The organism is Pseudomonas sp. GL-B-12 (assembly GCF_019955895.1).
Taxonomy (GTDB): Bacteria; Pseudomonadota; Gammaproteobacteria; order Pseudomonadales; family Pseudomonadaceae; genus Aquipseudomonas.
On the sequence record NZ_JAHBCX010000016.1, the window covers coordinates 1 to 101,820 of the forward strand.

General features: G+C 58.9%; 96 protein-coding genes, 5 tRNA genes and 2 pseudogenes. 54 read left to right on the forward strand and 49 right to left on the reverse strand.

Annotated features, from left to right (window positions below):
* Positions 1-523 precede the first annotated feature (523 nt).
* On the forward strand, positions 524-2,065 hold the full coding sequence (locus KGA85_RS10175; RefSeq protein WP_223543089.1) for an NCS1 family nucleobase:cation symporter-1: 1,542 nt from the start codon (positions 524-526) through the stop codon (positions 2,063-2,065).
* 56 nt (positions 2,066-2,121) lie between these two features.
* Positions 2,122-2,850: an aspartate/glutamate racemase family protein gene (locus KGA85_RS10180; RefSeq protein ID WP_223459014.1), complete on the forward strand. Its 729-nt coding sequence runs from the start codon at positions 2,122-2,124 to the stop codon at positions 2,848-2,850.
* Positions 2,851-2,983: 133 nt separating this feature from the next.
* Here KGA85_RS10180 and KGA85_RS10185 read toward each other — a convergent pair whose 3' ends face one another.
* Entirely contained in the window at positions 2,984-3,907 is a 924-nt protein-coding gene (locus KGA85_RS10185; RefSeq protein WP_223532870.1) for a LysR family transcriptional regulator, read from the reverse strand.
* A gap of 124 nt (positions 3,908-4,031) precedes the next feature.
* On the opposite strand from KGA85_RS10185, the gene KGA85_RS10190 reads away from it, so the two are divergent.
* Positions 4,032-4,778 carry a 3-oxoacyl-ACP reductase family protein gene (locus KGA85_RS10190; RefSeq protein ID WP_223459018.1) on the forward strand — a complete coding sequence of 249 codons (747 nt, stop codon included), beginning with the start codon at positions 4,032-4,034 and terminating at the stop codon, positions 4,776-4,778.
* Between the two features lie 140 nt (positions 4,779-4,918).
* On the opposite strand, the gene KGA85_RS10195 is transcribed toward KGA85_RS10190, so the two are convergent.
* On the reverse strand, positions 4,919-5,614 hold the full coding sequence (locus KGA85_RS10195; protein WP_223543090.1) for an HAD-IA family hydrolase: 696 nt from the start codon (positions 5,612-5,614) through the stop codon (positions 4,919-4,921).
* 248 nt (positions 5,615-5,862) lie between these two features.
* Between KGA85_RS10195 and KGA85_RS10200 the strand changes: the two genes are divergently transcribed.
* Complete coding sequence (locus KGA85_RS10200) at positions 5,863-9,219, forward strand: RHS repeat-associated core domain-containing protein (RefSeq protein WP_317850331.1); 3,357 nt, start codon at positions 5,863-5,865, stop codon at positions 9,217-9,219.
* Positions 9,220-9,249: 30 nt separating this feature from the next.
* Here KGA85_RS10200 and KGA85_RS10205 read toward each other — a convergent pair whose 3' ends face one another.
* Positions 9,250-9,432 (reverse strand): hypothetical protein, encoded by a 183-nt coding sequence (locus KGA85_RS10205; protein ID WP_046042925.1) that lies wholly within the window; start codon positions 9,430-9,432, stop codon positions 9,250-9,252.
* A 16-nt stretch (positions 9,433-9,448) separates the two neighbouring features.
* Positions 9,449-9,916 carry a glycine zipper domain-containing protein gene (locus KGA85_RS10210; RefSeq protein WP_223535448.1) on the reverse strand — a complete coding sequence of 156 codons (468 nt, stop codon included), beginning with the start codon at positions 9,914-9,916 and terminating at the stop codon, positions 9,449-9,451.
* A 339-nt stretch (positions 9,917-10,255) separates the two neighbouring features.
* On the opposite strand from KGA85_RS10210, the gene KGA85_RS10215 reads away from it, so the two are divergent.
* Positions 10,256-10,816, forward strand: a complete 561-nt coding sequence (locus KGA85_RS10215) for a hypothetical protein (RefSeq protein ID WP_223532874.1) — start codon at positions 10,256-10,258, stop codon at positions 10,814-10,816.
* Between the two features lie 341 nt (positions 10,817-11,157).
* Here KGA85_RS10215 and KGA85_RS10220 read toward each other — a convergent pair whose 3' ends face one another.
* The 5 genes from KGA85_RS10220 to KGA85_RS10240 form a co-directional block, all read right to left on the reverse strand.
* The gene (locus tag KGA85_RS10220; protein WP_007988063.1) at positions 11,158-11,526 is read right to left on the reverse strand and encodes a hypothetical protein; all 369 of its coding nucleotides are present in this window, start codon (positions 11,524-11,526) and stop codon (positions 11,158-11,160) included.
* 10 nt (positions 11,527-11,536) lie between these two features.
* On the reverse strand, positions 11,537-11,797 hold the full coding sequence (locus tag KGA85_RS10225; protein ID WP_223459027.1) for a hypothetical protein: 261 nt from the start codon (positions 11,795-11,797) through the stop codon (positions 11,537-11,539).
* A 40-nt stretch (positions 11,798-11,837) separates the two neighbouring features.
* Positions 11,838-12,026: a hypothetical protein gene (locus tag KGA85_RS10230; RefSeq protein WP_223459071.1), complete on the reverse strand. Its 189-nt coding sequence runs from the start codon at positions 12,024-12,026 to the stop codon at positions 11,838-11,840.
* A gap of 146 nt (positions 12,027-12,172) precedes the next feature.
* On the reverse strand, positions 12,173-12,493 hold the full coding sequence (locus KGA85_RS10235) for a YbjQ family protein (RefSeq protein ID WP_223459029.1): 321 nt from the start codon (positions 12,491-12,493) through the stop codon (positions 12,173-12,175).
* Complete coding sequence (locus KGA85_RS10240) at positions 12,490-13,833, reverse strand: serine hydrolase domain-containing protein (RefSeq protein WP_223543091.1); 1,344 nt, start codon at positions 13,831-13,833, stop codon at positions 12,490-12,492. The genes KGA85_RS10235 and KGA85_RS10240 overlap by 4 nt, the downstream gene beginning before the upstream one ends.
* 423 nt (positions 13,834-14,256) lie before the next feature.
* On the opposite strand from KGA85_RS10240, the pseudogene KGA85_RS10245 reads away from it, so the two are divergent.
* Positions 14,257-14,463, forward strand: a pseudogene (locus KGA85_RS10245) (helix-turn-helix domain-containing protein); the annotation flags it as partial.
* Positions 14,464-14,522: 59 nt separating this feature from the next.
* Positions 14,523-15,056, forward strand: coding sequence for a polyhydroxyalkanoate synthesis repressor PhaR (phaR, locus tag KGA85_RS10250; RefSeq protein ID WP_223459033.1), 534 nt, complete (start codon positions 14,523-14,525; stop codon positions 15,054-15,056).
* 35 nt (positions 15,057-15,091) lie between these two features.
* Here phaR and phaP read toward each other — a convergent pair whose 3' ends face one another.
* Complete coding sequence (gene phaP, locus KGA85_RS10255; RefSeq protein ID WP_223459035.1) at positions 15,092-15,655, reverse strand: TIGR01841 family phasin; 564 nt, start codon at positions 15,653-15,655, stop codon at positions 15,092-15,094.
* Positions 15,656-15,905: 250 nt separating this feature from the next.
* On the opposite strand from phaP, the gene KGA85_RS10260 reads away from it, so the two are divergent.
* On the forward strand, positions 15,906-18,329 hold the full coding sequence (locus KGA85_RS10260; RefSeq protein WP_223543092.1) for a DUF3141 domain-containing protein: 2,424 nt from the start codon (positions 15,906-15,908) through the stop codon (positions 18,327-18,329).
* Positions 18,330-18,343: 14 nt separating this feature from the next.
* Here the strand turns inward: KGA85_RS10260 and KGA85_RS10265 are convergent, their stop codons facing one another.
* On the reverse strand, positions 18,344-19,459 hold the full coding sequence (locus KGA85_RS10265) for an AraC family transcriptional regulator (RefSeq protein ID WP_317848710.1): 1,116 nt from the start codon (positions 19,457-19,459) through the stop codon (positions 18,344-18,346).
* Positions 19,460-19,732: 273 nt separating this feature from the next.
* Here KGA85_RS10265 and phbB point away from each other — a divergent pair, with 273 nt between their 5' ends.
* From phbB to KGA85_RS10290, 5 genes and pseudogenes are all read left to right on the forward strand, one after another.
* The gene (gene phbB / locus KGA85_RS10270; RefSeq protein ID WP_223459041.1) at positions 19,733-20,479 is read left to right on the forward strand and encodes an acetoacetyl-CoA reductase; all 747 of its coding nucleotides are present in this window, start codon (positions 19,733-19,735) and stop codon (positions 20,477-20,479) included.
* A gap of 64 nt (positions 20,480-20,543) precedes the next feature.
* The gene (locus KGA85_RS10275; protein ID WP_223459043.1) at positions 20,544-21,722 is read left to right on the forward strand and encodes an acetyl-CoA C-acetyltransferase; all 1,179 of its coding nucleotides are present in this window, start codon (positions 20,544-20,546) and stop codon (positions 21,720-21,722) included.
* 161 nt (positions 21,723-21,883) lie between these two features.
* Positions 21,884-23,587: a class I poly(R)-hydroxyalkanoic acid synthase gene (phaC, locus tag KGA85_RS10280; RefSeq protein WP_223459045.1), complete on the forward strand. Its 1,704-nt coding sequence runs from the start codon at positions 21,884-21,886 to the stop codon at positions 23,585-23,587.
* Positions 23,588-23,694: 107 nt separating this feature from the next.
* Positions 23,695-23,814 (forward strand): annotated as a pseudogene (locus KGA85_RS10285) (AAA family ATPase); the annotation flags it as partial.
* A gap of 380 nt (positions 23,815-24,194) precedes the next feature.
* Positions 24,195-24,461: a hypothetical protein gene (locus KGA85_RS10290; protein WP_223459047.1), complete on the forward strand. Its 267-nt coding sequence runs from the start codon at positions 24,195-24,197 to the stop codon at positions 24,459-24,461.
* A gap of 300 nt (positions 24,462-24,761) precedes the next feature.
* On the opposite strand, the gene KGA85_RS10295 is transcribed toward KGA85_RS10290, so the two are convergent.
* Positions 24,762-24,851: transfer RNA gene (locus KGA85_RS10295), tRNA-Ser, on the reverse strand.
* 308 nt (positions 24,852-25,159) lie between these two features.
* Between KGA85_RS10295 and KGA85_RS10300 the strand changes: the two genes are divergently transcribed.
* From KGA85_RS10300 to KGA85_RS10310, 3 genes are all read left to right on the forward strand, one after another.
* A complete protein-coding gene (locus KGA85_RS10300) occupies positions 25,160-25,849 on the forward strand; it encodes a crotonase/enoyl-CoA hydratase family protein (RefSeq protein WP_223459048.1) in 690 nt (229 codons plus the stop codon).
* A 214-nt stretch (positions 25,850-26,063) separates the two neighbouring features.
* Entirely contained in the window at positions 26,064-26,786 is a 723-nt protein-coding gene (locus KGA85_RS10305) for a lysophospholipid acyltransferase family protein (RefSeq protein WP_223459050.1), read from the forward strand.
* A gap of 160 nt (positions 26,787-26,946) precedes the next feature.
* Positions 26,947-27,918, forward strand: coding sequence for a magnesium and cobalt transport protein CorA (locus KGA85_RS10310; RefSeq protein WP_223459052.1), 972 nt, complete (start codon positions 26,947-26,949; stop codon positions 27,916-27,918).
* A gap of 156 nt (positions 27,919-28,074) precedes the next feature.
* Here the strand turns inward: KGA85_RS10310 and KGA85_RS10315 are convergent, their stop codons facing one another.
* The 3 genes from KGA85_RS10315 to KGA85_RS10325 all read right to left on the reverse strand — a co-directional run bounded on the left by KGA85_RS10315 (position 28,075) and on the right by KGA85_RS10325 (position 32,266).
* Positions 28,075-28,797, reverse strand: coding sequence for an amidotransferase (locus KGA85_RS10315; RefSeq protein WP_223459054.1), 723 nt, complete (start codon positions 28,795-28,797; stop codon positions 28,075-28,077).
* A 94-nt stretch (positions 28,798-28,891) separates the two neighbouring features.
* Positions 28,892-31,036 carry a 3-hydroxyacyl-CoA dehydrogenase NAD-binding domain-containing protein gene (locus KGA85_RS10320; RefSeq protein ID WP_223532880.1) on the reverse strand — a complete coding sequence of 715 codons (2,145 nt, stop codon included), beginning with the start codon at positions 31,034-31,036 and terminating at the stop codon, positions 28,892-28,894.
* A gap of 24 nt (positions 31,037-31,060) precedes the next feature.
* Positions 31,061-32,266, reverse strand: coding sequence for an acetyl-CoA C-acetyltransferase (locus KGA85_RS10325; RefSeq protein ID WP_223459058.1), 1,206 nt, complete (start codon positions 32,264-32,266; stop codon positions 31,061-31,063).
* A gap of 593 nt (positions 32,267-32,859) precedes the next feature.
* On the opposite strand from KGA85_RS10325, the gene KGA85_RS10330 reads away from it, so the two are divergent.
* Positions 32,860-33,687 carry a c-type cytochrome gene (locus tag KGA85_RS10330; RefSeq protein ID WP_223459060.1) on the forward strand — a complete coding sequence of 276 codons (828 nt, stop codon included), beginning with the start codon at positions 32,860-32,862 and terminating at the stop codon, positions 33,685-33,687.
* 170 nt (positions 33,688-33,857) lie between these two features.
* Here KGA85_RS10330 and KGA85_RS10335 read toward each other — a convergent pair whose 3' ends face one another.
* The 10 genes from KGA85_RS10335 to KGA85_RS10380 all read right to left on the reverse strand — a co-directional run bounded on the left by KGA85_RS10335 (position 33,858) and on the right by KGA85_RS10380 (position 43,029).
* Positions 33,858-34,667 carry a transglutaminase domain-containing protein gene (locus KGA85_RS10335; RefSeq protein WP_150758897.1) on the reverse strand — a complete coding sequence of 270 codons (810 nt, stop codon included), beginning with the start codon at positions 34,665-34,667 and terminating at the stop codon, positions 33,858-33,860.
* Positions 34,664-35,614, reverse strand: coding sequence for an alpha-E domain-containing protein (locus KGA85_RS10340; protein ID WP_223459062.1), 951 nt, complete (start codon positions 35,612-35,614; stop codon positions 34,664-34,666). Before KGA85_RS10340 ends, KGA85_RS10335 begins: the two co-directional genes overlap by 4 nt.
* Before the next feature lie 12 nt (positions 35,615-35,626).
* Positions 35,627-37,036 (reverse strand): circularly permuted type 2 ATP-grasp protein, encoded by a 1,410-nt coding sequence (locus KGA85_RS10345; protein WP_007988088.1) that lies wholly within the window; start codon positions 37,034-37,036, stop codon positions 35,627-35,629.
* Positions 37,037-37,403: 367 nt separating this feature from the next.
* Positions 37,404-37,748 (reverse strand): ribonuclease E inhibitor RraB, encoded by a 345-nt coding sequence (locus tag KGA85_RS10350; RefSeq protein ID WP_007971898.1) that lies wholly within the window; start codon positions 37,746-37,748, stop codon positions 37,404-37,406.
* A gap of 210 nt (positions 37,749-37,958) precedes the next feature.
* Positions 37,959-38,192 (reverse strand): hypothetical protein, encoded by a 234-nt coding sequence (locus KGA85_RS10355; RefSeq protein WP_223459064.1) that lies wholly within the window; start codon positions 38,190-38,192, stop codon positions 37,959-37,961.
* Positions 38,193-38,369: 177 nt separating this feature from the next.
* Positions 38,370-39,245 (reverse strand): polyamine aminopropyltransferase, encoded by an 876-nt coding sequence (gene speE / locus KGA85_RS10360; RefSeq protein WP_223459066.1) that lies wholly within the window; start codon positions 39,243-39,245, stop codon positions 38,370-38,372.
* A 261-nt stretch (positions 39,246-39,506) separates the two neighbouring features.
* Positions 39,507-39,698, reverse strand: coding sequence for a PLD nuclease N-terminal domain-containing protein (locus KGA85_RS10365; protein ID WP_085716868.1), 192 nt, complete (start codon positions 39,696-39,698; stop codon positions 39,507-39,509).
* Between the two features lie 81 nt (positions 39,699-39,779).
* Positions 39,780-40,310 (reverse strand): hypothetical protein, encoded by a 531-nt coding sequence (locus KGA85_RS10370; RefSeq protein WP_008048428.1) that lies wholly within the window; start codon positions 40,308-40,310, stop codon positions 39,780-39,782.
* 264 nt (positions 40,311-40,574) lie between these two features.
* A complete protein-coding gene (locus KGA85_RS10375; RefSeq protein ID WP_223459068.1) occupies positions 40,575-41,093 on the reverse strand; it encodes an ankyrin repeat domain-containing protein in 519 nt (172 codons plus the stop codon).
* Between the two features lie 97 nt (positions 41,094-41,190).
* Complete coding sequence (locus KGA85_RS10380) at positions 41,191-43,029, reverse strand: long-chain-acyl-CoA synthetase (protein WP_223459069.1); 1,839 nt, start codon at positions 43,027-43,029, stop codon at positions 41,191-41,193.
* 370 nt (positions 43,030-43,399) lie between these two features.
* Between KGA85_RS10380 and KGA85_RS10385 the strand changes: the two genes are divergently transcribed.
* Positions 43,400-43,678: a DUF3509 domain-containing protein gene (locus KGA85_RS10385; RefSeq protein WP_046042946.1), complete on the forward strand. Its 279-nt coding sequence runs from the start codon at positions 43,400-43,402 to the stop codon at positions 43,676-43,678.
* A gap of 137 nt (positions 43,679-43,815) precedes the next feature.
* Here KGA85_RS10385 and mtnC read toward each other — a convergent pair whose 3' ends face one another.
* The 5 genes from mtnC to aroC are packed head-to-tail and all read right to left on the reverse strand — an operon-like array spanning position 43,816 to position 47,959.
* Positions 43,816-44,499, reverse strand: coding sequence for an acireductone synthase (mtnC, locus tag KGA85_RS10390; protein WP_223457878.1), 684 nt, complete (start codon positions 44,497-44,499; stop codon positions 43,816-43,818).
* A gap of 4 nt (positions 44,500-44,503) precedes the next feature.
* On the reverse strand, positions 44,504-45,049 hold the full coding sequence (locus KGA85_RS10395) for a 1,2-dihydroxy-3-keto-5-methylthiopentene dioxygenase (RefSeq protein WP_223457880.1): 546 nt from the start codon (positions 45,047-45,049) through the stop codon (positions 44,504-44,506).
* A gap of 20 nt (positions 45,050-45,069) precedes the next feature.
* A complete protein-coding gene (locus KGA85_RS10400) occupies positions 45,070-45,690 on the reverse strand; it encodes a methylthioribulose 1-phosphate dehydratase (RefSeq protein ID WP_150724604.1) in 621 nt (206 codons plus the stop codon).
* Positions 45,687-46,838 carry an MFS transporter gene (locus KGA85_RS10405; protein ID WP_223457882.1) on the reverse strand — a complete coding sequence of 384 codons (1,152 nt, stop codon included), beginning with the start codon at positions 46,836-46,838 and terminating at the stop codon, positions 45,687-45,689. The genes KGA85_RS10400 and KGA85_RS10405 overlap by 4 nt, the downstream gene beginning before the upstream one ends.
* 29 nt (positions 46,839-46,867) lie before the next feature.
* Complete coding sequence (gene aroC / locus KGA85_RS10410) at positions 46,868-47,959, reverse strand: chorismate synthase (RefSeq protein WP_223457884.1); 1,092 nt, start codon at positions 47,957-47,959, stop codon at positions 46,868-46,870.
* Between the two features lie 83 nt (positions 47,960-48,042).
* Between aroC and KGA85_RS10415 the strand changes: the two genes are divergently transcribed.
* Both KGA85_RS10415 and KGA85_RS10420 read left to right on the forward strand, forming a co-directional pair.
* Entirely contained in the window at positions 48,043-49,041 is a 999-nt protein-coding gene (locus tag KGA85_RS10415) for an alpha/beta hydrolase (protein ID WP_223457886.1), read from the forward strand.
* An 88-nt stretch (positions 49,042-49,129) separates the two neighbouring features.
* Positions 49,130-49,921, forward strand: a complete 792-nt coding sequence (locus KGA85_RS10420; protein ID WP_223457888.1) for a hypothetical protein — start codon at positions 49,130-49,132, stop codon at positions 49,919-49,921.
* A 57-nt stretch (positions 49,922-49,978) separates the two neighbouring features.
* Here KGA85_RS10420 and prmB read toward each other — a convergent pair whose 3' ends face one another.
* A complete protein-coding gene (prmB, locus tag KGA85_RS10425; RefSeq protein WP_223457890.1) occupies positions 49,979-50,887 on the reverse strand; it encodes a 50S ribosomal protein L3 N(5)-glutamine methyltransferase in 909 nt (302 codons plus the stop codon).
* Positions 50,888-51,125: 238 nt separating this feature from the next.
* Here prmB and KGA85_RS10430 point away from each other — a divergent pair, with 238 nt between their 5' ends.
* The 5 genes from KGA85_RS10430 to KGA85_RS10450 all read left to right on the forward strand — a co-directional run bounded on the left by KGA85_RS10430 (position 51,126) and on the right by KGA85_RS10450 (position 53,903).
* Positions 51,126-51,716, forward strand: coding sequence for a cysteine hydrolase family protein (locus KGA85_RS10430; protein ID WP_046042958.1), 591 nt, complete (start codon positions 51,126-51,128; stop codon positions 51,714-51,716).
* A 131-nt stretch (positions 51,717-51,847) separates the two neighbouring features.
* Positions 51,848-52,168: a hypothetical protein gene (locus tag KGA85_RS10435; protein ID WP_223457892.1), complete on the forward strand. Its 321-nt coding sequence runs from the start codon at positions 51,848-51,850 to the stop codon at positions 52,166-52,168.
* A 78-nt stretch (positions 52,169-52,246) separates the two neighbouring features.
* A complete protein-coding gene (locus tag KGA85_RS10440; protein ID WP_223457894.1) occupies positions 52,247-52,804 on the forward strand; it encodes a Smr/MutS family protein in 558 nt (185 codons plus the stop codon).
* 77 nt (positions 52,805-52,881) lie between these two features.
* Positions 52,882-53,427, forward strand: coding sequence for a GTP cyclohydrolase I FolE (gene folE, locus KGA85_RS10445; RefSeq protein ID WP_007988130.1), 546 nt, complete (start codon positions 52,882-52,884; stop codon positions 53,425-53,427).
* Between the two features lie 104 nt (positions 53,428-53,531).
* Positions 53,532-53,903 (forward strand): glutathione S-transferase N-terminal domain-containing protein, encoded by a 372-nt coding sequence (locus KGA85_RS10450; RefSeq protein WP_223457896.1) that lies wholly within the window; start codon positions 53,532-53,534, stop codon positions 53,901-53,903.
* 158 nt (positions 53,904-54,061) lie between these two features.
* On the opposite strand, the gene KGA85_RS10455 is transcribed toward KGA85_RS10450, so the two are convergent.
* Positions 54,062-55,228, reverse strand: a complete 1,167-nt coding sequence (locus KGA85_RS10455; protein WP_223457898.1) for a PLP-dependent aminotransferase family protein — start codon at positions 55,226-55,228, stop codon at positions 54,062-54,064.
* Positions 55,229-55,310: 82 nt separating this feature from the next.
* Here KGA85_RS10455 and KGA85_RS10460 point away from each other — a divergent pair, with 82 nt between their 5' ends.
* The 3 genes from KGA85_RS10460 to KGA85_RS10470 all read left to right on the forward strand — a co-directional run bounded on the left by KGA85_RS10460 (position 55,311) and on the right by KGA85_RS10470 (position 58,054).
* Positions 55,311-55,757, forward strand: coding sequence for a MarR family winged helix-turn-helix transcriptional regulator (locus KGA85_RS10460; RefSeq protein WP_223457900.1), 447 nt, complete (start codon positions 55,311-55,313; stop codon positions 55,755-55,757).
* A gap of 248 nt (positions 55,758-56,005) precedes the next feature.
* Positions 56,006-57,355, forward strand: a complete 1,350-nt coding sequence (locus KGA85_RS10465) for an NCS2 family permease (RefSeq protein WP_223457902.1) — start codon at positions 56,006-56,008, stop codon at positions 57,353-57,355.
* A 72-nt stretch (positions 57,356-57,427) separates the two neighbouring features.
* Positions 57,428-58,054, forward strand: a complete 627-nt coding sequence (locus tag KGA85_RS10470; protein WP_223457904.1) for a LysE family translocator — start codon at positions 57,428-57,430, stop codon at positions 58,052-58,054.
* Between the two features lie 206 nt (positions 58,055-58,260).
* Here the strand turns inward: KGA85_RS10470 and uraH are convergent, their stop codons facing one another.
* On the reverse strand, positions 58,261-58,614 hold the full coding sequence (gene uraH / locus KGA85_RS10475) for a hydroxyisourate hydrolase (protein WP_008017679.1): 354 nt from the start codon (positions 58,612-58,614) through the stop codon (positions 58,261-58,263).
* 434 nt (positions 58,615-59,048) lie between these two features.
* Between uraH and puuE the strand changes: the two genes are divergently transcribed.
* From puuE to KGA85_RS10515, 8 genes are all read left to right on the forward strand, one after another.
* Entirely contained in the window at positions 59,049-59,975 is a 927-nt protein-coding gene (puuE, locus tag KGA85_RS10480; RefSeq protein WP_223457906.1) for an allantoinase PuuE, read from the forward strand.
* Positions 59,972-60,487 carry a 2-oxo-4-hydroxy-4-carboxy-5-ureidoimidazoline decarboxylase gene (gene uraD / locus KGA85_RS10485; RefSeq protein WP_223543093.1) on the forward strand — a complete coding sequence of 172 codons (516 nt, stop codon included), beginning with the start codon at positions 59,972-59,974 and terminating at the stop codon, positions 60,485-60,487. The genes puuE and uraD overlap by 4 nt, the downstream gene beginning before the upstream one ends.
* Positions 60,488-60,577: 90 nt before the next feature.
* Positions 60,578-61,573 carry an allantoicase gene (alc, locus tag KGA85_RS10490; RefSeq protein ID WP_223457908.1) on the forward strand — a complete coding sequence of 332 codons (996 nt, stop codon included), beginning with the start codon at positions 60,578-60,580 and terminating at the stop codon, positions 61,571-61,573.
* Positions 61,574-61,733: 160 nt separating this feature from the next.
* The gene (locus KGA85_RS10495) at positions 61,734-62,237 is read left to right on the forward strand and encodes an ureidoglycolate lyase (protein ID WP_007960046.1); all 504 of its coding nucleotides are present in this window, start codon (positions 61,734-61,736) and stop codon (positions 62,235-62,237) included.
* A 50-nt stretch (positions 62,238-62,287) separates the two neighbouring features.
* Complete coding sequence (locus KGA85_RS10500; RefSeq protein WP_223535504.1) at positions 62,288-63,589, forward strand: urate hydroxylase PuuD; 1,302 nt, start codon at positions 62,288-62,290, stop codon at positions 63,587-63,589.
* A 164-nt stretch (positions 63,590-63,753) separates the two neighbouring features.
* Positions 63,754-65,112, forward strand: a complete 1,359-nt coding sequence (locus tag KGA85_RS10505; protein WP_223457912.1) for a nucleobase:cation symporter-2 family protein — start codon at positions 63,754-63,756, stop codon at positions 65,110-65,112.
* Positions 65,113-65,199: 87 nt separating this feature from the next.
* The gene (locus tag KGA85_RS10510; protein WP_223457914.1) at positions 65,200-65,985 is read left to right on the forward strand and encodes an outer membrane protein OmpK; all 786 of its coding nucleotides are present in this window, start codon (positions 65,200-65,202) and stop codon (positions 65,983-65,985) included.
* 377 nt (positions 65,986-66,362) lie between these two features.
* Positions 66,363-67,148, forward strand: coding sequence for an outer membrane protein OmpK (locus KGA85_RS10515; RefSeq protein WP_223457916.1), 786 nt, complete (start codon positions 66,363-66,365; stop codon positions 67,146-67,148).
* A gap of 47 nt (positions 67,149-67,195) precedes the next feature.
* Here the strand turns inward: KGA85_RS10515 and KGA85_RS10520 are convergent, their stop codons facing one another.
* The 5 genes from KGA85_RS10520 to KGA85_RS10540 form a co-directional block, all read right to left on the reverse strand.
* Positions 67,196-69,925 (reverse strand): RHS repeat-associated core domain-containing protein, encoded by a 2,730-nt coding sequence (locus tag KGA85_RS10520; protein WP_223543094.1) that lies wholly within the window; start codon positions 69,923-69,925, stop codon positions 67,196-67,198.
* A 355-nt stretch (positions 69,926-70,280) separates the two neighbouring features.
* Positions 70,281-70,628 carry a hypothetical protein gene (locus tag KGA85_RS10525; protein WP_223543095.1) on the reverse strand — a complete coding sequence of 116 codons (348 nt, stop codon included), beginning with the start codon at positions 70,626-70,628 and terminating at the stop codon, positions 70,281-70,283.
* Positions 70,606-73,044 carry an RHS repeat domain-containing protein gene (locus KGA85_RS10530; protein WP_223543096.1) on the reverse strand — a complete coding sequence of 813 codons (2,439 nt, stop codon included), beginning with the start codon at positions 73,042-73,044 and terminating at the stop codon, positions 70,606-70,608. The genes KGA85_RS10525 and KGA85_RS10530 overlap by 23 nt, the downstream gene beginning before the upstream one ends.
* A 72-nt stretch (positions 73,045-73,116) precedes the next feature.
* Positions 73,117-74,286: a patatin-like phospholipase family protein gene (locus tag KGA85_RS10535; protein ID WP_223457920.1), complete on the reverse strand. Its 1,170-nt coding sequence runs from the start codon at positions 74,284-74,286 to the stop codon at positions 73,117-73,119.
* Between the two features lie 35 nt (positions 74,287-74,321).
* Positions 74,322-75,254 carry a lipid A biosynthesis lauroyl acyltransferase gene (locus KGA85_RS10540; protein WP_223457922.1) on the reverse strand — a complete coding sequence of 311 codons (933 nt, stop codon included), beginning with the start codon at positions 75,252-75,254 and terminating at the stop codon, positions 74,322-74,324.
* 118 nt (positions 75,255-75,372) lie between these two features.
* Here KGA85_RS10540 and minC point away from each other — a divergent pair, with 118 nt between their 5' ends.
* The 7 genes from minC to KGA85_RS10575 all read left to right on the forward strand — a co-directional run bounded on the left by minC (position 75,373) and on the right by KGA85_RS10575 (position 82,242).
* Positions 75,373-76,110, forward strand: coding sequence for a septum site-determining protein MinC (gene minC, locus KGA85_RS10545; protein WP_056722299.1), 738 nt, complete (start codon positions 75,373-75,375; stop codon positions 76,108-76,110).
* A 202-nt stretch (positions 76,111-76,312) separates the two neighbouring features.
* On the forward strand, positions 76,313-77,125 hold the full coding sequence (gene minD / locus KGA85_RS10550; RefSeq protein ID WP_007974946.1) for a septum site-determining protein MinD: 813 nt from the start codon (positions 76,313-76,315) through the stop codon (positions 77,123-77,125).
* Positions 77,126-77,128: 3 nt separating this feature from the next.
* Positions 77,129-77,383: a cell division topological specificity factor MinE gene (gene minE, locus KGA85_RS10555; RefSeq protein ID WP_007974947.1), complete on the forward strand. Its 255-nt coding sequence runs from the start codon at positions 77,129-77,131 to the stop codon at positions 77,381-77,383.
* Positions 77,384-77,474: 91 nt separating this feature from the next.
* The gene (locus tag KGA85_RS10560) at positions 77,475-78,110 is read left to right on the forward strand and encodes an RluA family pseudouridine synthase (RefSeq protein WP_046037585.1); all 636 of its coding nucleotides are present in this window, start codon (positions 77,475-77,477) and stop codon (positions 78,108-78,110) included.
* 243 nt (positions 78,111-78,353) lie between these two features.
* Entirely contained in the window at positions 78,354-79,643 is a 1,290-nt protein-coding gene (locus KGA85_RS10565) for a M18 family aminopeptidase (RefSeq protein ID WP_007974949.1), read from the forward strand.
* Positions 79,644-79,839: 196 nt separating this feature from the next.
* Complete coding sequence (locus KGA85_RS10570; protein WP_223457955.1) at positions 79,840-80,007, forward strand: hypothetical protein; 168 nt, start codon at positions 79,840-79,842, stop codon at positions 80,005-80,007.
* 126 nt (positions 80,008-80,133) lie between these two features.
* Positions 80,134-82,242, forward strand: a complete 2,109-nt coding sequence (locus KGA85_RS10575) for a mechanosensitive ion channel family protein (protein ID WP_263289131.1) — start codon at positions 80,134-80,136, stop codon at positions 82,240-82,242.
* 50 nt (positions 82,243-82,292) lie between these two features.
* Here the strand turns inward: KGA85_RS10575 and KGA85_RS10580 are convergent, their stop codons facing one another.
* Positions 82,293-83,006: a UTRA domain-containing protein gene (locus KGA85_RS10580; protein ID WP_223457926.1), complete on the reverse strand. Its 714-nt coding sequence runs from the start codon at positions 83,004-83,006 to the stop codon at positions 82,293-82,295.
* Between the two features lie 361 nt (positions 83,007-83,367).
* On the opposite strand from KGA85_RS10580, the gene KGA85_RS10585 reads away from it, so the two are divergent.
* The 6 genes from KGA85_RS10585 (at position 83,368) to KGA85_RS10610 (ending at position 88,791) form a co-directional block, all read left to right on the forward strand.
* Positions 83,368-84,432, forward strand: a complete 1,065-nt coding sequence (locus tag KGA85_RS10585) for an ABC transporter substrate-binding protein (RefSeq protein WP_223457928.1) — start codon at positions 83,368-83,370, stop codon at positions 84,430-84,432.
* A gap of 178 nt (positions 84,433-84,610) precedes the next feature.
* Positions 84,611-85,417 carry an alkaline phosphatase family protein gene (locus tag KGA85_RS10590; RefSeq protein ID WP_223457930.1) on the forward strand — a complete coding sequence of 269 codons (807 nt, stop codon included), beginning with the start codon at positions 84,611-84,613 and terminating at the stop codon, positions 85,415-85,417.
* A gap of 5 nt (positions 85,418-85,422) precedes the next feature.
* A complete protein-coding gene (locus tag KGA85_RS10595; RefSeq protein ID WP_223457932.1) occupies positions 85,423-86,259 on the forward strand; it encodes an ABC transporter permease in 837 nt (278 codons plus the stop codon).
* The gene (locus KGA85_RS10600; protein ID WP_223457934.1) at positions 86,246-87,046 is read left to right on the forward strand and encodes an ABC transporter permease; all 801 of its coding nucleotides are present in this window, start codon (positions 86,246-86,248) and stop codon (positions 87,044-87,046) included. Before KGA85_RS10595 ends, KGA85_RS10600 begins: the two co-directional genes overlap by 14 nt.
* Positions 87,043-88,032, forward strand: a complete 990-nt coding sequence (locus tag KGA85_RS10605) for an ABC transporter ATP-binding protein (RefSeq protein ID WP_223457936.1) — start codon at positions 87,043-87,045, stop codon at positions 88,030-88,032. Before KGA85_RS10600 ends, KGA85_RS10605 begins: the two co-directional genes overlap by 4 nt.
* A 105-nt stretch (positions 88,033-88,137) precedes the next feature.
* Positions 88,138-88,791, forward strand: a complete 654-nt coding sequence (locus KGA85_RS10610; RefSeq protein ID WP_223457938.1) for an HAD family hydrolase — start codon at positions 88,138-88,140, stop codon at positions 88,789-88,791.
* Between the two features lie 48 nt (positions 88,792-88,839).
* Here the strand turns inward: KGA85_RS10610 and KGA85_RS10615 are convergent, their stop codons facing one another.
* Positions 88,840-89,802 carry a zinc-binding dehydrogenase gene (locus KGA85_RS10615; protein ID WP_223457939.1) on the reverse strand — a complete coding sequence of 321 codons (963 nt, stop codon included), beginning with the start codon at positions 89,800-89,802 and terminating at the stop codon, positions 88,840-88,842.
* A 138-nt stretch (positions 89,803-89,940) separates the two neighbouring features.
* Between KGA85_RS10615 and KGA85_RS10620 the strand changes: the two genes are divergently transcribed.
* Together KGA85_RS10620 and KGA85_RS10625 are read left to right on the forward strand one after the other, a co-directional pair.
* Positions 89,941-92,022: a carboxy terminal-processing peptidase gene (locus tag KGA85_RS10620; RefSeq protein ID WP_223457941.1), complete on the forward strand. Its 2,082-nt coding sequence runs from the start codon at positions 89,941-89,943 to the stop codon at positions 92,020-92,022.
* A 146-nt stretch (positions 92,023-92,168) separates the two neighbouring features.
* Entirely contained in the window at positions 92,169-93,959 is a 1,791-nt protein-coding gene (locus KGA85_RS10625; protein ID WP_223457943.1) for a bifunctional diguanylate cyclase/phosphodiesterase, read from the forward strand.
* 24 nt (positions 93,960-93,983) lie between these two features.
* On the opposite strand, the gene KGA85_RS10630 is transcribed toward KGA85_RS10625, so the two are convergent.
* From KGA85_RS10630 to KGA85_RS10650, 5 genes are all read right to left on the reverse strand, one after another.
* Positions 93,984-94,391, reverse strand: coding sequence for a sel1 repeat family protein (locus KGA85_RS10630; protein ID WP_223457945.1), 408 nt, complete (start codon positions 94,389-94,391; stop codon positions 93,984-93,986).
* Complete coding sequence (locus KGA85_RS10635) at positions 94,392-94,763, reverse strand: hypothetical protein (protein ID WP_007898892.1); 372 nt, start codon at positions 94,761-94,763, stop codon at positions 94,392-94,394.
* The gene (locus KGA85_RS10640) at positions 94,760-95,101 is read right to left on the reverse strand and encodes a helix-turn-helix transcriptional regulator (protein ID WP_150724569.1); all 342 of its coding nucleotides are present in this window, start codon (positions 95,099-95,101) and stop codon (positions 94,760-94,762) included. The genes KGA85_RS10635 and KGA85_RS10640 overlap by 4 nt, the downstream gene beginning before the upstream one ends.
* A 115-nt stretch (positions 95,102-95,216) precedes the next feature.
* Entirely contained in the window at positions 95,217-95,672 is a 456-nt protein-coding gene (locus KGA85_RS10645) for a YkvA family protein (RefSeq protein ID WP_223457947.1), read from the reverse strand.
* 292 nt (positions 95,673-95,964) lie between these two features.
* Positions 95,965-96,681: an FKBP-type peptidyl-prolyl cis-trans isomerase gene (locus tag KGA85_RS10650; protein ID WP_223457949.1), complete on the reverse strand. Its 717-nt coding sequence runs from the start codon at positions 96,679-96,681 to the stop codon at positions 95,965-95,967.
* A 269-nt stretch (positions 96,682-96,950) separates the two neighbouring features.
* Here KGA85_RS10650 and KGA85_RS10655 point away from each other — a divergent pair, with 269 nt between their 5' ends.
* Both KGA85_RS10655 and KGA85_RS10660 read left to right on the forward strand, forming a co-directional pair.
* Positions 96,951-98,753: a di-heme-cytochrome C peroxidase gene (locus KGA85_RS10655; protein ID WP_223543098.1), complete on the forward strand. Its 1,803-nt coding sequence runs from the start codon at positions 96,951-96,953 to the stop codon at positions 98,751-98,753.
* A gap of 28 nt (positions 98,754-98,781) precedes the next feature.
* Entirely contained in the window at positions 98,782-99,918 is a 1,137-nt protein-coding gene (locus KGA85_RS10660; RefSeq protein WP_223543099.1) for a catalase family protein, read from the forward strand.
* A gap of 190 nt (positions 99,919-100,108) precedes the next feature.
* Here KGA85_RS10660 and KGA85_RS10665 read toward each other — a convergent pair.
* The 4 genes from KGA85_RS10665 to KGA85_RS10680 form a co-directional block, all read right to left on the reverse strand.
* Positions 100,109-100,185: transfer RNA gene (locus tag KGA85_RS10665), tRNA-Asp, on the reverse strand.
* Positions 100,186-100,204: 19 nt separating this feature from the next.
* Positions 100,205-100,280 (reverse strand) — tRNA-Val (locus KGA85_RS10670).
* 198 nt (positions 100,281-100,478) lie between these two features.
* A tRNA-Asp gene (locus KGA85_RS10675) sits at positions 100,479-100,555 on the reverse strand.
* Positions 100,556-100,574: 19 nt separating this feature from the next.
* A tRNA-Val gene (locus tag KGA85_RS10680) sits at positions 100,575-100,650 on the reverse strand.
* 159 nt (positions 100,651-100,809) lie between these two features.
* Here KGA85_RS10680 and rdgC point away from each other — a divergent pair.
* Positions 100,810-101,730, forward strand: coding sequence for a recombination-associated protein RdgC (gene rdgC, locus KGA85_RS10685; protein WP_007969735.1), 921 nt, complete (start codon positions 100,810-100,812; stop codon positions 101,728-101,730).
* Positions 101,731-101,820 lie beyond the last annotated feature (90 nt).

The window sequence follows — 101,820 nt, forward strand, 5'->3', positions numbered from 1 at the left end:
CGCGAAGGCGTCGTGTCAGTCGATGCATTTACTGACTGATACACCGCCTTCGCGAGCAAGCCCGCTCCCACATTGGTATGTGTCAGCCCACAAAAAATGTGTACACACGAATGTCACCATCGGTGCCATTTGTGTGTGCACTTTTAGTTTCAGCGCCCCAAAAAGTTACATCTCCTTTCCCGTCACCTCGCCTGCATCCCTTCTCCAAAAATAAATACCTGTTCAATCGGTCAATTTAAATTTTCTATTTTTCAGTCAGTTATCCGTTATCGATAACAAAACGAAATGAGCACTGGTTTTTATAGAATCGCGACTGGCACAGATCTGGCTTTAGTGCATACATGTTTTGTATACAATCAAATCAAAACATACACACACTTTAGATCCGCAAGCCTGAAGCGCCCTATCCCGTACAGGCTGCAGATGCCCCGTAACCAATGATATTCGCCACCCGCGACGAAGATTTGTCGAGCCAACGCTCATGCACAGTCATCGCGGCGTCGAGCATCAGGAGCCTGCCGGAATGCGTACTAGTCTCTCTAATAACAACATCGAGCTGGATCTACCCTCTTCCCATACCACCCACACCGCCGAGAATCAGGCGCATCACACCCCCGTGGTGCTCAGCCCCCGACTGCACAACAAGGACCTGGCACCGACCAAGTCCGAAGGTCGGCGCTGGGGCCGCTACAGCATCTTTGCCCTGTGGACCAACGACGTTCACAACATTGCCAACTACTCGTTTGCCATCGGTCTGTACGCTTTGGGTCTGGGTGGCTGGCAGATCCTGCTGTCCCTGGGGATCGGTGCGGCGCTGGTTTACTTCTTCATGAACCTGTCTGGCTACATGGGCCAGAAAACCGGGGTGCCGTTTCCGGTCATCAGCCGGATCAGTTTCGGTATTCACGGTGCGCAGATTCCTGCGTTGATCCGCGCCGTTATCGCCATCGCCTGGTTCGGTATTCAGACGTACCTTGCGTCCGTGGTTTTTCGCGTGTTGTTGACGGCGGTCCATCCCGGGTTCGCCGACTACGACCACGACTCGATCCTCGGCCTGTCGACCCTGGGCTGGGTGTGTTTCGTCGCGATCTGGTTCGTGCAACTGGCGATCCTTGCCTATGGCATGGAGATGGTGCGGCGCTACGAGGCATTTGCCGGCCCGGTGATTCTGCTGACCGTCGCCGCCCTCGCCGCGTGGATGTACACCCAGGCCGATGCGACCATTGCCTGGTCGATCCGTGAGCCGCTGACTGGCGGTGAGATGTGGCGCAACATCTTTGCCGGTGGCGCATTGTGGCTGGCGATCTACGGCACCTTGATCCTCAACTTCTGCGACTTCGCCCGCTCTTCACCGTGCCGTAAAACCATCAAGGTCGGAAATTTTTGGGGCTTGCCGGTGAATATCCTGGTGTTCGCCAGCATCACGGTCCTGCTGTGCGGCGCGCAATTTCAGATCAATGGCCGGATCATCGAAAGCCCGACCGAAATCATCGCCTCGATCCCCAATACCTTCTTCCTGGTGCTCGGCTGCCTGGCATTCCTGATCGTCACCGTGGCGGTGAACATCATGGCCAACTTCGTCGCCCCGGCGTTCGTACTCAGCAACCTGGCGCCCAAGTACCTGACCTTCCGTCGCGCCGGGCTGATCAGCGCGACCATCGCCGTGCTGATCCTGCCGTGGAACCTCTACAACAGTCCGCTGGTGATCGTGTATTTCCTGTCCGGCCTCGGTGCCCTGCTCGGCCCGTTGTACGGGGTGATCATGGTCGACTACTGGCTGGTGCGAAAAGGCCAGGTCAACGTGCCGCAGTTGTACAGCGAAGACCCGAACGGCGCGTATTACTACAGTCGCGGGGTCAATTTGCGCGCCGTGGCGGCGTTCATTCCTGCAGCGTTGATCGCCATCGTCCTGGCCCTGGTGCCGGGGTTTCACAGTGTATCGCCGTTCTCCTGGCTGATTGGTGCCGGCATCGCCGGGATGCTCTACCTGATCATCGCCAAGCGCCAACCGCTCTACACCGATGTCAGCGGCGAAGCCATCGCGGTCGACAACGTCAGCCACTGATCCTGTCGCAGCCCGGCGTTGTCGGGCCGCAGAACCAACTGCAATAAGGACTTCCCATGCGCATTCTCGTGGTCAACGTCAACACCACCGAATCCATCACCCAGGCCATCGCCCGCTCGGCGCAGGCCGTCGCGTCGCCCGGCACGGAAATCGTCGGCCTCACCCCGCACTTCGGCGCCGACTCCATCGAAGGCAATTTCGAGAGTTACCTGGCAGCCATCGCGGTCATGGACCGGGTAATGTCCTATGACCAGCCATACGACGCCGTGATCCAGGCCGGCTACGGCGAGCACGGCCGTGAAGGCTTGCAGGAACTGCTCAATGTGCCGGTGGTGGACATCACCGATGCCGCCGCCAGCACGGCGATGTTTCTCGGTCACGCCTATTCCGTGGTCACCACCCTCGACCGCACCGTGCCGCTGATCGAAGATCGCCTCAAGCTCTCCGGCCTCTGGGACCGTTGCGCCTCGGTACGGGCCAGTGGTTTGGCCGTGCTGGAACTGGAGCACGAACCGCAGCGCGCACTGGAGGCTATCGTGCATCAGGCCGAACTGGCGGTGACCCAGGACAAAGCCGAAGTGATTTGCCTGGGCTGTGGCGGCATGGCCGGGCTGGACGAGCAGATTCGCCGGCGTACCGGGGTACCGGTGGTGGATGGGGTGACGGCGGCGGTGACCATTGCCGAGGCCATGGTGCGACTGGGGTTGTCGACGTCGAAAGTGCGGACTTATGCGACGCCACGGCCGAAAAACATCATTGGCTGGCCGGCGCGGTTCGCCCGGTAGACCGCGGTGCCCCCTTCGCGAGCAAGCCCGCTCCCACACTGGATCTCCGTTGAATACAGATACTGTGTTCACAACAGATCAAATGTGGGAGCGGGCTTGCTCGCGAATGCAGCGCCTCGGTCTTGAGCCTGCCTCAAACCGCACTAAACCTCTGCCCCAACCCCCGCTCGGCAAACTGCTCAATGACGAATTCGACAAACGCCCGGGTCTTACCCGGCAGCAGTTTGTGTTCGGCGTAATAGATGGAGGTGTAGCCGTCATCGATGTACCAGTCCGGTAACACCCGCTGCAACCTGCTCGACTCCAGATAGCCCGCGGCAAACGGCATGCTCACCAGCGCAATGCCCAGACCTTGCGCGGCCGTGGCGCAGGCGGCCTCGGAATCGCTCATGGTCATCCGCGCCTTGAGCGTCAACGGGCTGTGTTGCTGATTGCGATGAGTCAACTGCCAGGAGCGCACCCGACCGGTTTGCGGCGAGCGGATCAGAATCCCGTCATGGTGCTTGAGGTCATCCGGCTCGCTGATCGTCGCATGTGTCTCCAGGTAGTCCTGCGTCGCCACCAACACCCGATGCGCCGGACTCAGCCGGCGTGCCACCACGCCCTGGGGTAATTCGAAGCCACCGCCGATTGCCGCGTCGAAACCCTGCCCGATCAGATCGACCTGGCGGTTGTCGAAATGCCAGTCCGGGTTGATCGCCGGGAATCGCCGCAGAAACTCGCCGAGCATCGGCACAATGTACAAGCAGCCGAATACCGTCCCCATGCTGACTTTCAAGGTGCCCGCCGGCTGCCCTCCGGCGCTGGCAAGATTGGCCACGGCATTCTGGATCGTGTGCAGGCTGCCGCTGACTTCTCCGAGAAACAACTGACCGGCTTCCGTCAGGGTCAGGCTGCGAGTGCTGCGCTGGAACAGTCTGACGCCCAAACGCGCCTCGAGCTTGGCGACGCTCTTGCCCACCGCCGCCGGTGTCAGGCTCAGGCGCCGCGCGGCTTCGGCAAAGCTGCCGACCTCGGCGCTGCGCACAAAGCATTCGATACTGCTGAAGGTTTCCATAGGCGCCACTATAAACTTTTGGTTTACACAGACTATCGCAATTATGGTCTACACAGCAGGTAATCCTGAATCGATACTAGGCTCCATCAACCGGGACATCTCGCCTCGGGACTTGGAGATCGACATGACTACTCAGAACCTCAGCGGCAAAGTGGCATTGATTCAAGGTGGTTCCCGCGGCATCGGCGCAGCCATCGTCAAGCGCCTGGCTGCTGAAGGCGCGACTGTTGCCTTCACTTATGTCAGCTCCACGGCCAAGGCCGAAGAACTGCAAGACAGCATCACCGCCAAGGGCGGCAAGGCCCTGGCCATCAAGGCCGACAGCGCCGACGCCGACGCCATCCGCGGTGCCGTATCCGCCACGGTAGAAGCCTTCGGTCGCCTGGATATCCTGGTCAACAATGCAGGTGTATTGGCCGTCGCACCGCTGGCTGAGTTCAAACTGGAGGACTTCGACCAGACCCTGGCCATCAACGTGCGCAGCGTATTCATCGCCACCCAGGCCGCCGCCAAACACATGACCGAAGGCGGACGCATCATCAACATCGGCAGCACCAACGCCGATCGCATGCCCTTCGCCGGTGGTGGCCCGTACGCCATGAGCAAGTCGGCACTGGTCGGCCTGACCAAAGGCCTGGCCCGTGATCTCGGCCCGCAAGGCATCACCATCAATAACGTGCAACCCGGCCCGGTCGACACCGACATGAACCCGGCCAACGGTGACTTTGCGGAAAGCCTGATCCCATTGATGGCCGTTGGCCGTTACGGTAAGGCCGAAGAGATCGCCAGCTTCGTCGCCTACCTCGTCAGCCCTGAAGCCGGCTACATCACGGGAGCCAGCCTGACCATCGACGGTGGATTCGGCGCCTGATGCGTGTCAGCCAACTGCAATAACCGTGGGAGCGAGCCTGCTCGCGAAGAGGGAGTATCAGACACGTTGATGTTGTCTGAAACACCGCTTTCGCGAGCAGGCTCGCTCCCACATTTGCCAGTGTCGACCCGTCTTTTTAGCTAGGCCCATTCCAGCGCCGGCAAACCAAAAGCACTCGGCACAAACGCCTTCAACGTACGAAGAATGCCATCGGCGTGTGCGTACCTGACGTCGGCCATTGCCGCATCCGGAATCGCAATCGCCGTCATCCCCGCCGCTTTCGCCGCGGTGACACCAAAGGGCGAATCCTCGAACACCAGGCAATCCCCGGGCGCAACGCCCAGACGCCGCGCCGCCGCCAGGAAAATATCCGGTGCCGGTTTAGCCGCGCCCACCTCGGGGTCATCGGCGGTGACGATGAAGTCGAACAAGGCGAACCAGTCGCGATGCAGGGTAGTTTTCTGGCCGAGCGACTGGCTCGAAGAACTGGTGCCGACGGCAATGGGAATGTTGTTGGCCTTCAGATGCCGTACCAGTTCCTGTGCGCCGGGCATCGCTTGCGCTGTAGGAAAACGCTCGCGCATCAGCGGATCGCGGATCACCAGGAACTCTTCGGCGGTAATCGGCAAGTCCAGCGCCTCAACCACATAGCGCGCCAGATCGCCCGCGCCCCGGCCAATGATGTTTTGTTTGATGCTCCAGTCGAACGTCCGGCCGTAACGCGCGGCAATGATGGACGTGACTTCGGTGTAGATGCCCTCTGTGTCCAGCAACAAGCCGTCCATATCGAAAATCACGGCCTTGATCGGGCCGAATGCTTTCAGTGGTGCATTCATTGCATCTGATCCGTTTTCCAAGGCATCCCGGGCAGCTCAGGTACAGCCGATGCCCGAATGGATTAAAGGGTTCAGCAGCATAGCGAGCGCCGCCGGCTTAGAGCAACGAGGAAATCCCGATCGACGCCGAATGGCCCTTCGTGATTTAGCGAATCGCCCTACAGCAAGCGCCACCTTTCCCGACTTCTTTCCTTGCCGATCCCCCGCAGAGTTTTGCGCTCCACATTCCGCCAAGCGAAAGACTGCAGATGTTCGATCCCCAAAAGGTATTGGCATGCCCCGTCAGCGGCCCTCTGACACTTCGCTCCGGCAAGCATGAACACCATGACGACGCGTCCAGACAGGCGAAAAACCCCAACGGCGACAGCGCCGACACCGTCGAGCGCACTGCCACCCACAACTGCTCGGTGTCGATGGTAACCGGCGAAAAACTGCTGACACTCACCGACGGCACCCTCGACGGGATCTTGCCGTTCGACTTCAGCCGCGTCTATCGCACCAGTGCCGTCGAGCTCGACAGCGGCCTCGGTTTTGGCTGGAGCCATTCGCTGTCCCAGCACCTGGAACTCCACGGCGAGCGGGTGCTGTGGATCGACCCCGAAAACCGCCGCACGTCCTTTCCACGGCCGACGGCGGAGCGCCCGATGATCCACAACAACCTCTCGCGGGCGGCGATTTACCTCGGCGAGGAGCCGGACGAACTGATCCTCGCCCTGGCCGGCGACCGCGCGCTGTTCTACCACTTTCATAACGGCCGGCTCAGCGCGATCAGCGACGCCTACGGCAACCGCCTGACGGTGCAGCGGGACCACTTTGACCGGATTCAGCGCCTGGACAATGGCGCCGACCGCGCCTTGTTGCTGCGTTACGAGCTCAAGCACCTGGTGGCCATCGACTATCAGGTGTTTCAGCGTAGCGACCCCGAGGCGTCCACCTGGCGCACCGAGCAGACACTGGCCAGCTACCGCTACGACGCCCGCCAGCGTTTGATCGAGGCAACCAACGCGGCGGGTGAAAGCGAGCGCTACGACTACGACGAGCAACACGTCATCCTGCAACGGCAACTGGCCGGCGGCGCGAGTTTTTTCTGGGCGTGGGAACGCTCCGGCAAAGCCGCCCGCTGCATTCGTCACTGGGCTTCGTTTGCGCAGATGGAGGCGCATTACGTCTGGGACGATCAAGGCTGCGTGACGGTGAACAACGCCGACGGTAGCGATGAGGTTTACGTTCATGACGACCGCGCGCGACTGGTGCGCCAGGTTGGGCTAGACGGCGGTGAGCAGCACAAGGCTTATGACGATCGGGGCCGTCTGATCGCCGAGCAGGACGCCCTCGGCGCCATCACCGAATACCATTATGACGAAGTCGGTCGGCTGATCGCGCTGTTTGCGCCGGATGCGGCGCCCACGTCCTGCGAGTATCGCCACGGTTTGCTGCACACCCGTACCCAGGGTCAGGCGACGTGGACCTACCAGCGCAATGCCCAGGGCGACATCACTGCCATCACCGATCCAGACGGGCAGATCACCCGCTATTTCTACGACCCGCAGGGGCGTTTGCTGACGATCCGTTTCCCCGATCAGAGCGGTCACCGGTTTGTCTGGAACGCCTTGGGGCAATTGCTGGAGGAGACCCTGCCGGACGGTGCTCAGCGCACTTTTTCCTACGATGCCTTCGGCCGGCGCATTACCCGGCAGGACGAACACGGTGCCATCACCGGTTATAAGTGGAACGCGGTGGGCCGACTGACCCGGACCACGCTGCCCACCGGCGCCCACCGCGCCTATCGCTACAACGCGAACGGCCAGGTCACCGCCGAAACCGACGAACTGGGACGGGTGACCCGTTACGAATACGCCGACGACCTGCCCTTGGTCAGCCGCCGGATCAACCCCGAAGGCCGCGCGCTGAAGTACCGCTATGACCATGCGCAATTGTTGCTCACCGAAATCGAAAACGAGGTCGGCGATACCTACCGGCTGGACTACACGCCAGGCGGATTGATCCGACAGGAAACCGGCTTCGATGGCCGTCGTACCGCGTATGCCTATGACGGCAATGGCCAGTTATTGGAGAAAACCGAGTTTGGCAACGACGGTTCGCAACTTGTCACGCTGTACCAACGCGACAGCGCCGGACGTTTATTGCTCAAGACCCTGCCCGACGGGATCGAGGTCGAGTACCGCTACGACAGCCTCGGGCGGCTGGTCAGCGTCGATGACGGCCAGGACCATCCGCTGGAGTTCGAATACGACCCCCAGGACCGGCTGATCACCGAGCATCAGGGCTGGAGCACCCTGCGTTACGGATACGACCTCTGCGGTCGGCTCAAGCGCCTGCGCCTGCCGGACGGCTGCGTGCTCGATTACCACCATGCCCGGGGCGGTGCCCTGACTGCCATCGACCTCAACGGTACGCGCCTGACCAGCCATCGTTTTGTCGGCGGGCGCGAACAGCAACGCCAACAGGGCCTACTGCTCAGCGATTATGCCTACGACGAGCAGGGCCGTTTGCAGGCCCATGCCGTCAGCCAAAAGCAACGACCGCTTTACCGCCGCGAGTATGCCTACAGCGCCAAGGGCAATCTCCTGCAGATTGCCGACAGCCGTCACGGTCAACGCCACTATCAATACGATGCACTCGACCGCCTGACCGGCGTACGCCACGCCCGCGACCAGTTCGCGGAGAACTTCACCCACGACCCGGCCGGCAACCTGCTGATCCACGACCGCCCCGGCCCGTGCGTGCTCCAGGGCAACCGTCTGCGCCGCCGTTACGACAGCCACTACGACTACGACGCCTTCGGCAACCTGATTCGCGAACGCCGCGGTATGCCGAGCAAAATCACCGAATACACCTACGACAGCCAGCACCGCCTGATCGGCATCAGCACCCCGGACGGTAAAAGTGTCAGCTATCGCTACGACGCCTTCGGCCGGCGCATCGGCAAAACCGTCGATGGCCAGACCACGCAATTCTTCTGGCAAGGCGACCAACTCATCGCCGAAAGCGGCCCCCGGCACTACCGCAGCTACGTCTACGAACCCGGCAGTTTTCGCCCGCTGGCGCTACTCGACGGCAAAGGCCGGGCAGACACCTGCCCGTTCTACTACCAACTCGACCACCTCGGCACCCCGCAGGAACTGACCAGCTACGGCGGCGCCATCGTCTGGTCGGCCAAATACACCGCCCACGGCAAACTCCGCGAAGTGAACCACGGCGACGGCGAACGACTCGAACAGCCGCTACGGTTTCCGGGGCAATACTTTGACTCTGAGACCGGCCTGCACTACAACCGGCATCGCTACTACCATCCGGACATCGGTCGTTATCTGACACCGGATCCGGTCAAGTTGGCCGGAGGGTTGAACCCGTATCGGTACACCCGGAACCCGACGGGGTGGGTGGATCCGATGAGGTTGAGCGGGAACTGTCCACTGGCGAACAAGGCAGGGGGCTCGGCGCCAGATGGGGTGGGTGAGGCAAAGGTTGATGAGGGTGAGCCCAATGTGCCCTCTCCAAAACCTCCAAACCAATACTTACATCACGCAGACTCAGACCACTACATATCGAGGACCGGGCGATGGACACGCTCGATCAGCTAGACAACCGGTCAATCCACCAACACGACTCGATCAATCTTCGTCCTCTTCCTCATCTTCAAACTCGATATTCCCCACATCGCCCGCATCATCAGCGTCATTTAGCGGCACTGTCGCATCATCCATCAGCGATCCCGGATCTTCATTGCCGGGATCGTTGATAGATGGCAGTCCGCTCGGGCCCTTTTCTTCCTTGCCTTCGCTTTTCGCAGTCATGGGATGCCTCGCTCAACTAGTGATGCTTTTTGTGGTGCTTGTTCGAGTGTTTATAACCGTTACCGGAATGGGAATGACCGCTGTCACTCCCCAGATCATTGCCGACCGCACCGCCGGCTGCACCGCCAAGACCGGCACCGATGGCCGATCCGGTCGAACCGCCAAGACTGTTGCCGACCACCGATCCACCCGCCGCGCCCAAACCACCGCCTACCGCCGCCTCGGTGCGACTGTGCTTGGGTGCGGCAATGGCGCTACCGGCCGCTCCGCCGACACCCGCGCCAATCGCTGCCCCCGTGCTGCCACCCACCTGGCCACCGACAACATTGCCCAACACCCCACCAAGACCACCGCCCACGGCGGCATCTCCATTACCTCCCGCCAGCGCCGCCTGAGAGACCAGCCATCCAAAAATAATCGCAGGCAACATCAATCGTCGAGCACTCAGGCTTGCGGTTTTCTTGCCGTTGGTTTTTGGGTTCATGGCACGCCTCACATTTTTCAGGGGTTTGGAAGATTTGAGCTGCTGCGGCGTGAAACGTTCATATATGAAAAAGCCCGGCATCAAGTTATTCCCCACGCTTGGGAATACATAGTTAATGGGCTTATTAACATTCCTGCTTCAATACCCCTCTCCGAGGGGTATTTTTTTGTCTGGCCATTGCGAAAGCTATACCGTGATCCAGCTTCGTATGTAATCAAAATCTGAGCGCTAAATGGTCGAAATTTGTTATTGCCCAATGCCCAGCGGATGGGCGCCAGCACCTGACCTGGGCGTTGCAAGCCATGGGTGAGGTATTGCGCCAGGAACGGATGGTGTGAGTTGTTGCTGCTCAGTTCTCTAGAGCGGCATGCTTCACCAGACAAATTCCCGAATCAGAAACTGCCCCGTCCGCGGATCGAACTGGCGCACAAAGTGAACGTGCCTGGAACCGAAGGGCTGATCGCTGAACCCGGACCCTCTGATCACCTCGAAGCTGTTCATCCGGTGGATCGGTATGAAGTGCCGGTTATCCATTGGTACGAAATGCCGGTTGTGCATTGGTACGAAATGCCGGTTGTGCATTGGCACGAAATGCCGATTGTGCATTGGTACGAAATGCCGGTTGTGCATTGGCACGAAATGCCGGTTTTCCATATGAAACGGGCCCCCGTGGAAATGGTGGAATTGCCCGCATTGCTGTGGCTGCCCACTGACCAGAACGGCCGGGTGAGGATTTTGACCGAGGCCGCCACCGCTGATTGCCTCCAGGGAGAGGCTGCTTGCCAGAAGCCCCGCGACCAAGAGCAGGAGTTGCTTGAAGATACGCATAGCGCCACCTCCGACGGTCCCCCTACACTAAATTATAGTAAGCCATGGACCCCGGCCTGGCCTTGGCGCTGAAGTAGACATCTAGCCAAACGGCGGGTGAGCAGAAAGTAATAATCTAAAAATTACCTTGTAATTCATTGTGTTATAGAGCGAATGTCCTAATTTTTGCCATATCTCGGCACAACCCCAAGTAGGGGTCAGGGCTATGACTAGGAATGTGGACCATGCATAAAAAAGCGCCGACGTTGCCATCGGCGCTCAGGAGTAGCGATGTCTTACGATGTATTTCTACATCGAAAGGATATGATGCTCGAAAGCCGACATCTGCTAGACCTTTGGGCCCCGCTCTCAGAACTATGTACCTTTAGGGTATAAGTCACGATGGCCGGGCTCTTTTAAATGCTCAATCAGGATCAGTGACGCTTGTGACCATTGGCCAGGTTGCTGCCTACGCCGCCACCCAATGCACCGCCCAGGCCTGCACCGATAGTGGCACCGGACTTGCCGCCAAGGCTATTGCCGATCACCGAACCACCGGCCGCGCCGACACCGCCACCGATAGCAGCGCTGGTGCGATGACCTTTTTTGGCGGCAACTGCGCTGCCCGCCGCGCCAGCCACGCCCGCACCAATCGCTGCGCCAGTGCTGCCGCCCATTTTCTGGCCGACCACGTTACCCAACGCGCCGCCCAAGCCACCGCCCAGCGCGGCAGTGCCGTCACCAGCCATTGCACCTTGAGCAACCAGAAGCCCCAGAACCAGAGCAGGCAGTGTTAAACGCATGACAAAAACCTCAAAAAATAGGGGTACACAAAAAGGGGGCGAGATTGAATGCTTTTGCGCGGATAAAGTCCAGCACGCCGGTCCAACTTCGCGATTGGCGACGGTTGGACAGCATTTTTGAAAAAGGTTTTATGACGGACAAAAAAAAGCCCGCTGGGGAAACGGGCCAGGTGTTGCTTTCTAACGGATGAGTCGAGATTACGGAGGGATCTGTGAAAAGTTTGTGAAAGATCAGCATCTTTAAAAAATTGTCATAAAACTTTTCAGACATGAAAAAACCCGCTCTATAACGGGGTCTGCCTAACGTTCGGTTACTTCCTGACCGGCGCTGTCACCTTGGGTAAAAATTTGCCCTTCAATGCCCGGCACGCCCTGGTCTTGATCTTGTCGACCTCAGTCTGGTCCTCGCCGAAACTGGCCACATACTGGGTCTGACCACACCGCACGGAATTGTTGATCGGAAATTCTGCGCCATCGTCCTCGATATACGGATCAGCCATCTCTTCACCCCTTTCAACACGCGCGATCGACATCGGCAAGCCCTTTGCCTGGAGAAATATCGATCGCCAAGGTTTTTGAGACTAGCCGGTCACTAACGGACCTGCCGTTCGGATTTCCCCGTGACCGACGAATGGCTTCTCACCTTTCACCGCAACTTGACCGCAGTCCCCGTCACAAACACCACGACCATCCCACCCTTGCCGGCCGGCATGCTGATCTCATAATCAAGCCCGACTACCGCGTCCGCCTGAAGCGCCTGCGCCCGCTCCTTGATCTCTTCGGTGGCCTGAATGCGTGCTTCCTTCAACGCTCGCTCCAGAGTCTGGGAGCGCCCACCGAAAAAGTCGCGCATCCCGGCAAACACGTCGCGGACAACGTTGATCCCTTGCACCGACTCGGCGCTGACGATATCCAGATAGGCGGTAATTTGCCGACCCTCAATGGAGTGGGTTGTGGTGGTGATCATGGGTGTTCCTTCCTGTTCAGAAATTCAGCCAGTGCATCAAACGCCGGCAAAGTGACGGGATCATTGGCCGAGTTGCTGGCCACCGGATGGGATGCGTAGCGGACGATGACCATTTCGGCCTTCGGGTCGACATAGATACGCTGCCCATGGACCCCACGCGCCATGAACGCCCCGCCCTCCTTGCCCGTCACCCACCACATCGACCGGTAACTCCAGTCTTTGAGCAATGTGTATCCCGCCTTGGCGAAAGCCTGTTTATCACCGCCGCCACGGATATCGTCGATCACTGCCTGCGGCACGATCTGCTGACCGTTGAACCGACCGCCGTTACGCAGCATCTCGCCAAAACGAGCCAGATCCCGCAACCCCGTATTCAGGCCACCACCGGCAAACGGCGTGCCGATGGAGTCCACGGTGAAATAGGCGTCCTGTTCGGCACCCAACCGGCTCCAGATGTTCTCCGACAGCAGTTGTGCAACATTGCGACCGGTAGCACGGGCAATGACCCAGCCCAACACGTCGGTGTTGACGGTCTTGTAGGCAAACGCTTTGCCGTGCTCACCTTGCGGTTGCACCGTCTGCAAAAACTCGTAGTAACTGCGAGGGCCGTCATAACCCTTGGGTTTGGGCAACGGGTTACCTGCCTTGGCATGGGCCCAGACTTCGGCATCCGGATTCGCGTAGTCTTCGCTGTATTTGAGGCCCGTGGTCATGTCGAGTACCTGCCGCACTGTCGCACTCCCAAACGCAGAATCCGTCAGCTCCGGCACATATTCGGCAACCCGCTTGTCAGTATCGATGCGCCCCTGCGCCACCAACATGGCGCCCAGCGTGCCGATCACAGACTTGGTCACAGACATCGCGGCGTGCTGGCCGTCCGGCTTCAACACGCCGAAGTAACGTTCGTAGACAACTTTCCCGCGGTGCATCACCACAATGCCATCGGTGTAAGTGGCCGCGAGGGATTGCTCCCAGGTCATCGGCGCCTTGGCGCCAAGGGGGACAAAACTGATCCCGTCGATATCTTTGCGTAGTGCTATCTCCAGTGGAACCGGAGCACCCAGGCCGCGTGAAACGTTGATCGTCGGCATCAGTTGCCGGAAATTCGAAACGCTCCAGCGCATTGCCGGAAACTGGAAATAGCTGCCGTCTTCAAAACGCACGGTGCGATCAGCGGGGGGTGGCGAACCTGCCATCCAGCCGAGTTTGGCCGGATCACTGGCTTCAGCGTCGGGAAAAGTTGCAGGGGCGGATGCGAGGGCCAGTGATGACATGGCAACTATCGACACAGCCGCGATGAGCTTGGCTGCGCCGCGAAAGCTGGCGGGAGGATGGAGCATGATGTCGATTCCGTTCGAAGAGTTTGAGCAGTCTAACAGCCGGATTGGCTTGATTACCGCTTGTACGGTAGATGCTCTTGTCTCTTATTTGCCGAAATTCAAACTCCAAAAACACAAAACCCCTGGCTTCTTTCGAAACCAGGGGTTTTGTCCCATGGCGCATCCCCACAAAAAAGACTACTGGCGATTGGTCCTGAGCATAGTCACGCTGAGCGGCAACTCAAAGTGCGTAAAGTCACCGTCGATCGGGATGTCGCCTGTGCTGGGGGTGCCATTCCTACCGCGACCGAAAGGACGAACGAAGGCGATGGTGTTTGGCCAGACATCACCCTCCCCCCACGCTAACCTATGTGGCGATCACAGAAGCGCGCCCTGTTTGCTCAGTTTTGCTTCGCCAACGCAGGAACAGGTGCACAGGGTGTTGGATTAACGCCCAGAGACATCAGCAATCAGCCCAGATCTCAGAACCTGTGGTGTTCAAATGGCGAAAGCGCTATCCGGAGGCGGGTCTTGAGGGATTGAACGAACCTGCCTAGAAGTGGCCAGCCTCGCAAGCTCAGCACTAAAAAGATGAAGAAAGTTCTTACGCTGACCACCCAGCGCGTGCCGCGTGAGGCGACGCATTGGAGTGGCAGTGGTCAGAGTAAGATAAGATGCCTGCAAATCAGGCTTGCTGTGAGTAGCCCCGCATGACAGATAACAGTCGGAACACCACCCATCTGATCAAGAAGTACCCGAATCGCCGTCTGTATGACACGCACACCAGCAGTCATTTGACCCTTGCGGATATACGCCAATTGGTCGTCGATAAAATCCCGTTCGAGGTGGTCGACGCCAAGACTGGCGAGGATCTGACCCGAAGTATTTTGCTGCAGGTCATTCTGGAAGCCGAAAGTGGCGGTGAGCCGATATTCTCCAGTGAGATGCTCATGGGGATTATCCAGTTCTACGGTCCCTACCAGAGTGTCCTCGGCAGCTACCTGGATAAAAGCATCCAGACGGTCATCGACATCCAGTCCCAGACCGGCGCTCAGTCCTCTGAAGCCTGGAGCAAGTTCATGCACCAGCAAGCACCGGTCATGCAGGATTTGATGCGCCAGTATGTCGACCAGTCAAAAAACCTCTACCTGAACACTCAGAACCTCTTCGGCCTGTTCGGCGGCATGCCACCAGGCAAGCCAGGTGCCGGTGGCGGGCCGAAAAAAAATGGCGATGGGGAGTAAACCCATCGCCATCAGTGTAACCGCTCTAATGTGACTTACTTGTTACCGCTTGTAGCCTTGGCACCAGGAGCGGTTTTGCCGGCTGCGGCGGTCGCTGCGTCAAAACCGCTCTGGGCAACGTCAGCAGCCTGTTTTACGGCGTTCTGTGCGCTTTCAAAAACGGTACCGGCATTCGCCAGCGACGACTTGAACGCGGCCACAACAGGCTCGGAGCCAGCCGGTGCATTCTTGCTGATCACTTCAACGAACTCTTGCACCTGCTGGGTGCCCACCTCGACCTGACGCGAGGTCAGTTTGGCGATTTCCGAGTGAGTGCCGACAATCAACGCTTGCACTTGGCGATTGAACTCAGCCAGGCGTTCGGCTTGCACATTTGGCTGGGTGAAAGAAGTCTGGAGCTCAGCGAGTCCTTGTAGATCACGGACTGCCAGCAGCTTGCGAAAGCCGTCGAACTGCTCCTCGGTGGAGGCCTGCAATGTCTTGAACTGCAATTGGCTGAACTGTTCAACACTGGAGAAGATTTTGCCGCTGATTTGCTGCAGGAGGTCTAGGTTGGCTTTCTGAGCGTCTTGCAATTTTTCCGAGTTAAAAAAAGACATGCTTGAATCTCCTGATTCTGAAAAGCCGACATGGGCCTGAGGACGCGATAGCGATCCTGCCGGTCATCGCGTTAGCCTTAATATTGCAGCGCACAAATCCGTTTAGCAATAATTTTTTGTGCGGTGCACAAAAATATTTCTTCTCCTGCCTCTATTCGCTATAGACTCCTAACATCGAACAGCCAGCCAAGCCCTCTTTATTAAAGAGGCGCAGGCAACTGCTTCTCATGCATAACGCCAGGAGATCACCATGGGCCAGGAAGATATTATTGCATCGCAATATGAAAAAGCCTCCTCTCAACGCGGCCTGTTCGAACACCTGAGTCATCTGCAGCACCTCAACACCCTGAACGTCCTTGATGCTTTGCGCCAGCGCCAGGAAAAAACTCTCGCGCCCCTGAAGCGGGGTCAACTCAGACAACCCACGCCCACTGACTGGCAGGAATACTTCACCGACCTCGGCCAACGCAGCCTGCTGTTCTGGGACACCCTGCGCCAGCGCGGCGACAATACGCTGGCCCATGAACGCGCCGGGTATCCACTGCTGCTCAAGTTCGATCATGAAACCCTGATCGCCGGCTCCGACCTCCCACGACCGGTCAACTATTCACTGCTGCAAATCCTCCCCGGACCAGAGCAAAGAATCGACAGCAACGGCCAGCCGGTGATCATCATTGACCCACGCGGCGGCCACGGCTCCGGAATCGGCGGCTTCAAACAGGATTCGGTATTAGGTGAAAGCCTCAGAGCCGGCCACCCCACCTATTTCATCTCTTTCAGTCACTCACCACAGCCTGGACAAACCCTGGCCGATATCGTCGAAGCCCAGGCCCGGTTCATCGAAGTCGTCAGCGCCCTTCACCCGACCAGCAGCAAGCCGATCATCGTCGGTAACTGCCAGGCCGGCTGGGCCTTGATGGGACTGGCGGCAAAACGACCGGAACTGCCGGGATTGATCATTATCAATGGTGCCCCCTTGTCATACTGGGCCGGTGTCAATGGACGCAATCCGATGCGCTATACCGGTGGCCTGCTGGGTGGCGGCTGGATGGCTCGCCTGGGCAGCGACCTGGGCAATGACCGTTTCGACGGTACCTGGCTGGTCAGCAATTTCGAAAACCTGGACCCGGCCAACACCTATTGGGGCAAGTACTACCAGTTATTCAGCCAGGTCGACAGCGAGGCTGCGCGCTTCCTCGACTTCGAACGCTGGTGGGGCAGCCCGACCCTGCTTAATGGCGAAGAGATCGAGATGATTGTCGATCAGCTTTTCATCGGCAACCAGTTGTCCGGCGGACTCGGCCGCAAGAGCACCGGCATTGACCTGAAACGTATCGAAGCACCGGTGGTGGTATTTTGCTCCTACGGAGACAACATCACCCCCCCGCAGCAGGCAATGAACTGGATCGCCGATGCCTATCCCAGCGATCTCGCTTTGCATGACGCAGGACGTACCATCGTCTACCTGCGGCACGCCAGCATCGGCCATCTAGGTATTTTTGTTTCCGGCAAAGTGGCGCGGCGCGAACACCGTGGGATGCTCGGCGCGGTCGAAACCATCAAGGCGCTGCCGGCGGGACTGTATGAAATGCTGATTGACGATCTGCCAACCTCCTCAGGTAGCGATGACATGCAATACCGAGTGCGCTTCGAATCAAGGCGAATCGCCGATATCCATGATGACGTCGAGCCGGCCCGTGATGACGATCGCGAATTCTCTCTGGTGGAGCGCGCCTCTGAAATCAACAGCGCGTTTTACGACGGGTTCATACGTCCGTGGCTGCGTCAGATAGTCAACGAGCCCATTGCCGAATTGATACGCAGGACGCACCCCTTTAATCAGCAGCAAGTGCTATGGAGCAGCCTGAATCCGGCGCTGTGGTGGTTAGCCGGGACCGCCTCCCAAGTGAGCAGTGATCGTCATCCTGCACGCAAAGACAACCCGTTGCTGGCCTGGCAAGCGTTGTTTTCCAACCAGATGCAAGACGCCCTGAATGCTTATCGCGATGTGCGTGACGCCACTCAGGAGCTGTGTTTTTACGGTATTTACGGCGCACTGAGTGCCCTCACCAGCAACAAGCCTGTGCGAAATCTCCAGGCACATGCCGACCAGCTGGACCAGGCCCTGATCGAACGCCTGCAGGATGCGCTGCCTCATGGCGGCCCCCTGGAAGCATTGGTGCGGATTCTGTTTTTGCTGGGCCGCGACAGCGACAAGGCGGGCAAGGAAAGCATCGAGAAGCTGGTCCAGCAGGTGCACCTGCTGGTCCAGGACTACAGCAATGAGCCCACTGCCCTGCGCGAAGCCATCCGATTGCAGAACCTGCTGGTTTTCGCCCACCCGCAAGAAAGCTTGCGCAGCCTGCCCTTGTTGCTACCTGAGGCAAAGGAACGCCAACAGGTCCTGACAGCCGTTGGGCAATTGATGCCTGAACTGCTAGCGACCGTTGGAGCTGAAGGCGAATTCTGGTGTGAACTGCACGCGTTGCTCGAAGTCCCCCTGCCGGGCTTCAGCCTGACCCAACCACCCAGTGAAACAGTTGTCATCCCGCAGGAGACCCCTTCGGAGCCATCTCCGTCGCCGCAGATCACACCACTGCCCGCTCCCGCCATCGTAGTTAAAGCCCCGAAGCGCAAAGCGAGCAAAGGTACAACAGGTCCCAAGCCTCAATGACACTTCACAAGGGATTAGCGGTGCATCCGTTCGGCGAAGCCTGCGACCTTATGATCTCTGTACAGACCGATGGGGTTCATGGATCGGACCCGCGCGACTTTTTCGACCACAGGCGACAACTCGTCGGTTCGATACTGACCGGGGGTCATACCGAACCAACGGATGCATGCCTTATGGAAGCTGCTGTGATCATGGAAGCCGAGCAGGGAAGTCACATGCTTCATGTTGAAATGAGAATGGCGCAAATAGAAGTCAGCCATCTGCCGGCGCACATCGTTCAGGACGTCCTTGAATTGCGTGCCATCCTTCTCAAGGCCTCGTTGAAGCGTTCGCTTGCTGATATTCAGTGCCGCCGCAATCGATTCCATATCACATTGCCCTTGGCCTTGCCCCTGGCTCAAGCGCTCGGTAATCAGCGCGCGAATCCTGCCAACGATAAAGTAACCGGACAACAGGTCCAATTGAGCCTCGGCAAAACTGTCATGGAGTGTGGCCAACGCCTCGTTGGCCATGCTCAACGGACTCAGAAGCTCCTGGCCATCGAACAAGATGCTGTCATATGCCGCCCCGAAACTCAGCGGACAGCCAAAAAGCCGCTGATGCTCCGACGTGTCTTCAGGTTCGGGATAAGTGAACTCCACACTCAACGGTTGCGGTGACTTGCCACCTGCCAGCCAATGGCAGAAACCCAGCAGCGAAGCCAAGGCTGCATCCGTGTATTGCCGGGGTTTGACCGAGCCATGTTGCTGATGATCGAGACTGGCCAATCGGTAATGCTGCTGCTCCTGGACAAGGAAAAGGCTGAATCCGGTACCAATCAACGGGCTGAAACGAACCAGACGTTCAAGCGCCCTTTTCAGATTCGAACTGGACATCATCGTGTAGCCCACGATCTGAAAACTACTGGGATGGAATTCCCCGTAGGCTTTCAAACCGATATTCAGATCATCCGAAGCCTGAGCAGCCAGGTCCCAAAGACGATAGATAACGCTTCGCTCGCAGAATGCTCCTGGTTTACCCACGAACTCGACATCCAGTCCCGCCTCCTGGCACAAACCGGCAAGGTCCAGTCCTTGGGCCAAAAACGTATTCGCCAGCATGCTGGCATAACCTGAACTCATTCTATACATGGCGTCCTCAATGACCAATGGAACCGAACATCCTGTCCGGAGCCGATACTGACATGCGCTGAACATATTTCAACAGTGTTTCAGTAATATTAACTATCCATTGAGTTTTAAGAGTTGATCCCAGTATGGGTGCTCCTCATTTTTTTGCCAGCAGGCCAAAACACCCGTGTGGCACCGATGGACAGGAGAACGTCACCTTCAAACACTTCCGCACGGCCCGTCGATATCGAACAATCTTCTCTCCTGCAGCGCAAAAAAAAATGGAGTAGATGTATGGAATCGCGTAGTCGCATTGCTTTGGTAACGGGTGGTATGGGCGGTATCGGTACGGCAATCAGCCAACGTCTATACAAGGAAGGATTCAAGGTAATCGTCGGCTGCAGCTCTGATTCCAGCCGCAAGAACGACTGGCGTGCCAGCCAACTGGAGGCGGGTTATGAATTCGAGTTCATCTATGGTGACGTCACCGATTGGGAGTCAACCCGCAAGGCTTTCGAGATAGCTCGTGAACAATTCGGCCCGATCGATGTGCTGGTCAACAACGCCGGCATCACCCGCGACGCGTCTTTTCGCAAGCTCACCCCGGAAGACTGGAACAGCGTGATCGGGACTAACCTGACGGGCTTGTTCAACACCACCAAGCAGGTCATTGAAGGCATGTTGTCCAAAGGCTGGGGGCGGATCATCAATATCTCCTCGATCAACGGTCAGCGTGGCCAGTTCGGCCAGACCAACTACTCCGCCGCCAAGGCTGGCATCCATGGTTTCACCATGGCACTGGCCCGGGAAGTCTCCGGCAAGGGCGTGACCGTCAATACCGTATCCCCAGGCTACATCCAGACCTCCATGACCGCGGCAATTCGCCCGGACATTCTCGAAGGCATGATCGCTGCAACTCCGGTCGGTCGCCTTGGCCAACCCGAAGAGATCGCCTCTATCGTGGCCTGGCTGGCTTCCGATGAGTCTGCCTACAGCACCGGTGCCGATTTCTCGGTAAACGGCGGCATGAACATGCAATAACCCCGATCAGGGCAGGAATGCCCTGGTTTGCTCGACGAATTTTGTCTTTTCGATGAGGTCACGCATGAACGAAGTCGTAATCGTTGCCGCTACTCGTACCGCCATTGGCAGTTTCCAGGGTGCTTTGTCTGCAATTCCCGCGACCGAACTGGGTGCCGCAGTGATTCGCCGCTTGCTGGAGCAGACGGGTATCGATGCTGCTCAAATTGATGAAGTGATCCTCGGCCAGGTACTCACTGCCGGCGCTGGGCAAAACCCGGCACGCCAGACAGCGATCAAAGCCGGTTTGCCACACACCACCCCTGCCCTGACCTTGAACAAGGTCTGCGGCTCCGGCCTCAAGGCGGTCCATCTCGCCGTCCAGGCAATCCGTTGCGGCGACGCGGAACTGGTAATCGCTGGCGGCCAGGAAAATATGAGTCTGGCCCCCTATGTTCTGCCCAAGGCACGCACCGGCCTGCGTATGGGCCATGCACAACTGCAAGACAGCATGATCCAGGATGGCCTGTGGGACGCCTTCAACGACTATCACATGGGTATCACCGCCGAGAATCTGGCGCAGAAGTACGAGATCTCTCGTGAAGCACAGGATACCTTCGCTGCCGCCTCGCAACAGAAGGCCGCCGCAGCCATTGAGGGCGGGCGTTTCCAGAGCGAAATCACCCCGATCCTGATTCCTCAGCGCAAGGGCGAACCGCTGGTCTTCGACACCGACGAACAGCCGCGTATCGACAGCACTGCGCAAGCCTTGGCGAAACTCAAACCAGCATTCCAGAAAGACGGCAGCGTGACCGCCGGCAACGCTTCGACCCTCAACGATGGTGCGGCCGTGCTGTTGCTGGCCAGCGCCGCTAAAGCACAATCGCTCGGCCTTCCGGTACTGGCACGGATCAAAGCCTATGCCAGCGCCGGTGTGGACCCGTCGATCATGGGCATCGGCCCGGTCCCGGCTACACGCCTGACCCTGCAAAAGGCCGGCTGGAGCGTCGAGGACCTGGACCTGATCGAAGCCAATGAAGCCTTCGCCGCCCAGGCGCTGGCGGTTGGCAAAGAGATGGGTTGGGACACCAGCAAAGTCAACGTCAACGGCGGCGCGATCGCCCTTGGCCATCCGATCGGCGCATCGGGGGCACGGATTCTGGTGTCGCTGGTGCACGAACTGATCCGTCGCGACGGCAAGAAGGGGCTGGCCACTTTGTGCATCGGCGGCGGACAAGGCGTCGGCCTGGCTATCGAGCGCTAACCAACGGCATCTGAGTAGCCCATGCGCGGACTTGGGACCCTTGTTCCGCGCATCAGATTGGCGTCAGACAACGCTGCCCGCATTCCTGCCGTCGCTACGCCGGAGTCCGGCAAAGCGCGGCTTTTTTTCTGCCCGGCTCATCTGTATGGGCAAGGAACTTTATGGACAACAACGCGCATACATTCAAAACCTATTGGTCAGGCCAGGTTCCGTTCATCGCTTCCTTTGCAGTGCAACAATTACGTCTATGGGTCAGCACTAATCCGTGGTTTTCCGGGCATGAGCACGGCGCCTGGTTCGAGTTGCCTCGCGAAACCCTGGACAGCCTTCAAGCGGACTACCAGGTTCAATGGGGCCAACTCGGCCAAAAACTGCTGACCGGCCAACCCTTCAGCTTCGATGATCGACGCTTCTCCAGCGGCAACTGGAGCGCGCCACTGTTCGGCTCCCTCGCTGCGTTTTACCTGCTCAACGCAAGCTTTCTCCTGAAACTGCTCGACAAGCTGCTGATCGACGAAAAAAAACCGCGCCAACGCCTGCGCTATCTGGTGGAGCAAGCCATTGCCGCCAGTGCGCCAAGCAATTTCCTGGTCAGTAACCCTGATGCGCTCCAGCGTGTGGTTGAGACTCAAGGTGCCAGCCTGCTCACAGGTATGCAGCATCTGGCCAGCGACATGAACGAAGGCAAAATGCGCCAGTGTGATAGCGGCGCCTTCAAGGTTGGCGTCGATCTGGCTAACACCCCCGGCGAAATCGTCTTTGAGAATCACCTATTCCAACTAATTCAGTACTACCCGCAAAGCGAAACCCAGTACCGACACCCGGTATTCGTCGTACCTCCGTCGATCAACAAGTACTACATCCTTGATCTGCGCCCGGACAACTCGATGGTCCGCCACCTGCTGGAACAGGGACATCCTGTATTCCTGATGTCCTGGCGCAACTTTGACGAGGAACACGCCGGCACCACCTGGGATGACCTGATTGAGCACGGGGTAATCGACGCCTTGCAGGTGACCCGCGATATCAGTGGCGAGCAGCGACTCAATTGTGTGGGCTTCTGCATCGGCGGCACCCTGCTGAGCACGGCGCTGGCAGTACTTGCTGCACGCGGCGACAGGGAGATCGCCAGCGTGAGCCTGTTCACCACGTTCCTTGACTACCTGGATACCGGTCCCATCGACATATTCGTCGACGAAGAACTGGTGGCCTATCGAGAGCGCACCATCGGTGGCATGAATGGTCCCATCGGTCTGTTTCGTGGTGAGGACATGGGCAATACCTTTTCCCTACTGCGCCCCAACGAACTGTGGTGGAACTACAACGTCGACAAATACCTCAAGGGGCAGAAGCCGATCCCGCTTGATCTGCTGTTCTGGAACAACGACAGCACCAACCTTCCGGGGCCGATGTACTGCTGGTATCTGCGCCACACCTATCTGCAGAACGATTTGAAATCAGGCGAGCTGGAGTGCTGTGGGGTCAAGCTTGATTTGCGTGCAATTGACGCTCCCGCTTACATCCTCGCCACCCATGACGATCACATCGTGCCCTGGAAAAGCGCCTACGCCAGCACCAACCTGCTCTCCGGGGCCAAGCGTTTTGTATTAGGAGCTTCAGGGCATATCGCCGGCGTCATCAATCCACCGGCCAAGCAGAAGCGCCATTACTGGACCAATAATCGGGTCACGAAAAACCCGGAGACCTGGTTCAAGAATGCTGAGCAGCAACCCGGTAGCTGGTGGAATGATTGGTTCAACTGGCTGGCGGGACACTCCGGCGAGCGCCAACCAGCGGTTGCGCACATAGGGAATGACAAATTCCCGCCTCTGGAGCCGGCGCCAGGCAGTTATGTAAAGCAATGAAAAACTGCTGTGGGCCAGAGCGCGACACTTTCTAGTCCGTGACGCTCAACTTCCTGGATGACGGCAGCGTCGAGATATTGTGGGTTGTGCCGAAGTATGATTGATCGGAAACGGGCAACGAGTCGAACCGCCTGCAACACAGCAGTTTGATTGCACAGACGAAGATCAAATCACTCAAACGTAAGCTCAAGGACGAGGTTGGTACGGAGGAGGACCAGCAATTTTGACTGTTGTTGTGGAAATGCCCTGCTGCATGACGGCATGCAGCAGGTCTTCCGCGACTCATGTGTTCGGCATGCAGCTAAGTTTATCCGAAATTGCTGCTGCGAAATCAGCAATCCGCCCTGGGTCAAATTTCAATCGGCAGGGTGTGTGAGTTTTCAATCAGCGCCAACAATTTCACCAAATCTGGAAGTCTTTTTCAGAGTTTCCCTAATGAATTACTACCGTCCATTCAACTTTCACAATCGCGGGTTAATTTTTGTGAATGAAATAAAGTTTAAACAAAATTATTACTACGTGTGACCCGCCCCCCTACTAATAAACAGCCGACCGGTAAGCCCACCCGATGGCACATCATTTGTTTGGGTACAAGGAGAGACGACCCATGAGCACTCCGTTGCGCATCAACGAAGCACTTTTGATTGCCGGCCACGCATTCGAACCTTTTCAATGCGTCGCCTGGGCTCCGCAAGACGGTAATGGCGAACTGAGCCTGACCGTCATGGACCGGGCCAACACTCATATTTGTCGCAAACAGGTTCCAAGCAGTGCCTACTCCGACCCGGCGCAGCTGGAAAGCCTGCTGGAAGAGGTGCGCGCCGAGTTGAGCCAGGAGGGCTACAAGCTACAATCCTGGACAATGCCAGAGTAAGCATTCTCGCGGATCGCTACCGGTGATCCGCCTAATACTCCACTCTCAAGATCATCGAAGGCAGCCTCATGCACCTGGTGTTGGAATCAGCCAGTCGTGCAGAGGGCTATGCCTTGGGCTTTCGCGATGCGGGGATCATCACTGAAATACAGTGCGTCGAGTGATGTACACCGCTTAGAAACTGTTGAAAAATCAGCCTTTGATCGCAAAGCACTGAACCGTCCAAAGTATGGGCTGAATTTTTTTCAGAACCGCAGAAACGAAAAAGCCCCGAATAATCGGGGCTCTAACGTTTAAATGTGGCGGTGAAGGAGAGATTCGAACTCTCGATACAGTTTCCTGTATACACACTTTCCAGGCGTGCTCCTTAAGCCACTCGGACACTTCACCGTATCTCTTCAAACATGTTCTGTCTGTCGAGGCGCGCTAATGTAGTCGAAAGCTTTTCCGATGGCAAACATTTTTTTCAGAATTTTCATGCGGTTAACGCGATTCAGCATTTGCGGTCGCTCCGGGCCATGGCAAACCGGCCAATCTCCGGCTTCGTGCCCGCCTCTATATAGAGGGGAATGCGCGGCAGGCACGGCGGGCTACGCTTGGCGGGCAGGCAAAGGGTGACTGACGGGTCAGTCACGGCGCTTTACCTGGCCTGCGGCGGTGGGTAACGTCTGCCCTACTTTATTGAAAGGAATAGCGTCATGAGTGAGTTGATTTCCTACCATCTCGAAGACGGTATCGCGACCCTGACCTTGAGCAATGGCAAGGTCAATGCCATCTCCCCGGATGTGATTGCCGCGTTCAACGCTGCGCTGGATCAGGCCGTGACTGATCGTGCGGTGGTGATCATTACCGGCCAGCCGGGCATTCTCTCTGGCGGTTATGACCTGAAGGTGATGACGGCCGGCCCTAGAGAAGCCGTGGCACTGGTGACCTCCGGCTCGACCCTGGCCCGCCGCCTGCTGTCGCACCCTTTCCCGGTGATCGTTGCATGCCCGGGGCACGCGGTGGCCAAGGGTGCGTTTCTGCTGTTGTCGGCCGACTATCGCATCGGTGTAGACGGTCCGTTCAGCATTGGCCTGAACGAAGTGCAGATCGGCATGACCATGCACCACGCGGGTATCGAGATTGCCCGTGACCGCCTGAACAAAGTGGCGCTGCAGCGTTCGGTGGTCAACGGCGAGATGTTCAATCCACAAGGCGCCGTGGCTGCCGGTTTCCTTGATGTCGTGGTCTCGCCTGAAGAACTGCAGGGCGCGGCACTGGCGGCGGCTCGTCAGTTGAAGAAGATCAACATGACCGCGCACAAGAACACCAAACTGAAAGTACGCAAAGCGCTGCTGGAGGCCCTGGACAACGCAATCATCCAGGACCAGGAACATCTGGGTTAAGCCCGGAACTGCTGCAAAGAAAAGCCCGACCGTCGTGTCGGGCTTTTTCATACATGTCTGTGTTAAACGTCTGTAATCGCTCTAGACCGCATCTGACCAAATAGTCGGAAACATCAGCTCAAACATCGGCCATCTCCCACCTCCCTGGCAGCAATTGCCGAAAACAGTGTACATCCGTACACTGCGCCACCTTTTGTCCCGGTGGGGCCTGTAAATGCTGTTTGTGTTCCGTATGTCATTGATGGGCCTGCACTTTATCGTGGCGGGTGTGCTGGGGGTGATTCTCGGCCTGTGTCGGCCATTCAATCCGGACAATAGCCGTCTGTGCGCACGCCTGTACGCATGGCCGGCCATGTGTATTTTGCGTTTGCGGGTGAAGGCCGAAGTCGGGCCGTTGATGGATAAACCTGACAGCTGCGTGATCATCGCCAATCACCAGTCCAACTACGACCTGTTTGTGTTTGGCAATGTGGTGCCCCGCCGTACCGTGTGCATCGGCAAAAAGAGCCTGAAATGGGTGCCGCTGTTCGGGCAGTTGTTCTGGCTGGCCGGCAATGTGCTGATCGACCGTGGCAATGCGCAAAAGGCACGCAAGTCGATGTTGACCACCACCCATACCCTGCAAAACAAAGACACCTCGATCTGGGTTTTCCCGGAAGGCACGCGCAACCTGGGTGAGGACTTGCTGCCCTTCAAGAAAGGTGCCTTTCAGATGGCTATTGCCGCCGGGGTGCCGATCGTGCCGGTGTGTGTCAGCAGTTACGTCAAACACATGCGATTGAACCGCTGGCGCAGCGGGAAAATTCTGATTCGTTCGTTGCCGGCGATTCCCACTGCCGGATTGAGCCTGGACGACATGCCCCTGCTGATCGCCCAGTGCCGCGAGCAGATGCGTGAATGCATCGAGTCGATGGACCGGCAACTACAAGCCATCTGAAAAAGAAAACCCGCCTGGTGCGGGTTTTCTTTTGCCTGCGCGTCTTTCCCCAGAACTCGGCAGATTTAACTGACTCTCAAACACTGCGAGGCTAAGCTGATCAACACTGCCATTGCATTTGTTGCCAATTAAAAGCTGCCAAAAGAAGTGAATCACCATCATGGGTAGAGTTGTTGCTTCAGCGGTTTATAGCGCCGGTAAGAGAGTCACCAATATCACCCTCGACGAAGGCGCAGCCTGGGCTGCAAAACCCGGGCACTTTGTCTGGATCGGCCTCGAAGAGCCGAACGCCGAGGAACTCTACAATCTGCAACGCCAGTTCAAGCTGCACGAACTGGCCATTGAAGATGCCCTGGAAAAGCACAGTCGGCCGAAGCTGGAAACCTTCGGTGATGCGCTGTTCATCGTGACGTATTCGCCCATCCGCCATGAAGGCAAACTCGAGTTCATCGAGACGCATATCTTTGCCGGCAATGGCTACATCATTACTGCGCGCAACGGCCACTCGGCGTCCTACGCCCATGTCCGACAACGCTGTGAGGCGCGTCCGCTGTTGCTTGAGCACGGGGAAGATTTCGTACTCTATGCCATCCTCGATTTCGTGATCGAAAACTACCAGCCGATGGGCGAAGCCATTCACGCGGAAATCGATGAGCTGGAACGCAACGTGTTATGCGGCTCGTTGAATGACTACGACATCCAGAAGCTGCATGGCCTGCGTCGTGATGTTTTGCGCTTGCGTCGTTATGTGGCACCGATGATCGAGATAGGAGAGGAACTGCAGAGACTGAGCTTCCCGTTCATCGACAAAAACATGCGGCCGTACTTTCGCGATGTGCAGATTCATGTCACGCGGCAGATGGAAGACCTGACGACGCTGGCGGATATTGCCAGCCAGACGATTGAAGTCGGGGTGCTATTGGAGGCCTCTCGCCAGAGCGTGGTGCAACGCAAGTTTGCGGCCTGGGCGGCGATCCTGGCCTTCCCGACGGCGGTGGCGGGGATCTACGGGATGAATTTCCAGAACATGCCGGAGTTGAACTGGCACTACGGGTATTTCGGGGTGCTGGGGTTCATTACGGTGGGTTGTTTGGGGTTGTGGGCGAGTTTCAAGAAGTCGGGGTGGTTGTAGGAGCGAACTCGCTCGCGAAAAACCCAAGGGCGCCGCTGTGTACCTGGTTCAACGCGCTATCGTTCACGACCTTCGCGAGCAGGCTCGCGTCCACATTGATCTCTGCAACACCGAAGATCCACTGTGGGAGCGAGCCTGCTCGCGATGCTTTTAATTTCAATCAGCTGCTGGCTTGTGCGCCACAAACCGCATCATCCACTCGGCAACCGTGGTGCCGTGGTGCTCCTGTTCCAGGCTCGCGATACCTTTGGAGTAGACCTGCTCACCCAGTGCCTGCTGGCGAATTTCCAGCAGGGCGCGGGAGTAGTCGTGGATGAATTCCGGATGCCCCTGGAAGCACAGCACCTGATCGTTGATGTGGTAGGCGGCATATGGGCAGAAATCGCTGGATGCGATGACCGTGGCGTTCTCCGGCAGCGACGTAACCTGGTCCTGGTGACTGATCAGCAGCGTCAGTTCTTCGCGCACCGGGCTCATCCAGGGCGCCTTGGCGGCCAATTTGTAGTTGTGGGTGCCGACGCCCCAGCCTTGGGTCGCACGCTCGCTCTTGCCACCGAGCAGCAACGCCAGCAACTGATGACCGAAGCAAACGCCCAGCAACTTGTCGCCGCGCTCGTAGCGGGTCAGCAGATACTTCTTGAGGGTTTCGATCCACGGGTCGGTGCCGAAGGAGTCGGCCTTGCTGCCCGTCACCAGGTAGGCGTCGAATGTCAGGTCGTCGCTTGGGTATTCCCCCTGCACCACGTTGTAGACCGTGAAATCGGCGGCAATCGGCTGCTGCGAAAACAGGTGTTTGAACATCTGCCCGTAGCCCTGATATTGGTCAACCAATTCCGGACGCAGGTGGTCGGTTTCCAGAATGCAGATGCGTAACGACATAAAAATACCTGACACGTGATGGGAATAATGCACACCCCAGAGCCTGCCTTGAAACACCGCGTCAAGGCAAGCCCCGAAATGCATCATCTCCCCCCTAGAACGCCTCCCCTTTGGCTGCCTTCTCCAGCAGCAAGGCGGGAGGCGCGAACCGCTCGCCATATTGCTTGGCCAGATACTGGGCGCGGGCAACAAAGTCTTGCACGCCGTACTGGTTGATGAACTGCAGCGCACCACCGGTCCAGGCGGCGAAACCGATGCCGAAGATCGAGCCAACGTTGGCATCCGCTGTCGAGGTCAACACGCCCTCCTCCACGCAACGCACGGTTTCGATGGCTTGCACGAACAGCAAGCGATCACGCACGTCCTTCGGCGAGATCTGCCCGTCGCTTTTCTCGAAGCGGGTTTTCAACTCAGGCCACAGGTGTTTCTGGCCGCCCGCCGGATACTCGTAGAAACCTCCACCGCCAGCCTTGCCCGGACGATTGAACTCATTGAGCAGCACGTCAATCACGGCAAACGCCGGATGCTCTGTCAGCGGTTTGCCTTCTGCTTGCAGGTCCTTGGCGGTTTGCAGACGGATATGGTTCATCAGGCTGAGGGAAACTTCGTCAGAGATCGCCAGCGGTCCTACCGGCATGCCGGCCTTGCGCGCTTCTGTCTCGATCATCGCCGCGCTCACGCCCTCGCCCAGCATGGCAATGCCTTCGTTGGTGAAGGTGCCGAACACCCGTGAGGTGAAGAAACCGCGGCTGTCATTGACCACAATCGGGGTTTTCCTGATTTGCAGGACGTAATCGAAGCCGCGGGCCAGGGTTTCGTCGCTGGTATTGGCGCCCTTGATGATTTCCACCAGCGGCATTTTTTCCACGGGGCTGAAAAAATGCAGGCCGATGAACTTGCTCTGATCGGGCACGGCGCACGCCAGGCCGCTGATCGGCAGGGTCGAGGTATTGGAGGCGATCACGGCGTCCGCGCCGACGACCTTCTGCGCTGCCAACGAGACCTTGGCCTTCAATTCACGATCCTCGAACACGGCCTCGATGATCAGGTCGCATCCGGCCAGGTCGGCATCGCTTTCGCTGGTTTGAATGCGTGATAGAACGGTGTCGCGTTGCTCGATGCTCATTTGTCCGCGAGCGACCTTCTTGTCCAGCAGCGCCGCCGAATGCGCCTTGCCCTTCTCAGCCGCCGCGAGGTTGACGTCCTTGAGCACCACCTCGATACCCGCCGACGCACTGACAAACGCGATACCGGCGCCCATCATCCCGGCGCCGAGCACGCCGACCTGGCGGGTGACATAAGGCGCAAAACCTTGAGGCCGCGATCCGCCGGCATTGATTTCGTTGAGCTGGAACCAGAACGTGCCAATCAGGTTTTTCGAGACCTGGCCGGTGGTCAGTTCGGTGAAGTAGCGCGTTTCGATCAGGTGCGCCGTATCGAAATCCACCTGCGCGCCCTCAACCGCCGCGCAGAGGATTTTCTCCGGCGCGGGCATCGTGCCCTGGGTTTTGCTGCGCAGGATCGACGGTGCAATCGCCAGCATCTGCGCGACTTTCGGGTTTGACGGTGTGCCGCCCGGAATCTGGTAGCCCTTCACGTCCCAGCGCTGCACCGCCACCGGATTGGCGAGAATCCACGCCCGCGCCTTGGCCAACAGGTCTTCTTGATCGGTCGCCAGCGCGTCGATCAATCCTGCCTGCAACGCTTGTTGCGGTCGCAGCCTCTTGCCTTCAAGCAGATAAGGCAGGGCTTTTTCCAGGCCGAGCATGCGCACCATACGTACCACGCCTCCGCCGCCCGGCAGCAGGCCGAGGGTGACTTCCGGCAGGCCGAGTTGCACCGACGGGCTGTCCAGCGCCACGCGATGATGGCAGGCCAGGCAGATTTCCCAGCCGCCGCCGAGTGCCGCGCCGTTGATCGCGGCGACCACCGGTTTGCCTAGGGTTTCCAGGGTGCGCAACTGGCCCTTGAGGCTCAGCACCATGTCGTAGAAGGCCTTGGCCTGGGGTTTGCCGACCTTGATCAGTTCATTGAGGTCGCCGCCTGCGAAGAAAGTCTTCTTGGCCGAGGTGATGATCACACCGGCGATGCTGTCCTTGTCGGCCACCAGGCGCGCAACGCAGTCCGCCATGGCTTCGCGGTACACCGCGTTCATGGTGTTGGCGCTCTGGCCGGGCATGTCGATGGTCAGGACGACGATCTGGTCCTGGTCTTTTTCGTAACGAATGGCTTCGTTCATAACTGGGTTCCTTGAAGTCCGGGCTCAGAGGCGTTCGATGATGGTGGCAATGCCCATGCCGCCGCCGACACACAGGGTCGCGAGGCCATAACGCAGGCGTCGGGCTTCCAGTTCATCGAGCAGCGTGCCGAGAATGGCGCAGCCCGTGGCGCCCAGCGGGTGGCCCATGGCGATTGAGCCGCCGTTGACATTGACCTTGTCCGGATCGACGGCCATGTCCTTGATGAATTTCAACACCACCGAAGCGAACGCCTCGTTGACCTCAAACAAGTCGATGTCTTCGACCCGCAGCCCGGCCTTGGCCAACGCCTTGCGGGTCGCCGGCGCGGGGCCGGTGAGCATGATGGTCGGATCGGTGCTGGTGACTGCCGTGGCGACAATCCGCGCACGTGGCTGCAGGCCCAGCGCCCGGCCCTTGGCTTCGGAGCCGATGAGCATCAGCGCCGCGCCATCGACAATCCCGGAGCTGTTGCCAGGGGTGTGCACATGATTGATCCGCTCGACATGGCTGTAGACCCGCAGCGCGGTGGCATCGAAACCCATCTGCCCCATCATCTCGAAACTCGGCTTGAGTTTGCCCAGGCCTTCCAAGGTCGAATCGGCGCGGATGAACTCATCGTGATCGAGCAGGATGATGCCGTTCTGGTCCTGCACCGGCACCAGCGACTTGTTGAACGAACCGTCGGCCCGCGCCCGCGCAGCCTTTTGCTGGGAATGCAGGGCGTAGGCATCGACGTCTTGACGGCTGAAGCCCTCAAGGGTGGCGATCAGGTCGGCACCCACGCCCTGTGGCGTGAATTGACTGTGCAGGTTGGTCGCTGGGTCCAGCGCCCAGGCCCCGCCATCGCTGCCCATCGGCACCCGGGACATCGACTCGACACCACCGACCACCACAAGGTCTTCGAAGCCGGAACGCACTTTCATCGCGCCGAGGTTCACGGCCTCCAGCCCCGAAGCGCAGAAACGGTTGATCTGTACTCCCGCCACGCTGACATCCCAATCGGCCACCTGAGCGGCGGTCTTGGCGATGTCGGAACCTTGATCGCCAATCGGTGTCACGCAGCCGAGCACCACATCATCGACCTGGCTGGTGTCCAGCGCCGTGCGCTGTTGCAGTGCGGTGAGCAAACCGGCAACCAGGTTCACCGGTTTGACGCTGTGCAAGGCGCCATCGGCCTTGCCTTTGCCACGGGGCGTGCGTAACGCGTCGAAAATCAATGCTTGGGTCATGACATCCTCGAACCGCAGTGCAGGTGGGTAAATACCGAGTGCCCACTCTTGGCCCGAGCCGCGTTTGATTCAATGACCGCAGCGCTCACAGACGTTGACGCTCACGCTCAGACGGACGGTAGTCAGCTACCGTTCAGGACACCAAGCTGTCTAGCCAACGGGCGCCAAAGAAGCTGGCAATAGGCCTCATGCCATTCTTAAAGCGAATTGCAAGAACACCATACGAAATGGATCTAAGCCAAGCTTAACGCGGGCTCTAAGGTGAACTTGTACGAAGTTGTCGTCGGGTTTTGCCGAGGCACTCGTCACTACAGGAAGTGCAACGCGCTGCCATCATGGAGCTATGCGGGCAGGCATCAGGAAATAACAAAAAAGGCGGTCAAGCCATGTTCAAACAATCGAAAGTACGTCAAGCCGGGCTCATCCTTTTCGCCACCACGCTGTTGTTGATATTGCCGAACCTGACCAAGGTCATCGGCTAGTCGCGTCTAAAAAATACGGCGTCACAGTTTTTGAATTGCCACTCTCAAAATGTGACTGGCCCGCTACCCGGGCCAGCGTGGCTGTGCCAATCTTTGCGGCACTTGCACGACATGGACGGCGATCACTTGAAAATGCTCATTCTGCTCGGGGCCATGCTGTTCGGCTCGCCCCTGTATGCCGCACAGCTGAACCTGGAGCTGGGCGCGAACAGTCGCACCTGGCAGACCGAGCAATTGCTCAAGCATCCCCAGGTTCAAACCATCAACATCAGCAACGACGTTTCCTACAAACGGGACATGAGTTACCGCGCCGTGCCGCTGTCCGCACTGCTGACCGGCATCAAGCCTGAGGACCATCTGCAAGCCGTGGCCCTGGATGGCTTTGCCGCCGAAATGACCGCGGCGCCGTTGCTCAATACCCAGGGGGCACAGGCGTGGCTGGCGATTGAAGACCCGGCCAAACCCTGGCCACCGCTATCCGAAGGCAAGCCCGGCGCCGGGCCGTTCTATCTGGTCTGGAGCAACCCGCAGGCCGGCAACATCAGCCCCGAACAATGGCCGTTCCAGGTGGCGAGCATCAAACGCCTGGCGCCCGTGGCCGAGCGCTTTCCCGCCCTGCTGCCCGATCCGGCGTTGAAGGCGGATGATCCGGTAAACAAGGGATTTGCGATATTCCAGAAGAACTGCCTGGCCTGCCACCGACTCAATGGCGCCGGTGACGCGCAGTTCGGGCCGGACCTGAATATTCCGTACAACCCGACCGAGTATTTCGGTGCGGACTTCCTCAAGCGCTACATCCGCGATCCACAGAGTTTGCGCCAGTGGCCGCAGGCGAAGATGCCCGGGTTCTCGGCCGAGGTGTTGCCGGATGGGGATCTGGGGATGCTGGTGGGGTATTTGAAGCATATGGTTGGGCGTAAACAGGTTTCCGCCAAATAACACGTATCTGTGGCGAGGGAGCTTGCTCCCGCTGGGGCGCGAAGCGGCCCTCAATTCAGGCGATGCAATCCGTCAGGTAAACTGCATTCACCAGGTTTGCGACTGCTGCGCAGCCGAGCGGGAGCAAGCTCCCTCGCCACAGAACTCCCTCTTGCATCAATGGACCGCGATTACTGCTGTTGCACTGAAATCACCGGCGCCGGCGTCGGTGAAACCAGCACCTTGGCGTGCATCTGCTCACACCCGCCGCCCCGGCGCATTCCGCGCACCGGGCAGGCATCCAGGTAGTCCAGGCCCACCGCCAGCTTCAGGTGACGCTCCGGCCGGGCCAGTTCATTGGTCACGTCGAAGCTGTACCAGGCGTCATCCAGCCAGGCTTCGGCCCAGGCGTGGCTGGCCAAGTGTTCGCTGTTTTCGCTGTACAGATAGCCCGACACATAACGCGCTGGAATGCCCAGGCTGCGGGTGCAGGCGAGAAACGCGTGGGTGTGGTCCTGACACACGCCGGAGCGTCCGGCAAAGGCCTGGGCGGCGCTGGTGTCCACTTCCGTGGAGCCCGGCGTATAGGTCATATGCTGGTTGAGGCCATGCATCAGATCGATCAACGCCGTGCGATCGCGGCGTTGCTTGCATTCCTTCTCGGCGAACGCCCGCAGGGCGGCGTCGGCTTCGGTCAAACGGGTGAAGCGCAGAAACGGCAATGCAGACTGGCTCTCGTGCTCGGCCTCACGCCATTCGTCGATATCGACCTGGCCACGGGCACCGATGATGATCGCCTCATGGGGCTCGTCCATGGTCAGCACATGCAGGATGTTGCCGAACGGATCAAGTTGCGCCCGCACCGGACGCGGCAGGTCGAGCTGCCAGCTAAGTACGTGCTGGCGTTCGCTGTCGTGGGGAGTCAGGCGCAGATACTGGATGCTCGCCCGCACCTTGTCTTCGTAGTGATAGGTGGTCTCGTGGCTAATGGAAAGTCTCATGCGGCCTCCAGATAAGAACTGTGAATCGCGTTACCCAACTGGCGCACCAGCGGGATGAACTCGGTGAGCCAGGCGTGCAGGCCTTCTTCGAGAATTTCTTGGATGCCGGTGTAGCGCAGGCGTGCGTCCATTTCTGCCGCCAGGCGTTGTGCGGGACGCCCATTGGCCCCCGGTAATTGCGCGAGGATCAGGTCGATTTCTTCGGTGCAGGCACGCAGGGATCGCGGTACATCGGCCCGCAGCAACAGCAATTCCGCCACATGCCGGGCACCAGGGGCGTCGCGGTAGATTTCCGTGTAGGCCTCGAACGACGACAACGCCCGCAACAACGCGCTCCATTGGTAATACGCGTGAGCGGTGCCATCGCTGACCGCTTCGGCCTGATCGCCGGCCATTTCGTAGCGGGCATCGAGCAGGCGCAAGGTGTTGTCCGCCCGTTCGATAAAGGTCCCCAGACGAATGAAACGAAACGCATCGTTACGCATGATGGTGCCGTAGGACGCGCCCCGGAACAGGTGGGAACGCTCCTTGATCCACTCGCAGAAACGGCTCATGCCGTAGCGACTGAGGCCCTGTTCGGCGATGCCGCGAATTTCCAGCCAGGTGGCGTTGATGTTTTCCCACATGTCGGCGGTGATGCGCCCACGCACCGCATGGGCGCTGGCCCGTGCGGCACCGAGGCAGCTGTAGATGCTCGCCGGGTTGGCCGCATCCAGGGCGAAGAAATGCAGCAGCCGCTCGGCATGCAGTTCGCCATGGCGCTCCAGGTAATCGTCCAGGGTGCCGGTGATCAACAGCGGCATGGCCAGTTCGTGCAAACCGTCGCCACGACCGTCTTGCGGCATCAGCGACAGCGAATAGCTGATGTCGAGCATCCGCGCGAGGTTTTCCGCCCGCTCCAGGTAACGCGACATCCAATACAAATCCGAGGCAGTTCTACTTAACATGACAGGCTTCCTTTAATCCTCGACCACCCAGGTGTCCTTGGTTCCGCCGCCCTGAGAGGAATTGACCACCAGGGAGCCTTCGCGCAGGGCGACGCGGGTCAGGCCGCCGGGCACGACCCGGGTTTCACGGCCTGACAATACAAACGGACGCAGATCGATATGGCGCGGTGCGATACCGTTTTCGACAAAGGTCGGACAGGTCGACAGCGACAGCGTCGGTTGCGCGATATACGCATGGGGCTTGGCGATGATCCGCGCGCGGAAGGCTTCGATTTCCGCCGCCGTCGCCGCCGGCCCCACCAGCATTCCGTACCCGCCGGAGCCTTGGGTTTCCTTGACCACCAGTTCTGGAAGATTAGCCAGCACGTGGGACAGCTCAGACGGATTACGGCATTGCCACGTAGGAACGTTCTTCAGGATCGGCTCTTCATCCAGATAGAAACGGATCATGTCGGTAACGAACGGATACACCGACTTGTCGTCCGCCACCCCCGTGCCGATGGCATTGGCCAGCACCACGTTGCCGGAACGGTAGGACGACAACAGCCCCGGCACGCCGAGCATCGATTCCGGGTTGAACGCCAGCGGGTCGAGGAACGCATCGTCAAGGCGACGATAAATCACGTCGACCGCTTTCGGCCCGTCGGTGGTGCGCATGTAGACCTTGTCGTCACGTACGAACAGGTCCGCGCCCTCCACCAACTCCACACCCATTTCCCGCGCCAGGAACGCATGTTCGAAGAACGCACTGTTGAAGCGCCCCGGCGTCAGCACCACCACGCTCGGATTATCGATCGGGCTTGAGCTTTTCAGGGTGTCGAGCAACAGGTTCGGGTAGTGGTCGATGGGGGCAATGCGTTGCGCCGCGAACAACTCGGGGAACAGACGCATCATCATCTTGCGGTCTTCGAGCATGTAGCTGACGCCGCTCGGTGTTCGCAGATTGTCTTCGAGCACGTAGTAGGTGCCATCGCCGTCGCGCACCAAGTCGACGCCGGAGATGTGCGAATAGATATCGCGGTGCAGATCCAGGCCCTGCATCGCCAACTGGTACTGCTCGTTGGCCAGCACCTGCTCGGCCGGAATGATGCCGGCCTTGATGATGCGCTGCTCGTGGTAAAGGTCGGCGAGGAACATGTTCAACGCCTTGACCCGCTGGATGCAGCCGCGCTCGACAATCCGCCATTCGCTGGCGGGGATACTGCGGGGGATGGTGTCGAAGGGAATCAGGCGCTCTGTCCCCTGCTCATCACCGTAGAGCGTGAAAGTAATCCCGGCGCGATGAAACAGCAGATCGGCCTCGCGTCGCCGTTGTGCCAAAAGCTCGTCAGGCGTTTCGGCCAGCCAACGGGCAAACTCCCGATAATGCGGGCGGACCTGGCCGCCGGCATCGTACATCTCATCAAAATATGTGCGGATCATGCCGTACTCCTTGTCACCCGGACGTCCAGACCTTCGCAAGGCCCGTGCCATCGGCATAAACGCTTAGATTTCAATCGGTTGGATAATCAAGACGCACGCACCGCACCAATCCTGTGCGGTAAATGCCCCAACCTGATCGCCCCCGCTTCATTGCAAGGCGTGGTAGTCGCCTATCACCAGCATAGTCAGAGTTGATTTCACTGCCCGGCAGTCGCTGGGGATAATTCATGCATTCGCTGGAAAACCTGCCGATCTCCCCCTTATAGCCGCCTGCCCAGGCGGCTTTTTTTCCTTTCTGCAACGTGTTGAAACGAAAACGGCCAACCCGAAGGTCAGCCGTCATTGCTGGTTGTCACTGTTCATAAGGTTATGCGAGTCGCCCTCGTACCTCCTGTTTCACACCCCAGCCTTCGATGATGCCACCCAACGGCTCGACCACTGCTTCGAAACCCTGTTCGAAGTCGCCGATGTCGTCGTAGGTGGCATACATGACCTTGCACAACTCCAGCGCCCAGGCGCCATCGTCGCGCACACTGACTTGTGCATCCAGGGATTCACCACGGTGGAAATGACCTGCCGCCCTGCGTGCCCGCTCCTCGTCCGGGAAAATGGCGTAGAACTCGATGGGATGAAACCGCGAAAAGTCAAAACCGCCTTCTTTCATGCGGCGCAACACGCTGCTGCTGATGTCTTCTTGATAGGCTGTGCTCATGAAACGTCCTCCTCAAAACGATGGATAGACTTTCCGTACTCCCTCACCCGCAACCGAACAGCGCGAGCGACGGCAACCGATGTGCCGGCGGGAAACAAGCATGGAGCTGACAAGACCAGACCTTAGCGATTCATTCGCTGATCTCGCTTGCAGAGTAGCCTCAAGGTAGAGCCTCTGCCAAGGCCTGGATGTGAATGCGACAGGTGCCGTTCAGATTGGAGTAATGCCGAGGATTTGAATGCTGTTCTGGGACTTGAGCTCTTTGACGCACGCATCAGTGGTCCGCCCTTCCAGATCGTTCAGATCCAGTTCGGCAGCGACAGGAAGAAGCCGGGCCTTGATGAGCTTGGCGGCACGCTCGTAGTCCGGGCGCTCGGGGCACTCAAAGACTTCGTTGATGGTTTCGCCATGATCATCCACGAAAGTGACTTTCCACTTTTGCATTGGTGCCTCCTCGATAAAACCCATGGATGGGCTTACCTCTATCTCGACCTTGTTAGCTGGCTAATTGTTCCGCCGAATTACATAGGTCGGTGCATGTAATCAAAGACTCACAACACCCACTGCCACTGCGTCGAGCGCAATCCATGTAGGAGCGAGCAGGCTCGCTCCTACAGGGTTTTAGTCGTTGCTTGGCTTGTTCACCGCCTGCAACACGTATTGTGGCAAGGCGAAGGCGCCGATGTGGATTTCAGGATTGTAGTAACGGGTGACGATGCCGCTGCCCGTGAAGCGCTGTTGCAGGGTTTCGCGGGACAACTTGCGATAAGCGGTATTGCTGGCGCCCCAGGCGAAGGTCATCGAACCGCCGATGTAGGTCGGCACGGCGGCCTGGTAGAAGTGCCAGTCCGGAAACAGGCTGCGCAGGCGACCGGCGGTGGTCTTCACTTCTTCGATCTGCATGAACGGCGTGCCGTTCTGGGTCACCAGGATGCCGCCTTCGTTCAGGCAGCGGTGGCAGGCCTGGTAGAAGTTTTCCGAGAACAGCACTTCGCCCGGCCCGATCGGGTCGGTGGAGTCGGAAATGATCACGTCGAATTTTTCAGTGGTGGTGGCGACGAAACGCATGCCGTCGTCGATCACCAGGTTCAGGCGTGGATCTTCGAATGCACCTTTGGAGTGGTTCGGCAGGAATTCCTTGCACATGTCGACCACGGTACCGTCGATCTCGACCATGGTGATGTGCTCGACACTGCGGTGCTTGGCCACTTCACGCAACATGCCGCCGTCGCCGCCGCCGATGATCAGCACGCGTTTGGCAGCACCGTGCGCCAGGATCGGCACGTGGGTGAGCATTTCGTGATAGATGAATTCGTCGGCTTCGGTGGTCTGGATCACGCCGTCCAGCGCCATCACCCGGCCCATGCGCGGGTTTTCGAAGATCACCAGGTGCTGGTGCTCGGTGCGCACTTCGTGCAGCAGTTTTTCCATGCGAAAACGCTGGCCGTAGCCTTCGTAGAGGGTTTCCAGGTAGTCGCTGGTCGGGGTGTTGCTCATGGGAAGTGCTCCGATGAATGCGGGTGGCAACGGACGGTTACCCGCCCATGATGGCCAATCGAGCGTCTCGATTGCCCGGGAAAGGCGCGCATTCTACGTCGCGGAACATGACAGGTCGAACCTCACTTGATCAGCATTCCACAATCCTGTGGGAGCGGGCTTGCTCGCGAAGCAGGCAACTCGGTCTGTCGGCGAACCGCGTAATCGTTCTTCGCGAGCAAGCCCGCTCCCACAGGGTCGGTGTAGTTTGTGGGAAATCCGTCAGAATTTGACGTTGCCCCGCGGCCCGGCGATGGCCCAGATGATCAGTCCCAGCACCGGCAACAGCGCGATCAACAATACCCAGAGGATTTTCATCCCGGTCTCGGCGCTACTTTTGAACACGTTGATGATGGCCCAGATGTCCAGGACAAAAATGATCAAGGCAACCAGGCTGTTGAACGTGGAACCCATGGTGACGCTCCCAAAGAGTGATATGCCCCCCTCAGGATAGACGGTCGTCGCGAGGATTCCTTTTTATTGACAGTGTTTGGATCAGACGTGGATCGCCACTTTCAGCGCTTCCAGGGATGGCGCGGCTGCGATGCCGACTTCTGCGCACAATTCCAGCACCCGAGGCAGGTCATTGCCGTAGACCAGGACCACCTGCAGCTCGTCATCGAGCAACTGGCTGAAGTTCATCAGCGTGTAGCCACCGTTTTCCTTGTTCATGCTGCTCATCTGCACCTGGATGCGGTTGAGCGCGGTCAGGGCTTCGGTCTTGGCCAGTTGCTTGGGCTTGAGATTGAACTCCACCCCCGGGCCGAACGAGGCGACGATCTGGGCGAACAGGTCCATGTAGGTGTCAGCCTGGAACAGCACCGTTTCCGGCAGGCTGCCGACCACCACCCACTCACCCAGCGGGATCGGGAAGGTTTCGTCGTAGTTGATGTCCGGATTGGCGGTCAGAAAAGCCTCGGGATCGGCGTAGGCCTGGGCCGCTTCGTCCGCGACCTTGAGGATTTCGTCTTCGCCCATGCACCCGGAGCTGATTTTGCTGATGAGTTCGACGAGTGCGGCTTTCATGGGGAGGATCCTGTAGCGAGGTGAATTTTGAGGGCGCGAAGGATAGCGCATTTCCATGACCGATAACTTGAAGCAGGCACTAACTTGTGGCGAGGGAGCTTGCTCCCGCTGGGTCGCGAAGCGGCCCCAAAATCAGACAATGCGATTCGTCAGACTTACCGCGCCGAATGGTTTTGCGACTGCTGCGCAGTCGAGCGGGACGGTGCGGCGGTCCGACAAGCTCCCTCGCCACAATGGGGATTACCAGCCTCAAATTAGTCGATATCAGCCAATCAGCTTCTCAAGCTGCGCAACGGTATCGGAAGCACCCATGGTTTTAGCCGCCTCCAGCGCAGTGATGCCATTGGCGTCCTTGGCTTTCGGGTCGGCGCCCTTGCTGATCAGGTAATCGACCACTTCGACGCGGTTGAACATCGCCGCCATCATCAGCGCCGTGCGGCCATCGAAGGACGAGCCTTCAACCTGGGCGCCGCCGTCGACCAAGGCCTTGATCACCGCCAGGTCGCCCTTGAAGGCGGCGCCTGCAATCGGGCTCTGGCCGTTGTCGTTGCGGATCTCCGGATCGGCCTTGTGCTCGAGCAGAACTTTTACCGTGTCCACATGACCGTGATACGCGGCCAGCATCAGCAAGGTATCGCCCTTGTGGTTACGCAGGTTCGGCGGCAAACCCTTGGTCAGCAGCGCGGCCATCATCGCCGCATCGCCCTCCCGTGCCTTGTTGAATACCTGTTCGGTGAATTCGGCGGCTTCTTCGGGGGTCATCTGGCGGCTTTTGTCTGACATTGGGCACTCCCTTTTCTGTCATTCGTAAAAGCCGACAGTTTCCCGAGCGCCCCCGGCACTGTCACTTGTTTTTTCTCATGGGCCGCCATAGCCAGATTCAATAGCGGTACTTGCCGCCGTGAATGTCGGACAACAACTGCTCCGTGACCTGTACGTAAGTCTGCGTTCCCGGCAGCCAGGCATAGATCGGGTCATCTCCGGTTTTACCCGGGTCGAAGGCCTCGTCCTTGAGTCGGGTCTTCTGATATTTGAACGTCCCGGTGGTTTCCATTTTCACTTTCACCCGCAGGAACAGTGGCACCGCATAGGCCGGCATGTGCTCGCGGGCGAACGCCAGCAGTTCACTGAAGTCCAGGGTTGCCAGAGATTCGGCCGGGGTAATCGCCGCCATCCCGGCCCGGCCATTGGTGTTGCGGATTTCCACGCCATAGGCTACGGCTTCGGAAATAAGCGGGTGTTGCAGGAGGATGTTTTCGACCTCCGTGGTCGAGACGTTCTCGCCCTTCCAGCGGTAGGTGTCGCCCAGGCGGTCGACAAACTGCGCATGCCCAAAGCCGATGTTGCGCAACAGGTCGCCAGTGTTGAAGTAGCGGTCACCCTTTTCGAACACATCCTCGAGCACGACCTTGGCGGTTTTCTGCGGATCGGTGTAGCCGTCCAGGGGTGCCTTGTCGTCGATTTTTGCCAGCAACAAGCCCTGCTCGCCCTTGGCGACCTTGCGCATCAGGCCGTTGGCCTGACGAATCGGCGCACCGCTGTCATGGTCGTACGCGACCAGCTCCCAGGACATCAGGGAAAAACCGATGGTGTTGTCGAAATTGAGAATGTTGGTGAAACCGATGTTGCCGTCGCTGGCGGCGTACAGCTCGCAGATGTGATTGACCGCAAAACGGGTCTTGAACTCGCTCCAGGCACCGGGACGCAAGCCGTTGCCGATCATTTTCTTCACATCGTGCCGGCTGTCGTCGGCGCTGGACGGTTGATCGACCAGGTAGCGGCACAATTCGCCGACATAACCGATGGTGGTCGCCCGGTACTTGCGCGCGTCGTTCCAAAACTGACTGGCGCTGAATTTGCGGCGGATGGCGAACCCGCTGGCACCACTGACGGCCGACCCCCAGCACACGCAAAGGCCCGTGGCGTGGTACAGCGGCAAGGTGCAATAGACGACATCGTCGGGGCGCATGTCCAGGGCGATCATGCCGAAGCTCGCCGAGCTGCGCATCCAGCGTCCGTGCTTGAACACGCCCGCCTTGGGCAGCCCCGTGGTGCCCGAGGTGTAGATATAAAAGCAGGGATCGTCGAAGAAAATCTGCCGGCTGCTGACCGGGTTGTCGCTGACGTCGTCGAGACTGACGGTCATCAGGTTGATGAAACCTTCAGGCGCGATACCCGGTTGGCGAGAGGTGTCCTGATCGGCGACAAACCAGGTTCGGTCAGCCTTGATCGACACCCGATCACGCACCGCCAGGTACGCCGGGACCAACTCCTCACCGACAATGATCGCCACCGGCGCCACCAGATTCACACTGTGCACCAGGGTATCGCGGGTCTGCGAGGTATTGAGCAGCGCACTGATCGCGCCGACCTTGGCCACCCCCAGAATCGTCACCAGCAGTTCCGGGCGGTTCTCGATGAAGACCGCCACCACATCACCCTTGCCGATGCCCTGGCCGGTCAGGTGATGGGCGATGCGATTGGCCCATTGGTTGACCTCGGAGTAACTGAGCGTTACATCGCCTTGCAACAGCGCCGGACCATCCGGGTTGCGCAACGTGGCTTGCTCGAAACTCCAGCCCAAACCACACGCTTGGGTCGGGTCCTTGACGTTGGCGGCCTTCATGCCCTTCACCACCCGGGGGATGGCCTTGACGATGGAAGGCAGCTTACGGAGCATCATGCTCCAGGTAATCGTGTCGTTCGACGTGCGACTCATGATGCTCCCGTTCGATCTTTTTATTGTCGGGCTGCGGTGAATGAGCCCGAAAATACGTCAACGGTTCTTGAGCTGTACACGCGGTTTTTGAAATGTTTTGTATCTACGATCTTGATCCGCGATCTTGATCCGCGCTTGATACAGGGCCAATCGTGAACCCCCGCACACGCAATGGTTCCATCGAAGCGCCGAGCGACCGCGCAAAATGCAGGATGCACGATGGCCGTTCATGCAGAATGCACGAAAGCAAAAATCACCACAGATACTAACTAGTTGTTTTATAAGGTTATTTACAAACAACCAAGGCTGGCACAATCACTGCAACCCTCTCCGTATGCTTGCCATTCAAGAGCCAACGGAGCTGAAAGACATGAACCTGATTCAGGAAAAATTTTCGTCCCTGTTCTCCAACTTCGAAGTCACCACCCAGGCCCGTCCTGACGGTGGGATCCTGCTGACCCTGAGCGGCGGCGAAGGCAAAGTGTTCAAGCGCTCGATTTCCTACCAGCAATTGCACAATGGCGACCAACTGACGTGGGTCATCAGCGCGATTCGCCGCGACCTCGCCGAACAAGCCAGTGAACTGCCGCAGATTTCCATGCTGCAGAGCCAGCAACGGTTTGCCCTGCCGACCTATCATTCGCTGTAGAGCATGTGAGAGCGGCGGTGCGGCGATCCGACTTGCTCGCGAAGAGGGAGTGTCAGTCAACATCAACGTTGAACGACACACCGCTTTCGCGAGCAAGTCGGATCGCCGCACCGCCGCTCCCACAGGTTGTATGGCGTTTAGAAAGTAGAGAGATCGATCCGCGCAAAGCTGTCCACGGTGACATGCCCAGCCAGTTCCCCACCTTCGCGGGCCAGCCCGCAGGTGGTCATCCCCGCCGTGCGCGCCGCGTCGAGTTCTTCGACGATGTCCGACAGGAACAGAATCTGCCCCGCCTCAATGTTGATCGCCTGGGTGATGTTGGCGTAGGACTGCGCCTCGCGCTTGGGGCCCGAAGTGGTATCGAAATACCCTGTGAACAGTGGCGTCAGATCCCCCGCCTCCGAGCAGCCGAAGATCAACCGCTGGGCCTGGATCGAGCCGGATGAGTAAACAAACAGTTGAAAGCCGTCCTGATGCCAGCGCTTGAGCGCTTCAACGGCGTCCGGGTACACGTGCCCCTTCAACTGCCCGGCCTGATAGCCCTGCTCCCAGACCATGCCCTGCAACGCTTTCAACGGCGTGGCCTTGCGGTCCTCAGCGATCCAGCCCAACAGGATCTCGATGACCCGCTCGACGTCGGCGTCCGGTTCGTTGCTGTCGCGACGCACGGCAGCCAGTTGCTCCGCCACATCGGCGCGTTCGGCTTGCTGACGGACAAACGCCGGCAAGTGTTTGGCGGCATAGGGGAACAGCACGTCGAACACAAAACTCACCGCGCTGGTGGTGCCTTCGATGTCGGTGAGAATCGCTTTGATCGGCATCGACTCAGTCCTCCAGGCGCGGGAATTGGCTGGCGATGTCTTCGCCGGTGAAATTAGCCACCCAGCCTTCCGGGTTGTTGAACAGACGGATCGCAACGAAATGCGGATGTTCGCCCATGTCGAACCAGTGCTTGGTGCCGGCCGGCACCGAGATCAGGTCGTTTTTCTCGCACAGCACCGCGTAGACGTAATCGTCGATGTGCAGGGTAAACAGGCCACGGCCGGCGACGAAAAATCGTACTTCATCTTCGCCGTGGCGATGTTCGTCGAGGAACTTGGCACGCAGTTCGGCTTTTTGCGGGTGATCGCTGTTGAGGCTGATCACGTCGACAGTGATGTAACCGCGCTCGGTCATCAGCTGGTCGATTTGCTCCTGGTAGGCGGCAATCACTTCTTCCTGACTGGCGCCCGGCTGGATCTTCGCCGCCGCTTGCCAGCGGTCGAAACGCACGCCCTGCTCGGCCAGGGTCGAGGCAATGTCTTCGAAATGGGTCAGCACCTTGTTGGGGATTTCAGGGCTGGAGACGTGATAGACGGACAGGCTGCTCATCAGGGCAACTCCTTAACGGTTCATGCTTTAAAGAGCGAGCGCATCTTCAACTCGCACTCGAACAAAAATTCAAAGGCCTCGATCTGCCGCAAGGCATCGCTCATGCGCGCGCCCCAGGTGTACAGGCCATGACCGCGGATCAGGTAGCCGACGCAATCGGGATGAGCGTCGAGCCAAGGCTGCACCTTGGCGGCCAGGCGCGCAATGTCCTGGTCGTTATCGAAAATCGGCACCCGCACCCGGGATTCGTGGGTTGTCACACCGCTGAAGGCCTTTTGCAGTTCGTAGTCTTCGAACTCGATGAAGTCTTGCGGCGTCAGGCGCGACAGCACGGTGGCATTCACTGAGTGGGTGTGCAGCACCGCACCAATCTCCGGGCGCCAGCTGTAGAGCTGGGTGTGCAACAGGGTTTCGGCGGACGGTTTCTTGCCCGGCTCCAGGCTGTTGCCCGACAGGTCAGTGGCCAGCACATCATCCATGCCCAGTTGCCCCTTGTGCTTGCCGGACACGGTCAGCAAGGCTTCGGTCGGCGACAGGCGGGTCGAGTAATTGCTGCTGGTGGCCGGCGACCAGCCGCGGCCATACAGAAAACGCCCGGCGTCGATGATTTCCTGGGCGAGTTGTTCACGGGTAAGGCTCATGGCCTGTCCTCTTGCATACGTGTGGCAATGATAACGGCAGCCGCGACGGCTGCGAGACTGGCAATACTAAATGTCCATGCCGCGCCGAGGGCATTCCAGCTGTAGCCGGAATACAACGCGCCCAACGCACCACCGGTGCCGGCCAATGCGGCATACAGCGCCTGGCCCTGGCCTTGCTGGCGCGCACCGAAGCTACGTTGCACGAATGAAATGGCAGCGGCGTGAAAGCTGCCGAACGTCGCCGCGTGCAGCACTTGGGCAAACAGCAATACCCAAAGGAATTCGGCCAACGACCCGAGTAGCAACCAGCGTAGCGCCGCCAGCAGAAAACTCGCCATCAGCACCCGGCGCAGGGAAAACCGCGCGAGGATCTTGCTCATGGCCAAAAACATCAAAACTTCAGCGACCACGCCGACCGCCCAGAGCATACCGATCACGCCCCGGCTGTAACCCAGGTGCTCAAGATGCAGCGTCAAGAACGTGTAATAAGGCCCATGACTCATCTGCATCAGCGCCACGCAGCCGTAAAACGCCAACACGCCGGGGTTGCGCAGTTGCTTGAGGAATCCCTCCCCCGCCACCCTGTTGCCCGGCGTCGGTTGGGCATTGGGCACCCACAGGCTGCTGAGCACGATGCCGGCCAGGATCAACACCAACGCCGCCGGGTAGATGTCCAGGCTCAGCCATTCGAACAAACGGCCCAGCGCGACCACGGTGATGATGAAACCGATCGAGCCCCACAAGCGAATCTGGCTGTAGCGCGAGGTCTGACCCTGCAAGTGCGCCAGGGTGATGACTTCGAACTGCGGCAACACCGCGTGCCAGAAGAACGCGTGCAGAGCCATGACCATCGCCAGCCAGGCGTAGGTCTTGCTGACGAAAATCAGCGAAAAGGTCAGCAACGTGCACACCGCGCCAAAGCGCACGATGGCCAGCCGCCGACCGGTGTAGTCGCCCAGCCAGCCCCAGATGTTCGGCGCCACGCAGCGCATCAGCATCGGGATCGCCACCAGCTCGCCGATGCGCGCAGCGCTGAAACCCAGGTGATCGAAGTACAGCGCCAGAAACGGCGCTGTCGAACCGAGCAAGGCGAAATAGAACAGATAGAAACTGGAGAGCCGCCAGTACGGGAGCGCCGCAGTCGCCATCAGACGGCTGCGACCATGAAGTCAGCCATTTACAGCTGACCCAGCACCGGCGTGCTCACACGCACATCGGCGTTCTGCCCGCGGTGGCGCAGCAGGTGATCCATCAGCACGATGGCCATCATCGCCTCGGCAATCGGCGTGGCGCGGATACCGACGCACGGATCGTGACGGCCCTTGGTGATCACCTCCACCGGGTTGCCATGGATGTCGATGGAACGGCCCGGCGTGGTGATGCTCGACGTCGGCTTCAGCGCCAGGTGCACAACGATGGGCTGCCCCGAGGAAATACCGCCGAGAATGCCGCCCGCGTTGTTGCTGAGGAAACCTTGCGGGGTCATTTCATCGCGATGCTCGGTGCCACGCTGGGCGACGCTGGCAAAACCGGCGCCGATTTCCACGCCCTTGACCGCGTTGATGCTCATCAGCGCATGGGCCAGTTCGGCGTCGAGGCGGTCGAAGATCGGCTCGCCCAGGCCCGGCATCACGCCTTCGGCAACCACGGTGATTTTCGCGCCAACCGAATCCTGGTCGCGGCGCAACTGGTCCATGTAGGCTTCCAGTTCCGGCACCTTGTCCGGGTCCGGGCTGAAGAAGGCGTTCTGCTCGACCGATTCCCAGGTCTTGAACGGGATTTCAATCGGCCCCAGCTGGCTCATGTAGCCGCGAATGACGATGCCCTGGCTGGCCAGGTATTTTTTCGCAATCGCACCGGCCGCGACGCGCATCGCGGTTTCGCGGGCCGAGCTGCGACCGCCGCCGCGGTAGTCGCGCTCGCCGTACTTGTGGTGGTAGGTGTAGTCGGCGTGGGCCGGGCGGAACAGGTCCTTGATCGCCGAGTAGTCCTTGGACTTCTGGTCGGTGTTGCGGATCAGCAGACCGATCGAGCAGCCAGTGGTACGCCCCTCGAACACTCCGGAGAGGATTTCGACTTCGTCGGCTTCCTGGCGTTGGGTGGTGTGGCGGCTGGTGCCGGGCTTGCGGCGGTCCAGGTCACGCTGCAGATCCTCCAGGGATATCTCCAGCCCCGGCGGGCAGCCATCGACAATGGCGACCAACGCCGGGCCATGGCTTTCGCCCGCGGTGGTGACAGTGAACAGCTTGCCGTAGGTATTGCCGGACATGCAGGACGCTCCGTGAAATGAACCTGAATACGTAATGCGCGCCAGTATACGCAGGCTACCCAAGTAGTTCATCCTCGAACCTTATGGGTGCCTGTGAGTCCAACCGGCATCTTCTTGATGATGGCGCGATGATGCTGCGAGTTCTAGCCTTGAGCCTTACCCTGATTTCCGGCTTCGCCCAAGCGACTGTCCTGCAACGACCGATCACATTGGATACGGGCACCGGCGAGCTTTTCGGCTCGCTGTTGCTGCCAAAGTCCGACAATCCAGTGCCGGTTGTGCTGATCATTTCCGGTTCCGGCCCTACGGACCGTGACGGAAACAACACCGACGGCGGGCGCAATGACAGCCTCAAGCGCCTGGCCTGGGTGCTGGCCAAACACAACATCGCCAGCGTGCGTTATGACAAGCGCGGCGTGGCCGCGAGCCTGGCGGCGACCCCGGATGAACGCAATCTGACGGTGGACGCCTACGTGGCCGATGCCCAAGCCTGGGGCCGCAAGCTCAAGACCGATCCGCGTTTCGGCCAACTGATCGTGCTGGGTCACAGCGAAGGCGCCTTGATCGCCAGCCTCGCTGCGCCGGACATCGATGCCGACGCGGTGATTTCTGTCTCGGGTAGCGCAAGGCCGGTGGATCAGGTCATTCGCGAGCAACTGGGCAATCGCTTGCCTCCACCGCTGATGCTGCGCAGCAATGAATTGCTCGACAGCCTCAAGGCCGGGAAACCCGACGACAATGTGCCGCCACCCTTGCAGGCGATTTTCCGCCCGAGCGTGCAGCCTTACCTGATCTCCCTGTTCCGCCAGGACCCGGCCGCAGCGTTTGCCAGGCTGAAGATGCCGGCACTGATCATCCAGGGCAGCAACGACATCCAGGTCGGCATCAATGACGCAAGACTGCTCAAGGCGGCCAAACCGGACGCCGAACTGGCGTTGATCGAGGGCATGAACCACGTCATGCGCATCGTGCCCAGCGACGTCAAACGCCAACTGGCCTCCTATAAGGACCCGCAGTTGCCCCTGGCGGCGGAACTGGGCACGCGAATCATCGGTTTTATTGACGGACTTCGCGCCAGTTAACCTCCAGTCTTGAAAAAAGCGGCCGATAAGCCTTTGTCGCCAGCACATTGCCTGGCGACAAGCTGAGCTTGGACAGGATCTCGCCGTTATGACTGACACCCAGACTTCACCCGACACCAGCGCTGAAAAAGACGCACCGCCAGCGGTCGAACTGCCCTGGGCGGACGTCCACGTCGAGCACCACAAGATGCTCCGTCTGGCGCCGCTGCAGACTGACCGCAACACCGGCGGGCGCCCGTTGCGTTTTGTCGAATTAGGCTATGCCGAGCGCAATGACAAGGCGCACAGCCTGATGCGCATGAGCATCACCCTGCCCGGCCAGCGCGTACGCAAGGAACAAAATCATCTGGACGTGTGGGTCGATCACGCCGAAAAACGCGTGCATTTCGGACCGCAAAGCGGATTGCAGATTGAACCGCTGAATCGTGGCATCGGCCGCTACATGGCAGCTCAGGGCATCAACTGGGCGAAGAAGCGCTGGCCGACCTATATCGTCGACGGCTTTGACCTGAACAACAAGGATGCGCTGAACGAAGATACCCGCCTGCGCCGCGATCATTTTTTGCGCGTGCACGGGTTCGACGTGGCGTATGCCGATGCCCAGCATTTGAAAGGCAGCGTCAAGCCGGTCAAGGTCGGCGACCTCTCTGGCGACTGGAACAGCGAAAAACTGCAGGTCGTGGAGATTCTCGAGGCGGCGCAGATGCTCCAGCAAGCCGAGCAGAACCTGGCCGAGCAGGAAGTCAAACTCAAGAAACACGAAGAGAAAGTCAGCAAATACAAACGCGAAGACGCCGGGCTGCGATTCACCATCACCTGCCTGGTGGCGTTTGCGGTGTTTCAGGCGGGGCTGTTGATCTGGATTGCCACGCACCGGTAAAGACTTGAGACCGAGTCGCGGCTATTCGTTGTAGGAGCGAGCTCGCTCCTACAAAGGTCAGACGCGAGAAGCAAACAACGCCTGATGCTCACGGCATTGCTGCGCGCTCAGCATGAACACACCATGGCCGCCACGCTCGAACTCCAGCCAGGCGAAGTCGACTTCCGGGTACAACGCCTCGACGTGCACCTGGCTGTTGCCCACTTCGACAATCAGCAAGCCCTTCTCGGTCAGATGATCCGCCGCCTCGGCAAGCATGCGCCGCACCAGGTTCAAACCGTCATCACCGCAGGCCAGGCCCAGTTCCGGTTCGTGCTGGTATTCGTCCGGCATGTCGGCGAAATCTTCCGCATCGACGTAGGGCGGGTTCGACACGATCAGGTCGAAACGTTGTCCCGGCAAGCCTTCGAAACCGTCGCCCTGCACCGTGTACACACGCTCATCGACACCATGGCGCTCGATGTTCTGATTGGCCACTTCCAGTGCTTCGAACGACAGGTCCGCCAACACCACCTCGGCATGCTGGAACTCGTAGGCGCAGGCGATGCCGATGCAACCGGAACCGGTGCACAGGTCGAGAATCCGCACCGGCTCGGTAGCCAGCCACGGAGTAAAACGGTTTTCGATCAACTCGCCGATGGGTGAACGCGGGATCAGCACACGCTCGTCGACGATGAACGACATGCCACAGAACCAGGCCTCGCCCAGCAGGTACGCGGTAGGCACCCGCTCTTCGATGCGGCGCTTGAGCAAAAGCTGCAGGTGAACCACTTCGTCTTCTTCCAGATTGCAGTCGAGATAGCTGTCGGCGATTTCCCACGGCAGGTGCAGTGCGCCCAACACCAATTGCCGGGCTTCGTCCCAGGCGTTGTCAGTGCCATGGCCGAAAAACAGATCCTCCCCATGGAAGCGGCTGACGGCCCAACGGATATGGTCACGCAGGGTGCGAAGGCGGGAAGTGATCACGACGGCAAACTCCAGAAAAATCGACGGGCGATTCTACCAGTCAAACGACGTCACGACGACGCGGGAAACTACCGATTCAAATGTAGGAGTTATCCATTTTTTCGCCAGGCTATTGAACAAAACATGACTATTGACAAGGCTACAGGCCAGCAACGACGGCACCTACGATCGTAGCGATTCACAGAACCGCTCAGCCAGAGGACAATGGCGCAAAAGCCCCACTCCAAGGAGCCCCAGAATGTCTGTTCCAAAAACGATGTTTCAACTCAGCGGCCGCGGTTATGCAGCGGCCAATCTGAGCCATGCCACGCTGGTCATCATCGATGCCCAGAAAGAATACCTCAGCGGTCCCCTGGCCCTGAGCGGCATGGATGAAGCTGTCGCGAACATCAAGCAATTGCTCGCCGCTGCCCGCGCCGCCGGCCGGCCGATCGTGCATGTCCGCCATCTCGGTACGCTCGGCGGGTTGTTCAACCCCCAAGGCGTAGGCGGTGAGTTCATTCCGGGCCTGGAGCCACAGAGCGATGAAACCGTCATTGGCAAATTGTTGCCGAGCGCTTTTCACGGCACCGAACTGGCAAAACGCCTGGAAGACCTCGGTGCCCTTGACCTGATCGTCTGCGGCTTCATGAGCCACTCCAGCGTCAGCACCACGGTGCGTGCTGCCAAGAACCTGGGCTTCCGCTGCACCCTGGTGGAAGACGCCTGCGCCACCCGCGACCTGCCTTACAAGGGCGGCGTGCTCAGTGCCGCACACGTTCATCAGACGGAAATGGCGATCATGGGCGACAACTTCGCCACCCTCGCGCTGACCCGTGAACTGATCTGATCGACGCTCAATGAGCGGCCTGGAACGCCGCTCATCCGTAAAAACCTCCCATTTGCCGTAATTGTCTTAGCCTCAGGAACATCCCGGTCAACTCCCGGTCGAAGGGCCGATACCCATTGAGGAAGGTCGGAATGAAGTTATCCGATGGTTTTGACGCTCGCCGCTTGCGGCCCAAAGGCCAAAGCAACTGGCGTTTTCGAATCGGCGCGACGTTCGCGGCGTTGCTGGCGATGTGCGGCGTGCTGCTCGCCATGGCCGGTGTCGCCAGCTTGCTCGGCCACGCACCCGCCCTGGGTGAATTGAACACAAGCCGCACCGGTGCTGCCGTGATCCTGGTCATCGGCCTGTTCGTGCTGTACCTCGGTGTCTGGCTGTGGCGCCGTTGCCGTCGTCGCTCGCGGCAGTCGCGGGAACTGGCCATGTCCCCGCACTTGATGAAAAAACACGACTGAGCCAAGCATCGCGCGCGTTTTTGTCGCGCCCGATTCGCTTCGAGTTGGGTAAACTGGCCGCCCTTCGCGGAGGCTGACATGCAAGACGACGATTTTTCCCTGTTCAAAAGCGCGATCCTAGGCGTCAAGCCGATCAAGCACGATCGCGCCGAAACCGGCAAACCCAAGGCTGACCGCGCGCAGATTGCCAAGCTGCGTCAAGCGGCCACCGTACGCACCGAATCCACCACCGTTGACGGGCTGTCCGATCAGTTCGTCATCGACGTCGGCCCTGAAGACGAGCTGATGTGGGCTCGCGATGGCGTGCAAGAAAGCCAGATGCGCAAGCTCAAGATCGGACAGATTCCGTTCGAAGGCAGCCTCGACCTGCACGGCATGAGCGTGGAAAAGGCCCGGGAAACCCTCTGGGCGTTCCTGGCCGAGGCCACAAAATTCGAAATCCGCTGCGTGCGAGTCACCCATGGCAAGGCGGTACGCCTGGACGGCAAGCGGCCGATGATCAAAAGCCACGTCAACACCTGGCTGCGCCAGCATCCACAGGTGCTCGGCTTCACCTCGTGCCAGGCGAAACATGGTGGTGCCGGCGCGGTTTATGTGATGCTCAAACGCACCATGATGGAAGGTCGCGACGAGTAAAGCCGACGCGCCACGCTTGCAGCGTCGTGTCCGCCACCGTACCCTTGCCCTTTGCGTAAAATCCCACAGGTAGTTTCATGTCCCTGGAACAGAATTACACCGCGATCCTTGGCCAACTGGGCGAGGACGTCTCCCGCGAGGGCCTGCTCGACACGCCCAAGCGTGCCGCCAAAGCCATGCAGTACCTCTGCCGCGGCTATGAACAAACACTGGAAGAGGTCACCAACGGTGCCCTGTTCAGCTCCGACAACAGCGAAATGGTGCTGGTCAAGGACATCGAGTTGTACTCGTTGTGCGAACACCACCTGCTGCCGTTCATCGGCAAGGCTCACGTCGCCTACATCCCGAGCGGCAAGGTCCTGGGCCTGTCGAAGGTGGCGCGGATCGTCGACATGTACGCCCGTCGCCTGCAGATCCAGGAAAACCTCAGCCGCCAGATCGCCGACGCGGTCCAGCAGGTCACTGGCGCCCTGGGCGTTGCGGTGGTGATCGAGGCCAAGCACATGTGCATGATGATGCGCGGCGTGGAAAAGCAGAATTCGACGATGATCACCTCGGTGATGCTCGGTGAGTTCCGCGAGAACGCCGCCACCCGCAGCGAGTTCCTCAGCCTCATCAAGTAATTCGCGGCACGAAGAAAACCGGCATTCATCGCCGGTTTTTTTTCGCCTGCAAAAAATCAGGTAAGCTGCGCGCCCTTATTCATTTGCACCGTGAGGCTTTCAACGTGTTCGTAAAAGCGCTTCGTGTCGGCCTTGGCCAACTGATCATCTTCATCGACTTCATTACTCGTCCGAGCAAGAAAAAGCGCCCTGCCGCCGCTCAGGCCCAGGTCGAATCCGCCGCCAAGGGTCTGACTCTGTATCAATTCCACGCCTGTCCGTTCTGCGTGAAGACCCGCCGGACCCTGCGCCGCCTGAATGTGCCTGTGGCACTGCGTGATGCGAAGAACAACGATCAGGATCGCCAGACCTTGCTGGAGCAAGGCGGCAAGATCAAGGTGCCGTGCCTGCGCATCGAAGAAAATGGCCAGACCACTTGGATGTATGAGTCCAAGGTGATCATTGATTATCTGGATAAGCGATTTGCGGCTGCCTGATTTGCTTGTGGTGTTCTGACTGACGCCTTCGCGAGCAAGCCCGCTCCCACAGTTGACCGCATTTCCCTGTGGGAGCGGGCTTGCTCGCGAAGAGGCCGGCACAGGCACCGCAAACTTCAGACAAAAATAAACCGGCCCATTGGCCGGTTTATTTGTTTCTAGGCTGCTTTTCCGGCCAGGGCTGCACGCACCACCGCCGCCAACCGCTTGAGCCCCTCATCCAGCCGCGCCGGATCAATGTGGCTGAAGTTCAACCGCAAATACCCCGGATGATTATCCGGCTCGGGGAAGAAGGGTTCGCCCGGCATGAACGCCACGTCGTTGGCCAGCGCGGCGTCGAGCAAGGTGCGGGTGTCTTGCGGCTGCTTGAGTTTCAACCAGAAAAACAGCCCGCCCTGCGGCACGTTCCAGTCCGCCAGATCGGAGAAATGAGTTTCCAGCGCCGATTGGAACGCATCCCGACGCCCACGGTAAAAGTCACGCAATTCACTGCGGTGTTGCTGATATTTCTCGCTGCCGATCCATTGCAGCGCCTGCCACTGGCCAACCCGATTGGTGTGTAAATCCGCCGACTGCTTGAGTTTCAACAGATGTGGAAACAGGTCCGGGCTGGCGATCAGGTAGCCAACGCGCAAACCCGGCAACAGGGTTTTCGACACGGTCCCGGTATAGATCCAGCTGGCCTTCTTCAAGCGGCTGACAATCGGCGTGGCGCTGCCACCGTCAAAGGTCAGCTCGCGGTAAGGCTCGTCTTCAATCAGCGTCACGCCAAATTCATCGAGCAACACCGCCACCGCATCGCGCTTGGCTTCGCTGTAACGCACCGCCGATGGATTCTGGAAGGTCGGGATCAGGTAGATCAAGGCCGGACGGTGTTGCTCCAGGCGAGCGCGCAGCTCCGTCAGGTTCGGGCCGTCGGCCTCCAGCGGCACGGTCAGGCAATCGGCGCCGAACAGCTGGAAAATCTGCAACGCCGCCAGATAAGTCGGCGCTTCGAGCAGGACTTCGGTGCCCTTGTCGATGTACAGCTTGGCCGTCAGGTCGAGGGTCTGCTGTGAGCCGCTGACCACCAGAACCTGGCTCGCCTCGCAGGCCACTCCCAACGCTCGCGCCTCGTCGGCCAGTGCTTCACGCAGCGCCGGTTCGCCTTCGCTCATGCCGTATTGGCCCATGGAAACTGGCATCTCGGCCCAATCGACTTTTGGCAGCATCGCTTCGGCCGGCAGACCTCCGGCAAACGACATCACCTGCGGACGCTGGGCCGCGGCGAGGATTTCACGGATCAAAGAACTTTTAAGGCGTGAGACACGTTCGGAAAAAGCCATGGGGATCACCGGTAGCGAGGCATGTGAAAAATGAGTCAAACTTGTTGACCGAAATTACGCCTCCCCGAACGGATACGTCAATATGCTTGACCTTAAAAACCCGCTTTCCCAGCAGCAGGCCATGGAAGCGTTTTTCTTCGGCTACCAGGCCTTCACCGCCAAGGCCGATGAAATGCTCGAACGTCGCGGCCTGAGTCGGGTGCATCAGCGCATCGTGTTTTTCATCGCCCGCTATCCGAACCTGAGCGTGAAGGAGCTGTTGGCGTTGCTCGGCGTGAGCAAGCAGGCGTTGAACATGCCGTTGCGGCAATTGTTGGAGATGCATCTGGTCGAGAGCGTCGCGTCCGAAACCGACAAGCGTAAGCGCCTGCTGGAGTTGACTGCCGAAGGCGTTCGCTTTGAGCAAGCATTGCGCCGCGAGCAGGTGAAATTGCTGGAGCGGGTGTTTGCCGAGGCCGGGGAGACTGCGGTGAATGGATGGCTGGCGGTGAATCTGGCGCTGGGGAAAAGTCATTCGCAGGCTGAATGAGAGTTCGCCTGATGAATGTGCATTGGCTGATCAGCCCCTTCGCGAGCAGGCGATATATCTCTAAAGCCAAACTTTTCGTCTACAAAATCAAAAACATTATTTGCTTTCTTTGTATACAAAAGCATAATCCACCTCGTGCGAGTTCCTGACCAAGCGGTCAACAAATTCGCAAGTGCCTCAAAGGGCCGCTGCCACCCTCATGGGTCCGGCCCCGGAAATAACAATAAAACTCTTGAGGAGTATTCGCTGTGGAAAGCCGCAAATCCGAAGCATCGACGCTGGATCTCTCGCCGCCATTACGCAATGGCTTGCTGGAACGTCTGTTCAAACTCAGCTTGCACGGCACCACGGTGAAGACCGAGCTGATTGCCGGTCTGACAACCTTCATCACCATGGCTTACATCATTTTCGTCAACCCCAACATCATGGCCGACGCCGGGATCGATCACGGTGCGGCGTTCGTCGCCACCTGCATCGCCGCGGCACTCGGTTGCCTGTTGATGGGCCTGTACGCCAACTGGCCAGTCGGCCTGGCACCGGGCATGGGGCTGAACGCCTTCTTCACCTACACCGTGGTCGGCACCATGGGCTACAACTGGGAAACCGCCCTCGGCGCGGTGTTTGTGTCCGGTGTGTTGTTCATGATCCTGACCTTCTCGCGGATCCGCGAATGGCTGCTCAACAGCATCCCGGTCAGTCTGCGCTTCGCCATGGGCGCCGGCGTGGGTCTGTTCCTGGGGCTGATCGGCCTGAAAACCGCGGGTATCGTCGTCGATAGCCCGGCGACCCTGATCAAGCTCGGCTCCCTGCGCGAACCCGGCCCGCTGCTCGCCGCCGTGTGCTTCCTGATGATCTCCATTCTCAGCTATCACAAGGTGTTCGGCGCGATCCTCATCAGCATCATCACCGTGACCCTCGCCGGTTGGGGCCTTGGGCTGGTGCACTACGAGGGCATCATGTCGGCTCCACCGAGCCTCGCCCCTACCTTCATGGCCATGAACGTCGCCGGCGTGTTCAACGTCAGCATGATCAGCGTGGTCCTGGCATTCCTCTTCGTACACATGTTCGACACCGCCGGTACCTTGATGGGTGTTGCCCAGCGCGCCAACCTGGTGGGTGCTGACGGCAAGATCGAAAACCTCTCCCGTGCCATGAAAGCCGACAGTGCGTCCAGCGTATTCGGTGCGGTAGTCGGCGTTCCGCCGGTCACCAGCTACGTGGAAAGTGCTGCTGGTGTCGCGGCAGGTGGTCGGACTGGTCTTACCGCAGTGACCGTAGGTGTGCTATTTATTGCAGCCATGTTCTTCGCACCGCTGGCCGGGATGATTCCTGCCTATGCAACCGCAGGTGCACTGATTTATGTAGCGATGCTGATGATGGGCGGCATGGCCCACATCGAATGGGACGAAGCGACCGACAGCATTCCGGCGATCGTTACCGCAATCATGATGCCGCTGACCTTCTCGGTCGCCGACGGTATCGCGCTGGGCTTCATCACCTACGTGGCGCTGAAGGCCGGCACCGGCAAGTACAAGGAAATTTCCGTAAGCCTGTGGGTGCTCTGCGCGATCTTCATCGCCAAGTTCATCTTCTTGTAAGCCACACGCGGTACACGCTTGAAAACAGCCTCACCCCGTCGGGTGGGGCTTTTGTGCAAATGGAGGAAAGTGATGAGTCTGGAAACCTGGCTGCTGTTCAGCGGCGCTGCGCTGATAGTGATCCTGATCCCGGGGCCCCTGTCTTTGTTGATGATCAGCAACAGTCTGAATTACGGCCTGCGCCGCTCTTACCCGGCCTTTCTTGGCGGCGTATCGGCCTCGATCTGCCTGCTGAGTGCTTCGGCGCTGGGCTTGGGTGCGTTGTTGCTGGCGTCGGAACAGCTGTTCAGCGCCCTGAAGATTCTTGGCGCCCTTTACCTGTTCTACCTCGCCTGGCAGAGCTGGCAGCAATCGCGCCTGCCTTCCCATGGCGCTGAAGTGCCACAGGCCGCGCCGGCGCCACGCTTTCGTGCACTGTTCGGGCGTGCGTTCATGCTGGGCGCGAGCAACCCGAAGGACATCCTGTTCTTCGCCGCTTTCCTGCCGCAGTTCTTGAGTGCCGAACAGCCGTTCCTGCCACAACTGCTGGTGATGATTGCGACCTGGACCGTGCTCGACCTGCTGTGCAAATTGGCCTACGGCCTCGGCGCCCATGGTGCGGCGCGGTATCTGCGCAGTGGCAAGGGCCAGAGCTGGTTCAACCGGATCAGTGCGGGGTTGTTTGGTGGTGCGGGTGCGGCTTCCCTGTTGAGCCGCTAAGGGCAAAAGCTTCGCGAGCAAGCCCGCTCCCACATTGGAATGAGCTCTCCTGTGGGAGCGGGCTTGCTCCGGGCGGCGTTCCGACGAAAGCGGCCACACAGACACCACTTTTCTCCAGACGAAAAAAAGCCCGCAGTGTGAGCGGGCGAAAAACCAAAGAAGCTATATGCGCAGTCGCTTCCAGGGTGCAGCTGCTGCCTGGGGGATCAGCTGCCGCGATAGGTGGAGTAGCTGTAAGGCGAAATCAACAACGGCACATGGTAGTGATCCTGCTCGGCAGAGATGCCAAAACGCAGCACCACGACATCCAGGAAGGCAGGTTCCGGCAGCTTGACGCCACGGGCGCGGTAGTAGTCGCCGGCATGAAACTGAACCTGATAGACCCCGGTACGGTAGTCATCACCTTGCAGCAGCGGTGCATCGACACGGCCATCGCTGTTGGTAACTGCAGTGGCGACCAATTCCAGCTGCGAACCTTCAACTCGGTACAACTCGACCTTGATCGAGCTGCCCGGGCAACCGTGTGCTGCGTCCAAAACGTGTGTAGTCAAACGTCCCATTGATTCTGCGCGCCTGCCTGCGTGGAGCAGTCAGACTTCGCGCCTCCCGAAGTCAGTTGAAAAGGAGACCGCACCGATTCGGAGCACGAAAAGCTGCGGCGAGCGACTGATTAAGACACTTTTCAAAAAAATTGTACACAATAAAAACGACATTTTTCCCATGACCCCCGCCATCTGCATATTTACCGTCGATTTACCGCTAAACCGCACAGCCTATGAACCTTTCAAACAATAACTGACCAGTCAGGCAGATTTCTTGCAGGCTCACGCCAATAGCAGTAAAAGATGACAGTCGGTGAAAAATGCGAAAATTCAGGCTTACAAAGTGAATATAAAGTTGTATACAATCAGCCCATCGCTGTGACGCCAGCCTGCCATCCAATCTTCAGCTGCGTCACACCAACCGTCATCATCGAATAAGAAGGAAGCCTGCAGTGAGCGCTGACTACCCACGCGACCTGGTCGGTTACGGCAGTAACCCTCCGCACCCACACTGGCCGGGCAATGCCCGTATTGCCCTGTCGTTCGTACTCAATTACGAAGAAGGCGGCGAGCGCAACATCCTGCACGGCGACAAAGAATCCGAAGCGTTCCTCTCGGAAATGGTTTCTGCCCAGCCGCTGCAAGGCGCGCGCAACATGAGCATGGAATCCCTTTACGAGTATGGCAGCCGTGCCGGCGTGTGGCGGGTCCTGAAGTTGTTCAAGGAATTCGACATTCCGCTGACCATCTTCGCCGTGGCCATGGCCGCCCAGCGTCACCCGGACGTGATCCGCGCCATGGTCGATGCCGGCCACGAGATCTGCAGCCACGGCTATCGCTGGATTGACTACCAGTACATGGACGAAGCCCAGGAGCGCGAGCACATGCTCGAAGCGATCCGCATCCTCACCGAAATCACAGGCATTCGCCCACTGGGCTGGTACACCGGCCGCACCGGCCCGAACACCCGTCGCCTGGTGATGGAAGAAGGTGGTTTCCTCTACGACTGCGACACCTACGACGACGACCTGCCCTACTGGGAACCGAACAACCCCACCGGCAAGCCGCACCTGGTGATCCCGTACACCCTGGACACCAACGACATGCGCTTCACCCAGGTCCAGGGCTTCAACAAGGGCGACGATTTCTTCGAATACCTCAAGGATGCGTTCGATGTGCTCTACGCCGAAGGCGCCGAGGCACCGAAAATGCTCTCGATCGGCCTGCACTGCCGCCTGATCGGCCGTCCGGCGCGTCTGGCTTCGCTCAAGCGCTTTATCGAATACGCTAAAAGTCATGAACAGGTGTGGTTCAGCCGTCGCGTCGACATCGCGCGTCACTGGCAAGAAACCCACCCGTACACAGGGGCTGGCAAATGAGCACCTTTCAAACCGTCAAACCTTCGAGCCTGAGCCGCGATGCCTTCGTCGCAGCTTTCGCCGACATCTACGAACATTCGCCATGGGTGGCCGAGAAGGCCTACGACCTGGGCCAGGAAGCCTCGATCGACCAGATCGAAACCCTGCACCAGCGCATGAGCGACATCCTGTTGAGTGCTGATCACCAAAGCCAGCTGGCCCTGATCAACGCTCACCCGGACCTGGCCGGCAAAGCCGCCGTCCAGGGCCAACTAACCGAAGCCAGCACCCATGAACAGGCTGGCGCCGGTATTCACCAATGCACGGCCGAAGAGTTCCAGCGCTTCACCGAGCTGAACGACGCCTACAAAGCCAAGTTCAAGTTTCCCTTCATCATGGCGGTAAAAGGCAGCAACCGGCATCAGATCCTCGCAGCGTTCGAAACGCGCATTCACAACCCGGTAGACACCGAGTTCAGATGCGCGCTGGCGGAGATCAACAAGATCGCCCTGTTCCGATTACTGACCCTATAGCAAGCCTGGCCCATGTGAATTCATGAACGCCGAATTCACTCCGGGCCTTGCAAGCATCCCAAGCCACTTATTTAAAGGCAGACAAGAAGAATGAAAGCTTACGCCGTACCTTTCGAGAAGTTCGTCAACCTGGCCGATGCCCGCCTGGGCACCAAAATCATCTCGGTCACCGATGACTGGTTTGCAGACGCCAACCGTCTGTTCCAACCGACCCCGGCCGTATGGAAGGAGGGCGTGTTCGATGACAACGGCAAGTGGATGGACGGCTGGGAATCGCGCCGCAAGCGCTTCGAAGGCTTCGACAGCGCCGTGATCCGCCTGGGCGTAGCGGGTTCGATCAAGGGCGTCGACATCGACACTTCATTCTTCACCGGCAACTTCCCGCCGTCGGCGTCCCTGGAGGCCTGCTTCCTGGCTGAAGGCGAGCCGACCGAAAACACCCAGTGGGTTGAAGTGCTGTCCGCCGTCGAGCTGCAAGGCAACAGCCACCACTACCACGAAATCAGCAACGACCAGGCCTTCAGCCACCTGCGCTTCAACATCTACCCGGATGGCGGCGTGGCCCGTCTGCGCGTGTACGGCGTGCCGTTCCGTGACTGGTCGGCTACCGGCGACAACGAGCAAGTCGACCTGGCCGCTGCCCTCAACGGTGGTCGCGCCCTCGCCTGCTCCGATGAACACTTCGGTCGCATGAGCAACATCCTCAACCCGGGCCGTGGCATCAACATGGGCGACGGCTGGGAAACCGCGCGTCGTCGTACCCCGGGCAATGACTGGGTCATCGTCGCGCTGGGCCATGCCGGCGAAGTCGAGAAAGTCATCGTCGACACCCTGCACTTCAAAGGCAACTACCCGGACACCTGCTCTATCCAGGGCGCGTTCGTGAAGGGCGGTACCGACAGCCAGATCGAAACCCAGTCGCTGTTCTGGCGTGAACTGCTGCCAAGCCAGAAGCTGGAAATGCACGCCGAACACACCTTCGCCGAGCAGATCAAGGCACTGGGCCCGATCACCCACATCCGCCTGAACGTGTTCCCGGATGGTGGTGTGAGCCGCCTGCGTGTACTGGGCAAAGTCGCGAAGTAATGCTGAGCCTGTAGGAGCGAGCTTGCTCGCGATGGACGTGAACGATAACGCGCGCAACCAGGATGAACGCGGTGTCCTTGAGTTCTTCGCGAGCAATCGAACGTCGACCGGCTGCTCCTACAAAGAATCATCCACACCTGAACAAATTAAGAAGAACAGCATGCGCACACTGACGATTGAACCGCTGACCAAAGAAGCCTTCGCCCCTTTCGGTGACGTGATCGAAACCGACGGCAGCGATCACTTCATGATCAACAACGGTTCGACCATGCGCTTCCATAAACTGGCGACGGTCGAAACCGCTACGCCTGAGGACAACGCGATCATCAGCATCTTCCGCGCCGACGCGCAGGACATGCCGCTGACCGTCAGCATGCTGGAGCGCCATCCGCTGGGCAGCCAGGCCTTCATTCCGCTGCTCGGCAACCCCTTTCTGATCGTGGTCGCGCCACTTGGCGATGAACCTGTATCAGGCTTGGTCCGCGCCTTCGTCACCAACGGCAGGCAGGGCATTAATTACCATCGCGGCGTCTGGCACCACCCGGTGCTGACGATCGAAAAGCGGGATGACTTCCTGGTGGTTGATCGCAGTGGCACAGGCAATAACTGCGATGAGCATTTTTTCAAAGAGGATGAGCGTTTGATCCTCGCCCCCCACCAATAAGAGAAGGTCTGATCACTCGACAACAGAGTGACAGGCGAGAGGTAAAGACTGTGGAAGCACATCTGTTGGAATGGCTGAACCTGAGCGTGCGCTGGGTTCACATGATTACTGGCGTGGCCTGGATCGGTGCGTCGTTCTATTTCGTATGGCTGGAAAACAACCTCAATCGGGTCAACCCGAAAAGCGGTCTGGCTGGCGATTTGTGGGCAATCCACGGTGGCGGTATCTACCACCTGGAAAAATACAAACTGGCTCCACCGACCATGCCGGACAACCTGCACTGGTTCAAATGGGAAGCCTACTTCACCTGGATGTCGGGTATCGCGCTGCTGTGCGTGGTGTTCTACTCCAACCCGACGCTCTACCTGCTGGCTCCGGGCAGCTCCCTGAGCGGTCCTGAAGGCGTGGCCATCGGTCTCGGTTCGCTGTTCATCGGCTGGTTCATCTACTCCTTCCTGTGCGACTCGGCCCTGGGCAAACGCCCTGCCCTGTTAGGCTTCATCCTGTTCGTACTGATCATCGGCGCGGCCTACGGCTTCAGCAAAGTGTTCAGCGGTCGGGGTGCGTACCTGCACGTCGGCGCGATCATCGGCACCATCATGGTCGGCAACGTGTTCCGCATCATCATGCCGGCGCAACGCGCTCTGGTAGCGGCGATCGCCGAGAACCGTACGCCCGATCCGGCGTTGCCGGCCAAAGGCCTGCTGCGTTCGCGTCACAACAACTACTTCACCTTGCCGGTGCTGTTCATCATGATCAGCAACCACTTCCCGAGCACCTACGGCAGCCAGTACAACTGGTTGATCCTGGCCGGGATCGCGGTACTGGCGGTGTTGGTGCGTCACTACTTCAACACCCGCCACGACAGCCACAAGTTTGCCTGGACCCTGCCTGTGGCAGCCGTCGGCATGATCAGCCTGGCTTACGTCACCGGCCCCGCGCCGCTGAACAGCCCGGAAGTGGCCAAGGCACCCGCCAGGATCGAATACCAGCCGCTGCCGGAAACAGCAGTGGGCGGTGGTTTGAAACCGGCTGAAGCCAAACCTGAAGAAACGCCAGCCGCCGCACCGGCGCAAGCGTCCAACGCCGGCCCTGGCTTTGACAAAGTGCACAGCGTGATTCAGGAACGTTGCGCGGTTTGCCATTCGGCCAAGCCGACCAGCCCGCTGTTCAGTGCGGCCCCTGCCGGTGTGATGTTCGACACCCCCGAGCAGATCCGCCAGAACGCACCGCGGATTCAGGCGCAAGCCGTCACCAGCCAGATCATGCCACTGGGCAACATCACGCAGATGACCCAGCAGGAACGTGACCTGATCGGTGCCTGGATTGTGCAGGGAGCCCAGACCAATTAATCGTTAAAAGCTTCGCGAGCAGGCTCGCTCCCACAGGTTTTGCATGGCCTGTGTGGGAGCGGGCTTGCCTGCGATTGGCCGCAAAGCGGCCCACCTGATTCGAATACAGCTGCCAGCAGCACGCAGCTGTAAATCACAAGAATAAAAAAGATCCGAGGTGTTGCATGTCCGAGCTATCCACAGCGCGCATCCCCGACGCACCCGCCATTCAGCGTTTGCCCCTCCTGCAACTGATCCTGGTCGGTTTGCAACATGTTCTGCTGATGTACGGTGGTGCCATCGCGGTACCGCTGATCATCGGACAGGCCGCTGGCCTGAGTCGTGAAGAAATCGCCTTCCTGATCAACGCCGACCTGCTGGTGGCGGGTATCGCCACCATCGTCCAGTCCCTCGGCATCGGCCCCATGGGCATTCGCATGCCGGTGATGATGGGCGCCAGTTTCGCCGCCGTCGGCAGCATGGTCGCCATGGCCGGCATGCCCGGTATCGGCCTGCAAGGGATCTTCGGCGCGACCATCGCCGCCGGGTTCTTCGGCATGCTCATCGCCCCGTTCATGTCCAAGGTCGTGCGCTTCTTCCCACCGCTGGTGACCGGAACGGTCATCACCTCGATCGGTTTGTCGCTGTTCCCCGTGGCCGTGAACTGGGCTGGCGGCGGTGCCAGCGCCGCTCAATTCGGTTCACCGATTTACCTGACCATCGCCGCACTGGTACTGGGCACCATCTTGCTGGTGCACCGTTTCATGCGCGGCTTCTGGGTCAACATTTCCGTGCTGATCGGCATGTGCCTGGGCTACGTGCTCTGCGGCCTGCTCGGCATGGTCGACCTCAGCGATATGGCTCAGGCGCCATGGCTGCAATTCGTCACTCCGCTGCACTTCGGCATGCCGAAATTCGAACTCGCGCCGATCCTGTCGATGTGCCTGGTGGTGGTGATCATTTTCGTCGAGTCCACCGGGATGTTTCTGGCGCTGGGCAAGATCACCGGCCAGGAAGTCTGCCCTCGGATGCTGCGTCGCGGCTTGCTGTGCGATGCCGGCGCCTCGTTCTTTGCCGGCTTCTTCAACACCTTCACTCACTCCTCCTTCGCACAGAACATCGGCCTGGTGCAGATGACCGGCGTGCGCTGCCGTTCGGTGACCATCGTCGCTGGCGGTTTGCTGATCGTGCTGAGCCTGCTGCCAAAGGCCGCATTCCTGGTAGCGTCGATTCCTCCGGCAGTACTGGGCGGCGCAGCGATTGCGATGTTCGGCATGGTCGCCGCCACCGGGATCAAGATCCTGCAGGAAGCCGACATCGGTGACCGTCGCAACCAGTTGCTGGTGGCGGTGAGCATCGGCATGGGTCTGATCCCGGTTGTACGCCCGGAGTTTTTCGCCCACCTGCCCGTGTGGATGAGCCCGATCACCCACAGCGGCATCGCCATGGCCACCCTCAGCGCGCTTACGCTGAACCTGCTGTTCAACATCCTTGGTGGCGCCGAACGCGCGGCCATCAACGACTGCCACGCTCACACCCTTTGATCTGACGGATAACCAAGGGGGCCTGCCTGTGGCCAGCCCCCTGGCCACAACCTGCGCCTCAAAAATAAAAACAAGAGGGAGCAACAGATGATTCGGACACAAACCAACCTGCTGTTGGGTGCTGGCCTGCTGGCCGCGAGTCAGGCCATGGCCGGCGATTTGCTGCTGTGGCAGACCAACAGCCTGAGCTACCTGTACGGCAAGGATTTCGTGGTCAACCCGTCGATCCAGCAGACGATAACCTTCGAGCACGCCGACCGCTGGAAGTACGGCGACAACTTCCTGTTCGTCGACAGCACCTGGTACAACGGCGAGCAAGACCGCAACAAAGGCGCTCACGCCTACTACGGCGAGTTCAGCCCGCGCCTCTCCTTCGGCAAGATCCTCGACCGCCGTTTCGAATTCGGCCCGATCAAGGACGTGCTGTTGGCCATGACCTACGAGAACGGCGAAGACGACACTGAGGCCTACCTGATCGGCCCCGGTTTCGACCTCGCGGTACCGGGCTTCAATTTTTTCACTTTGAACTTCTATTACCGCCAGACCGAAGGCTCGCGCCCCGGCGACGATGTCTGGCAGATCACCCCGGCCTGGTCCTACACCCTTCCATTGGGCAACTCGAACCTGTTGATCGACGGCTACATGGACTGGGTGGTGGAGAACGACCAGAACTCACACGGCACTTATCACGCCAACCTGCATTTCAACCCACAGATCAAGTACGACCTGGGCAAGGCCCTGAGCTGGCGGGAGAAACAGGTGTACGTCGGCGTCGAATACAGCTACTGGAAAGACAAGTACGGCATCGAAAACAGTTCCAGCTTCGACACCAATGAAAACACCACCAGCCTGCTGGTGAAGGTGCATTTCTGATGCAGCCCCGCAACCGTGCCCCAAACCTGTCGTCGGTGCGCCGTTGCGGAGCACTTGAGACCTGGCCGAGGAGTCAGTATTCTCCGCGGCCGCCCGAATCCGGTTTAAAAAAAAGCCCGGATGTAAAACCTGACCAGCAGGCCAACTTATCCCGGCTCTGGCAGGCACCAAGGCACTCCAAAACCCCTCTCAATCGACCGCTCTTGAGCCGCCGAACGGGAGTTTTTTTGCTTTTTGAAAGCCTTGGCTCAGCTCTTGCTAACAGCACCAAAGCTGACCGAATGGATGATTTTTTGCCGCTACGGAAACAGGCGCCACACCAGAGCGCCGACTTTAAAAAAATAACGTGGAACCACCTACTTTTTGGGAGCAACCGAATGAAACGTACGTGCACTAGCCTGATGCTGGCGGGATCATTGCTGGCGGGGGGTCAGGCCATGGCCGGCGACTTGCTGCAATGGCAAAACAACAGCCTGTCCTACCTTTACGGAAAGGACTTCCAGGTCAACCCGCGCATTCAGCAGACGGTGACCTTTGAACACGCCGATGGTTGGAAATACGGCGACAACTTCTTCTTCATCGACAAGATCTTCTACAACGGCAAGGAAGACGCCTTCGCGGGCAAGAACAGCCACTACGGCGAGCTCAGCCCGCGCCTGTCGTTCAACAAGATCTTCGACCAGAAGTTCGAGTTCGGCCCGATCAAGGACGTGCTGCTGGCCATGACCTACGAGTTCGGTGAAGACGATACCGAGTCCTACCTGATCGGCCCTGGTTTCGACCTGGCCATCCCGGGCTTCGACTACTTCCAGTTGAACTTCTACAACCGCCACACCGAAGGCGATCGCCCGGGCGACAACATCTGGCAGGTCACGCCGGTCTGGTCCTACACCATCCCGGTGGGTGGCTCGGATGTGCTGATCGACGGCTTCATGGATTGGGTCGTCGACAACGACGTCAACAACAAAGGCGAATACCACGCCAACCTGCACTTCAATCCGCAGGTCAAATACGACCTGGGCAAGGCGTTGAATCTGGGTGCCAAGCAGTTGTACGTCGGTGTCGAGTATGACTACTGGAAAAACAAGTACGGGATTGAAGACAGCCAGGGCTTCAAGACTGATCAGAGCGTGACCAGTTTCCTGGTTAAGGTTCACTTCTGATGATTCTTTGATCGTTCCGCGCCTCACTAACGAGGCGCAGTTCGATTTTATCGCAAAGCGATATTCAGTACTTCTCCCGGAAACCGCGTGTACGATCTTCTTTTGCTGACAGCCGAAGGAGGTTCAACTGACTTCAACCCTCTATCCACCATCGGTATAGGTCTCACGCTAACAAAACGCTTAGATACAGACTTTTCTGGAGTAATTTCCACGCTCAAATACTGATTAATTGCAGCTTTTGTTTTCACACCACTCAAACCAACCTGTATCTCGAGCAGTCTCTCTTTATGGGTATTTTCTCGTGTAATAATTGACGGCACGTCATGAACTTCAATAGCTAGCACCCCTCCGTTCTTGGAAAGATAGTCCCGCACGGCTTTAGACTTTTCTTCATTTCCTGAGACTTCTCCTCCCAAACCGGCAAGACTCACATTATTCCCCTGCAAATCACGCAAGACTACTGCGCCTCTGACCAGACTGGGCTGACCGGCCGCCGAATTAAATGCCTCAATGTACCTTCTAGGCCAAACCTCCATTGTTCGGCTTGACGGGTTATGCTGAAACATATCCGCCTTAAATCTCCAAGACTGTTTTTTTGAAAAATCATTAAGCGTTATTTTTTCCTTCCATTTTAAGTTTGGCATTTCCTGAAATACGCCAAGCACACTATCTTTCCAATCCGGTTTGTAGGAAAGCTCAATGTTGGCGACAACATTATTCCCGACAGCGTCATCTGAATTCAGATCAGAATAAGAAAACTGCAATTTTTTAAGCTGCCATTTGCCAATTTTCTCAGGCAACTTCGAATTCACATCATCCCCAATCAGCCCTTGCTCATCCTTCAACGACACAGGGCGATTATTCACCATTGAAAACAGGTTCAAACCGTCTACGCTGCCAACAGGATCCGCACTCACCCACCGCTGCAACCACGGTGCGTAATAGCGATAGCCATAATAATAAAGCCCCGTCGCATCCCGCTCCTTGCCCGAGTAACGAATCGTCTTGTATTTGGCCTCAATTTCACTGGTACCCGCCCACACCGCCGTCCCACCAAACGGGTAATAAACCTCCCGACTCAGCAGCGCGCCCTGCTCATCCAGTTCCAGCGTGCACGAGTTCAGGTGGTCATTCAGGCAAAAACGCAGTTGGTCATTGCGCACGCCCTTGGGCAATTTCTCAACCCAGTGCAAGGCCCGCACACGGCTAAGCCCCGCCTCGACATTGACCACATGCCGCTCTTCGCCGGTAGCCGTATCCCGATGGATTTCCAGCCCCGGCAAGTAACGCACTTCAGCACGCAGCGTGCGACGAGCCGTCTCGGTGAGTTGGACTTTTCTTAGCCGATGCCCGGGACTGTCGTAGAAATAACACTCGGTATCGTCAGGCCCATCCTCACGCCGGACCATCGTCACGCGACTCAACTGATTGCGGATGTCCCAACTCATATTCTGGCCGCGTAACAGTTCCAGCTGATTACCGTTGGCATCAAAGCCATCCGCCAGATTGCCTTCATCCGCAACGCTGCGATTGCTGTAGTTCGAGGTAAACATCTCAAACGTTTCCACGCCGCTGTGGTGGCGGGTTTGCAGATTCCCGGCGGCGTCGTAATTGAAGGATTGGGTGTAATTGCGCAGCTGGTTAGGGTCCAGCGGCGTAGTTTGCCAAGCAGGTAATGCGGGACCGTAACCGGGCTGGCTGACTTCCCGGCCAGAGGCTTCGACCAGTTGATACAGGCTGTCATAGCGATAGCGGTTGATCGGCTCGATCCGTTGATGATTGAAATAGCGCCTCAACGCTACCTTGTCCTCGACGCTCGAGATATTGCCGACTGGATCGTAGGCATATTCGAACTGCTGGAGCGGCGTGCCTCGGGCATCGCAAGACAGCAATCCGGCCAGTCGCCCATCTTCAGCCACGTACCGGGCAGTGGTTACGACGCCATTAGCGGCTCGTTCACGCTCAACCTTGCCAACGGCGTCGTAACGGATGTCACCCACCAGCACTTGAGGAGGGCCAGATGCGCCAGCCAACCTCAGTCGGGTTTCCTGCAACTCACCGGCCTGGTTGTAAGCGAATGCCCTGAGGTTATCCTTGGCGTCGGTCTGGTAGAGCATTTCCCCTAAAGGTCCATACTGCTGAGCCGTCCTGAAAACCTCGTCTTCCAGGCGGGCATCGGCAAATTCGGACGACCAGTCCGGCGGGGCCAGCTCGAGCATGAAGCGGGTATCTTCGGCCAGAAGCAAACCACCCACGCCATATTCGCAAAGGCTGCGCCTGCCAGCCGGGTGGTCATGACGAATCAGTTGGCCACACTGGTTATGCGCCGCAAACTCATCACTCGCCCCTGCATAAGCAAAACGCTCGGCGACGCGCGGCGAGTCACCCTTCATCTGCTCTGTCACAGTCGTGGGCCGCTGAAGCTCATCGTACTCAGTATGCAGCTGGCTCCCGCGACCGTCCCAGAACGAACGCATCACGCCAGCCTGATCCAGCAAGCTCAGTTGCCAACCGGCATCGACGCTGTCCACCAGCAGAGGCTGATTCTGTAGATCGTGCGTCGTGGCGAGGTTCGGTTTTGGCGCGGTGCCCCACAATCGTGGATCCCAGGAAGCCACCAGCCGTCCGGCAGCGTCAAAGTGATTGCGGGTGATGCGAGTCTCAATGGACGGGTTCAGCGGATGACGGCAATAGGCGATACTGCGCACAGCCAAACCGCGCGGATCCGCCACCGCTATCGTCGGCGTGTAAGCATCAATCCATCGCGCAACCACCATATTCCAACCCTCTGACCGAGGGTTTCAATCTGATCGAAAAGCTAATCGATATCTACTGTCAGAACTAACAGTTCAAACGCTTTCAGTCACCGAAAGCCCAGGAAACTGGCACAACTCATCGCGCTTGGCCAACGCAGCAGCCGCTTGGTGACAATATCTGATAGATCCTCTTGACCTGGTCCTACACCATTCAAAATCGTAAAACTTGAAATTGGTTGATATCCAATTGCCTCATAATCTCTTTGACACCGCTAAAAATTACGAGACCACGCACACAGTAATTAGTACTTATAGCGAAATGAAATATTATTCTTATGAAGAAAATCGTATATCTTTCCATTTTCAGGCACTTGACTCATGTATTCCCCACTTGGAAAAACAACTTCTTTAAAATCAGACCACTGCGTTCTAGCATGCGCTTGAATTTCCATATAGTCGTCATCATACTCAACACCCCCCCCTCTACAATCACTTGAAATCTTGAAAATAGCCTTTGACTCATGCCGGAAATCAATGGATAGACATTTCCGAATACTGCCAAGTCTTCGATCGTAGACTCGGAATCCAAGCTATCCCCCCCTGTCATAGTCATATACTTTTTTGCATCATCTGAAAAATAAAATGCTGAATCTCCATACTTTGGAGCACCTCCGACTTTATCTTCATCTTCATCTTCAAAATCAAAAAAACTGCAATGCTCCATAAACCGGCCGAATATTGAAATTAAACTGCGAACCACTCGGTGCATAATGTAATTTAACCGTAGAACTAGGTGACTTCTCATATTCAAACATCTTATTTTCTGCCGACTCCCTTAGCGCTTCATATCCCTCTCCACTTAAGCCGCCATAAAAATTACCAGATTTCCAGCCATTAACCATCCCAACCCCACTAAATTTTGCAAGAACAGACGTATCCACATTTATTGTTGGACTTCCATTTCCCAATGCGATCGAAAACGCCTCAAGCAACTCCCCAGCTCCCTGAGCGGTAGAAGCCGAAACGCGCCCCATAATATTAGTTAGCGCCTTGCTTTTATCAAACTCTCGACGCGCCATTATGATTGGAAAAATATACTCCTTAAAATGAAGTTCACGAGCCAGCATGGCTTCAGCATCCCCCGTTTTTCCAGACATAATCCCGGCATTGTCAGATATCCCGGGAGCCAACCCTTGAAAATCCACAAGCGAAACAGGATTATTTTCAACCATACCAAATAGATTCAGCCCGACAATACTTCCCACGGGATCCGGACTAAGCCACCGCTGCAACCACGGCGCGTAATACCGAAATCCATAAAAGTAAAGCCCCGTTGCATCCCGTTCTTTTCCCGAATAACGAATCGTCTTGTACTTGCCTTCAATCTCGCTGGAACCGGCCCACAACGCCGTACCACCAAACGCGTAATATACTTCCCGACTCAAAAGCCCCCCCACCTCATCCAGCTCCAAGGTGCAGGAATTCAGATGGTCGCTCAGGCAATAACGCAGTTGATCGTTGCGCGCACCTACAGGTGGTTTCGTGGCCCAGTGCAAAGCCCGTACATGGCTGCGCCCCGCCTCGACACTGACGACATACCGCTCTTCACCGGTGGCCGTATCACAATGGATTTCCAGACCCGGCAAGTAGCGAACTTCAGTACGCAGCGTGCGACTCGCAGACTCAGCAAGTCGAACCTTCCGCAATCGATGGCCTGGTCTGTCGTAGAAATAACATTCGGTATCGTGATGCCCGTCTTCACGCCTGACCATCGTCACACGGCTCGACTGATTGCGAATGTCCCAACTCATCCGCTGACCGCGCAGTAACTCCAACTGATTGCCGTTGGCGTCAAAACCATCGCCCAAATTTTCCTTGTCCGCGACGCTGCGATTGCTGTCCGGCGAAGTGAACATCTCGAAGGATTCGACACCACTATGGTGGCGCGTTTGCAAGTTTCCGGCAGCGTCGTAGTTGAAGGTTTGGGTGTAATTGCGTAACTGGTTGGGGTCAAGTGGCGTGGTTTGCCAGAGGGGTAACGCAAGACCATAACGTGGCTGGCTGACTTCGCGGCCCGTAGCTTCGATCAGTTGATAAAGACTGTCGTAGCAGTAGCGATTGACCGGATCGATACGTTGACCATTGAAGTGACGCGTTTGTTGGGCCTTGTCCTCAATATTGGTGATATTGCCTGTCGGATCATAACCATAATTCAAATCCTGAAACGGTTGACCTTCGGCATCGCAAGACAGTAATTGCAGCAAGCGTCCATCTTCACCGGCATAGCGAGCAGTAGTGACGACAGCATTCCCCGCCCGTTCGCTGATGCCTCTGCCGAAGGCGTCGTAGTGTAGCTCACTAACCAACAACCGAGGTTCTTCTAAAGAACCCGCCAGCATCAGCCGAGCTTCACGTAACTGACCGACCCGGTCGTAAGCGAAGAATCTAACGTTATCCATAGCGTCAGTTTGACTGCGCATATCCCCCGAAGGACCGTACTGCTGCGTCGTCTGGAAAATTTCGTCTTCCAATCTGGCATCGGCAACGTCGGACGACCAATCCGGCAGTTCCAAATCGACCATGAACCGGGTCCGCTCCAACAGCAGCAAACCACTCACACCATATTGGCAGAGACTGCGACTACCGGCCGGGTGGTCATGACGAATCAGTTGGCCACACTGGTTATGCGCCGCAAACTCATCACTCGCCCCTGCATAAGCAAAACGCTCGGCGACGCGCGGCGAGTCACCCTTCATCTGCTCTGTCACAGTCGTGGGCCGCTGAAGCTCATCGTACTCAGTATGCAGCTGGCTCCCGCGACCGTCCCAGAACGAACGCATCACGCCAGCCTGATCCAGCAAGCTCAGTTGCCAACCGGCATCGACGCTGTCCACCAGCAGAGGCTGATTCTGTAGATCGTGCGTCGTGGCGAGGTTCGGTTTTGGCGCGGTGCCCCACAATCGTGGATCCCAGGAAGCCACCAGCCGTCCGGCAGCGTCAAAGTGATTGCGGGTGATGCGAGTCTCAATGGACGGGTTCAGCGGATGACGGCAATAGGCGATACTGCGCACAGCCAAACCGCGCGGATCCGCCACCGACACAGTTGGTGTGTGAGCATCAATCCATTGCGCAGCCGCCATCTTCGAACCCTCTGCCTGAGGGGTTCAATTTGATGGAAAAACCTGAGCACATCTACTGTCAGATCTGACAGTTCAAACGGTTTCAGCCACCGAAATCCCGAGAAACCGGCACAACTCCCCGCGCTTGGCCAACGCATCCCGCCGCCCCAGCTCAATCAATTCGCTGCAATACCCCGCCTCGAACAACAGATAGCTCAGCACCCCTGCCCCGCTGGTCTTAGTCGCGCCCGGCCCGCGCAGAAACAGGCGCAGTGCCGCCGGCAATTCCTGACGATGGCGCGCGGCAATCTCGTCGATTGGCTGGCTCGGTGAAATCACCAATACGTCCACCGGCGCCACGCCCAATGCGCGGGTTGGCGTGCCGTCGGGCATGAGGTGACTGAACTGGTTCAGGCGCTGCAACAACTCGATGTCGCTTTCCAGGCTATCAATGAACGTACTGTTGAGCATGTGCCCGCCGATCTGCGCCAGGGTCGGCTGCTGACCGGTGTAGCTGCGCAGCAAGGGTTGTTGCGGGTCGACCCCGCGGGGGTTGCCACTGACGCCCACCACCAGCACCCGACTGGCGCCCAGATGCAGCGCCGGACTGATCGGCGCCGACTGACGCACCGCGCCATCACCGAAATACTCTTCGCCGATTTTCACCGGGGCGAACAGCAGCGGAATCGCCGAACTGGCGAGTAGATGTTCAACCGACAGTTGGGTGGGAACGCCGATGCGTCGATGGCGCAACCAGGCATCGATCTTGCCGCCGCCCTGATAGAAGGTGACTGCCTGGCCGGACTCATAGCCGAACGCGGTGACCGCCACTGCATGCAATTGTTGCTGTGCGATCGCTTCGGCGATGCCGCCCATATGCAGCTTGTCGTTGAGCAAGTCCCGCAGCGGAGAACTGTTGAGCAGCGCCACCGGCATGTGCCTACCGATGCCGAGCAAACTGTGGCTGACAAAGCGGCTGGCCTGGCGGATCACCCCGGGCCAGTCGCTGCGCAATACCAGGTGACTGCGAAAGCCCTGCCAGAAGGCCGTCAGGCGTTCGATGGCGTTACGAAAATCCATCGCCCCGCTGGCGAGGCTGACGGCGTTGATCGCGCCCGCCGATGTGCCGACGATCACCGGAAACGGGTTGCGTGCCCCCGGCGGCAGCAATTCGGCAATCGCCGCCAGCACCCCGACCTGATAGGCCGCCCGAGCCCCGCCGCCGGAAAGAATCAACCCTGTAACCGGTTCAGCTGGACTCATCGCAACACTCCATGGTGCTCAAAGGGATCGATTACTCAACGACGTTTGGCGTACAGCTTGGGCTCGCCCGGTGGACGGCTCTTGAAGCGGCGGTGAGCCCACAGATATTGCTCGGGATGCTCGCGCAGAACGCTTTCGATCCATTGGTTGATGCGCAGGCAGTCCTCTTCTTCGGTTTCGCCGGGGAAGCCTTTGAGCGGCGCATGGATCACCAGGCGATAACCGCTACCGTCCGCCAGACGCTCCTGGGTAAACGGCACCACCAGCGCCTTGCCCAGCCGCGCAAACTTGCTCGTGGCGGTGACGGTCGCAGCCTGAATGCCGAACAGCGGCACGAAGATGCTTTGCTTGGCGCCGTAGTCCTGATCCGGTGCGTACCAGATTGCGCGGCCCGAGCGCAGCAATTTGAGCATGCCGCGCACGTCTTCGCGTTCCACCGCCAATGAGTCGAGGTTGTGCCGCTCGCGGCCCTGGCGCTGGATGTAGTCGAACAGCGGATTCTTGTGCTCGCGGTACATGCCATCGATGGTGTGCTGCTGACCGAGCAACGCCGCGCCGATTTCCAGCGTCGTGAAGTGCAGCGCCATCAGGATCACGCCCTTGCCTTCACGCTGGGCCTGCTGCAGATACTCCAGCCCTTCGATATGAGCGAGATTCGCCAGGCGCTTGCGCGACCACCACCAGCTCATCGCCATCTCAAAAAAAGCGATGCCGGTAGAGGCGAAGTTTTCCTTGAGCAGGCGCTTGCGCTCGACGGCGGTTTTTTCAGGAAAACACAGTTCCAGATTGCGCTGGGCGATGCGCCGTCTGTCGCCAGCCACCCGATACATCAATGCACCCAGAACACGACCGATCCACAGCAGTGCCGGATACGGCAACTGGACGATCAGCCACAACAGCCCCAGGCCACACCACAGCGGCCAGAAACGTGGAGATAGAAATGCTTTTCGAAAACGCGGGCGGTCCATTAATGCTTCCGGAATGACAATGGCCGCGCATTCTACATCGTTCGACCCGGCTTGCGGCCCGCGGGCGTTCTCGTTATAAGTCTCGGCACTTTTAGTGACAAGTCGTTGTATGCCGACCATGAGCCAAACCGAACCGCTAGACCAAGATCCCGTGTTCCAGTTGAAGGGCAGCATGCTGGCCATTACGGTGCTGGAACTGGCCCGTAACGACCTCGAAAGCCTTGATCGGCAACTGGCCGCCAAGGTCGCCCTGGCGCCCAACTTCTTCAGCAACGCGCCGCTGGTACTGGCCCTGGACAAACTCCCGGCCAACGAAGGTGCGGTCGATCTGCCAGGGCTGATGCGCGTTTGCCGCCAGCATGGCCTGCGTACCCTGGCGATCCGCGCCAGCCGCATCGAAGACATTGCCGCCGCCATCGCGGTCGACCTGCCGGTGCTGCCACCGTCCGGCGCCCGGGAGCGTCCACTGGACCTGACCGAAGGCGAACCGAAGAAAAAACCGGAAAAACCGCCCGAGCCGACCATCAAGCCGACGAAAATCATCACCTCGCCGGTACGCGGTGGCCAGCAGATTTATGCCCAGGGCAGCGATCTGGTGGTGATCTCCTCGGTCAGCCCGGGGGCGGAACTTCTCGCCGATGGCAACATCCATGTATACGGCCCGATGCGTGGTCGTGTGTTGGCCGGCGTCAAGGGCGACACCAAGGCGCGGATTTTCTGTCAGCAAATGAGTGCTGAACTGATTTCCATCGCCGGGCATTACAAGGTTTCCGAAGATCTGCGCCGCGACCCGCTATGGGGTTCGGGTGTGCAGGTCAGCCTGTCCGGCGACGTGTTGAACATCATTCGGCTTTAACGGATACTGCCGCATTTTCCAAGCATCTCTAAAACGTAGCGAAAACGGCTCAAACGAAGTAGGAAAAAGGCCGAAAGCAGTGTTTACCGGGGGTAAACGCCGCTCTAAACCGGATTCCAGCCAAGGCTGTCCGACTGCAGTAGTTTTTCAGGAGATGTTTTTCAGGGACTGAAAAGTCCTTCTTCCTTAGGGGTGAAACACCTTGGCCAAGATTCTCGTGGTTACATCCGGCAAGGGTGGTGTGGGTAAGACCACCACCAGCGCCGCTATCGGTACCGGCCTCGCTCTGCGCGGCCACAAAACAGTGATCGTCGACTTCGACGTGGGCTTGCGTAACCTCGACCTGATCATGGGTTGCGAGCGCCGCGTGGTGTATGACTTCGTCAACGTGGTCAATGGCGAAGCCAACCTGCAACAGGCCCTGATCAAAGACAAGCGCCTGGAAAACCTCTACGTGCTGGCTGCCAGCCAGACCCGCGACAAAGACGCGCTGACCGTCGAAGGCGTGGAAAAAGTCCTGATGCAACTCAAGGAAGACTTTGAGTTCGTGGTCTGCGACTCCCCGGCGGGCATCGAGAAAGGCGCCCACCTGGCCATGTACTTCGCCGATGAAGCGATCGTCGTGACCAACCCGGAAGTCTCCTCGGTACGTGACTCCGATCGCATGCTCGGCCTGCTGGCCAGCAAGTCCCGTCGCGCCGAACGCGGCGAAGACCCGATCAAGGAACACCTGCTGATTACCCGCTATCACCCGGAACGTGTGAGCAAAGGCGAAATGCTCGGCGTAGAAGACGTCAAGGAAATCCTTTCGGTGACCCTGCTCGGCGTGATCCCTGAATCCCAGGCGGTGCTCAAGGCATCCAACCAGGGTGTTCCGGTGATTCTCGACGACCAGAGCGATGCCGGCCAGGCCTACAGCGATACCGTAGACCGCCTGCTGGGCAAGACCGTGGATCATCGATTCCTCGATGTACAGAAGAAGGGATTCTTCGAGCGCCTGTTTGGAGGCAACTAAGCAATGAACCTTTTTGACTTCTTTCGTGCCAACAAAAAGCAAAGCACCGCGTCGGTAGCGAAAGAGCGTCTACAGATCATCGTGGCGCACGAACGCGGCCAACGCAGTACCCCGGACTACCTGCCGGCCTTGCAAAAGGAACTGGTCGAGGTGATCCGCAAGTACGTCAATATCGGGTCCGATGACGTGCATGTCGCACTGGAAAGCCAGGGCAGCTGCTCGATTCTGGAACTCAATATCACCCTGCCTGATCGCTGAGTCGATCCGGCTGGAGCCACGGCGGCTCAGGTCCCTTCTGCAACCGGAAGGGACCTGAGCCGCCGTTGGCGTTTGTTACGAGGCTGTTTTAATGCCGTTGTCCAACATCCACATCATCCATCAGGACGCCGCCGTACTGGTGGTGAACAAACCGACCCTGTTGCTCTCTGTCCCTGGCCGGGCCGATGACAACAAGGACTGCCTGATTACCCGCCTGCAGGAAAACGGCTACCCGGAAGCGCGAATCGTCCACCGGCTGGACTGGGAGACTTCCGGCATCATCCTGCTGGCCCGCGACCCGGACACCCATCGCGAGCTGTCCCGGCAATTTCACGACCGCGAAACCGAAAAGGCCTACACCGCCCTGTGCTGGGGCCAGCCGGAACTGGACAGCGGCAGCATCGACCTGCCCTTGCGCTACGACCCGCCGACCAAGCCACGCCACGTGGTCGACCATGAGTTCGGCAAACATGCGCTGACCTTCTGGCGCGTGCTCGAACGTTGCGGCGACTGGTGCCGCGTTGAGCTGACTCCGATCACCGGCCGTTCCCACCAGTTGCGCGTGCACATGCTCTCGATTGGCCATCCGCTGCTGGGTGATGGGCTTTATGCCCATGAACAGGCTTTGGCGGCCTGGCCGCGATTGTGCCTGCACGCGAGCATGCTCAGCTTCACCCACCCGCAAAGTGGCGAGCGCCTGCGCTTCGAGTGTCCTGCACCGTTCTGACCTCCTCGATATCTGAGGGTTCTTGCTCCCGTCGGGCTGCACAGCAGCCCCAAAATCGGCTATCGCGCCCGTTCAGGCGGACCGCACTCACCGGATTTGCGACTGCTGCGCAGCCGAGCGGGACGGTGCGGCGATCCGACAAGCTCCCTCGCCACAGTCGATCCAGGTCACCACAAAAACTGCGCAACCCCAATTGCGCAACCAATACGTTAAACTGGCGCCACTGCTGTCTGGAGCTACTTTATGCGCGAAGAGTTGAACCAAGGCCTGATCGATTTTCTCAAGGCCTCCCCTACCCCGTTCCATGCCACCGCCAGCCTTGTTCAGCGTCTGGAAGCGGCGGGCTATCAACGCCTCGACGAGCGCGAGCCGTGGAATACCGAAGCCAACGGTCGTTACTACGTCACCCGCAACGACTCTTCGATTGTCGCGATCAAGATGGGCCGCCATTCACCGTTGCACGGCGGCATTCGCCTGGTCGGCGCCCACACCGACAGCCCGTGCCTGCGCGTCAAGCCGCAGCCGGAGCTGCAACGCCAGGGCTTCTGGCAACTGGGCGTCGAAGTCTATGGCGGCGCGCTGCTGGCGCCATGGTTCGACCGTGACCTGTCCCTGGCGGGCCGCGTAACTTTCCGGCGTGATGGCAAGGTCGAAAGCCAGTTGATCGACTTCAAGGCTCCGGTCGCGATCATTCCTAACCTGGCGATTCACCTCAACCGTGAAGCCAACATGGGCTGGGCCATCAACGCCCAGACCGAACTGCCGCCGATCCTCGCGCAATTTGCCGGTGACGAACGCGTGGACTTCCGCGCAGTGCTCACCGACCAGCTCGCCCGCGAACACGGCCTGAATGCTGACGTGGTGCTCGATTACGAGCTGAGTTTCTACGACACCCAAAGCGCTGCGGTCATTGGCCTGCATGGCGACTTCATCGCCGGCGCGCGCCTGGACAACCTGCTGTCGTGCTACGCCGGCCTGCAAGCGCTGCTCACGGCCGACACCGACGAAACCTGCGTGCTGGTCTGCAACGACCACGAAGAAGTCGGTTCCTGCTCGGCCTGCGGTGCCGACGGCCCGATGCTTGAGCAAACCTTGCGGCGCCTGCTGCCTGAAGGTGATGAATTCGTACGCACCATTCAGAAATCCCTGCTGGTTTCGGCTGACAACGCCCACGGCGTGCATCCGAACTACGCCGACAAACACGATGCCAACCACGGCCCGAAACTCAACGCTGGCCCGGTGATCAAGGTCAACAGCAACCAGCGCTACGCCACCAACAGCGAAACCGCCGGGTTCTTCCGTCACCTGTGCATGGCTGAAGAAGTGCCGGTGCAAAGCTTCGTGGTGCGCAGCGACATGGGCTGTGGTTCGACCATCGGCCCGATCACCGCCAGCCACCTGGGTGTGCGCACCGTGGACATCGGCCTGCCGACGTTCGCCATGCACTCGATCCGCGAACTGTGCGGCAGCCATGACCTGGCGCATCTGGTCAAGGTACTGAGCGCGTTCTACGCCTGCCGCGAGTTGCCGTAACAAAACCCTGTAGGAGCGAGCTTGCTCGCGATGAACGTCAAGGCACCGCGATCATCCCGGTAGGCTCCGTCAACGTTCAAGTCCATCGTCGGATCGCCGCCCGGAGCAAGCTCGCTCCTACACACATCACACCGGCCGCGTCAAAAGCGGCCTAGACTTCAAGTATCCCTTTGACAAGGCTGTCTCCATGATTTCGATGTCTACTTTTCACGCCATGCTGGTCCCGATTCTAGCCGGGATGATCATGCTGGCCGTCGGCTTCAACTTTCGCGACAAAAATGCCGGTGTGTTTGTCATGTGGATCGGCATGCTGAGCATCCTCGCGACCGTGGTGATCAAGATCCTCGCCAAGCTCAACGAATAATTCATCGCCCTTGGCTCGCTTTGATTTTGACGGGCTCGTACACTCGGTCGATCCGCTCCCTGCGAGGTTGACCGCCTAGTGTTCGCTCGTCTTTTTGCCCTCCCGTGTATTGTCCTTGTCTGTCTGATGACGCTGCTGTCAGTGGCACCTGCCCAGGCGGCCGGCCTGCCAGGCCTGCTCAACACCCAGGCCAAGGCGCAGCCCGAAGCACAGAAGCCGCTGGGGCAATCCCTGGACGAAGTGATCAAGTCGCTGGAGAACGACCAGCAACGCAGCAAGCTGCTGGCCGATCTGAAAAAGCTCCGTGACACCACCAAACAGGCCCAGCCGATTACCGAAGAAGGCGTGCTGGGCCTGATTGGCGGAACCCTGGCCACTATCGAGAAGAAGTTTACCGGCGACGACAGTCCACTCACGCGCTGGTCCAGTGAGTTCGATCAAGCCAAGGAAGAACTGGTGGCGCTGGCGCTGCCGGCCAATGAATGGCTGCCCATGCTTTTCGCTTTCGCCATGATCCTGATGGTCTGGAGCCTGCTGGCCGCTGCCCTGATCTGGATCAGCCACCGCGTGCGGATGCGTTTCGGCCTGACCGAAGAACTGCCGCAGCATCCCCGTGCCCTGGACATGTTGCGTTTTGCGCTGCGCAAACTCGGGCCATGGCTGATCGCCCTGGTGATCACGGTCTACATGAGCTACGCCCTGCCCTCGTCCCTGGGCAAAAGCCTGGCGATGGTGCTGGCCTATGCACTGGTGGTCGGCACCTGCTTCTCGGCCATCTGCGTGATTGCCTTTTCCCTGCTCGACGGCCCGCACCGCCACCGCGCCTTGTACATCCTGCGGCACCAGGCGTTTCGACCGCTGTGGCTGATCGGCAGCTTCGCCGCGTTTGGCGAAGCGCTGAGCGATCCGCAACTGGTCAACAGCCTCGGTAGCCATCTGGCCCATACCGCCGCGACTGTGGCCAATGTCCTCGCTGCGCTCTCCACGGGGCGCTTCATCCTGCGTTTCCGCCGGCCAATCGCCCACCTGATCCGCAACCAGCCGCTGTCCCGGCGCCTGACCCGCCGCGCCCTCAACGACACCCTGTCGATTCTCGGCACCTTCTGGTACGTGCCAGCACTGGTGCTGGTGGCCATCTCGCTGTTCGCGACGTTCATTTCCGCTGGCGACACCAGCACCGCCCTGCGCCAGTCGCTGATCTGTACCGTTTTGCTGGTGTTGTGCATGGTCATCAACGGCCTGGTACGCCGCCATGGCCTCAAACCCCAACGCGGTATCCGGCGATACGCCGTGTATTCGGAACGGCTGAAAAATTTCTTCTACACCATCGTCCACCTGTTGGTGTGGCTGGCCTTTATCGAACTCGGCCTGCGGGTCTGGGGCATGTCGTTGATCCGCTTTACCGAAGGCGATGGCCATGAAGTCAGCGTCAAACTGTTCAGCCTCGCCGGCACGCTGCTGTTCGCCTGGCTGATCTGGATTCTCAGCGACACCGCCGTGCACCACGCTCTGACCCGTTCGCGCAAAGGCCTGGCCAATGCCCGCGCGCAGACGATGATGCCGCTGATCCGCAATGTGCTGTTCATAGCGATTTTTATCGTCGCGCTGATTGTCGCCCTGGCGAACATGGGCATGAACGTGACGCCACTGCTGGCCGGTGCCGGTGTGATCGGCCTGGCCATCGGTTTTGGTGCACAGTCGCTGGTAGCCGACCTGATTACCGGGTTGTTCATCATCATCGAAGACTCCCTGGCCATCGACGACTACGTGGATGTCGGCGGTCACCTCGGCACGGTCGAAGGCCTGACCATCCGCACCGTGCGCCTGCGGGACATCGACGGCATCGTCCACACCATTCCGTTCAGCGAAATCAAAAGCATCAAGAACTACTCCCGGGAATTCGGCTACGCGATCTTCCGGGTAGCAGTGCCCGCCAGCATGGACATCGACAACGCAATCAAACTGATGCGCGAAGTCGCACAGAAAATGCGCACCGATCCGTTGCAGCGGCGCAATATCTGGTCGCCGCTGGAGTTCCAGGGGGTGGAAAGTTTCGAGTCGGGCAACGCAATCCTGCGCGCCCGCTTCAAGACCGCGCCAATCAAGCAGTGGGAAGTGTCGCGAGCGTTCAACCTGTCGCTCAAGCGGCACATGGATGAAGCCGGACTGGATCTGGCGACACCGCGGATGAGTATCCAGGTGATTACCGCCGGAGGTGGGGAGCAGAAGGAATGACGTCGCAACCCGACGACCTGCCGCTTGAAGCTTGAAGCTTGAAGCTGCCTTTAAGCCACATCCACCCCGACATGAATCGCATCATGCCGCCAGAACTCCAGGTCGCAGTCGATCAGGCGTTCGTGCTGGTCATAGTTGACCCGGGCAATCCGCAGGCCCGGGCTGCCCACCGACACCTTCAACGCCGCCGCCGCATCCACCGACAACGCCGTGGGCACAATCTCGAAGCGCACCCGCCCGTAGTGCAAATCGTAATGCCGCGCATACAACTCGGTGATCGACTGATTCAAATCGAAATCGAGGATCCCGGGAAAGTACTGCGGGTTCAGATAGTGCTCCACATACAGCACCAGCCGCCCGTCGATCCGCCGTGAGCGGCAGATCTGAATCACGCTCGACAACGCCGGCAATTGCAGCCAGGCACACACCGCCGCCGATGCCGGTTGCAATCGCGCCGAAATCACCTCGGTGGACGGCACTCGCCCCTGGGCGCTGACCATCGCGTGAAAGTGGCTGCGCTGCATCAGGTTGTACGCCAGGCGCGGCGGCGAGACGAACCAGCCGCGACGCTCCTCGCGATAAATCTGCCCCTGCGACTCCAACTGCAACAACGCTTCACGCAAAGTGATCCGCGTGGTGCCGAACAATTCACTGAGTTTGCGCTCGGCCGGCAATTTGCTGCCGGGAATCAACAGTCCATGGTCGATCTGTTCCTGAAGCACCTGGCCGATGGCTGTTACCGCTTTGGTTGCCTCTTCACGCATTAATGTTTCCTATCTGGACTAGGCCAGAACCAATTCAGGGCAGAACCGCAGCAAAAACCGGCTCATTCAATAGTCTGCAAGCGTAGGCAGCGCAGATGACCGAGATGTGACAAAACGGCCCAACGGTCGCCATTCGCGACTTCAAGAACCTGCAATACATCGGCAAATCCCCTTGCCCGCTGGGGCTTTGACCATGGTCTACGCTTAGCAGGCCACCCGCGATACCGCTCAACAAAAAGTCATCCCGGGCGACGAACGACATCAAAGTGTCATCCAGCCCCCTTAAATTGGCTCAGGTATTGCTGACCTAGACCAACACAACCGCAATCGCAGCGTTGAACACGACCCAAGGAGCTTCGGAATGAAAAAGCTTTTCCTGGCATCACTGTTAGGCTCGACCATCGCAATGTGCACCGCTGCCATGGCGGCCGATGATCTGAAAACCCTGGAAGCCGCTGCGAAAGCGGAAGGCGCCGTCAACAGCGTCGGCATGCCCGATGACTGGGCCAACTGGGCCGGCACCTGGAAAGACCTGAGCGATAAATACGGCCTCAAGCACATCGACACCGACATGAGCTCGGCCCAAGAGATCGCCAAGTTCGCCGCGGAAAAAGACAACGCCAGCGCCGACATCGGCGACGTCGGTGCAGCGTTTGGCCCGATCGCGGTCAAGCAAGGCGTGGTCCAGCCTTACAAGCCTTCGACCTGGGATCAGGTTCCAGCCTGGGCCAAGGACAAGGACGGCAACTGGGCACTGGCCTACACCGGCACCATCGCTTTCATCGTCAACAAGAAGTTGCTGCACGGTTCCGACGCCCCAACCAAGTGGGCTGACCTCAAGGGCGGTAAATACAAGGTCTCCATTGGCGACGTGAGTACCGCGGCCCAGGCGGCCAACGGCGTACTGGCCGCGGCACTGGCCAACGGTGGCGACGAGAAAAACCTCAAGCCTGCCCTGGATCTGTTCGCCGACATCGCCAAGCAAGGTCGCCTGTCGATGTCCAACCCGACGATTGCCACCATGGAAAAAGGCGAAATCGAAGTCGGCGTGGTCTGGGACTTCAACGGCTTGAGCTACAAGGCCAAGATGGCCAACCCGGATGACTACGTGGTGCTGATCCCGTCCGACGGTTCGGTGATCTCCGGCTACACCACCATCATCAACAAGTACGCGAAAAACCCGAATGCCGCCAAGCTGGCCCGCGAATACATCTTCAGCGACGCCGGCCAGATCAACCTGGCCAAGGGCAATGCCCGTCCGATCCGTGCCGAGCACCTGACCCTGCCAGCCGAAGTGCAGGCCAAGCTGCTGCCTAACGAGCAGTACAAAAAGGTCACGCCGATCAAGGACGCGGACGCCTGGGAAAAGACTTCCAAGGGGCTTCCTCAGAAGTGGCAGGAAGAAGTCATCATCAATATGCAGTAAGCGGGTAGGCCACCAACGGGAGGTCTGATGGAGATCCCTGTGGGAGCGAGCCTGCTCGCGATAGCGTCGTTTCAGTCAGCATCAATGTTGAATGGTCGGCCACCATCGTGAGCAGGCTCGCTCACACAAGGGATTGGTTGCGTACTTGAATCATCTGTTTCACGGAGTCATCGCCCCTATGAAACACAACGTCATCCTTGTCGTGCTCGACGGCCTCAACTACGAGGTCGCCCGCCACGCCATGGGGCACCTGCAGGCGTACGTCGGCGCCGGACGCGCCGCACTCTACAAACTGGAGTGCGAGTTGCCAGCCCTGTCCCGTCCGCTGTACGAATGCATCCTGACCGGCGTGGCGCCGATCGACAGCGGCATCGTCCACAACAACGTTTCGCGCCTGTCCAACCAACGCAGCATCTATCACTACGCCACCGACGCCGGGCTGACGACCGCTGCAGCGGCCTATCACTGGGTCAGCGAGCTGTACAACCGTTCGCCCTTCGTGGCGGCCCGGGACCGTCACACCGATGACCCGCAACTGCCGATCCAGCACGGGCATTTCTACTGGAACGATCACTACCCGGATTCGCACCTGTTCGCCGACGCCGAAAACCTGCGCCTGCGCCATGCACCGAACTTTTTGCTGATCCACCCGATGAACATCGACGACGCCGGGCACAAGCACGGACTCGACACCCCGCAGTACCGCAACAGCGCCCGCTCGGCCGACATCATCCTGGCCGACTACCTGCAAGGCTGGCTCGATGCCGGCTATCAGGTGCTGGTCACCGCCGACCACGGCATGAACAACGACCGCTCCCACAACGGCCTGCTGCCGGAAGAACGGGAAGTACCGCTGTTCGTGCTCGGTGACGCATTCAGCTTCGACGCCGGCGCCGCGCCGAAACAGACCGAGATCTGCGGCACCGTCTGCGAGTTGCTTGGCGTGCCCCACGACAAACCGGTCTGCCGGGAGTTGCTCAAGTGAAGGCCATGACTCGCAGCAAATGGCTCGCTGCCCTGTGCGTGATGCCCTTCGCACTGTTCTTTATCGTGTTCGAAATTGCCCCGTTGACCTGGGTAATGATCAACAGCCTGGAGTCGGAAGAGTTCGGCTGGGGCCTGGCCAACTTCAGCAAGATCTTCAGCTCGAAGTTTTACCTGCAGGCGATCCAGTACAGCCTTGAGATCAGCTTCTGGTCCAGCGCGTTCGGGATCATCATCGCCATACTGGGCGCCTACTCCCTGCGCCGGGTCGATTCGAAACTGCGCAACTTCGTCAACGCCTTCGCCAACATGACCAGCAATTTCGCCGGTGTGCCCCTGGCCTTCGCGTTCATCATTTTGCTCGGCTTCAACGGCAGCTTCACCATCATGCTCAAGCAGGCCGGAATCATTCAGGACTTCAACCTGTACTCGAAAACCGGGCTGATCATTCTCTACACCTACTTCCAGATTCCCCTCGGCGTGCTGCTGCTGTACCCGGCCTTCGATGCCTTGCGCGAAGACTGGCGTGAGTCCGCCGCGCTGCTCGGCGCGAGCGGCTGGCAATTCTGGCGGCACATCGGTTTGCCGGTGCTGACCCCGGCGCTGCTCGGCACGTTCGTGATCCTGCTGGCCAACGCCCTCGGCGCCTATGCCACGGTGTACGCCTTGACCACCGGCAACTTCAACGTGCTGCCGATCCGTATCGCGGCGATGGTGTCCGGTGACATTTCCCTGGACCCGAACCTGGCCAGCGCCCTGGCCGTGGTGCTGGTGGCCTTGATGACCCTGGTGACCATCGTGCATCAGTTGCTGTTGAAGAGGAGCTACCATGTCTCGCGCTGAACTGGGGCCCGTCGGTGTCTACCACCGCGTCGTGGTGTACTTGCTGTTTGCCATCCTGCTGTTGCCGCTGGCCGGCACGCTGATCTACTCGATCGCCAGCAGTTGGTCGGCGACCATCCTGCCCAGCGGTTTCACCCTCAAGTGGTACATCCAATTGTGGAGCGATCCGCGCTTCCTGCATGCGTTCGGGCAATCGCTGCTAGTCTGCGTCGGCTCGTTGATTCTTTCGGTAGTGCTGATTCTGCCGCTGCTGTTCGTGGTGCATTACCACTTCCCGAAACTCGACGCGCTGATGAACATCCTGATCCTGCTGCCCTTCGCCGTGCCGCCGGTGGTGTCGTCGGTGGGGCTGTTGCAGCTCTACGGTTCAGGGCCTTTCGCCATGGTCGGGACGCCCTGGATCCTGATCGGTTGCTACTTCACCGTAGCGCTGCCGTTCATGTACCGGGCGATCACCAACAACCTGCAAGCAATCAACCTGCGCGACCTGATGGACGCCGCCCAGTTGCTCGGTGCCAGCACCTGGCAAGCCGCCTTCCTGGTGGTGCTGCCGAACCTGCGCAAGGGCTTGATGGTGGCACTGCTGCTGTCGTTCTCGTTCCTGTTCGGTGAGTTCGTGTTTGCCAACATCCTTGTCGGTACCCGCTACGAAACCCTGCAGGTCTATCTCAACAACATGCGCAACAGCAGCGGTCATTTCACCAGTGCGCTGGTGATCTCCTACTTCTTCTTTGTGCTGGTTCTGACCTGGATTGCCAATATCTTGAACAGGGACAAAAGCGAATGAGCTATGTCAGCGTCCAACATCTTCAGAAAAGCTTCGCGGGCACCACGGTGTTCAGCGACATCAATTGCGAAATCCAGAAAGGTGAGTTCGTCACCCTGCTCGGCCCGTCCGGTTGCGGCAAATCCACCCTGCTGCGCTGCATCGCCGGCCTGACTTCGGTGGATGGTGGCAAAATCCTGCTCGATGGCGTCGATATCGTGCCGGTGAGCCCGCAGAAACGCGGGATCGGCATGGTGTTCCAGAGCTATGCGCTGTTCCCTAACATGACTGTGGAGCAAAACGTCGCCTTCGGCTTGCGCATGCAAAAGGTCAATGCCGATGACAGCCGTAAACGCGTCGCGGAAGTGCTCAGACTGGTGGAGCTCAATGACTTTGCCGCGCGTTACCCGCATCAGCTGTCGGGGGGCCAGTGCCAGCGCGTCGCCCTCGCCCGCTCCCTGGTGACCCGGCCACGCCTGCTGCTGCTCGACGAACCGTTGTCGGCCCTGGACGCGCGGATTCGCAAGCATCTGCGTGAACAGATTCGTCAGATCCAGCGCGAACTGGGCCTGACCACGATTTTCGTCACACACGATCAGGAAGAAGCCCTGACCATGTCTGACCGGATTTTCCTGATGAATCAGGGAAAAATCGTACAAAGCGGCGACGCCGAAACCCTCTATACCGCGCCGGTGGATGTGTTCGCCGCCGGTTTCATCGGCAACTACAACCTGCTGGATGCCGACAGCGCTTCGAAGCTGTTGCAGCGACCGATCAGCAAGCGCATCGCCATTCGCCCGGAAGCCATCGAACTGAGCCTTAACGGCGAACTGGACGCGCAGATTCGCAGCCACAGCCTGCTGGGCAACGTGATTCGCTACCGGGTCGAAGCCCGGGGCGTGGAATTGGTGGTGGATGTGCTGAACCGCTCGGCGGCCGACCTGCATCCCGATGGTCAGCGCCTGGCGCTTTCCATCGATCCGACGGCCCTGTGTGAGGTAGCTTGAAGACAGCTGCAAGCTTCAAGCTTCAAGTTGTAAACTGCTGACCACCTAAATCAACTTCTTGCAGCTTGAAGCTTGAAGCTTGCAGCTGTTCTCAGAGAGAACCCGATGGCCCTGGCAATTTTTGATCTGGACGAAACCCTGATCCACGGCGACTGCGCCACCCTTTGGAGCGAGCAGATGGGCCGCCTGGGCTGGGTCGACCCCGAGTCGTTCATGCGGCAGAACAACGAGCTGATGGATGCCTACAGTCACGGCAAATTGCGCATGGAAGACTACATGACCTTCAGCCTGGAGCCGATGATCGGCCGCACGCCGCAAGAGGTTGAGCATCTGGTTGGTCCGTGGGTGGAAGACTTCATCGAACCAATCATTTTCAGTGACGCCACCAAAGCCATAGCCGCCCATCGCAAGGCCGGCGACCGGATCCTGGTGATCTCGGCCTCGGGCACGCATCTGGTCGGCCCCATCGCTGAGCGCCTTGGCATCGACGAGATTCTGGGCATCGAACTGGAAGTGGCTCACGGCGTTTACACCGGCCACACCGTCGGTACCCTGACCTACCGCGAAGGCAAGATCACCCGTTTGCTGGAGTGGCTGGATGCAGAGGAGGAAAACCTTGAAGGCGCGAGTTTCTATTCCGACTCACGCAACGACCTGCCGTTGTTGCTGAAAGTGGATTTCCCCCACGTGGTCAACCCGGATCCGGTGTTGCGCGAGCAGGCTGAAAAGGCTGGATGGCCAATCCACCACTGGAAATAACACAAGCCCCCTGTGGGAGCGGGCTTGCTCCCACAGTTTTTTGTGTTGTCAGCTCAGGCTTTCATCAATCACCAACACCACCTTCCCCGCCACGGTATTGCTCGCCAGCTCGGCAAACGCCGCCTCGGCATCCTTGATCGGGAACGTCCTGGCCAGCTGCGGGCTCAACCGCCCCTCGGCAAACAACGGCCACACATGCTGACTGAGATCACTGAACAGATCCGCCTTGAACTGATCATCCCGGCTGCGCAGGGTCGAACCCAGCAACTGCACGCGCTTGGCCAGCACCTGGGCCAGGTCGAGTTTGGCCTCGCGGCCGCCCATCAGACCGATCAGCACCCAACGGCCGTCCTGCGCCAGCAGCTTGAGGTTCAACGCCGCGTAATTGCCGCCCACCGGGTCGAGAATCACGTCGAACGGCCCCAGATCCCGCAGGCTCTCCAGATCACCATTACGCACCACGCCGCCCTGGGCACCCAGCGCTTCGCAGTACGCCAACCGCTCGGCGGAGCCGACGCTGACCCAGCACGGGTTGCCGAAGGCCTTGCACAGCTGAATGGCCGCTGAACCAATTCCACTTGCCCCGGCATGCAGCAGAACTTTCTGACCCGGTTTGAGCGCAGCCAGTTGAAACAAATTCAACCAGACTGTTGCATAAACTTCGGGCAATGCAGCCGCTTCGACCAGTGACACTCCGTCGGGAACCGGCAGCACATGCCGTCCGTCGACAACCACCTCTTCGGCCATCCCGCCCCCGGCCAGCAAGGCGCAAACCCGATCGCCAATTTGCCAGGAGGACCCGGCGCCAACCTCGCTGATCACGCCCGAGCACTCTAGACCAAGCACTTGGCTAGCCCCCGGCGGCGGCGGATAAAGGCCTGCCTTCTGCAATAAATCGGCGCGATTGAGACCCGCTGCCGACACTCGGATGCGAACTTGCCCTACATCGCATGTAGGACTCGCCTCATCAACCCACACCACTCGACCGTCAACGCCTTGCAATGCTTTCACAGTGCCTCCATAGTGAGTCTGGACTGAGCCCGAAGCTATAGCGTCGGGCTTTTTGCATTATGCGACCGGTTCCCAAAGAGCCGGCGACTTCAAAGACGGCCTAATATGCGTTATCAATTGTCCCCGCGTCGAATCAGCATGAAGCATCTGTTCCCCAGCACTGCCCTCGCCTTATTCATCGGTATCGGCTTGCTGCCGATGTCGAGCAATACATTCGCAGCCAATAGCTGGGACAAGCTTCAACCCGATCGTGACGAAGTGATCGCAAGCTTGAACGTCGTGGAGTTGCTCAAGCGCCACCACTACAGCAAGCCGCCACTCGATGACGCGCGCTCGGTAATCATCTACGACAGCTACCTCAAGCTGCTGGATCCGTCGCGCAGCTACTTCATGGCCAGCGACATTGCCGAATTCGACAAGTGGAAGACGCAGTTCGACGACTTCCTCAAAAGCGGCGACCTGAACGCCGGGTTCACCATCTACAAGCGCTACCTGGACCGCGTAAAGGCGCGTCTGGACTTCGCCCTTGCCGAGCTGGACAAAGGCGTCGACAAGATCGACTTCACCACCAAGGAAACCTTGCTGATCGACCGCAAGGACGCCCCTTGGCTCAAATCCAGCGCAGAACTCGACGACCTGTGGCGCAAACGCGTCAAGGATGAAGTGCTGCGGATGAAGATCGCCGGCAAAGAGCCCAAGCAGATCCAGGAAACCCTGACCAAGCGCTACAAGAACCAGTTGGCGCGTCTGGACCAGACCCGCGCGGAAGACATCTTCCAGGCGTACATCAACACCTTCGCCATGTCCTACGACCCGCACACCAACTATCTGTCGCCGGATAACGCGGAGAACTTCGACATCAACATGAGCCTGTCCCTCGAGGGCATCGGCGCCGTGTTGCAGAGCGATAACGACCAGGTGAAAGTCGTGCGCCTGGTGCCGGCAGGTCCGGCGGACAAGACCAAGCAGGTTGCACCGGCCGACAAGATCATCGGCGTTGCCCAGGGCAACAAGGAAATGGTCGACGTCGTGGGCTGGCGCCTGGACGAAGTGGTCAAGCTGATCCGTGGTCCGAAGGGCACCGTGGTGCGCCTGGAAGTCATCCCGGCCAGCAATGCGCCGAACGACCAGACCACCAAGATCGTGCCGATCACCCGTGAAGCGGTGAAGCTTGAAGATCAGGCCGTGAAGAAATCGGTCTTGAACCTGAAGCAGGACGGCAAGGACTACAAGCTCGGCATTATCGAAATCCCGGCGTTCTATCTGGACTTCAAGGCCTTCCGTGCCGGCGACCCGGATTACAAGAGCACCACCCGCGACGTCAAGAAACTGCTGACCGAGCTGCAGAAAGAGAAAGTCGACGGCGTCGTCATCGACCTGCGTAACAACGGTGGCGGCTCCTTGCAAGAGGCCACCGAGCTGACCAGCCTGTTCATCGACAAAGGCCCGACCGTACTCGTGCGTAACGCCGATGGCCGCGTCGATGTCCTGGAAGATGAAAACCCGGGCGCGTTCTACAAAGGCCCGATGGCGTTGCTGGTCAACCGCCTGTCCGCCTCGGCTTCGGAGATTTTTGCCGGCGCCATGCAGGACTACCACCGCGCACTGATCATTGGCGGCCAGACCTTCGGCAAAGGCACCGTGCAGACCATTCAGCCGCTCAACCATGGCGAACTGAAACTGACCCTGGCCAAGTTCTACCGGGTTTCCGGGCAGAGCACCCAGCATCAGGGCGTCTTGCCGGACATCGATTACCCGTCGATCATCGACACCAAGGAAATCGGTGAAAGCGCCCTGCCGGAAGCCATGCCGTGGGACACCATCAAGGCGGCGATCAAGCCTGCGGTGGATCCGTTCAAGCCGTACATTTCGCAGCTCAAGTCCGAGCATGACGTGCGTACGGCCAAGGATGCGGAGTTCGTGTTCATCCGCGACAAGCTGGCCCTGGCGCAGAAACTGATGACCGAGAAAACCGTCAGCCTCAATGAAGCCGAGCGTCGTGCCCAGCACGCCGACATCGAAGCCAAACAGCTGACCATGGAAAACATCCGTCGCAAGGCCAAGGGCGAAGAACCGCTCAAAGAGCTGAAGAAAGAAGACGAGGACGCGATTGCAGCCGAGGATGACAAGACCAAACCGGAAGACGACGCCTACCTCAGCGAAACCGGGCGGATTCTGCTGGACTACCTGAAACTCAACACGGCAGTGGCCAAGCACTGAGTTTTCACCAGCAACTGATGGCAATTTAATGCTGACGCTCCCCGGAGCGTCATCAAACAGTCATCACTCTGTCGTGAAATAAAGGACCGGGCGTGCTCTTTCTACCAAGAGCACGCCCGGTCCTTTTTTTATCGCCAGAGATCGCCATGACCACAACCGAACAGCTGAGTGCCTTGAGCTCGATCCTGAGTCAAAGCGGTTTGCACAGCCTGTTCCAACCGATCATCAGCCTCTCTGAACGACGCATCCTCGGCTACGAAGCCCTCAGTCGCGGCCCCTCCAACAGCCCTCTGCACTCCCCTGTCGCCCTGTTCGCCGTCGCCCGCCAGGCCGGACGCCTGAGCGAGCTGGAAATTGCCTGCCGCGAAAGCGCTTGCCGACGCTTCAATGAGCAACAACTGCCAGGCATGTTGTTCCTCAATGTATCCCCGGAGTCCCTGCTCGAAGCGGCCCATCAACCGGGGCGCACCCTGCAATTGCTGCAGGACTTCGGCATTGCGCCGAGCCAGGTGGTCATCGAGCTCACGGAACAGACGCCGACGGATGATTTCCAGCTGTTGCAAACCGCCCTGCATCACTATCGGGCGATGGGGTTTTCGATTGCGCTGGATGATCTGGGGGCGGGCTATTCAAGTTTGCGCTTATGGTCCGAGCTGCGGCCGGATTACGTGAAAATCGACCGGCATTTCATTGATGGCATTCATCAGGACGCGCTCAAGCGCGAGTTCGTCGGCTCGATACTGCAAATCGCCAAGGCCTCACGGGCGCAAGTCATTGCCGAAGGTATCGAGCTGCCCGAAGAGCTCGCGGTGCTGACCGAAATGGGCGTGGACCTGGTGCAGGGGTATCTGCTCTGCCGCCCCCAGGAACACCCACCGCGGGATGCCCGGGCATTGATGCCGCGACAGGACAGCACCGCCGTTGTACTGAGTGAAGACGGCAGCGACCTCAGCGCCCTGCTCAACGAGCTACCCGCGGTGAACCGTGACACCCCGACCGCCACGGTGCTCGAAGCCTTTCGGCGCCAGGCCAACCTGAACTCGCTGGCAGTCCTGGATGAACAGGGTCAGCCCTGCGGCATTGTCCATCGTCATTCGCTCTCCGATGCCCTGCTCAAGCCCTTTGCCACCGACCTGTTCGCCCGCAAGCCCATCAGCCGCCTGATGAACGATGACTTCCTCGCCGTCGAACTGAGCCAGTCCCTGCAACAGGTCAGCCGCCTGATCACCAGCCGTGCCCGCCAGCGTATCGAGGAGGATTTCATCATCACCCTCAACGGCGGTTATCTGGGCCTGGGCCGGGTGATTGACGTACTCAAGCTGATCACGGAACTGAAGATCCAGCAGGCTCGCTACGCCAACCCGCTGACCTTGCTTCCGGGCAACGTGCCGATCCAGCACTGCCTGACGCGGCTGCTGCAACAGCAACGGGAATCGGTGATCTGCTACGTGGACATTGATAGCTTCAAACCCTTCAATGACATCTACGGCTATGGTCGCGGCGACGAAGTCCTGCTGTGCCTGGCGCAATGCCTGAACGACCGCGTCGACCCGTCCCGCGACTTCGTCGGCCACATCGGCGGCGATGATTTTCTGCTGGTGCTCGGCCCGGAAGACTGGCGCAACCGTCTGAACCAGTTGCTCGACGACTTCCAGAGCCAGTGCCGGCGCTTCTACCGCAGCGAACACCTGGAAGCCGGCTGCTTTATCGCACCGAATCGCCAGGGTCAGCGCCAGGAGTTTGCGCTGTTGTCGCTGTCGATCGGCGTGGTGCATTTGCATCCACAGGCCTGTGGACAACTCGATGCGAGTCAGCTGGCGGAAATGGCATCACAGGCCAAGCACCACGCCAAGAATGTGCAGGGCTATAGCGTGCATGTGATTGATAGCCTGGTGGTTTCGACTGTTGATGAGGTGCTCGTTTCCGGGCATCGATAAGGGAGCTTTTCGGCATCACTCCAATCAACGAGGCGCCGAGGAAGACTTCAGTTCTTCGAGCTTGATCGGCGCCAACGGATGCCCGGCCTTCGCCGCGATCTCCCAGAATCGCGCGGCCGCAACCGGGTCCGGAGCCTTGCTCGCCGTCCCTGCCAGACTGATCACGCCCACTTGATACGCCGCCTTGCCATCGCCCGCCAACGCCGCCAGGCGCAACAAACGCACGCCCTCCTCACGAGCACCGAGGCCGACGCCGCGAAACGTCAGGATGTGCCCATAGAAGCTCTGGGCGCCGACATCGCCCAGGTTGGCCATGCGTGCGAACTGGCCTTCGAGCCAGCGCCAGCCGCGTGGCTGACGGACAAACCATGGCCAGTGAAACAATCGGCGCGCGAGCCAGTAACCGGCCCGCGCCTTGAGTTGTAAAAACATTCAGGCCTCGGCCGATTCCGGGTATTCGTACTCGAACACCCGCACCACTTCCGAAGCATGCCAGGACGCGGCGGCAACGCCGTCCGACGGCCCGGAAAAACGCCCGAGACGCTCGACACATTCAAAGAATCCGGTGCGCGGCAAGCGGCTGGCGCCCTGACTGATCACCAGTGAACTGCGCAATGGCTGCTCCGCCCTGGCGTCCAGGGCCGCCAGATGCTCAAGGGCCGCTGTCAGGGTTTGCATGGCCGGAGTCGGTAACTGCAAACGTTCCAGTAATGCCCGATAAGTCAGGAGATGGCGCTGACGACGCGCCTGATCCAGTTCGCCCAGCAATCCGTCCCAATGTTGACGACTGATGCGTACGCTCACGATTCATCCCTCCACCCCGGCACCGTCAATTCCCAGGCCAGGCTGCGACGAATCGCGGCGTCGGGCAGACGCTCGCCACTTTCGATCATGGCCAGGTAAGACGGGCTGATGCCTACCGTGCGGGCCAGCGCCTCGATGGCGATGCCCTTCCCTTCGCGCAAACTGCGTAGTTGATCCAGACCCGGAAGAATCGCGTCTGGTGTTGCCGCCTGAAGCTTCGTGGCTTGAGGCGACGCTTGCTCCTTGACCCCCGCTGCTTTCAGTAACGCCTGATACTGAGCCCATGGCAGAACCGCATATTCGGGTTCGCCTTCGCGTGTAATTATCTGAATATCCATGACTACCCCGTAGGACAACAACACTTAGCGAGTCGGCACTTTTCCCTAGAAGTGTAATCCTAACAGCGGCCAAGGTCGCGGGGGGGAATCAATCTGTGAACAGGTCGAAATCGACTCAGTGTTTTTTCGGGCCTTGAAGTTGCAGTTGCTCGGGGGTATCAGGCAGACGCTCGACCACCGCGAGTTTCTCCGGTACCTGCCGTTTGCGCCAGGCGCGGAAGGCATTGAGCTCGTCATCGAGCACTTTCATCAGCCATGCCAGTACCGCGATGTCATCGAGCATGCCGAACACTGGAATGAAATCCGGGATTGCATCCAATGGACTGAGGAAATACATCAGGCCCGCGACAACCGAAACCAGCGCCTTGGGGCTGATGGCTCGATACTCACCACGCCAGTAGGCCAGGCAGAGTGCCTGCAACAGCTTCAAGTCGTCCTTGATCTTGCCCAGTCGATTGCCCTGGCTCGCGCCTTTGCTGGCAACGGCGAACAACAGCGTCGGCAATCGGCCGCGTGCCAGCAGGCGTCCGGCCAGTGGCAGGAAACGAGCGAAATTCCAGGGTATTTTCATCATTCCTCCCATTGAAATGTTATCCACACAAATTGTGGATAACCTTGTGAACAGAGCTGCTTTTCGTCGCTGTAAGGCCCGTTTTACAAGGCCTGCGTTCAGATCGGGCGTTTTTTACTCATCAAAAAAAACCTATAATTTCATTGACTTGGCGGTCTTGTACGGCTACCGCCAACGCTACTATGCCTAAGACTCCGGCCTAGAGCGTCTGTTCGTTTTGTTTACCCGTGCCGAACGCCAGATGCAACAACGCCCCGCATGAGCGAGGCGTTGTTATCGAAGCAGACGCTGGTTACTGGGCAGCGGCGTCTTCTTTTGCCGGATCCTTGATGGCCAGCAGTTCCAGGTCGAATACCAGCACCGAGTTGGCCGGAATCGCCGGGCTTGGGCTTTGAGCGCCGTAAGCCAGGTCAGCAGGGATGTACAGTTTGTACTTCTCGCCAACGTGCATCAGTTGCAGGCCTTCGACCCAACCCGGGATCACACCGCTGACCGGCAGATCGATCGGGCTGCCGCGCTCGACGGAACTGTCGAATACGGTGCCGTTGGTCAGCTTGCCGGTGTAGTGAACGGTCACTACGTCAGACGGCTTTGGCTGAGGGCCATCGGCTTTCTTCACGACTTCGTACTGCAAGCCCGAAGCGGTGGTGGTCACGCCAGCTTTCTTGGCGTTTTCTTCGAGGAATTTCTTGCCGGCAGCGGCCGACTCTTCGCTCATCTTGGCCATGCGTTCTTCGGCACGCTTTTGCAGTGCGGCGAACGCCTCGACCAATTCTTCGTCTTTGAGCTTCTGCTCTTTCTTGCCGACGGCGTCTTCGATGCCCTGGGCTACAGCCTTGGAATCCAGGTCATCCATGCCTTCCTGAGCCAGGCTCTTGCCCATGTTCAGGCCAATGCCGTAGGAAGCTTTTTGCGCCGGAGTTTTCAGCTCTACGCTGGTCTGCGAATCACAACCCGCGAGTACCAGGCCAACCAGGGCCACCGCCGCCGCCAACCGATGCTGTTTCATGCTATTTCCTTGTTCATGCGCCTAAAGGGCAATCGAGTAAAGCCGCGAGCTTATCAGGCCGCCACGACCAATGGCTACCGGCATGAGAGCCGGAAACAATTGATAAGTTCAGGTGTTTAAACGCTATTCACAATTCGGCTGATGAAGCTTCTTTCATCTTGTTCCGACGCAGGCTCATTCCTGAGCCTACAATATCTGGCGTAATGGCCTCTTGCCGCACCTAGGGTACTCGGGCATAACGGCATGTCAATTCAACAAGGATGTTTATCTTGCGCCTCTTCTTTCGCTTGCTGGCTCTCATCGCAGTACTGCTCGGGCTGGTCATGGCCGTGGTTCTTTACTACGTCGCCAACCCGAAATTGCCGGCCTGGTCGCCTGCACAACAGGTGCATTACCTGGAGCAATGGAGCGCCGCCGATCGCGAGACCTATTACTTCACACCCCAGGGCACTCAGGTCAAAGGCTTGCGCTATGACTGGTTCACAGCCCTCGAACTGCCCTTCTCGCAGCAACGCTTCGCCGCCCCCGAATACCTCGCCCGCTTCGGTTTTCTGGTGGACCCCGGCCAGAAACCGACACCGAACAACCCCGGCAACCTCCCGGCAGGCTTTACCCGGCACCAGAATGCGGGGAGCCCGGATGTGTTTCTGGATATCACCTGCGCGGCCTGCCACACCGGTGAACTGCGTTTCAAGGGGCAAGCCGTGCGTATCGACGGTGGCTCGGCGCAGCATGTCCTGCCTTCCAGTGTTCCTACACTCAAAGGAGGCAGTTTCGGACAAGCTCTGGTGGCCAGCCTCGCCTCCACTTACTACAACCCGTGGAAATTCGAGCGCTTTGCACGCAGCGTTCTGGGTCAGGACTACGAGACGCGCCACCAACAGTTGCGCAAAGATTTCAAATCTTCACTGGACACATTCCTCAAGGTGGCCTGGAACGACACCCATCGCGGGCTCTATCCGACCGAGGAAGGCCCGGGGCGCACAGACGCCTTCGGGCGCATTGCCAACGCCAGCTTCGGTGATGCGATTTCCCCCGATAACTACCGCGTGGCCAATGCCCCGGTCGATTATCCGCAGTTGTGGGACATGTGGACGTTCGAATGGGTGCAGTGGAACGGCTCGGCGAAACAACCGATGGCCCGCAACATCGGCGAGGCGTTAGGCGTCGGTGCCACGCTGAATTTCTTCGACAAGAACGGCCAGCCGCTGATGGGCGATGCCCGCTATCCCTCCAGTGTCCGCGTGCGCGATCTGCACCTGATCGAAGAAACCCTGCAACGACTTTCACCACCGGCCTGGCCGGAAGAACTGTTGGGCGTGGTCGACAAACCTCTGGCAGCCAAGGGCCGCGCCCTGTTCGCCGAAAACTGCGCAGGTTGTCATGTACCGCGCACCAGCCAGGGCGAGGGACGATACGTCCAGCACCTGAAAATGCTCCCGGTGGATTACATCGGCACGGACCCCGGCGCGGCCAACAACATCGCCGACCACCGCTTCGACCTGACAGCGTTGCAATGGAACCAGGCGGAACTGGAAAAGCTCGATGTCGAGCCAAAACCCACCGAGCCTCTGGACCTGAGCAAGCTGTCCGTGGCCAAGGGGCTGGCCTATGTCACGGCATTTGTCCAGGACCGCGCGTATCAAGACGTCAATGTCACCCCTGCCGAGCGTCCTGCAATGGACGGTTTCGGCCTGCCGATCGGTGTGCGCGAATTGCGTTCGTACAAGGCCAGGCCATTGGCGGGTGTATGGGCGACAGCGCCGTTTCTGCACAACGGTTCGGTCCCGAGCCTTTATCAATTGCTGTCGCCTCACGATGAGCGTGCGACCACGTTCTACAAAGGCACTTTCGAGTACGACCCGGGACACCTGGGTTACCGCACCGAAGCCTTTACCAACGGTTTCCTCTTCGACACGCGAATCACCGGCAACCATAACAGCGGCCATGAGTTCCGCGCCGGCAAACTCGGCAATGGCGTGATCGGCCGCTGGTTGCAGCCGCAAGAACGCTGGGCACTGCTGGAATATCTGAAAGTGCTGGGCGGCCCGCTGGAAGCGCAATTGCCATGACCACAGCCGCAGTTCAAAGGACGTTTCCATGCTGATAACGCTCTGGATGCGCCTGGGCGCCTTCCTCGCCAGGCTGTTGCTGTGGCTACTGGGTCTCGGCGTGCTGGGTTGGGCCCTGACCAGCGCCTGGTTTGCCTGGCAGCATCGCGGGCCGGTCTCGGCGCAGGAGTTGATTGCGGACGACGAAGCCGCGATGACCCAGGACATCATCCAGACCGCCGTGCGCATCGTCGATCAGCACCGCGAAAGCACCCGCTACCTGCGCGACGCCCATGCCAAGGCCCACGGCTGTGTGAAGGCCGAAGTTCAGGTGCTGCCGGAACTGCCAGGCGAACTGCGCCAGGGCGTGTTCAGCGAGCCGGGCAAAACCTGGCAAGCGACGATGCGCCTGTCCAACGGCAATGCCTACCCGCAGTTCGACAGCATCCGCGATGCTCGGGGCATGGCGATCAAACTGCTCGATGTGCCGGGCAAGCAACTGTTGAGCGACCGGCAGGGGCGAGGCGAACAGGACTTTGTGATGTTCAGCCACCCGAACTTCTTTGTCAGTAATGTCGCCGAATACCGTCAGAACGTCGCAGCCCAGGCCGATGGTAAAAAGATGATGGCCTTCTTCCCTGGTTGGGATCCACGCACCTGGCAGGTTCGCCACCTGTTCATTGCCCTGGCGACACTGGCCCCTGCCCCGTCGAGCCCGACCCAGACGACGTATTTTTCGGTTTCACCCTACAAATTCGGTGAAGCCAATGCGAAGTTCCGGGTCATGCCCGATCCGGATAGCTGCCCGGCCTACAACCTGCCGGAACAGAATCGCAAGTTGCCGAACTTCCTGCGCAATGCGCTGAACCAACAGCTGTCGACCGACCGGATGCCCGCGTGTTTCGCCTTGCAGATCCAGCGACAGGACGCCAACAAGTACATGCCGATTGAAGACACCAGTATTGAGTGGAGCGAGAGCGATGCGCCCTTCGAGACGGTGGCGCGGATCAAGGTGCCGGCGCAGGACTTCGATACACCGGCGCTGAACCTGCAATGCGACAACCAGTCGTTCAATCCCTGGTTCGGCGTCGAGGCGCACCGCCCCATCGGCGGGATCAATCGCCTGCGCAAGGCCGTGTATGAAGCTGTCAGCGACTACCGTCACGCCCGCAATGCTGGACTGTAGGAGCGAGCTTGCTCGCGAAAAAGCCATGGCCGCCGCTGGGTATCTGAATTTACGCGTTATCGTTCACGACCTTCGCGAGCTAGCTCGCCCCTACAGAGAGCGAGGAAAGCCAAATCCCGGACAGCAAAAAGCCCGCACAAGGCGGGCTTTCTGTGGTGACCTGGCGTTCAGTGTTCCAGGTTACCGAATATGGCGCAGCGGACGGGACTCGAACCCGCGACCCCCGGCGTGACAGGCCGGTATTCTAACCGACTGAACTACCGCTGCGCATAGCGTTGAAAGTAAGTGGTGGGTGATGACGGGATCGAACCGCCGACATTCTGCTTGTAAGGCAGACGCTCTCCCAGCTGAGCTAATCACCCTTTACCTTCGTTGCGGGGCACATTATGCCACAGGTTTTTATAAAGTGTTGATTTATTTGAAGTTTTTTCAAAAAAATCTAAAAACCGGTGAAACGACGCAACCCACAGGAACAACCGTGAAACTTGAGGCAGAAAAAAACCCGCCTAAGCGGGCTTTTCCGTGGTGACCTGGCGTTCAGTGTTCCAGGTTACCGAATATGGCGCAGCGGACGGGACTCGAACCCGCGACCCCCGGCGTGACAGGCCGGTATTCTAACCGACTGAACTACCGCTGCGCGTAACACTTGAAACGAATGGTGGGTGATGACGGGATCGAACCGCCGACATTCTGCTTGTAAGGCAGACGCTCTCCCAGCTGAGCTAATCACCCTTCGCTTCGGTGTGGCGCGCATTCTACGGAGCGACCCAACCTCTGGCAAGCACTTTTTAAAATAATTTTCTCAGGCCTTCCAAAGGCTTAGAGAAAGGTTGGCCTATGGCACGGCGAAGACAATAATGCCCCCCTTTGTATAAAGGAGAGACTCACCCCATGTGGTTCAAAAACCTGCTTATCTATCGCCTGACCCAAGATCTGCCTGTTGATGCCGAGGCGTTGGAAACTGCACTGGCCACCAAACTGGCGCGCCCATGTGCAAGCCAGGAGTTGACCACCTACGGTTTCGTCGCGCCGTTCGGCAAAGGCGAAGATGCGCCACTGGTACACGTCAGCGGTGACTTCCTGCTGGTGTCCGCCCGCAAGGAAGAACGTATTTTGCCGGGCAGCGTCGTGCGTGATGCGGTCAAGGAAAAGGTCGAAGAGATCGAAGCCGAGCAAATGCGCAAGGTCTATAAGAAGGAACGCGATCAGATCAAGGATGAAATCATCCAGGCCTTCCTGCCCCGCGCCTTTATCCGCCGCTCGTCGACCTTCGCCGCCATCGCGCCGAAACAGGGCCTGATCCTGGTCAACTCGGCCAGCCCGAAACGCGCCGAAGACTTGCTGTCGACCCTGCGTGAAGTGATCGGCACCCTGCCGGTGCGCCCACTGACCGTGAAGATGTCCCCGACCGCGACCATGACCGAGTGGGTCACCACCCAGAAAGCCGCGGACGATTTCTTTGTGCTGGACGAGTGCGAGTTGCGCGACACCCACGAAGACGGCGGCATCGTGCGTTGCAAGCGCCAGGACCTGACCAGCGAAGAAATCCAGTTGCACCTGAGCACCGGCAAAGTGGTCACTCAACTGTCCCTGGCCTGGCAGGACAAACTGTCGTTCGTCCTCGACGACAAAATGGTGGTCAAGCGCCTGAAGTTCGAAGACCTGCTGCAAGACCAGGCGGAACAGGATGGCGGCGACGAAGCCCTGGGCCAACTGGACGCCAGCTTCACCCTGATGATGCTGACCTTCGGCGACTTCCTGCCGGCACTGGTGGAAGCGTTGGGTGGCGAAGAGACTCCGCAAGGGATCTAAAAGCTTGTGATCTCAAACTGTGGGAGCGGGCTTGCTCGCGAAAGCGGAGTGTCAGTCGACATAGGTACTGACTGATACTCCGCTTTCGCG

Coding starts and splice junctions, on each gene's coding strand:
- KGA85_RS10575 (WP_263289131.1), top strand. CDS start 80,134: ATGACGCTGCTGTCAGTGGCACCTGCCCAGGCGGCCGGCCTGCCAGGC.
- KGA85_RS10460 (WP_223457900.1), top strand. CDS start 55,311: ATGCTTGACCTTAAAAACCCGCTTTCCCAGCAGCAGGCCATGGAAGCG.
- alc (WP_223457908.1), top strand. CDS start 60,578: ATGAAAGCTTACGCCGTACCTTTCGAGAAGTTCGTCAACCTGGCCGAT.
- KGA85_RS10275 (WP_223459043.1), top strand. CDS start 20,544: ATGAACGAAGTCGTAATCGTTGCCGCTACTCGTACCGCCATTGGCAGT.
- KGA85_RS10645 (WP_223457947.1), bottom strand. CDS start 95,672: ATGAAAATACCCTGGAATTTCGCTCGTTTCCTGCCACTGGCCGGACGC.
- KGA85_RS10240 (WP_223543091.1), bottom strand. CDS start 13,833: ATGCTCCATCCTCCCGCCAGCTTTCGCGGCGCAGCCAAGCTCATCGCG.
- KGA85_RS10470 (WP_223457904.1), top strand. CDS start 57,428: ATGAGTCTGGAAACCTGGCTGCTGTTCAGCGGCGCTGCGCTGATAGTG.
- KGA85_RS10620 (WP_223457941.1), top strand. CDS start 89,941: ATGAAGCATCTGTTCCCCAGCACTGCCCTCGCCTTATTCATCGGTATC.
- KGA85_RS10340 (WP_223459062.1), bottom strand. CDS start 35,614: ATGTTAAGTAGAACTGCCTCGGATTTGTATTGGATGTCGCGTTACCTG.
- KGA85_RS10195 (WP_223543090.1), bottom strand. CDS start 5,614: ATGAATGCACCACTGAAAGCATTCGGCCCGATCAAGGCCGTGATTTTC.
- KGA85_RS10185 (WP_223532870.1), bottom strand. CDS start 3,907: ATGGAAACCTTCAGCAGTATCGAATGCTTTGTGCGCAGCGCCGAGGTC.
- KGA85_RS10345 (WP_007988088.1), bottom strand. CDS start 37,036: ATGATCCGCACATATTTTGATGAGATGTACGATGCCGGCGGCCAGGTC.
- KGA85_RS10310 (WP_223459052.1), top strand. CDS start 26,947: ATGGGTAGAGTTGTTGCTTCAGCGGTTTATAGCGCCGGTAAGAGAGTC.
- KGA85_RS10605 (WP_223457936.1), top strand. CDS start 87,043: ATGAGCTATGTCAGCGTCCAACATCTTCAGAAAAGCTTCGCGGGCACC.
- KGA85_RS10325 (WP_223459058.1), bottom strand. CDS start 32,266: ATGACCCAAGCATTGATTTTCGACGCGTTACGCACGCCCCGTGGCAAA.
- KGA85_RS10660 (WP_223543099.1), top strand. CDS start 98,782: ATGCTGATAACGCTCTGGATGCGCCTGGGCGCCTTCCTCGCCAGGCTG.
- KGA85_RS10200 (WP_317850331.1), top strand. CDS start 5,863: ATGTTCGATCCCCAAAAGGTATTGGCATGCCCCGTCAGCGGCCCTCTG.
- aroC (WP_223457884.1), bottom strand. CDS start 47,959: ATGTCCGGCAATACCTACGGCAAGCTGTTCACTGTCACCACCGCGGGC.
- KGA85_RS10540 (WP_223457922.1), bottom strand. CDS start 75,254: ATGGACCGCCCGCGTTTTCGAAAAGCATTTCTATCTCCACGTTTCTGG.
- folE (WP_007988130.1), top strand. CDS start 52,882: ATGTCCCTGGAACAGAATTACACCGCGATCCTTGGCCAACTGGGCGAG.
- phbB (WP_223459041.1), top strand. CDS start 19,733: ATGGAATCGCGTAGTCGCATTGCTTTGGTAACGGGTGGTATGGGCGGT.
- KGA85_RS10230 (WP_223459071.1), bottom strand. CDS start 12,026: ATGGCTGATCCGTATATCGAGGACGATGGCGCAGAATTTCCGATCAAC.
- KGA85_RS10590 (WP_223457930.1), top strand. CDS start 84,611: ATGAAACACAACGTCATCCTTGTCGTGCTCGACGGCCTCAACTACGAG.
- KGA85_RS10385 (WP_046042946.1), top strand. CDS start 43,400: ATGAACCTGATTCAGGAAAAATTTTCGTCCCTGTTCTCCAACTTCGAA.
- KGA85_RS10175 (WP_223543089.1), top strand. CDS start 524: ATGCGTACTAGTCTCTCTAATAACAACATCGAGCTGGATCTACCCTCT.
- KGA85_RS10565 (WP_007974949.1), top strand. CDS start 78,354: ATGCGCGAAGAGTTGAACCAAGGCCTGATCGATTTTCTCAAGGCCTCC.
- rdgC (WP_007969735.1), top strand. CDS start 100,810: ATGTGGTTCAAAAACCTGCTTATCTATCGCCTGACCCAAGATCTGCCT.
- KGA85_RS10305 (WP_223459050.1), top strand. CDS start 26,064: ATGCTGTTTGTGTTCCGTATGTCATTGATGGGCCTGCACTTTATCGTG.
- KGA85_RS10220 (WP_007988063.1), bottom strand. CDS start 11,526: ATGCGTTTAACACTGCCTGCTCTGGTTCTGGGGCTTCTGGTTGCTCAA.
- KGA85_RS10260 (WP_223543092.1), top strand. CDS start 15,906: ATGGGCCAGGAAGATATTATTGCATCGCAATATGAAAAAGCCTCCTCT.
- KGA85_RS10395 (WP_223457880.1), bottom strand. CDS start 45,049: ATGAGCAGCCTGTCCGTCTATCACGTCTCCAGCCCTGAAATCCCCAAC.
- KGA85_RS10495 (WP_007960046.1), top strand. CDS start 61,734: ATGCGCACACTGACGATTGAACCGCTGACCAAAGAAGCCTTCGCCCCT.
- KGA85_RS10350 (WP_007971898.1), bottom strand. CDS start 37,748: ATGAGCACAGCCTATCAAGAAGACATCAGCAGCAGCGTGTTGCGCCGC.
- KGA85_RS10525 (WP_223543095.1), bottom strand. CDS start 70,628: ATGGAGCATTGCAGTTTTTTTGATTTTGAAGATGAAGATGAAGATAAA.
- phaR (WP_223459033.1), top strand. CDS start 14,523: ATGACAGATAACAGTCGGAACACCACCCATCTGATCAAGAAGTACCCG.
- mtnC (WP_223457878.1), bottom strand. CDS start 44,499: ATGCCGATCAAAGCGATTCTCACCGACATCGAAGGCACCACCAGCGCG.
- uraD (WP_223543093.1), top strand. CDS start 59,972: ATGAGCACCTTTCAAACCGTCAAACCTTCGAGCCTGAGCCGCGATGCC.
- KGA85_RS10190 (WP_223459018.1), top strand. CDS start 4,032: ATGACTACTCAGAACCTCAGCGGCAAAGTGGCATTGATTCAAGGTGGT.
- KGA85_RS10405 (WP_223457882.1), bottom strand. CDS start 46,838: ATGGCGACTGCGGCGCTCCCGTACTGGCGGCTCTCCAGTTTCTATCTG.
- KGA85_RS10315 (WP_223459054.1), bottom strand. CDS start 28,797: ATGTCGTTACGCATCTGCATTCTGGAAACCGACCACCTGCGTCCGGAA.
- KGA85_RS10355 (WP_223459064.1), bottom strand. CDS start 38,192: ATGCAAAAGTGGAAAGTCACTTTCGTGGATGATCATGGCGAAACCATC.
- KGA85_RS10510 (WP_223457914.1), top strand. CDS start 65,200: ATGATTCGGACACAAACCAACCTGCTGTTGGGTGCTGGCCTGCTGGCC.
- KGA85_RS10330 (WP_223459060.1), top strand. CDS start 32,860: ATGGACGGCGATCACTTGAAAATGCTCATTCTGCTCGGGGCCATGCTG.
- KGA85_RS10265 (WP_317848710.1), bottom strand. CDS start 19,459: ATGTATAGAATGAGTTCAGGTTATGCCAGCATGCTGGCGAATACGTTT.
- phaC (WP_223459045.1), top strand. CDS start 21,884: ATGGACAACAACGCGCATACATTCAAAACCTATTGGTCAGGCCAGGTT.
- KGA85_RS10600 (WP_223457934.1), top strand. CDS start 86,246: ATGTCTCGCGCTGAACTGGGGCCCGTCGGTGTCTACCACCGCGTCGTG.
- KGA85_RS10560 (WP_046037585.1), top strand. CDS start 77,475: ATGCCGTTGTCCAACATCCACATCATCCATCAGGACGCCGCCGTACTG.
- uraH (WP_008017679.1), bottom strand. CDS start 58,614: ATGGGACGTTTGACTACACACGTTTTGGACGCAGCACACGGTTGCCCG.
- KGA85_RS10435 (WP_223457892.1), top strand. CDS start 51,848: ATGAAGTTATCCGATGGTTTTGACGCTCGCCGCTTGCGGCCCAAAGGC.
- KGA85_RS10595 (WP_223457932.1), top strand. CDS start 85,423: ATGACTCGCAGCAAATGGCTCGCTGCCCTGTGCGTGATGCCCTTCGCA.
- KGA85_RS10530 (WP_223543096.1), bottom strand. CDS start 73,044: ATGGCGGCTGCGCAATGGATTGATGCTCACACACCAACTGTGTCGGTG.
- KGA85_RS10585 (WP_223457928.1), top strand. CDS start 83,368: ATGAAAAAGCTTTTCCTGGCATCACTGTTAGGCTCGACCATCGCAATG.
- KGA85_RS10420 (WP_223457888.1), top strand. CDS start 49,130: ATGACTGACACCCAGACTTCACCCGACACCAGCGCTGAAAAAGACGCA.
- KGA85_RS10625 (WP_223457943.1), top strand. CDS start 92,169: ATGACCACAACCGAACAGCTGAGTGCCTTGAGCTCGATCCTGAGTCAA.
- KGA85_RS10365 (WP_085716868.1), bottom strand. CDS start 39,698: ATGGGTTCCACGTTCAACAGCCTGGTTGCCTTGATCATTTTTGTCCTG.
- KGA85_RS10640 (WP_150724569.1), bottom strand. CDS start 95,101: ATGGATATTCAGATAATTACACGCGAAGGCGAACCCGAATATGCGGTT.
- KGA85_RS10300 (WP_223459048.1), top strand. CDS start 25,160: ATGAGTGAGTTGATTTCCTACCATCTCGAAGACGGTATCGCGACCCTG.
- KGA85_RS10535 (WP_223457920.1), bottom strand. CDS start 74,286: ATGAGTCCAGCTGAACCGGTTACAGGGTTGATTCTTTCCGGCGGCGGG.
- KGA85_RS10440 (WP_223457894.1), top strand. CDS start 52,247: ATGCAAGACGACGATTTTTCCCTGTTCAAAAGCGCGATCCTAGGCGTC.
- KGA85_RS10515 (WP_223457916.1), top strand. CDS start 66,363: ATGAAACGTACGTGCACTAGCCTGATGCTGGCGGGATCATTGCTGGCG.
- KGA85_RS10205 (WP_046042925.1), bottom strand. CDS start 9,432: ATGACTGCGAAAAGCGAAGGCAAGGAAGAAAAGGGCCCGAGCGGACTG.
- KGA85_RS10505 (WP_223457912.1), top strand. CDS start 63,754: ATGTCCGAGCTATCCACAGCGCGCATCCCCGACGCACCCGCCATTCAG.
- phaP (WP_223459035.1), bottom strand. CDS start 15,655: ATGTCTTTTTTTAACTCGGAAAAATTGCAAGACGCTCAGAAAGCCAAC.
- KGA85_RS10455 (WP_223457898.1), bottom strand. CDS start 55,228: ATGGCTTTTTCCGAACGTGTCTCACGCCTTAAAAGTTCTTTGATCCGT.
- KGA85_RS10610 (WP_223457938.1), top strand. CDS start 88,138: ATGGCCCTGGCAATTTTTGATCTGGACGAAACCCTGATCCACGGCGAC.
- KGA85_RS10375 (WP_223459068.1), bottom strand. CDS start 41,093: ATGTCAGACAAAAGCCGCCAGATGACCCCCGAAGAAGCCGCCGAATTC.
- speE (WP_223459066.1), bottom strand. CDS start 39,245: ATGAGCAACACCCCGACCAGCGACTACCTGGAAACCCTCTACGAAGGC.
- KGA85_RS10650 (WP_223457949.1), bottom strand. CDS start 96,681: ATGAAACAGCATCGGTTGGCGGCGGCGGTGGCCCTGGTTGGCCTGGTA.
- KGA85_RS10380 (WP_223459069.1), bottom strand. CDS start 43,029: ATGAGTCGCACGTCGAACGACACGATTACCTGGAGCATGATGCTCCGT.
- KGA85_RS10400 (WP_150724604.1), bottom strand. CDS start 45,690: ATGAGCCTTACCCGTGAACAACTCGCCCAGGAAATCATCGACGCCGGG.
- KGA85_RS10225 (WP_223459027.1), bottom strand. CDS start 11,797: ATGTCTGAAAAGTTTTATGACAATTTTTTAAAGATGCTGATCTTTCAC.
- KGA85_RS10430 (WP_046042958.1), top strand. CDS start 51,126: ATGTCTGTTCCAAAAACGATGTTTCAACTCAGCGGCCGCGGTTATGCA.
- KGA85_RS10210 (WP_223535448.1), bottom strand. CDS start 9,916: ATGAACCCAAAAACCAACGGCAAGAAAACCGCAAGCCTGAGTGCTCGA.
- KGA85_RS10570 (WP_223457955.1), top strand. CDS start 79,840: ATGTCTACTTTTCACGCCATGCTGGTCCCGATTCTAGCCGGGATGATC.
- minC (WP_056722299.1), top strand. CDS start 75,373: ATGAGCCAAACCGAACCGCTAGACCAAGATCCCGTGTTCCAGTTGAAG.
- KGA85_RS10335 (WP_150758897.1), bottom strand. CDS start 34,667: ATGAGACTTTCCATTAGCCACGAGACCACCTATCACTACGAAGACAAG.
- KGA85_RS10290 (WP_223459047.1), top strand. CDS start 24,195: ATGAGCACTCCGTTGCGCATCAACGAAGCACTTTTGATTGCCGGCCAC.
- minE (WP_007974947.1), top strand. CDS start 77,129: ATGAACCTTTTTGACTTCTTTCGTGCCAACAAAAAGCAAAGCACCGCG.
- KGA85_RS10580 (WP_223457926.1), bottom strand. CDS start 83,006: ATGCGTGAAGAGGCAACCAAAGCGGTAACAGCCATCGGCCAGGTGCTT.
- KGA85_RS10370 (WP_008048428.1), bottom strand. CDS start 40,310: ATGAAAGCCGCACTCGTCGAACTCATCAGCAAAATCAGCTCCGGGTGC.
- KGA85_RS10180 (WP_223459014.1), top strand. CDS start 2,122: ATGCGCATTCTCGTGGTCAACGTCAACACCACCGAATCCATCACCCAG.
- KGA85_RS10415 (WP_223457886.1), top strand. CDS start 48,043: ATGGGTGCCTGTGAGTCCAACCGGCATCTTCTTGATGATGGCGCGATG.
- KGA85_RS10235 (WP_223459029.1), bottom strand. CDS start 12,493: ATGATCACCACCACAACCCACTCCATTGAGGGTCGGCAAATTACCGCC.
- KGA85_RS10520 (WP_223543094.1), bottom strand. CDS start 69,925: ATGGTGGTTGCGCGATGGATTGATGCTTACACGCCGACGATAGCGGTG.
- KGA85_RS10320 (WP_223532880.1), bottom strand. CDS start 31,036: ATGAACGAAGCCATTCGTTACGAAAAAGACCAGGACCAGATCGTCGTC.
- KGA85_RS10630 (WP_223457945.1), bottom strand. CDS start 94,391: ATGTTTTTACAACTCAAGGCGCGGGCCGGTTACTGGCTCGCGCGCCGA.